Origin of the sequence: Agrobacterium sp. CGMCC 11546 (assembly GCF_013365515.1) — a bacterium.
Taxonomy (GTDB): domain Bacteria; phylum Pseudomonadota; class Alphaproteobacteria; order Rhizobiales; family Rhizobiaceae; genus Agrobacterium; species Agrobacterium fabrum.
Genome location: NZ_CP047387.1, coordinates 1 through 114,272, shown reverse-complemented (window position 1 = coordinate 114,272; position 114,272 = coordinate 1). Strand labels below are relative to the sequence as shown.

107 protein-coding genes, 3 tRNA genes and 1 riboswitch (1 of these 111 running past the window's edge) are annotated in these 114,272 nt (G+C 59.3%); of the genes, 33 read left to right on the top strand and 77 right to left on the bottom strand.

The features are described 5' to 3' along the window. The 3 genes from GSF67_RS00545 to GSF67_RS00535 all read right to left on the bottom strand — a co-directional run. On the bottom strand, positions 1-843 hold the 5' portion of the coding sequence (locus tag GSF67_RS00545; protein WP_006310688.1) for an integrase arm-type DNA-binding domain-containing protein. The gene continues 393 nt to the left of window position 1, outside the view; the window shows 843 of its 1,236 coding nt (coding positions 1-843); it begins with the start codon at positions 841-843; its stop codon lies off the left edge, out of view. Positions 844-1,006: 163 nt separating this feature from the next. Then, a tRNA-Gly gene (locus tag GSF67_RS00540) sits at positions 1,007-1,080 on the bottom strand. A 56-nt stretch (positions 1,081-1,136) separates the two neighbouring features. Beyond that, a complete protein-coding gene (locus GSF67_RS00535) occupies positions 1,137-2,249 on the bottom strand; it encodes a 2'-deoxycytidine 5'-triphosphate deaminase (RefSeq protein WP_083815704.1) in 1,113 nt (370 codons plus the stop codon). A 73-nt stretch (positions 2,250-2,322) separates the two neighbouring features. Continuing rightward, a riboswitch (SAM riboswitch) is annotated at positions 2,323-2,401 on the top strand. A gap of 43 nt (positions 2,402-2,444) precedes the next feature. Here GSF67_RS00535 and GSF67_RS00530 point away from each other — a divergent pair. Both GSF67_RS00530 and apaG read left to right on the top strand, forming a co-directional pair. Next, positions 2,445-3,629: an O-succinylhomoserine sulfhydrylase gene (locus tag GSF67_RS00530; RefSeq protein ID WP_006310686.1), complete on the top strand. Its 1,185-nt coding sequence runs from the start codon at positions 2,445-2,447 to the stop codon at positions 3,627-3,629. Between the two features lie 234 nt (positions 3,630-3,863). After that, positions 3,864-4,256, top strand: coding sequence for a Co2+/Mg2+ efflux protein ApaG (apaG, locus tag GSF67_RS00525; RefSeq protein WP_006310685.1), 393 nt, complete (start codon positions 3,864-3,866; stop codon positions 4,254-4,256). Positions 4,257-4,328: 72 nt separating this feature from the next. On the opposite strand, the gene GSF67_RS00520 is transcribed toward apaG, so the two are convergent. The 4 genes from GSF67_RS00520 to GSF67_RS00505 all read right to left on the bottom strand — a co-directional run bounded on the left by GSF67_RS00520 (position 4,329) and on the right by GSF67_RS00505 (position 8,008). Then, entirely contained in the window at positions 4,329-5,318 is a 990-nt protein-coding gene (locus tag GSF67_RS00520; protein ID WP_006310684.1) for an Hsp33 family molecular chaperone, read from the bottom strand. A 236-nt stretch (positions 5,319-5,554) separates the two neighbouring features. Then, entirely contained in the window at positions 5,555-6,472 is a 918-nt protein-coding gene (argF, locus tag GSF67_RS00515; RefSeq protein ID WP_010970889.1) for an ornithine carbamoyltransferase, read from the bottom strand. A gap of 57 nt (positions 6,473-6,529) precedes the next feature. Continuing rightward, on the bottom strand, positions 6,530-7,729 hold the full coding sequence (locus GSF67_RS00510; protein WP_006310681.1) for an aspartate aminotransferase family protein: 1,200 nt from the start codon (positions 7,727-7,729) through the stop codon (positions 6,530-6,532). A 30-nt stretch (positions 7,730-7,759) separates the two neighbouring features. Beyond that, positions 7,760-8,008 (bottom strand): hypothetical protein, encoded by a 249-nt coding sequence (locus tag GSF67_RS00505; RefSeq protein WP_083815696.1) that lies wholly within the window; start codon positions 8,006-8,008, stop codon positions 7,760-7,762. A 153-nt stretch (positions 8,009-8,161) separates the two neighbouring features. Here GSF67_RS00505 and GSF67_RS00500 point away from each other — a divergent pair, with 153 nt between their 5' ends. After that, positions 8,162-8,695 (top strand): GcrA family cell cycle regulator, encoded by a 534-nt coding sequence (locus GSF67_RS00500; protein ID WP_006310679.1) that lies wholly within the window; start codon positions 8,162-8,164, stop codon positions 8,693-8,695. 291 nt (positions 8,696-8,986) lie between these two features. Here GSF67_RS00500 and phoB read toward each other — a convergent pair whose 3' ends face one another. The 7 genes from phoB to phoR all read right to left on the bottom strand — a co-directional run bounded on the left by phoB (position 8,987) and on the right by phoR (position 16,935). After that, positions 8,987-9,670 (bottom strand): phosphate regulon transcriptional regulator PhoB, encoded by a 684-nt coding sequence (gene phoB / locus GSF67_RS00495; protein WP_003493692.1) that lies wholly within the window; start codon positions 9,668-9,670, stop codon positions 8,987-8,989. Between the two features lie 32 nt (positions 9,671-9,702). Next, positions 9,703-10,428, bottom strand: coding sequence for a phosphate signaling complex protein PhoU (gene phoU, locus GSF67_RS00490; protein WP_006310677.1), 726 nt, complete (start codon positions 10,426-10,428; stop codon positions 9,703-9,705). A gap of 96 nt (positions 10,429-10,524) precedes the next feature. Then, positions 10,525-11,340 (bottom strand): phosphate ABC transporter ATP-binding protein PstB, encoded by an 816-nt coding sequence (pstB, locus tag GSF67_RS00485; RefSeq protein WP_006310676.1) that lies wholly within the window; start codon positions 11,338-11,340, stop codon positions 10,525-10,527. 14 nt (positions 11,341-11,354) lie between these two features. Continuing rightward, positions 11,355-12,677: a phosphate ABC transporter permease PstA gene (gene pstA / locus GSF67_RS00480; protein ID WP_006310675.1), complete on the bottom strand. Its 1,323-nt coding sequence runs from the start codon at positions 12,675-12,677 to the stop codon at positions 11,355-11,357. After that, positions 12,674-14,158 carry a phosphate ABC transporter permease subunit PstC gene (gene pstC, locus GSF67_RS00475; protein ID WP_006310674.1) on the bottom strand — a complete coding sequence of 495 codons (1,485 nt, stop codon included), beginning with the start codon at positions 14,156-14,158 and terminating at the stop codon, positions 12,674-12,676. Before pstC ends, pstA begins: the two co-directional genes overlap by 4 nt. Positions 14,159-14,445: 287 nt before the next feature. After that, complete coding sequence (locus GSF67_RS00470) at positions 14,446-15,480, bottom strand: substrate-binding domain-containing protein (protein ID WP_006310673.1); 1,035 nt, start codon at positions 15,478-15,480, stop codon at positions 14,446-14,448. 195 nt (positions 15,481-15,675) lie between these two features. Further along, a complete protein-coding gene (phoR, locus tag GSF67_RS00465; protein ID WP_006310672.1) occupies positions 15,676-16,935 on the bottom strand; it encodes a phosphate regulon sensor histidine kinase PhoR in 1,260 nt (419 codons plus the stop codon). Between the two features lie 57 nt (positions 16,936-16,992). On the opposite strand from phoR, the gene GSF67_RS26195 reads away from it, so the two are divergent. Continuing rightward, complete coding sequence (locus tag GSF67_RS26195; RefSeq protein WP_006310671.1) at positions 16,993-17,118, top strand: hypothetical protein; 126 nt, start codon at positions 16,993-16,995, stop codon at positions 17,116-17,118. Positions 17,119-17,166: 48 nt separating this feature from the next. Continuing rightward, positions 17,167-18,048 carry a polyphosphate kinase 2 gene (ppk2, locus tag GSF67_RS00460; RefSeq protein WP_006310670.1) on the top strand — a complete coding sequence of 294 codons (882 nt, stop codon included), beginning with the start codon at positions 17,167-17,169 and terminating at the stop codon, positions 18,046-18,048. Between the two features lie 49 nt (positions 18,049-18,097). On the opposite strand, the gene GSF67_RS00455 is transcribed toward ppk2, so the two are convergent. Continuing rightward, positions 18,098-19,246, bottom strand: coding sequence for a hypothetical protein (locus GSF67_RS00455; protein WP_035214693.1), 1,149 nt, complete (start codon positions 19,244-19,246; stop codon positions 18,098-18,100). 254 nt (positions 19,247-19,500) lie between these two features. On the opposite strand from GSF67_RS00455, the gene GSF67_RS00450 reads away from it, so the two are divergent. The 4 genes from GSF67_RS00450 to GSF67_RS00435 all read left to right on the top strand — a co-directional run bounded on the left by GSF67_RS00450 (position 19,501) and on the right by GSF67_RS00435 (position 21,548). Continuing rightward, positions 19,501-20,463 carry a nitronate monooxygenase family protein gene (locus GSF67_RS00450; RefSeq protein ID WP_006310668.1) on the top strand — a complete coding sequence of 321 codons (963 nt, stop codon included), beginning with the start codon at positions 19,501-19,503 and terminating at the stop codon, positions 20,461-20,463. A 134-nt stretch (positions 20,464-20,597) separates the two neighbouring features. After that, positions 20,598-20,673, top strand: a tRNA-Thr gene (locus GSF67_RS00445). Positions 20,674-20,829: 156 nt separating this feature from the next. After that, entirely contained in the window at positions 20,830-20,988 is a 159-nt protein-coding gene (locus GSF67_RS00440) for a YqaE/Pmp3 family membrane protein (RefSeq protein ID WP_006310667.1), read from the top strand. A gap of 317 nt (positions 20,989-21,305) precedes the next feature. After that, positions 21,306-21,548, top strand: a complete 243-nt coding sequence (locus tag GSF67_RS00435) for a DUF982 domain-containing protein (protein ID WP_006310665.1) — start codon at positions 21,306-21,308, stop codon at positions 21,546-21,548. A 93-nt stretch (positions 21,549-21,641) separates the two neighbouring features. Here the strand turns inward: GSF67_RS00435 and GSF67_RS00430 are convergent, their stop codons facing one another. The 6 genes from GSF67_RS00430 to GSF67_RS00405 all read right to left on the bottom strand — a co-directional run bounded on the left by GSF67_RS00430 (position 21,642) and on the right by GSF67_RS00405 (position 29,491). Next, on the bottom strand, positions 21,642-22,034 hold the full coding sequence (locus GSF67_RS00430) for a PRC-barrel domain-containing protein (protein ID WP_035214685.1): 393 nt from the start codon (positions 22,032-22,034) through the stop codon (positions 21,642-21,644). Between the two features lie 129 nt (positions 22,035-22,163). Further along, positions 22,164-23,045, bottom strand: coding sequence for an AraC family transcriptional regulator (locus GSF67_RS00425; RefSeq protein ID WP_006310663.1), 882 nt, complete (start codon positions 23,043-23,045; stop codon positions 22,164-22,166). 109 nt (positions 23,046-23,154) lie between these two features. Beyond that, the gene (locus tag GSF67_RS00420; protein WP_083815692.1) at positions 23,155-25,344 is read right to left on the bottom strand and encodes a TonB-dependent siderophore receptor; all 2,190 of its coding nucleotides are present in this window, start codon (positions 25,342-25,344) and stop codon (positions 23,155-23,157) included. A 179-nt stretch (positions 25,345-25,523) separates the two neighbouring features. Further along, on the bottom strand, positions 25,524-27,200 hold the full coding sequence (locus tag GSF67_RS00415; RefSeq protein ID WP_035214683.1) for an iron ABC transporter permease: 1,677 nt from the start codon (positions 27,198-27,200) through the stop codon (positions 25,524-25,526). A 72-nt stretch (positions 27,201-27,272) separates the two neighbouring features. After that, complete coding sequence (locus tag GSF67_RS00410; protein ID WP_006310660.1) at positions 27,273-28,289, bottom strand: extracellular solute-binding protein; 1,017 nt, start codon at positions 28,287-28,289, stop codon at positions 27,273-27,275. Positions 28,290-28,441: 152 nt separating this feature from the next. Next, positions 28,442-29,491 carry an ABC transporter ATP-binding protein gene (locus GSF67_RS00405; protein ID WP_035214681.1) on the bottom strand — a complete coding sequence of 350 codons (1,050 nt, stop codon included), beginning with the start codon at positions 29,489-29,491 and terminating at the stop codon, positions 28,442-28,444. A gap of 357 nt (positions 29,492-29,848) precedes the next feature. Here GSF67_RS00405 and GSF67_RS00400 point away from each other — a divergent pair, with 357 nt between their 5' ends. Then, on the top strand, positions 29,849-31,561 hold the full coding sequence (locus GSF67_RS00400; RefSeq protein ID WP_006310658.1) for a long-chain fatty acid--CoA ligase: 1,713 nt from the start codon (positions 29,849-29,851) through the stop codon (positions 31,559-31,561). 110 nt (positions 31,562-31,671) lie between these two features. Then, positions 31,672-33,297 (top strand): glucose-6-phosphate isomerase, encoded by a 1,626-nt coding sequence (pgi, locus tag GSF67_RS00395; RefSeq protein ID WP_006310657.1) that lies wholly within the window; start codon positions 31,672-31,674, stop codon positions 33,295-33,297. 25 nt (positions 33,298-33,322) lie between these two features. Here the strand turns inward: pgi and GSF67_RS00390 are convergent, their stop codons facing one another. The 17 genes from GSF67_RS00390 to GSF67_RS00310 form a co-directional block, all read right to left on the bottom strand. Further along, positions 33,323-34,051, bottom strand: coding sequence for an esterase family protein (locus tag GSF67_RS00390; RefSeq protein ID WP_006310656.1), 729 nt, complete (start codon positions 34,049-34,051; stop codon positions 33,323-33,325). Continuing rightward, the gene (locus tag GSF67_RS00385) at positions 34,048-35,013 is read right to left on the bottom strand and encodes an acetylxylan esterase (RefSeq protein WP_006310655.1); all 966 of its coding nucleotides are present in this window, start codon (positions 35,011-35,013) and stop codon (positions 34,048-34,050) included. The genes GSF67_RS00390 and GSF67_RS00385 overlap by 4 nt, the downstream gene beginning before the upstream one ends. Before the next feature lie 124 nt (positions 35,014-35,137). Next, on the bottom strand, positions 35,138-36,064 hold the full coding sequence (locus GSF67_RS00380; RefSeq protein WP_006310651.1) for a carbohydrate kinase: 927 nt from the start codon (positions 36,062-36,064) through the stop codon (positions 35,138-35,140). Between the two features lie 99 nt (positions 36,065-36,163). Further along, the gene (locus GSF67_RS00375; protein ID WP_006310650.1) at positions 36,164-36,862 is read right to left on the bottom strand and encodes an orotate phosphoribosyltransferase; all 699 of its coding nucleotides are present in this window, start codon (positions 36,860-36,862) and stop codon (positions 36,164-36,166) included. A 152-nt stretch (positions 36,863-37,014) separates the two neighbouring features. Beyond that, on the bottom strand, positions 37,015-38,052 hold the full coding sequence (pyrC, locus tag GSF67_RS00370) for a dihydroorotase (protein ID WP_006310649.1): 1,038 nt from the start codon (positions 38,050-38,052) through the stop codon (positions 37,015-37,017). A 110-nt stretch (positions 38,053-38,162) separates the two neighbouring features. Next, complete coding sequence (locus tag GSF67_RS00365) at positions 38,163-39,200, bottom strand: 4-hydroxyproline epimerase (RefSeq protein WP_006310648.1); 1,038 nt, start codon at positions 39,198-39,200, stop codon at positions 38,163-38,165. 130 nt (positions 39,201-39,330) lie between these two features. Further along, complete coding sequence (locus tag GSF67_RS00360) at positions 39,331-40,653, bottom strand: alpha/beta hydrolase (RefSeq protein WP_006310647.1); 1,323 nt, start codon at positions 40,651-40,653, stop codon at positions 39,331-39,333. 184 nt (positions 40,654-40,837) lie between these two features. Beyond that, the gene (locus tag GSF67_RS00355) at positions 40,838-42,334 is read right to left on the bottom strand and encodes an acetyl-CoA hydrolase/transferase family protein (RefSeq protein WP_006310646.1); all 1,497 of its coding nucleotides are present in this window, start codon (positions 42,332-42,334) and stop codon (positions 40,838-40,840) included. A gap of 297 nt (positions 42,335-42,631) precedes the next feature. Further along, positions 42,632-43,432, bottom strand: coding sequence for a phosphodiesterase (locus GSF67_RS00350; protein ID WP_006310645.1), 801 nt, complete (start codon positions 43,430-43,432; stop codon positions 42,632-42,634). 64 nt (positions 43,433-43,496) lie between these two features. Continuing rightward, positions 43,497-44,789, bottom strand: coding sequence for an ABC transporter substrate-binding protein (locus GSF67_RS00345; RefSeq protein ID WP_006310644.1), 1,293 nt, complete (start codon positions 44,787-44,789; stop codon positions 43,497-43,499). Between the two features lie 42 nt (positions 44,790-44,831). Beyond that, positions 44,832-45,653, bottom strand: coding sequence for a carbohydrate ABC transporter permease (locus GSF67_RS00340; protein ID WP_006310642.1), 822 nt, complete (start codon positions 45,651-45,653; stop codon positions 44,832-44,834). Then, the gene (locus tag GSF67_RS00335; RefSeq protein WP_035214680.1) at positions 45,653-46,579 is read right to left on the bottom strand and encodes a carbohydrate ABC transporter permease; all 927 of its coding nucleotides are present in this window, start codon (positions 46,577-46,579) and stop codon (positions 45,653-45,655) included. Before GSF67_RS00335 ends, GSF67_RS00340 begins: the two co-directional genes overlap by 1 nt. Next, positions 46,576-47,721, bottom strand: a complete 1,146-nt coding sequence (locus GSF67_RS00330; RefSeq protein ID WP_006310638.1) for an ABC transporter ATP-binding protein — start codon at positions 47,719-47,721, stop codon at positions 46,576-46,578. The genes GSF67_RS00335 and GSF67_RS00330 overlap by 4 nt, the downstream gene beginning before the upstream one ends. Before the next feature lie 217 nt (positions 47,722-47,938). Next, positions 47,939-48,751 (bottom strand): class I SAM-dependent methyltransferase, encoded by an 813-nt coding sequence (locus tag GSF67_RS00325; protein ID WP_006310636.1) that lies wholly within the window; start codon positions 48,749-48,751, stop codon positions 47,939-47,941. 180 nt (positions 48,752-48,931) lie between these two features. After that, positions 48,932-49,008 (bottom strand) — tRNA-Arg (locus GSF67_RS00320). 217 nt (positions 49,009-49,225) lie between these two features. Continuing rightward, positions 49,226-50,644, bottom strand: coding sequence for a HAMP domain-containing sensor histidine kinase (locus GSF67_RS00315; RefSeq protein ID WP_176072030.1), 1,419 nt, complete (start codon positions 50,642-50,644; stop codon positions 49,226-49,228). A 250-nt stretch (positions 50,645-50,894) separates the two neighbouring features. After that, positions 50,895-52,943, bottom strand: coding sequence for a methyl-accepting chemotaxis protein (locus GSF67_RS00310; protein ID WP_006310232.1), 2,049 nt, complete (start codon positions 52,941-52,943; stop codon positions 50,895-50,897). Positions 52,944-53,294: 351 nt separating this feature from the next. On the opposite strand from GSF67_RS00310, the gene rpmH reads away from it, so the two are divergent. The 4 genes from rpmH to yihA are packed head-to-tail and all read left to right on the top strand — an operon-like array spanning position 53,295 to position 56,301. Next, on the top strand, positions 53,295-53,432 hold the full coding sequence (gene rpmH / locus GSF67_RS00305; protein WP_010972613.1) for a 50S ribosomal protein L34: 138 nt from the start codon (positions 53,295-53,297) through the stop codon (positions 53,430-53,432). Positions 53,433-53,468: 36 nt separating this feature from the next. Then, positions 53,469-53,852, top strand: coding sequence for a ribonuclease P protein component (rnpA, locus tag GSF67_RS00300; protein ID WP_006310231.1), 384 nt, complete (start codon positions 53,469-53,471; stop codon positions 53,850-53,852). Beyond that, positions 53,852-55,651, top strand: a complete 1,800-nt coding sequence (yidC, locus tag GSF67_RS00295; RefSeq protein WP_006310230.1) for a membrane protein insertase YidC — start codon at positions 53,852-53,854, stop codon at positions 55,649-55,651. Before rnpA ends, yidC begins: the two co-directional genes overlap by 1 nt. Beyond that, positions 55,648-56,301, top strand: coding sequence for a ribosome biogenesis GTP-binding protein YihA/YsxC (gene yihA / locus GSF67_RS00290; RefSeq protein ID WP_006310229.1), 654 nt, complete (start codon positions 55,648-55,650; stop codon positions 56,299-56,301). Before yidC ends, yihA begins: the two co-directional genes overlap by 4 nt. A gap of 12 nt (positions 56,302-56,313) precedes the next feature. On the opposite strand, the gene GSF67_RS00285 is transcribed toward yihA, so the two are convergent. Further along, positions 56,314-56,691, bottom strand: a complete 378-nt coding sequence (locus GSF67_RS00285) for a hypothetical protein (protein WP_006310228.1) — start codon at positions 56,689-56,691, stop codon at positions 56,314-56,316. A gap of 355 nt (positions 56,692-57,046) precedes the next feature. Between GSF67_RS00285 and argB the strand changes: the two genes are divergently transcribed. Then, positions 57,047-57,931, top strand: a complete 885-nt coding sequence (argB, locus tag GSF67_RS00280) for an acetylglutamate kinase (protein ID WP_006310227.1) — start codon at positions 57,047-57,049, stop codon at positions 57,929-57,931. Between the two features lie 45 nt (positions 57,932-57,976). Here the strand turns inward: argB and GSF67_RS00275 are convergent, their stop codons facing one another. Further along, positions 57,977-58,894 carry a DMT family transporter gene (locus GSF67_RS00275; protein ID WP_006310226.1) on the bottom strand — a complete coding sequence of 306 codons (918 nt, stop codon included), beginning with the start codon at positions 58,892-58,894 and terminating at the stop codon, positions 57,977-57,979. 106 nt (positions 58,895-59,000) lie between these two features. On the opposite strand from GSF67_RS00275, the gene GSF67_RS00270 reads away from it, so the two are divergent. Both GSF67_RS00270 and GSF67_RS00265 read left to right on the top strand, forming a co-directional pair. Beyond that, positions 59,001-59,714: a pyrimidine 5'-nucleotidase gene (locus tag GSF67_RS00270; RefSeq protein ID WP_006310225.1), complete on the top strand. Its 714-nt coding sequence runs from the start codon at positions 59,001-59,003 to the stop codon at positions 59,712-59,714. Positions 59,715-59,815: 101 nt separating this feature from the next. Then, on the top strand, positions 59,816-60,412 hold the full coding sequence (locus tag GSF67_RS00265) for an EF-hand domain-containing protein (RefSeq protein ID WP_006310224.1): 597 nt from the start codon (positions 59,816-59,818) through the stop codon (positions 60,410-60,412). A gap of 42 nt (positions 60,413-60,454) precedes the next feature. On the opposite strand, the gene GSF67_RS00260 is transcribed toward GSF67_RS00265, so the two are convergent. Together GSF67_RS00260 and GSF67_RS00255 are read right to left on the bottom strand one after the other, a co-directional pair. Then, complete coding sequence (locus GSF67_RS00260; protein WP_006310223.1) at positions 60,455-60,712, bottom strand: DUF1150 family protein; 258 nt, start codon at positions 60,710-60,712, stop codon at positions 60,455-60,457. A gap of 56 nt (positions 60,713-60,768) precedes the next feature. Next, positions 60,769-61,194, bottom strand: a complete 426-nt coding sequence (locus GSF67_RS00255) for an Hsp20 family protein (RefSeq protein ID WP_006310222.1) — start codon at positions 61,192-61,194, stop codon at positions 60,769-60,771. A gap of 205 nt (positions 61,195-61,399) precedes the next feature. Between GSF67_RS00255 and GSF67_RS00250 the strand changes: the two genes are divergently transcribed. Next, positions 61,400-62,344: a nucleoside hydrolase gene (locus GSF67_RS00250; RefSeq protein WP_035214571.1), complete on the top strand. Its 945-nt coding sequence runs from the start codon at positions 61,400-61,402 to the stop codon at positions 62,342-62,344. 69 nt (positions 62,345-62,413) lie between these two features. Here the strand turns inward: GSF67_RS00250 and GSF67_RS00245 are convergent, their stop codons facing one another. Together GSF67_RS00245 and GSF67_RS00240 are read right to left on the bottom strand one after the other, a co-directional pair. Next, the gene (locus GSF67_RS00245) at positions 62,414-64,741 is read right to left on the bottom strand and encodes a methyl-accepting chemotaxis protein (RefSeq protein WP_006310219.1); all 2,328 of its coding nucleotides are present in this window, start codon (positions 64,739-64,741) and stop codon (positions 62,414-62,416) included. 166 nt (positions 64,742-64,907) lie between these two features. Beyond that, on the bottom strand, positions 64,908-65,774 hold the full coding sequence (locus tag GSF67_RS00240) for an LOG family protein (RefSeq protein WP_371814439.1): 867 nt from the start codon (positions 65,772-65,774) through the stop codon (positions 64,908-64,910). A 137-nt stretch (positions 65,775-65,911) separates the two neighbouring features. On the opposite strand from GSF67_RS00240, the gene dapD reads away from it, so the two are divergent. The 3 genes from dapD to GSF67_RS00225 are packed head-to-tail and all read left to right on the top strand — an operon-like array spanning position 65,912 to position 68,557. Further along, the gene (gene dapD / locus GSF67_RS00235) at positions 65,912-66,766 is read left to right on the top strand and encodes a 2,3,4,5-tetrahydropyridine-2,6-dicarboxylate N-succinyltransferase (protein WP_003493576.1); all 855 of its coding nucleotides are present in this window, start codon (positions 65,912-65,914) and stop codon (positions 66,764-66,766) included. 14 nt (positions 66,767-66,780) lie between these two features. Beyond that, on the top strand, positions 66,781-67,977 hold the full coding sequence (gene dapE, locus GSF67_RS00230) for a succinyl-diaminopimelate desuccinylase (protein ID WP_006310215.1): 1,197 nt from the start codon (positions 66,781-66,783) through the stop codon (positions 67,975-67,977). Further along, a complete protein-coding gene (locus GSF67_RS00225; protein ID WP_006310214.1) occupies positions 67,961-68,557 on the top strand; it encodes a hypothetical protein in 597 nt (198 codons plus the stop codon). The genes dapE and GSF67_RS00225 overlap by 17 nt, the downstream gene beginning before the upstream one ends. Positions 68,558-68,576: 19 nt before the next feature. Here the strand turns inward: GSF67_RS00225 and truA are convergent, their stop codons facing one another. Genes truA through def form a run of 3 tightly spaced genes read right to left on the bottom strand, consistent with a single transcriptional unit; the run spans position 68,577 to position 70,870 of the window. Further along, positions 68,577-69,377: a tRNA pseudouridine(38-40) synthase TruA gene (gene truA, locus GSF67_RS00220; RefSeq protein WP_006310213.1), complete on the bottom strand. Its 801-nt coding sequence runs from the start codon at positions 69,375-69,377 to the stop codon at positions 68,577-68,579. Then, on the bottom strand, positions 69,377-70,312 hold the full coding sequence (gene fmt, locus GSF67_RS00215; RefSeq protein ID WP_006310212.1) for a methionyl-tRNA formyltransferase: 936 nt from the start codon (positions 70,310-70,312) through the stop codon (positions 69,377-69,379). The genes truA and fmt overlap by 1 nt, the downstream gene beginning before the upstream one ends. Before the next feature lie 45 nt (positions 70,313-70,357). Further along, positions 70,358-70,870, bottom strand: a complete 513-nt coding sequence (def, locus tag GSF67_RS00210; protein ID WP_006310211.1) for a peptide deformylase — start codon at positions 70,868-70,870, stop codon at positions 70,358-70,360. 149 nt (positions 70,871-71,019) lie between these two features. Here def and GSF67_RS00205 point away from each other — a divergent pair, with 149 nt between their 5' ends. Then, positions 71,020-72,213, top strand: coding sequence for a DNA recombination protein RmuC (locus tag GSF67_RS00205; RefSeq protein WP_006310210.1), 1,194 nt, complete (start codon positions 71,020-71,022; stop codon positions 72,211-72,213). A gap of 54 nt (positions 72,214-72,267) precedes the next feature. Continuing rightward, the gene (locus GSF67_RS00200) at positions 72,268-73,167 is read left to right on the top strand and encodes a ribokinase (protein WP_006310209.1); all 900 of its coding nucleotides are present in this window, start codon (positions 72,268-72,270) and stop codon (positions 73,165-73,167) included. Between the two features lie 63 nt (positions 73,168-73,230). Here the strand turns inward: GSF67_RS00200 and trmB are convergent, their stop codons facing one another. From trmB to sppA, 27 genes are all read right to left on the bottom strand, one after another. After that, complete coding sequence (trmB, locus tag GSF67_RS00195; RefSeq protein ID WP_006310208.1) at positions 73,231-73,929, bottom strand: tRNA (guanosine(46)-N7)-methyltransferase TrmB; 699 nt, start codon at positions 73,927-73,929, stop codon at positions 73,231-73,233. Between the two features lie 170 nt (positions 73,930-74,099). Continuing rightward, entirely contained in the window at positions 74,100-75,362 is a 1,263-nt protein-coding gene (gene metK / locus GSF67_RS00190; protein ID WP_006310207.1) for a methionine adenosyltransferase, read from the bottom strand. 186 nt (positions 75,363-75,548) lie between these two features. Beyond that, a complete protein-coding gene (locus GSF67_RS00185; RefSeq protein WP_010970843.1) occupies positions 75,549-75,968 on the bottom strand; it encodes a helix-turn-helix domain-containing protein in 420 nt (139 codons plus the stop codon). Positions 75,969-76,101: 133 nt separating this feature from the next. Next, positions 76,102-77,691 (bottom strand): apolipoprotein N-acyltransferase, encoded by a 1,590-nt coding sequence (gene lnt, locus GSF67_RS00180; RefSeq protein WP_006310205.1) that lies wholly within the window; start codon positions 77,689-77,691, stop codon positions 76,102-76,104. A 205-nt stretch (positions 77,692-77,896) separates the two neighbouring features. Further along, complete coding sequence (locus GSF67_RS00175) at positions 77,897-79,039, bottom strand: hemolysin family protein (RefSeq protein ID WP_035214547.1); 1,143 nt, start codon at positions 79,037-79,039, stop codon at positions 77,897-77,899. Between the two features lie 15 nt (positions 79,040-79,054). After that, positions 79,055-79,561, bottom strand: coding sequence for an rRNA maturation RNase YbeY (ybeY, locus tag GSF67_RS00170; RefSeq protein WP_006310203.1), 507 nt, complete (start codon positions 79,559-79,561; stop codon positions 79,055-79,057). Positions 79,562-79,571: 10 nt separating this feature from the next. Then, positions 79,572-80,627 carry a PhoH family protein gene (locus GSF67_RS00165; RefSeq protein WP_006310202.1) on the bottom strand — a complete coding sequence of 352 codons (1,056 nt, stop codon included), beginning with the start codon at positions 80,625-80,627 and terminating at the stop codon, positions 79,572-79,574. 40 nt (positions 80,628-80,667) lie between these two features. Further along, positions 80,668-82,071, bottom strand: coding sequence for a tRNA (N6-isopentenyl adenosine(37)-C2)-methylthiotransferase MiaB (miaB, locus tag GSF67_RS00160; RefSeq protein WP_006310201.1), 1,404 nt, complete (start codon positions 82,069-82,071; stop codon positions 80,668-80,670). 150 nt (positions 82,072-82,221) lie between these two features. Beyond that, on the bottom strand, positions 82,222-83,016 hold the full coding sequence (locus tag GSF67_RS00155) for a 1-acyl-sn-glycerol-3-phosphate acyltransferase (protein ID WP_006310200.1): 795 nt from the start codon (positions 83,014-83,016) through the stop codon (positions 82,222-82,224). Positions 83,017-83,046: 30 nt separating this feature from the next. Continuing rightward, entirely contained in the window at positions 83,047-83,475 is a 429-nt protein-coding gene (locus GSF67_RS00150) for a Fur family transcriptional regulator (protein WP_006310199.1), read from the bottom strand. Positions 83,476-83,544: 69 nt separating this feature from the next. Beyond that, positions 83,545-84,039 (bottom strand): GNAT family N-acetyltransferase, encoded by a 495-nt coding sequence (locus tag GSF67_RS00145; protein ID WP_006310198.1) that lies wholly within the window; start codon positions 84,037-84,039, stop codon positions 83,545-83,547. A 43-nt stretch (positions 84,040-84,082) separates the two neighbouring features. Next, on the bottom strand, positions 84,083-84,751 hold the full coding sequence (tsaB, locus tag GSF67_RS00140) for a tRNA (adenosine(37)-N6)-threonylcarbamoyltransferase complex dimerization subunit type 1 TsaB (RefSeq protein ID WP_006310197.1): 669 nt from the start codon (positions 84,749-84,751) through the stop codon (positions 84,083-84,085). Positions 84,752-84,767: 16 nt separating this feature from the next. Beyond that, entirely contained in the window at positions 84,768-85,331 is a 564-nt protein-coding gene (locus GSF67_RS00135) for a NifU family protein (RefSeq protein ID WP_006310196.1), read from the bottom strand. Positions 85,332-85,473: 142 nt separating this feature from the next. Continuing rightward, positions 85,474-85,965, bottom strand: a complete 492-nt coding sequence (locus GSF67_RS00130) for a universal stress protein (RefSeq protein ID WP_006310195.1) — start codon at positions 85,963-85,965, stop codon at positions 85,474-85,476. Between the two features lie 114 nt (positions 85,966-86,079). After that, positions 86,080-87,144 carry a tryptophan--tRNA ligase gene (gene trpS / locus GSF67_RS00125; protein ID WP_006310194.1) on the bottom strand — a complete coding sequence of 355 codons (1,065 nt, stop codon included), beginning with the start codon at positions 87,142-87,144 and terminating at the stop codon, positions 86,080-86,082. 103 nt (positions 87,145-87,247) lie between these two features. Next, on the bottom strand, positions 87,248-87,652 hold the full coding sequence (locus GSF67_RS00120; protein ID WP_006310193.1) for a VOC family protein: 405 nt from the start codon (positions 87,650-87,652) through the stop codon (positions 87,248-87,250). After that, complete coding sequence (gene murJ, locus GSF67_RS00115) at positions 87,652-89,241, bottom strand: murein biosynthesis integral membrane protein MurJ (RefSeq protein ID WP_006310192.1); 1,590 nt, start codon at positions 89,239-89,241, stop codon at positions 87,652-87,654. Before murJ ends, GSF67_RS00120 begins: the two co-directional genes overlap by 1 nt. A gap of 7 nt (positions 89,242-89,248) precedes the next feature. Next, the gene (locus GSF67_RS00110) at positions 89,249-92,077 is read right to left on the bottom strand and encodes a [protein-PII] uridylyltransferase (RefSeq protein ID WP_006310191.1); all 2,829 of its coding nucleotides are present in this window, start codon (positions 92,075-92,077) and stop codon (positions 89,249-89,251) included. A 96-nt stretch (positions 92,078-92,173) separates the two neighbouring features. Next, positions 92,174-94,888 carry a DNA mismatch repair protein MutS gene (gene mutS / locus GSF67_RS00105; protein WP_006310190.1) on the bottom strand — a complete coding sequence of 905 codons (2,715 nt, stop codon included), beginning with the start codon at positions 94,886-94,888 and terminating at the stop codon, positions 92,174-92,176. A 127-nt stretch (positions 94,889-95,015) separates the two neighbouring features. Next, the gene (locus tag GSF67_RS00100; RefSeq protein WP_006310189.1) at positions 95,016-95,897 is read right to left on the bottom strand and encodes a GNAT family N-acetyltransferase; all 882 of its coding nucleotides are present in this window, start codon (positions 95,895-95,897) and stop codon (positions 95,016-95,018) included. A gap of 94 nt (positions 95,898-95,991) precedes the next feature. Then, positions 95,992-98,232 (bottom strand): hybrid sensor histidine kinase/response regulator, encoded by a 2,241-nt coding sequence (locus GSF67_RS00095; protein WP_006310188.1) that lies wholly within the window; start codon positions 98,230-98,232, stop codon positions 95,992-95,994. 55 nt (positions 98,233-98,287) lie between these two features. Beyond that, positions 98,288-98,776, bottom strand: coding sequence for a signal peptidase II (gene lspA, locus GSF67_RS00090; protein WP_006310187.1), 489 nt, complete (start codon positions 98,774-98,776; stop codon positions 98,288-98,290). Next, complete coding sequence (locus GSF67_RS00085) at positions 98,776-99,636, bottom strand: RNA methyltransferase (protein ID WP_006310186.1); 861 nt, start codon at positions 99,634-99,636, stop codon at positions 98,776-98,778. The genes lspA and GSF67_RS00085 overlap by 1 nt, the downstream gene beginning before the upstream one ends. Then, positions 99,633-100,766: a class I SAM-dependent methyltransferase gene (locus tag GSF67_RS00080; RefSeq protein ID WP_006310185.1), complete on the bottom strand. Its 1,134-nt coding sequence runs from the start codon at positions 100,764-100,766 to the stop codon at positions 99,633-99,635. Before GSF67_RS00080 ends, GSF67_RS00085 begins: the two co-directional genes overlap by 4 nt. Positions 100,767-100,859: 93 nt before the next feature. Then, positions 100,860-101,201: a LapA family protein gene (locus GSF67_RS00075; RefSeq protein WP_006310184.1), complete on the bottom strand. Its 342-nt coding sequence runs from the start codon at positions 101,199-101,201 to the stop codon at positions 100,860-100,862. A gap of 67 nt (positions 101,202-101,268) precedes the next feature. Then, entirely contained in the window at positions 101,269-101,595 is a 327-nt protein-coding gene (locus GSF67_RS00070; protein WP_219256707.1) for an integration host factor subunit beta, read from the bottom strand. Positions 101,596-101,597: 2 nt separating this feature from the next. Continuing rightward, positions 101,598-102,551, bottom strand: a complete 954-nt coding sequence (sppA, locus tag GSF67_RS00065; protein WP_006310183.1) for a signal peptide peptidase SppA — start codon at positions 102,549-102,551, stop codon at positions 101,598-101,600. Between the two features lie 233 nt (positions 102,552-102,784). Between sppA and lptC the strand changes: the two genes are divergently transcribed. From lptC to ptsN, 6 genes are all read left to right on the top strand, one after another. Then, positions 102,785-103,450 carry an LPS export ABC transporter periplasmic protein LptC gene (gene lptC, locus GSF67_RS00060; protein ID WP_006310182.1) on the top strand — a complete coding sequence of 222 codons (666 nt, stop codon included), beginning with the start codon at positions 102,785-102,787 and terminating at the stop codon, positions 103,448-103,450. Positions 103,451-103,463: 13 nt separating this feature from the next. Then, positions 103,464-104,027: an LptA/OstA family protein gene (locus tag GSF67_RS00055; protein WP_006310181.1), complete on the top strand. Its 564-nt coding sequence runs from the start codon at positions 103,464-103,466 to the stop codon at positions 104,025-104,027. Between the two features lie 9 nt (positions 104,028-104,036). After that, complete coding sequence (gene lptB / locus GSF67_RS00050; RefSeq protein ID WP_006310180.1) at positions 104,037-104,846, top strand: LPS export ABC transporter ATP-binding protein; 810 nt, start codon at positions 104,037-104,039, stop codon at positions 104,844-104,846. A gap of 152 nt (positions 104,847-104,998) precedes the next feature. After that, complete coding sequence (rpoN, locus tag GSF67_RS00045; RefSeq protein WP_006310179.1) at positions 104,999-106,543, top strand: RNA polymerase factor sigma-54; 1,545 nt, start codon at positions 104,999-105,001, stop codon at positions 106,541-106,543. Positions 106,544-106,776: 233 nt separating this feature from the next. Beyond that, on the top strand, positions 106,777-107,349 hold the full coding sequence (hpf, locus tag GSF67_RS00040; RefSeq protein WP_010970823.1) for a ribosome hibernation-promoting factor, HPF/YfiA family: 573 nt from the start codon (positions 106,777-106,779) through the stop codon (positions 107,347-107,349). A gap of 82 nt (positions 107,350-107,431) precedes the next feature. Then, positions 107,432-107,893 carry a PTS IIA-like nitrogen regulatory protein PtsN gene (ptsN, locus tag GSF67_RS00035; protein WP_006310177.1) on the top strand — a complete coding sequence of 154 codons (462 nt, stop codon included), beginning with the start codon at positions 107,432-107,434 and terminating at the stop codon, positions 107,891-107,893. Between the two features lie 82 nt (positions 107,894-107,975). On the opposite strand, the gene grpE is transcribed toward ptsN, so the two are convergent. Both grpE and hrcA read right to left on the bottom strand, forming a co-directional pair. Then, positions 107,976-108,611, bottom strand: a complete 636-nt coding sequence (gene grpE / locus GSF67_RS00030) for a nucleotide exchange factor GrpE (protein ID WP_006310176.1) — start codon at positions 108,609-108,611, stop codon at positions 107,976-107,978. A 114-nt stretch (positions 108,612-108,725) separates the two neighbouring features. Then, complete coding sequence (hrcA, locus tag GSF67_RS00025) at positions 108,726-109,817, bottom strand: heat-inducible transcriptional repressor HrcA (RefSeq protein ID WP_006310175.1); 1,092 nt, start codon at positions 109,815-109,817, stop codon at positions 108,726-108,728. 136 nt (positions 109,818-109,953) lie between these two features. On the opposite strand from hrcA, the gene rph reads away from it, so the two are divergent. Genes rph through hemW form a run of 3 tightly spaced genes read left to right on the top strand, consistent with a single transcriptional unit; the run spans position 109,954 to position 112,537 of the window. After that, positions 109,954-110,670 (top strand): ribonuclease PH, encoded by a 717-nt coding sequence (gene rph / locus GSF67_RS00020; RefSeq protein ID WP_006310174.1) that lies wholly within the window; start codon positions 109,954-109,956, stop codon positions 110,668-110,670. A 17-nt stretch (positions 110,671-110,687) separates the two neighbouring features. Further along, positions 110,688-111,332 carry an RdgB/HAM1 family non-canonical purine NTP pyrophosphatase gene (gene rdgB / locus GSF67_RS00015; protein WP_006310173.1) on the top strand — a complete coding sequence of 215 codons (645 nt, stop codon included), beginning with the start codon at positions 110,688-110,690 and terminating at the stop codon, positions 111,330-111,332. A gap of 5 nt (positions 111,333-111,337) precedes the next feature. Further along, positions 111,338-112,537, top strand: a complete 1,200-nt coding sequence (hemW, locus tag GSF67_RS00010) for a radical SAM family heme chaperone HemW (protein ID WP_006310172.1) — start codon at positions 111,338-111,340, stop codon at positions 112,535-112,537. Between the two features lie 72 nt (positions 112,538-112,609). On the opposite strand, the gene dnaA is transcribed toward hemW, so the two are convergent. After that, positions 112,610-114,073 carry a chromosomal replication initiator protein DnaA gene (gene dnaA, locus GSF67_RS00005; protein WP_006310171.1) on the bottom strand — a complete coding sequence of 488 codons (1,464 nt, stop codon included), beginning with the start codon at positions 114,071-114,073 and terminating at the stop codon, positions 112,610-112,612. Positions 114,074-114,272: the final 199 nt, after the last annotated feature.

Here is a 114,272-nt window from a genome sequence, read left to right as displayed (position 1 = left end):
TTGCTTGGAAAGCGGCACATGATGCTCCCGGCGCATTTTGGTTTTCTCTGCGGGTATGGTCCAAACCGACTTATCAAAATCGAGTTCAGTCCACTCCATCGAGCGGGTTTCTCCGGGACGGGCAAAGCACAACGCTTGGATTTTCAGTGCTGCTACTAACGATGGCCAGCCGTCGTAGCCGTAGATGGCTCGCATCAGGCCGCCCATCTCAGCCTTCGTCGTCAAGGCCGCATGATTGACAGGTACATGGCGTTGGAGAGCCCCACGTAGTGCCGACGTCGGGTCATTCTCCGCCCTTGCCGTTGCAATGGCGTACCGAAACACACGACCTATGGCAGCGCGTGTCGCCAGCGCGCTTTCCACACGGCCGCTCTTTTCAATGCTGGTCAGCACTGCAAGAACGTCACGCGCCGTAATCTGAGTAACCGGGTAAGGCCCCAGCTTTTCGGCAAGGTCCTTCAACATCCATTTGTTTTTGGTGATTGTGGGCTCTGCGCGCTTGTCACGTTTCAGCTTTTCAATGAACTCATTCGCAATGACGCCGAAGGTGTTTCCGGCAGCGGCCTGGGCGGCAAGCTGATCACGCTTCTTGGCCAACGACGGGTCTAGGCCCTCAGAGAGCTTCCTCTTCGCCTCGTCGCGCAATCGACGGGCGTCCGCCAGCCCCACCGTCGGATACGACCCAATCGTCAGTGTTTTTCGCTTTCCAAAAAAATCGTAATCGAGACGCCAGGACTTGCCACCGGCAACCGATATGTAGAGATAAAGCCCCTTTTCATCAGATAGCTTGCGCGGTTTACTGTCGGCTTTGGCGTTCTTAACCTGAATGTCTGTCAGTGCCATTTTACGGTATCGGCTTCCCACCACGATGACGAATACCGTAATTTTTACCGACAAAATTGCTGGATGTCACTGCATACCGTTGCACGACCCTACGCGCGCGCGAGGCAAAAACGCCGCAAAATCAGCGCTTGTTGGACATCTATGATCTTGTTGGAAAGGTCGCTGGAGCGGGTGAAGGGAATCGAACCCTCGTATTCAGCTTGGGAAGCTGCTGCTCTACCATTGAGCTACACCCGCGCAGGCTAAGACATCGGACAGTTCGCGGCGGGTGTCAAGCGGCCCGCCGGGGTTCATTATTCGGCGCGGAAATGTTTGGAGAGCTTCAGCCCCTGCGCCTGATAGTTTGAGCCGAGGCCGGTGCCATAGAGGCCTTCCGGTTGTTCCAGCATGTGTTCGTAAACCAGCCGGCCGACGATCTGGCCGTGTTCCAGGATGAAGGGCACCTCGTGGCTGCGGACTTCAAGTACGGCGCGGCTGCCGGTGCCGCCGGCCTGCGCATGGCCGAAGCCAGGATCGAAGAAACCGGCGTAATGCACACGGAATTCGCCCACCAACGGGTCGAAGGGCGTCATTTCGGCCGCATAAAGCGGTGGCACATGCACGGCTTCGCGTGAAACGAGGATATAGAACTCATCAGGATCGAGGATCAGTTCCGCGCGGCCGCGGGCGAAGAGCGGCTCCCAGAAATCAAGGACATCGTGCTGGGCCTTCTTGTCGACATCCACCACCGCCGTATGATGTTTGCCGCGGTAACCGATCAGCCCGTTCTCACCGAAACCCTTGAGGTCGATCGACAGCGCAATGCCGCCGCCCGTCACGTTCGGGTTTTCGCTCGCTACCAGCGTTTCCGTCTCGTGCAGCTTCAGCACTTCAGTTTCATTGAGAAGTGCGTGGCCGATGCGGAAGCGGATCTGCGACAGGCGCGAGCCGCGGCGCACCACGATGGGGAAAGTGCGCGGGCTGATTTCCAGATAAAGCGGACCAGTATAGCCAGCCGGAATCTTGTCAAATTCCTGGGCATTGTCGGTCATCACGCGGGTGAATATATCAAGCCGGCCGGTCGAGCTTTTCGGATTGGCTGAGGCCGACATGTCCGCCGGCAGAGCAAGGCTTTCCATCAAGGGAACGATATAGACACAGCCGGTTTCCAGCACCGCACCCTGGCTGAGATCGACCTCGTGCAGGCTGAAGCGGTTGAGCTTGTCGATGACGCGGGTTCCAGGGCCAGGCATGAAGCTGGCGCGGACGCGGTAAGCTTTCGAGCCGAGCCGCAGATCGAGGCTGGCGGGCTGCACCTGGTCGACATCGAGATCGGCCTCGCTTTTCAGCTTGCCGCCCGCAAACAGCGCCCGGATTGCGCCATCCGCCAAAATGCCCGTGGTTCTCGTCCCCGTGGTTCTCGTCATGGTCATCATTCCTTTTTACGGCGACAAAACCAAAAGGAAAGCATTGACGCAAGCCGGTAACGGCAGTATGGCAAGCTTATCCCGTGGTGATTTGGCCGGTCGGCTTGCAGCCACGTTAAACAAGTGGCTAAAAAGACCGGGTGCTAGGAACCGGTCTGCTTTTGCGGCCGGTTTTTTTGTTTTGAAGGTGATCACATGAGCAATAAATGGCGCCCAGCAACCCAGCTCGTTCACGGCGGTACGCTACGCTCACCCTATGGTGAAACGTCGGAAGCGATCTATCTGACCCAGGGTTTCGTTTATGAAAACTCCGAAGCCGCCGAAGCGCGCTTCAAGGGCGAAACGGATGGCTTCATCTACGCCCGCTACGCCAGCCCGACCAATGACATGTTCGAAAAGCGCATGTGCCTGCTGGAAGGCGCGGAAGACGCACGCGCGCTTGCCTCCGGCATGGCTGCCGTCACCGCCGCCATCATGTGCCAGCTGCGCGCCGGCGATCACATCGTTGCCGCACGCGCCCTTTTCGGCTCCTGCCGCTGGGTGGTGGAAACGCTCGCACCGAAATACGGCATAGAATGCACGCTGATCGACGGACGTGATCTCGACAATTGGGAAAAGGCGATCCAGCCTAATACCAAGCTGTTCTTCCTTGAAAGCCCAACCAACCCGACGCTCGAAGTGGTTGATATTGCCGGTGTGGCAAAGCTCGCCAACCAGATCGGCGCGAAAGTGGTGGTCGATAACGTCTTTGCGACGCCGCTTTTCCAGAAGCCGCTCGAACTCGGCGCCCATATCGTGGTTTATTCGGCCACCAAACATATTGACGGCCAGGGCCGCTGCTTGGGTGGCGTGATTCTCTCCGACAAGAAGTGGATCGAAGAAGAGCTGCAGGATTATTTCCGCCATACGGGCCCGGCCATGTCGCCGTTCAACGCCTGGACGCTTCTGAAGGGCATCGAGACCCTGCCGCTGCGTGTAAAACAACAGACGGAGAATGCCGCGAAGATTGCCGATTTCCTTGCTGATAGCGGCAAGGTTGCCAAGGTCATCTATCCCGGCCGCGCCGATCATCCGCAGGCGGATATCATCGCACGACAGATGTCAGGCGGCTCCACTTTGGTGGCCTTCGAACTGAAGGGCGGCAAGGACGCAGCCTTCAAGTTGCAGAACGCGCTTGAGATCGTGAAGATTTCCAACAATCTCGGCGATGCCAAGAGCCTCATCACCCATCCCGGTACGACGACACACAAGAACCTCTCCGACGAGGCGCGTGCCGAACTCGGCATTTCCGGCGGCACCCTGCGCCTTTCCTGCGGCATCGAGGATACCGACGATCTGCTGGAAGATCTCGCAAAGGGCCTTGCGGCCGTTTCCGCCTGAAAATTCAATCGGCAAATCGCCATGGCCCGACCCAGGTGTCGGGCCATGGTTTGCCTGATCGGCAGCAAAAGTCCGCAACAGGCAACCCATATTTACCTTTATTGTTATCCCTAACGCTGGAAAACAGCGCAACAGGAGATGCCTCCTGCCCGTCAAGTCATTCATTTTCTTGACGATAGCCAGAGCCTATAGTGTAGGATATGGCGGCAGGCATAATATTGAGGTGTGGCGCGTATGTATCGTGCTCTGACAAGGGATATCGAGGTGACGGTCGATCCGTATTATCTCGAGGAACAATCCGACCCGGATGACGATCGTTACGTCTGGGGCTATAAAGTCGTGATCGCGAACAATTCCGATGTCCCCGTAAAACTCGTCAACCGTTATTGGCATATCACCGATCAGAACGGACAGGTGGACGAGGTCTACGGGCCGGGCGTCGTGGGTGAACAGCCGCAGCTCAAACCAGGCGAGAGCTATGAATATTCCTCGGGCTGCCCGCTGGATACGCCGTCAGGCCTGATGTTCGGCCATTATGAGATGGAAACGGAAAATGGCGAGGTGTTCAATGTCACCATACCCGCCTTTTCGCTGGATTCACCCGGCCTGATGCGCGTCCTGAACTGACGGCATCCGCCCGGCAAAGGAAAAGCCGCGCCTGTTAGAGCGCGACTTTCGATTCAGGCATTCTCAAAAGATTCAGGCATTCTCAAATTCGCTGACATCGTAGCGATAGGTGGTGGAGCAGAACTCGCAGGTTACGGCGATGGCGCCGTCTTCCTCGCTCGCCTTGATCTCCTCGGCGGTGAAGCCGGAAAGCACACCCTTGATCTTGTCCCGCGAGCAGCTGCAACGGTCGAAAATGGCCTGCGGATCATAGATGCGCACGCCGCTTTCGTGGAAAAGCCTGTAGAGCAGGCGTTCCACCGGCACCTGCGGATCGGTCAGCTCATCGGTATCGATCGTGTTCAACAGCGTCACGGCTTCGGTCCAGGCATCGTCCTCCTGCACCTCGTGGCCACCTTCGTCACCATCGCCACCATGCAGATCGCGCATGCGCAACCGCTCGGGGGCCTGCGGCAAGAACTGCGCGATCAAGCCACCTGCACGCCAGCCGTGGCGCGGCTTGCCTTCACTGTCGCGGTCGAAGAACTCGGCGACGCCAAGGCGCACGCGGGTGGGAAGCTGTTCGGACTGGCGGAAATAGACCCCGGCAATGTCTTCCAGCGAGGAGCCATCGAGCGGCACGATGCCCTGATAGGGCTGCATGCCCGCGCCCTGGTCGATGGTGAAGGCGAGAATACCATTGCCCAGCAATTGCTCCGGCGAGGTTTCACCGGCCGCAACCGCTTCCGCCAGCCGCTCCTCATCAAAACGGGCGTAAGCGCGCATGCTGTCCGGCGCGGAGAAATCCGCGACCAGCAGGTCAACCGGGCCGTCGCCCTTGGTCTGGACGGTCAGCTTGCCGGAAAACTTGAGCGAGGTGCCGATCAGCGCCGTGAGAACCGTCGCTTCCGCCAGCAAGCGGGCAACCACGGCGGGATAATCGTGCCGTTCGAGGATGGCGTTCAGCAGCGGCCCGACCTGCACGCCGCGGCCGCGTACATCCAGACCTTCGACTTGAAAAGGCACAACCTTGTCGTCGCCAGCAAAATTGAGATCGTCCAGTTCAACCGTTACATCTGCCATGTTGATACTCCTTGGCGCAGCCGTGGCGCCGCTACCGTCCAAAAGTCCGGCTTTCAAATGTGGTTTTTGCTTGTCGCACAGAGACCCGGGAAGCGAAACCGCCTCCGGAGAAAAACGTGCAATTGTGATGATGGCCCGCCAGCAAACCGACGCGTCTCTTCGAAGCCCCACAGATGGTAATCGATGCGTGTCAGTTCAAGCACCCGGCCCGAAGACGATCAGGACGGGTGAATTTCTCAGATCACGCCCATGCACCATGCGATGACGGATTTCTGCGCGTGGAGACGGTTCTCCGCCTCATCGAAGACCACCGATTGCGGGCCGTCGATCACGGCGTCCGTCACTTCTTCACCGCGATGCGCCGGCAGGCAGTGCATGAACAGCGCGTCCTTCTGCGCCTTGGCCATCAGGGCCTCATTGACCTGATAGGGCTGGAAGATGTTGTGGCCGCGCGCCTTGTGCTCCTGGTTCATGGACACCCAGGTATCGGTGACGACGCAATCCGCGCCCGCGACCGCCTTGTCCGCATCATGATACAGCGCGATCTCGCCGCCATTGTTGCGGGCCCAGTTCATGAACTTGTCATGCGGTTCGGAACCCATCGGCACCGCCATCGTCATGCGGTAACCGAAACGTGCGGAGCCCTCGACGAAAGAGTGCAGCACGTTGTTGCCGTCGCCCGTCCAGGCAATGGTCTTGCCCTTGACCGGACCACGATGTTCCTCGAACGTCATGATGTCGGCCATGATCTGGCAGGGATGGGTATCATCCGTCAGGCCGTTGATAACAGGCACCGTCGCGTGTTCGGCAAGCTCGAGCAGGCGCGAATGATCCGTGGTGCGGATCATGATGGCATCTACATAACGCGACAGCACCTTGGCGGTATCGCCGATCGTTTCCGCACGACCGAGCTGCATTTCAGTGCCCGACAGGAAAAGGGTCTCGCCGCCGAGCTGGCGCATGCCGACATCGAAGGAAACGCGGGTGCGGGTGGACGGCTTTTCGAAGATCATTGCCAGCATCTTGCCGGCGAGCGGCTTTTCCGCCGTTCCCGCCTTCGTGGCGACCTTGCGCGCGCGCGCATCGTCAAGAATTGTCCGCAGGTCCTGCGGGCCAACGGCCGACAGGTCGAGAAAATGTTTAGGTGAAGCCATTTCAAACTGTCCCATGCTCGCGAGCCCCGGGGAAGAGGCCCGCTTTTTATTGTTTCCTCAGGCGATTTTCGCCTGCTTGGCGGTCAGGGATGCGGCTGCCGCTTCCACGCGTGCCAGCCCTTCGCGAGCCTCTTCCGCCGTCGTAACGAGTGGCGGCAGAAGGCGGATGACGTTGTCGCCTGCCGGTACGCCGAGCAGATGTTCCGCACGCATGGCCTGCAGCAGCTCACCCGAGGGAACCCTGGCCTTGATGCCAAGCAGCAGGCCTTCGCCGCGAATTTCCTCGATGACATCGGGATAACGATCCTTCAGCGAGGCAAGCCCCTGGCGGAAAACCAGTGCGACATCACGGACCTTTTCGAGAAAGCCGTCAGCGAGAACGACGTCGAGCACGGCATTGCCGACCGCCATGGCCAGCGGATTGCCGCCATAGGTGGTGCCGTGCACGCCGGCCGTCATGCCGGAAGCGGCATCCGCCGTTGCAAGGCACGCGCCGAGCGGGAAACCGCCGCCGATACCCTTGGCAACCGCCATGATGTCAGGCGCGACACCAGTCTGCTCATAGGCAAAGAATTTGCCCGTGCGGCCAACGCCGGTCTGGACCTCATCGAAAATCAGGAGCAGGTCGTGCTCATCACAAAGCGACCGCAGCAGCTGCAGGAATTCCTTGGCCGGCGCGCGGATGCCGCCCTCGCCCTGAATGGGCTCGATCAGAAGTGCGGCCGTCTCGGCCGTGATGGCAGCCTTCAGCGCATCGACATCACCGAACGGCACCTGGTCAAAACCTTCGACCTTGGGACCGAAACCTTCGAGATATTTCTGCTGGCCGCCGGCGGCGATCGTCGCCAGCGTGCGGCCATGGAAGGCGCCTTCAAATGTGATGATGCGGAACTTTTCCGGATGTCCCTTGGAATAATGGTAACGGCGCGCGGTCTTGATCGCGCATTCCAGCGCTTCCGCGCCGGAATTGGTGAAAAAGACCTTGTCCGCAAATGTCGCTTCCGTCAGTCGCTTTGCAAGCTTTTCCTGTCCGGGCACTTCATAGAGGTTGGAGACGTGCCAGACCTTCTCGGCCTGGGCCTTGATCGCTTCCACGAGGTGCGGGTGGGCGTGGCCCAGCGAGTTGACCGCAACGCCGGCCGCAAAATCCAGATATCGCTCGCCGCTTTCCGTGAAAAGCCAGACGCCCTCGCCTCGCTCAAAGCGCAGGGGGGCTCTTGCAAACGTATCGAACAATGGCGCGGCTGCTTCGGCCATGGCTGTATCACTCCTTGCGCGGACGCGCTGTCAGACGGTTGTCAATAGGCTGGCGAGGTTATCCCTTGCCTGAAAATCAAAAATGCCGCCTTGCGGCGGCACCGGCACTATTGTCAGTTCGCCTGCCGATGTCAACAAAAGTCCGCATTTGCCGGGCGTCTCAAGCAGTAGTAGATGGAAGCTTTCGAGCCCCAAGGTGTTGCCTTTCAGACTCAACTCGCCAGCAAGTTGGGGAAAACCGGAAAATCGATTCCAGATGATTCCCCCGACTCTTGCCACGGAGTCGGGCTGGCACTAGGTTAATCGCTAATTACTAGACTGCATTGCGGCGGAACTAGTCACCGAAAATCTGGCGGAAACCACGCTTGCGGCACGCCCGCGGGGCGGAGAGGGATTCTGCCGACAAATACACGCGAAAAGCGGAGAAGCGGCATGAACTGGACAGACGAGCGAGTCGAGAAACTCAAGAAATTGTGGGCCGAGGGACTTAGCGCCAGCCAGATAGCAGCGCAGCTGGGCGGTGTCAGCCGTAATGCCGTCATCGGCAAGGTCCACCGTCTCAATCTGCCGGGACGCGTCAAGGCCGGCGGTCCGGTCACTTCGGCGCGTTCCGCGCCCAAGCGCGCCGCCGCCCCTGCCCCGCGCGCGACGAATTTCGCCGGTCGTGTCGGCACGGCACCGGCCCGGATCCTGACGCGTTCCAACGCGGCAACGGCTCTTCAGGAAGAGATCGGCGTCGAGACTGCTGAAGTTCTCGATTACGTTCCTTCCAGAAACGTCGTCACCCCGATTTCCCGTCGCCTGACGCTGACGGAACTGACGGAGCGCACCTGCAAGTGGCCGGTCGGCGACCCCTTGAAAGATGATTTCCATTTCTGCGGTTGTGAAGCGCTGGAATCTTCGCCCTATTGCAAGTTCCATGCGAAGCTCGCCTATCAGCCGGTCAGCGAGCGCCGTAAGGCTTGAGTGTTGCGGCACGCATTTGACACTCAAAAACTACGGGCCTTCGGGCCCGTTTTTTTGTGACAAAAGTATCGCGCTTCCCGGTCAGCGACAGCAGAGCGTCAAGGCTTTCCTCACCGCCGTCGGCTTTCGCCCGGCAATCCGGATTTCTGCGAGCCATCGGCAAGTTGTCAAAGGGATGATGCTGTCGTCTTTGCGGAAGGTTCAAAATGAAAAGGCCCGACACCATTCCGGTTTCGGGCCTTTCGATTTTGGAGTATGTCGCGCTGAAAGGAACCGTCAGTTCGGTTCCTCTCAGGCTTCCATCGAATATCCGGCACCACGCACGGTGCGGATGACATCCTGCATATGGGAGAAATTGAGCGCCTTGCGCAGGCGTCCGACATGCACGTCAACGGTACGCTCGTCTACGTAGATATCGTGGCCCCAGACGCCATCCAGCAATTGCGAGCGGGAGAACACCCGGCCCGGCGAGGTCATCAGGAACTCCAGCAGGCGGAATTCCGTCGGACCGAGGCGCACTTCGCGGCTTTTGCGGTGAACGCGATGGGTCTCGCGATCCAGTTCGATATCACCGCATTTCAGCACCGAAGACAGAACCTCGGGACGCGCCCGGCGCAGCATGGCCTTGACGCGGGCCATGAGTTCCGGCGTCGAGAACGGCTTGACGACATAATCGTCGGCGCCGGTGGCAAGGCCACGAACGCGCTCGCTTTCTTCGCCACGCGCCGTCAGCATAATGATGGGCAGGCGTTCCGTTTCCGGCCGCATTCTGAGCCTCCGGCAAAGTTCGATGCCGGAGACGCCAGGCAGCATCCAGTCCAGGATGAGAAGATCCGGAATACGCTCCTGCAACCTGATTTCCGCCTCGTCGCCACGGGGTATCGTGTCGACGTCGTATCCCTCAGCCTCGAGATTGTAACGAAGCAGGACGCTCAGCGCTTCCTCGTCTTCCACAACTGCAATCTTCGGCACCATATGCTAACTCCGCACAAGCCTCTGCCTGTCTGTTACTCGGTCACCGAACCGAGCGTGTTGGAACTGTCGTCCTTCGGACGCTCGCCCTCCGGCTGGCTGCCGGTGGCCATGTAATAGATCGTCTCGGCGATATTGGTAGCGTGGTCGCCGATACGCTCGATATTCTTGGCGCAGAACAGAAGATGCGTGCAGGTGGTGATATTGCGCGGATCTTCCATCATGTAGGTCAGAAGCTCACGGAAGAGCGACGTATACATGGCGTCGATTTCCTCGTCGCGCTCGCGGATGGCATTGGCCTTCTCGGCGGATCGGGTGGAATAGACGTCAAGCACTTCCTTGAGCTGCACCAGCGCCAGTTCCGACAGATGCTCGATGCCACGGGCGAGTTTGCGCGGCACGCCGGTTCCGGCAACCGCAATGACGCGCTTGGCGGTATTCTTCCCGAGATCACCGACGCGCTCCAGGTCAGCGGCAATACGCAGGGTGCCGATGATTTCGCGAAGGTCAGCCGCCATCGGCTGGCGTCTGGCGATGGTGACAATCGCCTTGTCGCCGATTTCGCGCTCAGCGTGGTCAAGAATGGTATCGTCCGAAATGACTTTCTGCGCGAGCGCAGCATCGGAATTCACGAGCGCACGCACGGCGTCGCCGCACATCTGCTCGGCAAGACCGCCCATTTCGGCGATACGACGCGTCAGAAACTTCAGTTCATCATCATAGGCAGACAGAATATGCGAATGGGTCGTTGTCTGTGTCATGGTCTAGTCCTCCGGCTTGGCCTGCATGCGCGTGCCCGGAAGCGGGCACGGCAGAGGCACCAGTCTTGTTCGGTTTCGAGAAAGCGCCGGCCAGGATCAGCCGAAGCGGCCCATGATGTAGTCCTGCGTGCGCTGGTCGTCCGGATTGGTGAACATCTTGTCGGTTTCGTTTTCTTCGACAAGGTGACCAAGGTGGAACATGGCCGTGCGCTGGGAAACACGCGCCGCCTGCTGCATGGAGTGCGTGACGATGACGATCGTGTAATTGGTGCGCAGTTCGTGGATCAGTTCCTCGACCTTGGCGGTCGCGATCGGGTCCAGCGCCGAGCACGGCTCGTCCATCAGGATCACTTCGGGGCTGACGGCAACTGCGCGGGCGATGCACAGACGCTGCTGCTGACCGCCGGAAAGGCCGGTGCCGGATTCCAGCAGACGGTCCTTCACTTCGTTCCAAAGACCGGCCTTCTGCAGGCTATGCTCGACGATCTGGTCCATATCCGCCTTGTTGCGGGCGAGACCGTGGATACGCGGACCGTAGGCGATGTTTTCGTAAATCGTCTTCGGGAAGGGGTTCGGCTTCTGGAACACCATGCCGACGCGGGCACGAAGTTCCACGACATCGATCTGCTGATCGTAGATATCGTCGGTGTCGAGCGTGATCTTGCCGGTTACCCGGCAACCGTCGATCGTGTCGTTCATGCGGTTCAAGGTGCGCAGGAAAGTGGATTTACCGCAACCGGACGGGCCGATAAGTGCAGTCACCGTGTTTTCGCGGACATTGAGGTTCACGTCGTAAAGCGCACGCTTTTCGCCGTAAAAAACCGAAACGTCCTTGCCGATCATCTTGTATGAGACTTCATTCATTTTCTTGTCCAGCGCCTTTTCAACTGCTGCTTCCGACAACATGTTCATTGCTCAATCTCCCTCTACCAGCGCCGTTCGAAGCGGCGACGCAACAGGATTGCGCCAACATTCATGAGAATGAGGAACAGAAGCAGGATGATGATAGCGCCAGATGTCCTTTCGACAAAGGCGCGCTCGGCTTCGTTCGCCCACATGTAAATCTGCACCGGCAGGGCCGTGGACGGATCCATCGGCGTTGTCGGGTAATTCGCAACGAATGCCACCATGCCGATCAGCAGCAGCGGCGCCGTTTCACCCAGAGCGTGGGCGAGACCGATGATGGTGCCGGTCAGGATGCCGGGCATGGCGAGCGGCAGCACATGATGGAAGATCGTCTGCATCTTGGAAGCGCCAAGCCCGAGGGCTGCGGCACGGATCGACGGCGGCACGGCCTTGAGGGCAGCACGCGTCGCGATGATGATCGTCGGCAAGGTCATCAGCGTCAGGACGAGACCGCCGACCAGCGAGGCCGAGCGCGGAAAGCCCATGAAGTTGATGAAGACGGAAAGCCCGAGCAGACCGTAAACGATCGAGGGAACAGCCGCGAGATTGTTGATGTTCACCTCGATGAGATCCGTCAGGCGGTTCTTCGGAGCGAATTCCTCAAGATAGATCGAGGCCGCGACACCGATAGGCAACGCCAGCACCAGCACGATCAGCATCATGTAGAAAGAACCGATCAGCGCCACGCCGACACCCGCCGCTTCCGGACGGCTCGAGGCGCCGTTGATGAAGATGCCGGTGTTGAAATGTTTGCCGAGCTGCCCGCTTTCGGCGAGCTGGTTCATCCAGCCGAGCTGCTGGTTCGAGATGCGGCGATTGGCTTCATCTGCCGTGAGATCGACCTGGCCCTTGAAGGCGCTGTCGACATCGCCCGACGCCAGAAGCGTAACGGTGCGGGTGGTGCCGATGACGGCCGGATCGGCGACGACGATGTCACGCAGCTGCGTGCGCACGCTGTCGGAGATCAGGAGGTTGACGGCACGAAGACCGGCACGGTCCGTCGGCGCAATGCCGAGAACCTTGGCGACCGCATCGCGGGCAACAACGGGATAATTGGCCGTCATCAGCTTCGCCGGGTTGGCGGCGCGCTCATTCTTCGGATCGATGATCTGTTCGGAGAACTCGACCGGAACAGTGATCATCGTCTGCTGGAAAGCGGTGTAACCCTTGGAAACAACCGAAAAAAGCAGCAGGAAGAGGAAGAGAAGGCCAAAGGAAATGGCTGCCATTCCGTAGGCACGGAAGCGACGTTCGGCCGCATAGCGGCGCTTGATGCCGATATCACGGCGCGTGGCCTTGTTGACGGCGCTACCGCCGGCTGCGGGAGAGACGATGTCGGTCATTCATATTGCTCCCGGTATTTGCGCACAATGTATAGCGCGTAGATATTCAGGCAAAGCGTGATGGCGAAAAGCGTGATGCCGAGCGCGAAGGCGACCAGCGTCTGGGGCGAGGTAAATTCAAGGTCACCGGTAAGCTGGCTGACGATCTTCACCGTCACCGTGGTCATGGGCTCGAAAGGATTGAGCTGAAGGCGGGCAGCAACGCCGGCCGCCAGAACCACGATCATGGTTTCGCCGATGGCGCGCGAGGCCGTCATCAGCACGGCGCCGACGATGCCGGGAAGAGCGGCGGGAACGATGACCTTCTTGATGGTTTCGGACCGTGTGGCGCCGAGACCCAGCGAACCGTCACGCAGCGAGCGCGGAACGGCGGTGATGATGTCATCCGACAGCGACGAGACATAGGGGATCAACATGATGCCCATGACGAAGCCGGCGGTGATGACGCTCTGCGCCTGAATGAAATTGGCGTAGTTGCCCGTCGCCAGACCGTTGATCTGCGTGGAAATGTCTCTGAGGAAAGGACCGACCGTCGTCAGCGCGAAGAAGCCGTAGACGATGGTGGGGATGCCCGCGAGCACTTCGAGCAGCGGCTTTACCACCGAGCGAAGGCGTGGCGTTGCATATTCCGACATGTAGATCGCCGAAAACAGCCCGACCGGCACGGCGACCAGCATGGCGACGAAACCGATATAGAGCGTGCCGGCGAGCAGCGGGATCAGGCCGAACTGGCCGGAAGAGTCCGTCGCGCCGGCCGCGGCAAAACGCGGATCCCAAACCGTTCCGAAGAAGAACTGGTGCGCCGGAACCATGGTGAAGAACTGGATCGCTTCCGTGAGCATCGAAAGGACGATGCCGATGGTCGTGAGGATGGCGATGGACGACGCGACGACCAGAGCCGCGAGAATGACCCTCTCCACCCTGTTGCGCGCCCGAAAACGCGGCGCGATTGAACGCAGTGCATAAGCGGCACCGGCGAATGCGACCAGCAGCACGGTGGCGATCATACCCAGGCGGCTGGTGGAGGTCATCGCGTTCAGCGTCTGGGCCGCGTCGACCATGAAACGCTGCGGTTCACCGGCGATCGCGACACCTTTCGATGCCAGAAGCGGCCGGACCGCTGCCGTGTCGGCCTCAACCTGCGCGGTTTCTTCCGGCGCCAGCCGTTGGAGGCCACGGGCAATGGAGGTCACCATGCCATAGGTGAGGCTCTGCTGTGCCTCGGATTGCGCCCGGACATCCTCCGGAAAATCACCGCGCACCGCGGAAGTGACGAGCAGCGGGCTGATGACCAGCCAGGCACAGAGAATGAACGCCGCGGGCAAAATAGCCCAGACGACCGCGTAAGAGCCGTGATAACCGGCACGGGAATGCATGCTGGAGGGACGGCCACCAGACAGGACAACAGCGCGGCGGCTGCCGAGCAGATAACTGCCGATGCCGATGAGCGCCAGTATCAGCAAAAGGATCGATGTGTTCATTAGAGTTCCCTCGGCGTGCCTCAAGAGCACGGTGCGATATCGGGCAAATCAAAAAGTCATCAAAACGAGACCGCTGGACCATCCGGAGATGCTTGCCGCCTGACTGTAATAAAGTCTGGCAAGCGTCAAGGTTGATACATCCTATCCATCTGTAATCCATCAATATCATGTGGATGGCGATGGATGGGAACTGTCAACCGGAGACAATCACCGAGACGAATGGCGCCGAGGCGGAATGGCACCGAAGCGGAACGAGGGGCGCGGCAGGCCGCACCCCTCTTTCTTTATTACATCGAAGCGCCGGCAGCGAACTTGGAGCGGATTTCTTCGCGTTCTTTGTCCGGAGCGGCAACGAGGCCATAGTTTGCGAGCGGGGAGTCGGGACCGATCATTTCGTCAGAAACGAAGAACTCGACATATTCCTTGAGGCCCGGGATAACGCCCAGGTGAGCCTTCTTCACGTAGAAGAACAGCGGGCGGGAAACCGGGTACTTGCCGCTGGCAACGGTTTCGGTGGACGGAACGACGCCGGAAACAGTTGCAACCTTCAGGCGGTCAGCGTTGTTTTCATAGAAAGCGAGGCCGAAAACGCCGAGGCCGGTCTTGTTGGCATCGATACGAGCAAGCGTTTCGGTGTAGTCGCCGTCGATGTCGACTGCAGCGCCGTCCTTGCGGACTGCAACACACTTTGCAGCAGCCTGCTTGGCGTCAGGGACCAGCGCCTTGATGGCGTCGGTTGCCTTGGCTTCCTTGCAGCCGTCAGCCATGATCTTCTCTTCGAAGACTTCGCGTGTGCCGTGCTTGGAACCCGGGATGTAAGCAGCGATCGCGACGTCAGGCAGTTCCTTGTTGATTTCCGACCACTTCTTGTAGGGGTTGGCAACGAGCTTGCCGTCCTTGACGATTTCAGCGGCGAGCGCAAGGTACAGATCCTTCGGCTCGAGCTTGATGTCCTTGTTGGAAGAGTCCATTGCGAAGACGATACCGTCGTAACCGATCTTCACTTCCTGAACGTCGGCAACGCCAGCAGCCTTACAGGCGGCCAGTTCGTCGCTCTTGATCGGACGCGAAGCATTGGCGATGTCGATGGTGCCTTCGCCGACGCCGGAGCAGAATGCCTTCAGACCGCCGCCCGTACCGCCGGACTCAACAACCGGAGCCTTGAAGTTCGGGAAAGTCTCGGCAAAAGTCTCAGCAACGATCTTGGCGTAAGGCAGAACCGTGGACGAACCAGCAACCTGGATCTGGTCGCGAGCAGCGGCGGCGCCAGCAAAGGCGACAGAAGCCACCAAGGCTGCTGCGGAAAATTTAACGAAGTTCATTTGTCTCTCCCGTCGTGGGCTTGTTTGTGGACGCAGCCGATAGCGGCACTCGCTCTAAGCATGCGCTCGGCGACCTTTTCTTAACCACCGTAGCCACATCCTTTTATGTCACTTTGACGAAAGATTTGTGACAAACTAAATTATTGATTTAATTTATATATTTCTGCAATTTTTAAAAACGGCCAATCGTTCATGTCAAAATCTGACGGTGAAGTCCGTGCCGCTGCCCATTTCCGATTTAATAATGAGCCTGGCGCGGTGGCGGGTGAGGATGTGCTTGACGATGGCAAGCCCAAGACCCGTTCCCTTTTTCGAACGGCTGTCGGCCACGCTGACGCGATAAAAACGCTCGGTGAGGCGCGGCACGTGCTCAGCGGGAATGCCCGGCCCCTTGTCGATGATGCTGACCTCCACCGGCTTGCCGGGTTCGGCGCGCAGCCAGACATCCACGACCTTGCCTTCCTGCCCATATTTGCAAGCGTTTTCAACGAGATTCTGGAATACCTGCACCAGCTCGTCGCGGTCTCCCTGCACTTCCGCCGGCCGGTCGGGCAGATGCAGCGTGATGGTTACATCAAGCTCATCGGCAAGCGGCAACAAGGCATCACGCACATGGCCGATGACGGGCACGAGATCGACCTTCTGGTCCGGCGCGATGTTTGCCCGCAGCTCCAGCCGTGAAAGGGACATGAGATCGTCCACCAGCCTGCTCATGCGGGTTGCCTGATCCAGCATGATGGCAAGGAAGCGCTCCTGCGCCTTGGGGTCGTTGCGCGCCGGCCCCTGCATGGTTTCGATGAAACCGCGAAGGGAGGCGAGCGGCGTGCGCAATTCGTGGCTCGCATTGGCGACGAAATCGCTGCGCATACGGTCGATGCGGCGAAGCTCCGAGACGTCGCGGAAGGACAGGATGTAGAATGGCGGGCTGGCGCCCTCGCCCACATCCGCACGGGCGATGCGGACGATGAAGACCCGTTCGGAAGGGAAGCGTTCGGAATGTTCGACCTGATTGGGCTGGCCGGTGGTGATGGTTTCGCGAATGACATCAAGCAAGCCGGGCGAGCGCAGCCTTGCGGAAATATGCGCACCGGCGGGAAGCTGGCCAAAGGCGCGCTCGGCTGCACCGTTCTGAAACAGCACGCTGGCATTCTTGTCGAGAATGAAAACGGGCGTATCCAGTACTGCAAGGCCCGCCCTTACACCGGAAATGACGTTTTCATCCGGCTCATCCACATCCGCGACTGTCGCTTTATCCTTTTCGGGCACCGCCGGTTTTTCCCGAACGGCAAGAATGGCGATGATCGCGCAGAGCCAAAGGGCAGCGGGCATATAGGGCGTGTGCAGCTCGGTAACGGCCACCACGGCAAGCATGCTGACGATGAGAACGGGCAACCAGTTCCGGCCGAGCTTCTTCCCCAAAAGCCTCAATCCACTCTCGCCTTCCCTCACTGCCATTTCAGCCTGCTCTCCACTTTCATCTGACAGCACATCGAAATCTCATAGGCCAGCTTCATGACAGAGATTCATCATCGCGCATTTTCCACAACGTATATGCGCGAAATCCGCGCCGCAATCGTCAGCGCCGTCGCAGCCCGGCTCGCCGGTCCTGTTTCACTTGAATTCCGGCAATGGATGTGAACTCATTGGCGGCGAGTTGCCTTTACACAACAACATCAGGAGGAAACCATGGGCGAAGAAAAAAAGAAGCGGACGGTCGAGATCACCATTGGCGGCAAGTTGCGCAGCTTCGACATCGATGACCCGGTTCTTCCCGATTGGGTGGAGGAAAAGAAGCTTTCCGCCGGCAATTTTCCCTATGACAAGAAGATGAAGCGGGAGGATTACGACGCCACGCTGGAAGCGCTGCAGGTGGAGCTGGTCAAGGTGCAATTCTGGCTGCAGGCGACCGGCAAAAGGGTCATGGCGGTTTTTGAAGGCCGCGACGCGGCGGGCAAGGGCGGCGCGATCTTTGCGACGCACGCTTATCTGAACCCCCGTTATGCCCGCGTGGTGGCGCTGACCAAACCAACGGAGACCGAGCGCGGCCAATGGTATTTCCAGCGCTATATCTCCCATTTTCCGACCGCTGGCGAATTCGTTCTCTTCGACCGTTCCTGGTATAACCGCGCCGGCGTTGAGCCGGTCATGGGTTTCTGCACCCCGGACGAACACAAACGCTTCCTCAAGGAAACGCCGCGTCTGGAAAAGATGCTCGTTCACGACGACATTCACCTTTTCAAATTCTGGCTCGACATCGGCCGCGAAACGCAGATCGAACGCTTCCATGACCGTCGCCAAAGCCCGCTGAAATGCTGGAAGCTTTCCGACATGGACATCGCTGCACTGACGAAATGGGACGATTACACGCAAAAACGTGACGAGATGCTGGAAAAAACCCACACCGATGCCGCGCCCTGGACGGTGGTGCGCGCCAATGACAAGCGCCGCGCACGGGTGAACCTCATTCGCCATATTCTTCTTGCGCTCGATTATGAGGGCAAGGACAGACAGGCCATCGGCGAGATCGACGACAAGATATTGGGATCAGGACCAGATTTTCTGAAATAAGACCGCGAGACGAAAACAAGCGCCCCATCCGAGGCGCTTGTGCTTTCCCTTATTGACCCGGCAGAATGCGCACCGAATAAAGATTGATCGGGCGGCCGCTGCCATCGATATCGCTGTTGATGAAAATCTTGCCCGGCGCATTGGGAGCGAGAGACCGCTCGAATGTCGTGTTCAGCAGCATATCCGCACGCTCGGCCGTCGCGGTGAAGCGGTGGCGGGAACAATCACCCAGCGTGGCGAAATCGCAGGAGACGGACACCTGTGTCTGGCGATCACTGGAGGATTGCAGCGTGATCGATATGGTCGAGGACTTGCCCGCCATGTCCCGCATTACCTCCACCGGAACCTCGACGCTGACGGCGCCATCCTGCGCCACACTTTTCGAGGTCACCCGTATTACCTTGCCGGCGGGCGTGGCAACATTTTCAACATTGGCGCGCGGGCCGGCCGAAATGCCGGAGCTGCCGCGCTCCGCATTGAAGACCTCGACCCAGTCATCGGAAAAGCCGCGGCCGGCAGAAAGGCTGGGCGCGGGCTCCGTGCCGTTGAAATCTTCCGCCTGCACCTGTGCGGGCGGATTGGGCACGCTGGTATCGCGCTGTTCGGGTGACAACAGCAGGCCGGAAGAATAGACCCACCAGGCGCCGAAGCCGATAAAGGCCAGCAGCGTCACGTAGATAAAAAGCCGGGCAAACAGCCCGCGGCGCTTGCGGCGGCCAACCGCGCCCTCCGGGCGGAAAGCAAGTGACGCATCGGCCGCGCTGGAGCTCCGCTTCGATGGCTTTCCGTTGCGCCGCCCCGCGCTCGACGTCTCCGGAGCAATGGCCGCAGCACCCGGCCGCACATCGCGCGTTTCCCCGCGCAGCTCCGGCTCGACTGCCATATGGTCGTGATGGGCTGGCTGCGAAACAGGATCAACCCCGTGATCGTGTTCCACCGGACTTTCAGGCGCCGGCGGGCGCAATTGCTGCTCCACCCTGTCCAGGAGACGGTTACGCTCTTCATTTTCAATGAGATGAATGAGGCTCTCGAGCCGCTGACGCTGCTGGGCAACGACCTGCGGATCGTCTATGCCCTGCTTGCGAAGGCCAGCTTCCAAGGCCTGACGGGAAGATTGGTAAATCCGTGCACGAACTTCGGCGTTCGATCTGTCCGATTTTTCCAGAGCATTTCTGATTGCCGTTTCCAGTCCGCTCACGACCGATCCTTGTTCTATTGCGCTGTGCAAAAATATGCGGCGCTGCGCCATGTCTTCACGATTCGGTAACGGCTATGCCGCCCCTCCGCAAGCATCGTTTATGATAAAGACCGGATTGCCTTGAGGAAAATCGATCCATTGTGGCGTTACGAACGCAGGTTCGGCAGGTCAATGCCGCGCTGTTTTCGCTTTCAATCCGTGGCCGAACGCGTTATTGACTTACGTGCGCGTAAACGTAATCCGTGGGAGGAGACATGCTACCGTCCGTGCTGAAAGACAATCTGCGTCTTCCGGTCATAGCATCACCGCTATTCATCATTTCGCATCCGCAACTGACGCTGGCACAATGCAAGGCTGGCGTCATCGGCGCTTTCCCGGCATTAAACGCGCGGCCTGAAAGCCAGCTCGACGAATGGCTGGCGATGATCACCGAAGAGCTTGCCGCGCATAACCGGGCCAATCCCGAGCGTCCGGCGGCACCCTTCGCGGTCAATCAGATCGTACATATGTCCAATCGCCGGCTGGAACATGATCTCGGCCTTTGCGTGAAATACAAGGTGCCGGTGGTGATTTCCTCGCTCGGCGCCGTGCCGGAGGTCAATGCCGCCGTGCATTCCTATGGCGGTATCGTGCTGCATGACGTCATCAACGATCGCCACGCCCGCTCCGCCATCCGCAAGGGCGCCGACGGGCTGATCGCGGTGGCGGCGGGTGCGGGTGGACATGCGGGCACGCTTTCGCCCTTCGCCCTCATTCAGGAAATCCGTGAATGGTTCGACGGTCCGCTGCTTCTGGCCGGCGCCATCGCCAATGGCGGCTCCATCCTCGCGGCACAGGCCATGGGCGCTGACATGGCCTATATCGGCTCGCCCTTCATCGCCACCGAAGAGGCGCGTGCTTCCGACGGTTATAAACAGGCGCTCGTCGACGCGCAGGCGAAGGACATCGTCTATTCGAATTACTTCACCGGCGTGCACGGCAACTATCTGAAAAGCTCGATCGTCGCCTCCGGCATGGACCCCGACAACCTGCCCGAAGCCGACCCTTCAAAAATGGATTTTGAGACCGCCACCGGCGGTGCCAAGGCCTGGAAGGACATATGGGGCGCGGGCCAGGGCATCGGCGCCATCAAGGCGGTGGAACCGGTGGCCGCACTCGTCGATCGGTTGGCCGCGGAATATGAAGCAGCGAAAGGCCGGATTTGCGCCAAGGCCTGAGGCCTTGTAAACAATGGACAGGCAAAGCTTTTTGCGGAAATTTCAAAACCAGCACATTCAAGGCTTGAAATCCGTCAGCATTGCCTGTATCAGCCCGCCAAGAAGCTGATCCGCAACAAGCGGGTCATAATCGGGCCGCTTTAGCTCAGTTGGTAGAGCACGTCATTCGTAATGACGGGGTCACGTGTTCGAGTCACGTAAGCGGCACCATTTCGTCTTCCCAAGTTGCAATCACTCCTCGATCAACGCCTCCACGCGATTGATCTTCGCATTGCAACAACCTTGCCGGTCAGAGCGAGATTTGAAACCAAATTGTGGTTATACACGTTGACTGTCCAGTTATCGCAAACTGGAAAGCCAATCATCGTGGACGTCATTCGTATCCTCATCGCCATCATTCTGCCGCCCGTCGGCGTGTTTCTCCAGGTCGGCCTCGGGTTGCAGTTCTGGCTGAATATTCTTCTGACGCTGTGCGGTTATGTTCCCGGCATCATTCACGCCATCTGGGTTATCTTGCGCAGATAACATCCGCCGATCACCTGCGATCAGACGTCCGCAATATTTTAGTGCGTTATTAAATTAACAACTGCTTCTGGAACCTCATCTTCTCCTTCACGTTATGGTGATGACATAGCCAAGGAGAAAATCATGCACCAGATCATCTATATTGTCGGCCTCGTCGTCATCGTTCTCGCGATCCTGTCGTTTTTCGGCTTTCGTTGATCCCCGTTGTCAATTCGATTGCTTGCGCATATCCTAAGCAACAGTGACACACGACTGCGTTCATGGGTTACTTCGCTGTCGGGTGTATTTCGGGATCGCGTTGCTCTGGGAGGTGCACGATGAAGAACGAGAGATGGACAGAACCTGTAGAGGTCAATCTTGAGGCGAAGGGCAAGAGTGTCGTCGCCGGCCCCTTTGAAGCGCTAACATTGTTGACCGAAGGCTGGCCCAGGATTGGCGGATTGAGCTTCGTGAAAGCCAGAAGCGCCTGCCGCGCCGCCCTTGACGGGCGCAAATCGCCGGAGGAAGCGCGCAAATGCTTCACCGATGCGGTTTCCGAGATGCAGAAAAATCCGCACTGACAAGCCCAACAGAAAACGGCTCCCAAAAGGGAGCCGTTCTTTTTGGCTGGCGCTTGCGATGATCGAATGGCCGGAAGCGCCTTTCCAGACCTTTTACATCCAATAGGGTGCAACGCCGTAGTAGTCGTAGACCTTGCGGTCCTTGGCGTAGAGAAGGTCGTCATCATCGAGATTGGTGAAGTGCGGCGCGTTTTCGATCTGCTCCTTGGTGAGATCGATTCGATAACCGTCGAGCTCCTCGTCATAGTGAAGCTTTTCCCAAGGCAGCGGGTAATAATCGTCGCCAATGCCGAGAAAGCCGCCGAAGCTCAATACCGCGTAAGCCACGCGACCGCCGCGTTTTTCCAGGATGATGCGCTGGATCGAACCGATATGCTTGCCGTCGGCACCATAAACGCGGGTACCTTCGACCTTGTCGCTGGCGATGAGGCTCGGCGTGTCCTTGACATAGGGGTCCTGTCCGGCGCGGGGTTCCTGATGCAACATGATAGTTTCCTCCATCGATTTCTTCGTTGGTGTCACGTCTGGTAAACCCCGGCACCCAGCAAATCGTTCCGAAGGATTTCCGGCTCCGTGACCGGAATTTTTTTGAAGCAGGATGGAACGAAACCGCGCCTATTGGCGGATTTTCTGCCAGACGGACGGGGAAACGCCGACCATCTTGCGGAAGACGCGGGAAAAATGCGCCTGATCCGAAAAACCGGCGGCAATGGCGATATCGGTCAGCGCCATGTCCGGTCGCATCATCAGTTCCTTGACGCGATCGATGCGGGCCTGCATCTGCCATTGGTGCGGCGGCACACCGGTTGACGCCTTGAAGGCGTGGCTGAAATGGGATTGCGACAGGTTGGTGAGTTCCGCCAGTTCCTCCAGCCGGATCGACCGCAGGCAATGTTCACGGATATAATCGGTCGCCGCCCGCAATTGCCAGGCGGCAAGCTTGCTGCGTTTCCTGACCGGTTCCCGTTTCACCTTGAGGAAGTCCGTCAAGAGTGCCAGGACGAGGCTTTCGCCGTAGAGGTCATGCAGCGGATCGGGATTATCGCATTCCGCGGCGATCAGCCGCGCGAGCGCCAGCAGCCGTTCATCCTCGAACATCAGATGCGGATCGAGAAGCGCGTGCGGATCGAAGCCCTGCACCAGCCGCGCACCCAGCAACCCCGCATCGAAATGCAGATCCAGATGGCGCACGAAGGAGACATTGCTGAGTTCGGCATGCACGTCGAGATCGGCGGGCACGAAGGAAATCCGGTTCGCCCTGGACGAGCCGCAAGTGTCGCGGCGGCACCGGCTCATCATGAAACGGCCGTCATCCGTCCCCTCCATGTCCAGCAGGAAAACGAACCGTGGATCCTTGCCGACATAACGGCCGCCCGCCTTCGGCGCGCAGCGCACATCCCAGAGATCGGCAACGATGCCGTTCCACACCCGTGAGCGCGGGCCGCCGATAACGGCGAAACCCTCGATCTCATTTTCCATCCGAACGCGGAAAGCCATGGCCTCTCGATCCCGCAAAGCGCCATGGCGCCACTATAAACATGATAAATCTATTCATGTTTATAGTGGCAAACTATATTTCCCGCAACTGCCGGCCATAGGCCCGGTGTCACCACTTCTTGGAAAGCTTGAGGGTGATGGTGCGACTATCGCCCCAGCCGCAGACGGAGACCCCGGCGCAGCTCTTGACATATTCCTTGTCGAAGACATTCGCGACGTTGACTGAGGCCGTCCAGTCGTTCTTCTCATAGCGGATCGCGGCATCGAAGACCGCAGCGTCTGAAACACGCAGCGTGTTTGCCGCATCCGCCCAGGACTTGCCCTGATAACGCACGCCGCCGCCAATGCTGAGGCCTTCAAACGTCTCATCGGTGAAGGCGTAGTCTACCCATAGCGACGCGGTGTGAGCGGGCAGGATCCACGGCGATTTGCCGATCAGGTTGGGATTGGCATCCTTCGTGATATCGAGATCAGTATAGGAATAGGAGGCGAGCACCTTCCAGTTCTCGTCGAGATTGGCCTTGGCCTCCAGCTCGAAGCCGGTGGATTCCACCTGCCCGAACTGACCACTCGTGGTCACGCCGCCCGCCGTATAGGAAACGATGGCATTGTCCTTGACCAGCTTGAAGACGGAAGCCGTGATGCTGCCGTCGAAGAAGCTCGGCTCGTATTTGATGCCCGCCTCGAACTGATGCCCTTCCTCCGGGGAAGCCGGGGTGCCGTCGGCAAGCGTATCAATAAGCGGATTGAAGAAGGTGGCGGCCGAAACATAAGGGGTCAGGCCATTGTCGAACTCATAGGCCAGACCGGCGCGGCCGCTCAGCGCGTCATCATTGGAGCGGCGCGAGACGCCCGCCGGCAGCCGGTTGTTCAACTCCGTATCGACATAGTCATAACGGCCATTCAGCGTGACCAGCCAGCCATCGCCAAACCGCAGCTGATCCTGGGCATAGATGCCGATCTGCTGCTGGGTGACGATATTGTCGGCATAAACGAAGTTCGTTCCCTGCGTCGAGCCATAGACCGGCTTCAGCGCGCCGATCGCATTCGATCCGCAGCAGGCCTGCACCTGATCCAGCCGGTAATATTTATAATCGAGGCCGAACAGCAGCGAATGGTTGACCGCGCCGGTATCGAACTGGCCTTCGATGCGGTTGTCGACGCCTAAGCTGTCCACCTTCGACAAACCGTCATAACCGAAGCGGGTCAGCATATAGTCGTTGGTGGTGGGATCGAGGATCGGCTGGCCGTTGGCATCGGCATTGGCCCAGCCGCCCGGATAGGGCCCGGTCTCGTGCTTGTAGAGATGGCCGTAACGGGCATTCTGGCTGATCTTCCAGCCATTGTCGAATTCGTGGCTGACGTCGTAGCCCACCATCGATTGATAGACACGGCCATTATCAATGTCCGGTTCGCCATAAAAGGCCTTGCGGTCAAGCTTGCCGAACGGTGCGTCGACCACGGTGCCGACATAGGGCAGGAAACCGTTGCCGACATGGACCTGATCGAGTGCCGAGAAATAACCGTAGAGCGTGGCGCTCGTCTGGGCATCGGGCTCGAAGGTGATCTGCGGCATGATGAAACCGCGCAGATCCTCGGAATAGTCAGTGTAATTGTCGCCGCCCGAGACCTTGCCGGTGACGCGATATTTCCACACGCCCTCGGTGTCGGCCTTGTCGCCGAGATCGAAACTGAAGAACGCATTGCCGAAATTGTTGATGCCGATTTCCGTTTCGCGGACCGGGGCGTCCTGCGGGCGCTTGCTGACCATCTGCACGATGCCACCGGGATTGGCCCCGCCATAGAGCACAGAGGCGGGGCCTTTGAGAACCTCCACCCGCTCCAGACCGTAGGCGTCCATCTGGAAACCGCCGAAACCATAGCTGAACAGGTTCAGCCCATCCAGGAACACACCGGTCTGGGTGGCCTGAAAACCGCGGATGTAAAACCAGTCCGTGTCCGGGTCTGTGCCGAAGGGTTCCGCCGTCACGCCGGGCGTATAACGCAGCACCTCGTCGATTTTGGTCACCGCACCGCGGTCGTCCATTTCCTGACGGCCGACGACCGATACGGACTGGGGAATGTCTTTCGTTTCCGTCTCAGTTTTCGAACCCGTCGCGCTTTTCTTCGCGACATACCCCCGAACCGGTCCCGTCGCGTTTTCCGCGCCCTGTCCTTCAACGGTAATCTGCTTCAGGACGGTCGTTTCCTGTGCGTGGCCCATCACAGGCCCCATCAGAACAACGGCAGCCGTTCCCAAAGCCAGACGGCTCAAAAACATCCCATGCAAATTTTTCAAGATATGCCCCGAAACAGATAGCGGCTGATATTCATATCTGACAGGCCGCAGCACCTCAATTAAGATGAGTGTTTACATCAGGATTAATACGGGATGCTTGTCGTTTTCGGGGCGGATTTGAAGCTTATTGGCTTCTCGCACAGTTTCAGACCCGTCATTTGTGAGGGCGGAAGTGGATATCAGCCCTTGCGCCGGCCGATCCTCGCAAGCAACACCACGGGAAGCATGCCGATGACGACAATCGCCAGTGCTGCGATAGACGCCTCCTCATAGGTGCCGCGCGCCGCTTCGCCATAAAGATGGGTGGCGAAGGTTTCGAAATTGAGCGGGCGAAGGAGAAGCGTGGCGGGAAGTTCCTTGACGCAATCGACGAAGATCAGCAATGCCGCCGCCGCCAGCGAGGCCTTGGAAAGCGGCAGGTGAATCTGGCGGAAGGTCTGGGTCGCGGATCGCCCAAGCGTGCGTGAGGCATGATCGAAGGAATGCGGGATGCGGCTGAGCCCCGCATCGACACCGCCTGCGGCTATGGTGAGGAAACGGGCGGAATAGGCATAGATGAGGGCCGCGCCACTACCGATGAAGATGAGGCCGGTGGAAATGCCGAACCAGTCGCGCATGGTCTGGTCGACGAAACGGTCGAAACTACCAAGCGCTATCAATACGCCGATTGCGATCACCGTGCCGGGGGCCGCATAACCGACTGTCGAGAGGCGGTAGGACCAGAGCGACAGACGCCCCGGCGCAAGGCGCATGGCATAAGCGACCGCAAGGCCGAGGATCAGGGTGATCAGCGTCGCCAGCCCGGCAAAGACGATGGTGTTCACGGCCTCATCGGCAAAACGGGCCGACAGGCCGCTGAAACGGAACCGCTTCCATGCCTCGATGACGAGATAACTCGCCGGCCCCACAAAGCCGATCAGGACCGGCAGGCTGCCGAGCGTAAAGGCGGCCCAGCCCTTGGGACCAGTCAACCGCAGCGGCTCCAGCTCCCGGCTTTTCTGCGCGGAAATCGAATAACGCTGCTTGCGCCGCGCCCAACGCTCCAGCGCCACGAGGGCGACAACGATGAACAGCATCGAAAGCGCGATCTGCGCCGCACCCGGCAGATCCGATTTCGTGACCCAGGTGGTGTAGACCGAAACCGTGAGGGTGCGCACGCCCAAAAATTCCGAAGCGCCGATATCGTTCAGCGCCTCCATCAGCGCGAGACTGACACCGACGGCGATTGCCGGGCGCGCCAGCGGCACCGCCACCTTGAAAAAAGCCGCACGCCGGGAAACGCCGAGCGTGCGGGCCACTTCCAGCAGGTTCCCCGCCTGCGTCAGGAACATGGCGCGCACGGGAATATAGACGTAGGGAAACAGCACGAAGCCGAGAAGGACAATGCAGCCTACCGTCGACCTTATGTCCGGCAGCCGGAATTCGCGCGGGCTGGAATAACCGAGCAGCCACCGTATCGCGCCCTGCACCGGCCCGATCGGATGCAGAATATCGAGATAGGCGTAAGCGACGATATAGGTGGGCATGGCCAGTGGTAGCAGCAGCGCCCATTCCAGCACTCTGCGCCCGGGAAAATCATAGGCGGTGACCAGCCACGCGGCAGAGGTTCCGACCACGCCCGCCAGCAGCCCGACGCCGGCAAGAAGGATGGCCGTATCCGGCAGGGCAGTCCAGAGCACGGTCGCGCCGAGATGATCCCACAGGCCTTCCGAGCCCTGCACCGCCTGCGAAACAAGCGCCAGAACCGGCACCATGGCGCCACAGACCGCCAGCAATGAAAGGCCCAGCCACCAGAAGGTGGAGGAAAACCTGGCTCTCGTCCGGGGGGGCAATGGCTGGATGGTGTCTGGATTCATGTGCTTCTGGAAAATACGCGGAAAGGCGTCCGCAGGTGCGAACGCCTTCCACCTTGTTATCGTCGACTGGACTTACTTGTCGAAACCGACCTTGTCGACCAGCTCGCTCGCCTGCTTGCGGTGCGAGACGATTTCCGTGAGCGGCTTGTTGTCGATCTTCAGTGTGCCGAAGGAAGCGACGATCTCGTTGAGAGCCGCACCCTGCTTGACCGGATATTCATAGTTGGCTTCGGCATAGATCTTCTGGGCTTCGTCAGAGACGAGATATTCCAGAAGTTTGACGGCTTCCGCCTTGTTCGGCGCGTTCTTGGCCACGGCCGCGCCGCTGATATTGACCTGCGTGCCGCCATTCTTGAAGGTCGGCAGAACCACCTTGATAGCATCGCCCCACTTCACCTGCTCTTCGCCGCCCTTGCCCGAGCGCATCAGGCCGACATAATAGGAGTTGGCAATACCGATATCGCAAATGCCGCCGAGAATATCCTTGGCAACGTCACGGTCGCCGCCGCCGGCCTTACGGGCCAGGTTTTCCTTGACGCCAGCAAGCCACTTTTCGGTGTCCGCCGCGCCGTAATGGGCGATGTAGTCGGCAAACAGCGCCGTGTTATAGGGATGCTGGCCGGCGCGAATGCAGACCTTGCCCTTCCACTTCGCATCCGCCAGATCTTCATAATTGAAGGAAGCGAGATCGAGATCCTTCGCCGCATAAAGGACGCGGGCGCGCATGGAGAGCGCGAACCAGTGACCCTTGGCATCGCGAAGCTCAGCGGGAACAGCCTTGGTCAGCGTCTCGGATTCAACCGCCTGGGTGACACCCTTTTCGGCGAGATCAACGAGATTACCGGCATCAACAGTCATCAGAACGTCGGCAGGAGAGCTGGCACCCTCGCTCAGAACACGCTCAGCAAGACCATCCTTGAGGAATACGGTATTGACCTTGACGCCGCTCGAAGCGGTGAAGGATTCCAGCAGGGGCTGGATCAGGCCCGGCTCGCGGGTCGTGTAGATGTTGAGTTCAGCGGCGCTCACCGTTCCGGCGGCAAAGGCAACGGTGCTGGCAAGCAGGGCAAATCGAGTAAGTTTCGTCATAGAGTGTTTCCCTCTCCGATAGCGGCAATAGAGGAGCAAACATCATACATGACGGTGCAAATCAAGTTTTATTTCTCGGTTTTTCGCACGTCTTTGGTCACCAATAGTTGAAAACGGGGCCTAAATAAACATGCAAATCCCCTTATTCAACTTCAGGTAAATATCAACACTCCCTTGGGATCGATACCAAAACGCACGGCCTTGGTTCTGGCGGGCGTGCGCTGCATCGTCCTGACGCGCAGATCGGAGGGCAGTCCGGGCACGGCTATGCCAAGCTGCTCGATCTCGCCTAGGAAGACACGGCTCGATATTTCGCCGGCAATGCCTTCTCTCGCGGCGCCATCCTCGATGATCGAAATCGCATTGGGGCGAACATAGGCGATCGCGGCGAGGCCATCAGGCAGATCGGAGGCATTGCCCAGCAGCCCAAGCGGCGTTTCGACCCGGCCCTGTTTCACCCGGCCTTCGATCTTGTTGAAGGCGCAGAAAAAATCGGCGGCATAGCGGCTTTTGGGATTGTCATGGATTTCGTAACCCGTACCGCTCTGGACGATGCGCCCGCGCTGCATCAGCACTACACGGTCACCTGCCGATAGCGCCTCTTCCGGGTCATGGGTAACCATGATCGCCGTGGTGCCCAGTTGCCGCAGAAGGCCGAGTGTTTCCTCACGCACATTGTCGCGTAATCCGCGGTCCAGGTTGGAAAAGGGCTCATCCATCAGCAGCAGGCCGGGCTGCGGGGCGAGCGCGCGGGCGAGTGCCACGCGCTGCTGCTCACCGCCCGAAAGTGTGTGCGGATAACGTTTAGCCAGATCCTGCAGATGAACATGTTCGATCATTTCCGCTGCACGGCGACGCGCCTCTGCCTTCGGCAGCGCCCGGAGGCCGAACATGACATTCTGCTCCACGGTCAGATGCGGGAACAAAGCGTAATCCTGAAAGACAAAACCGATATTGCGCTTTTCCGGCTCGACAAAGGCGGCGGGCCCGGCAACAACATTGCCATTGAGGGAGACGCTGCCGCGATCCGGCGTCTCCACGCCGGCCACGATACGCAGCAAAGTCGATTTTCCACAGCCTGAACGTCCAACGAGGCAAATAATTTCGCCACGCTCAACGGAAAGATCAATATCGGACAGAACATCCGTATCGCCGAATCTTTTTCCCACCGATTTCAGTTCAAGCGCTGCGCTGCCTGCCATTTCCAATCCTGCCCTGCTTTGCGAATTATGTTGATCGCTCAAATCAGGATTAAAGTCAAAAGCTGCGCCGGATACGGTTTCCATTCACGACGTTGCGAGATGTGCGGCAGCAATATTGACGTTTACGTTAGAGTTAAATAGGCTTTGCCGATGCGATGGACGTCAAGGGATTACGCGTCTATCATTCGTCACCGGGGAGCGAGAGGAGCGGTCGATCCGGTGACGCCACATGAAGTTCCCTCAGCCCGGTCGGATATGCCGGTTGATGCGGGAGCCTCGTGAATATCAGGCAGCACAAAGCGCCTCTTCGCGTTTTAATGGAACGCGCGGCGCGATAAAGACTCTGGGAGGAGCAACATGAGTGAATTGTCCCTGGGACATCCGGAAAATGTCAGCGTTGCTAAGCGCTGGCTGGCATCCTATCCGCCGGGCGTGCCTTCAGAGATTCCCGCCTCGGCAAATGCCTCCCTCATTGACCTTCTCGAAAAGAGCTGCAAGCAATTTGCCGACCGCAAGGCCTTTTCCAGCATGGGAAAATCCCTGACCTACCGGGAACTCGACGCTGACACCCGTGCGGTCGCCGCCTGGCTGCAATCCCGAGGACTGGAAAAAGGCGACCGGGTTGCGGTGATGATGCCGAACATCCTGCAAAATCCCGTCGCGGTTTATGGGATTCTGCGGGCGGGCATGGTCGTGGTCAATGTCAACCCGCTCTATACCCCGCGCGAACTGGAGCACCAGCTCAAGGACTCCGGCGCGAAAGCCCTGTTCGTGCTGGAGAACTTCGCCCATGTGGCGCAGCAGGCTGTACCGAAAACCGCCGTCCGGCATGTCGTCGTCGCAGCAATGGGCGATCTTCTCGGCCTCAAGGGACATATCGTCAATCTGGTGGTGCGCAAGGTCAAGAAGCTGGTGCCCGCCTATGCCATTCCCGGCTCGATCAGCTTCAAGGCCATGCTGAAGGAAGGCCAGGGGGTTTCCCTGAAACCGGTCGGCCTTACGGCGCAGGATATCGCCTTCCTGCAATATACCGGTGGGACGACGGGCGTATCCAAGGGCGCGGTCCTCACCCATGCCAATCTCCTTGCCAACAAGGCGCAGATCAGCCTGTGGCTGGACGCTGCCTTCAACGGCCGCAAGGATCGCCCCGAGGTTCTCAACTTCATCTGCGCGCTGCCGCTCTACCATATCTTCGCACTGACGGTGAATTCACTGATGGGCATTGCGCTGGGCGGCCATAATCTGCTGATCGCCAATCCGCGCGACATTCCCGGCTTCGTAAAAGAGCTTTCGCATTACCAGCCGCATATCTTCCCTGGCCTCACCACGCTTTTCAACGCGTTGATGAACAATGAAGAGTTCCGCAAACTTGACCTGTCGTCGCTCATCTTCGTACTCGGCGGCGGCATGGCAGTGCAGAGGCCGGTGGCCGAGCGCTGGGTTTCCGTGGTCGGCTGCCCTATCACCGAAGGTTACGGGCTGTCGGAAACCTCGCCCGTCGCCACTGTCAATCGGCTCGATGCTGCGGAATTCAGCGGCACCATCGGCCTGCCCATCTCCTCTACCGAAATCGATATTCGCGACGAAGACGGCAACAGCCTGCCAACAGGCGAAGTCGGCGAGATTTGCATTCGCGGGCCGCAGGTCATGGCCGGTTACTGGCAAAGGCCGGATGAAACCGCGAAGGCGATAACGGCAGACGGCTTCTTCCGTTCCGGCGATATGGGCTTCATGGACGAACGCGGTTACACCAAGATCGTTGACCGCAAGAAGGACATGATCCTTGTTTCCGGATTCAACGTCTATCCGAACGAGGTGGAAGAAGTGGCCGCCAGCCATCCTGGTGTCCTCGAATGCGCCGCTATCGGCGTTCCGGACGAGCATTCCGGCGAAACCGTCAAGCTTTTCGTGGTCAAGAAGGACCAGTCCCTGACGGAAGCGGAGCTCAAGGCCTTCTGTGCCAAGAACCTGACGAATTACAAACGGCCGAAGATCATCGAGTTCCGCACCGACCTGCCGAAATCCAATGTCGGCAAGATTTTGCGGCGGGAATTGCGCAATCTGAACTGAACGAGAGGGAGCCGGGCGACCGGCTCTTTTCTTTTATCGAAGTCGCCTTGATTTGGCCGCCGGAAAAAGAATAGTTTCCTCATCCTTCCACGGAAGCCGAGGAGCATTAGATGCAGGCCACCATCGAAAAACTGAAAGCAACGGCAAGCAGCACAGCCGCAACCGATCTGCGCGCCGCTTTTGCGGCCGACGACCAGAGATTCAGCCGTTTCAGCGTCAAATTCGATGACCTGCTGATGGATTACTCCAAATGTGCCGTCAACGAGGAGATCGTCACGCTTCTCGAACAGCTCGCACGCGAAGGCGGTGTCGAGGCCAAGCGCGAGGAGATGTTCTCCGGCAAGGCCATCAACTTCACCGAAGACCGCGCCGTGCTGCATACCGCCCTGCGCAATCGTTCCAACACGCCCGTTCTCGTTGATGGCAAGGACGTGATGCCTGATGTGAACGGCGTTCTGGCAGCCATGGGCAAGTTTGCCGATGCGATCCGTTCCGGCTCCCTGAAAGGTGCGACCGGGAAAAAGATTACCGACGTCGTCAATATTGGTATTGGCGGTTCCGATCTCGGCCCTGTTATGGCGACGCTGGCGCTTGCGCCCTTCCATGACGGCCCGCGTGCGCATTTCGTTTCCAATATCGACGGCGCGCATATTGCCGATACGCTGAAGCTTCTCGATCCGGAAACCTCCCTCTTCATCATCGCATCGAAGACCTTCACCACCATCGAGACGATGACGAATGCCGCCACCGCGCGCCGTTTCATCGCCGAAAAGCTGGGTGAAGACGCCGTGAAGCATCACTTCGCCGCCGTCTCCACCGCGCTGGACAAGGTCGCCGCCTTCGGCATCGAAAGCGACCGCATCTTCGGTTTCTGGGACTGGGTGGGCGGACGTTATTCGATCTGGTCCGCCATCGGCCTGCCGCTGATGATCGCCATCGGGCCTGACAATTTCGGCAAGTTCCTGGATGGCGCGCATGCCATGGATCGCCACTTCCGCGAGGCGCCGATCCGCGAAAACCTGCCGATGCTACTCGGCCTCATCGGCTTCTATAACCGTAATGTGCTGGACTATCCGACACGCGCGATCCTGCCCTATGACCAGCGCCTGTCGCGTTTCCCGGCCTATCTTCAGCAGCTCGACATGGAATCGAACGGCAAGGGTGTGACCATCGACGGCACGCCGGTCGAAGGCCAGTCCGGCCCGGTTGTCTGGGGCGAGCCCGGCACCAATGGCCAGCACGCCTTCTACCAGCTGATCCATCAGGGTACGAGCGTCATTCCGGCCGAATTCATGATCGCCGCCAATGGCTTTGAGCCCGAACTGCGCCATCAGCACCAGCTTCTTATCGCTAATTGCCTGGCGCAGTCGGAAGCGCTGATGAAGGGACGTACGCTTGCCGAAGCGAAGGCCCAGCTCACCTCCAAGGGCATGGAAGACAGCCAAGCCGATTTCATCGCGCCGCACCGTGTCTTCACCGGCAATCGCCCCTCCATCACCTTCGTTTACGACAAGCTGACGCCTTTTGCGCTCGGCCGGCTCATCGCTCTCTATGAACATCGCGTTTTCGTGGAAGGCGTGCTGTTCCGCATCAACTCCTTTGACCAGTGGGGTGTGGAGCTTGGCAAGGAACTGGCCACCGGCCTGCTTCCCGTCGTGGAAGGCAAGGAGAGCGCCGCTGGCCATGACAGCTCGACACAAGGGCTGGTGAAGGCGCTGGCGGGTCTCGCCGGCTGAGGCTATCCTTAAAAATGCGCTCCGCTCAAATATAAAGCGCCGCCATCTTCCGCCACGCACCGGCACGATGGGCACGCCCTTCCCAGACATGCATCTGATGCCCCACCTGCTTGTCTGAAAGCAGTCGGCTCAGATGTTGGTTGTTGTCGAGAAACGGGTCGGCATCGCCGATGGTGAAGACCATGTCGACGCGGCGCAGCTGTTCCAGCCGGAAGGGGCAGGCAAGGCCGGGCAGAAAATGGCTCGGCATGTGGAAATAGACGTCGTCGTCATAATAGCCGTCGAACAGATCGCCGAAGGATTCCACCCTCATCGTCAGGTCGTAGCGGCCGGAAAAGGCGACAAGCTTGGTGAAGAGATGTGGGTGGCGGAAAACGAGGCTGGCGGCCTGAAAGGCACCGAGGCTGCAGCCCTGCACAATGGTGCTGCCATCGGGATTTTTCTCGGCCATCAGCGGCAGCACTTCGTTGAGAATATAGGCCTCAAGTGCGGCGTGACGGCGCACACGGTCGGCGGGGTGGTGATGGCCCGCGTAAAAACTTTCCCGTGCCAGACCCTCGATGCAATAAAGCTGGAGGTGGCCGGCCTCCAGCTTGTCGGAAAGGCTCGCGACGATGCCCAATTCCTCATATTCGAAGAAGCGTCCGTCGCGTGTCGGGAACATCAGCACCTTCGCACCGGCATGACCAAATATCAGGAGCTCCATGTCGCGATGGAGCCTGTGACTGTACCAGCGGAGATATTCGCGTTTCATGGCACCTTGAAAAACCGTCTGACCTTGTCCTTATGGACCGCATCTTGCGATGCGCTGTCAGGGTATTCGAAATGGCCCGCGTCTAGGATGAAGATTTCATTAAATTTTGATTGCGGCAGGGCATTGGCCACCGCGAACTGGCAGGGCGGCGCCACTGCCGGATCAAAAAGCGCGGGCGCGACGAGCATTGGCACCTTTATGCGGGCGGCGGCGCAGGCGGCATCGAACAGGCGCAGGGTTTCGAGCACATTGGCGTGGGTCTTCTGATAGGTCTGAACCGCATCCGCGCTGCCAACGGTGGGCAGCGTCAACCAGAACGGCCGGTGGCCGAAGGTCGGCACGACAAGATGACCGCGGTCGATGCGCGCGTCGAAGGGGATGGCCAGGGCGCCGATGCCGCCGCCGAAGCTGATGCCGCTATAGCCCACCTGCCCTTCCAGCCAGGGATAAAGGCTGACGAGCGTCGAGACGGCGACCCACAGATCATCGACGCAACCGCCGATGATGTAGTCATCCTTCCTGTCGATATTGTAGAGAACATGCAGGGCCGGATCGGACGAGATCGGCGGGCAGGCACTGAGTGAAAGCCCACGAAAACAGGGAAAAAGCACGGCTGTCTCTTCCACGGGCAAATCGAAATCGGGCTCTCCGCGTCCGCCATAACCATGGCCAACGACGAGACCGCGCCGCACCTGTCCCTCCCGCGGCAAAAGCAGCCACCCGCCGATACGGAAACAGTCGGTGGATGTATAGGTCACATCGAGGACCTGCCAGCGGGGGTGGGTTAACTTGCTCCTGCGCAGCACCGGTCGCGGATCTGTCGCAAGCGCACGGCGATAGCGTTTCTTCCAGAAATCATCAAAACCCGGCGGCGCTTCCGGCGGGGTAATGGCGAGCAATTGCTCTCGCTGCATGCCATAAGTAGGGTCGAAATCGAAAGGATGGGTTTTGGGAATGCTCATGCGACGCTTGTTTCGTGAAAGAACAGCGGAGACAAGCTTGATAATCGCGAAATTACGGTTTTTTACGGCTCTAGCGCCGGGAAGAGTGTTGAACCACCTTTTCAAAATGGTTCAACCGTGCCCTTCACAAACCGATTTCATGCGCGAAAGGCGGATTTGCGCCAGCCCGCGAGACAGTGACCGCAGCGGCTTTCGCGCCAAGCGCCAGAGCTTTTCTGATCTGCTCTTCGCTCAGCGAAGCCACCTGCGCTTTGGTCAGCAGGCCCTGCATTTTCAGTGAAGCAAGAATGCCGGCATCGAACGTATCGCCGGCGCCGACCGTATCGACCACTTCGACCCGCTCGGAGGCCACTTCCACCTTGAGATTGGCGCTGTAACCCACGGCACCCTTGGCACCACGGGTGACAACGACGAGTTTTGCACCGTGGTGCAGCCAGTGGCGGGCAAGCGTGTCCTCGTCGCCTTCCAGACCGAACCACGCCAGGTCCTCATCCGAGAACTTGACGATGTCAGACATCGCCGCCATGCGGCGGATGCGGGCCATGTGCGACTGCTTGTTCTGGATGAAGCCGGGACGAATGTTCGGATCGAGCGAGATGACGCGGGTCTCATGCTCGCGCGTCATCAGCGCCTCATAGGTGCTGCCGCAGGGTTCGGGAATAAGGCTGATGGCGCCGAAATGCAGCGCTTCGCAATCCGCTCCCAAGGCCGGAAGTTCGGCCTCGGTGATCATCCGGCCGGCGGTGTTCTCGTCGTAAAAAGCGTAGGTCGCATGGCCATCAACCAGCTTGACGAAGGCAATGGTGGTGGGGCGCGACAGGGTGGCGCAATAGCTGAAATCCACCTTGCTGGCACGCAGGGTCTCCCGCAGGATATCGCCCATCATGTCATCGGAAAGACCGGTAAAAAAGGCGGAAGGGACGCCGAGACGCCCCAGCGCAATTGCCGTGTTGAAGACCGCTCCGCCTGCGTAAGGGGCAAAGCCCGCCTCACCCAGCGTCGTTTGCCGGGGCAGCATGTCAATCAGGGCTTCACCACAACACAGGATCATTACGGTCCTCCTCAAAACAGCAAATCAAATGAACTTAAATCGATTTAGACGAAGATCGATCGGAAGGCCAGCCACAAGCTGGACTGGCCGCATCCGAAATCACGATTGCGGCAATTCGCTGACACCGCCGTGCTTCGCCGACCAGGGCAGCGGATTATCGAGGAAGGCTTCAACCCCCGACAGCGTCTTTTCATCGAACAGTTTTTCAGCCCGGGCCACAGCCAGAACATCGCGCCAGGTCGTCAAATAGTGCAGCTTGACATTGCCGTTAGCGAAGCGTGCTTCGGCTTCTTCAAAGATGCCGTAATAGAAGAGCGCGATACCGTGATCGACAATGCCGCCAGCCGCGCGGATGGCGTCGATGAAGGTGAACATCGAGCCGCCAGCCGTCGTCAGGTCCTCGATGACGAGAACGCGGGCGCCTTCAGGCATATGGCCTTCGATCTGGGCGTTGCGGCCGTGACCTTTCGGCTTTTTGCGGCAATAGATCATCGGCAGGCCAAGACGCTCGGCAAGGAAAGCGGCAAAGGGAATGCCCGCCGTTTCACCGCCGGCGACACAGTCAAACTTCTCGAAACCGGCTTCGCGCATCACTGCGGCAGCTGCGAAATCCATCGCCGCCGAGCGGATGCGCGGAAAGGAGATGAGCTTGCGCATGTCGATATAAACGGGGCTCTTCATGCCTGACGCAAAAGTATAGGGGCTTTCTGAATTGAAGTGGACCGCCTTGATTTCCCACAACATCTTCGCAACCAGTTCCGCGACGACGGTGCGGTCAGTGAATGTGAAATGGTTCATAGGCGTTCTCCTTTTTCGGCCTTGGTTTATCGCTCCGAAAACCCGCATCGGTGTTCGGAAAGCACGACGTCTTTGTTCGGTATTTCGTACCCCCGCAGGCGAATGCCTTTGGATCATAACAAAACCGCCGGCAGTGCCGGCGGTCATAAAAATCAGCTTACATCCCAGTGAAGCGGGAACATCGGATCGAATACGGTCACCGGCCCGGCGCCCGTTTCGATCTTTTCGGGAAACGCCACTGCTTCCGCGCGCTTGACCAGGGTGATCGTCTCCTCGTTCGGCGCAAGACCATACCAGGCCGGGCCGTTGAGCGAGGCGAAGGCCTCCAGCTTATCGAGGGCATTGTCGTCCTCGAAGACATGGGCAAGGCAGCTCATGGTGTTGATGGAAGTATAGATGCCGGCACAGCCGCAGGCGCATTCTTTCAGCGGGTCCACATGCGGCGCAGAATCCGTGCCGAGGAAGAAGCGGGCATCACCCGACGTCGCAGCAGCCCGCAGCGCCAGACGATGCTCCTCGCGCTTGGCGACGGGCAGGCAATAATAATGCGGCTTGATGCCGCCGACCAGAATGGCGTTGCGATTGATGATGAGATGATGGGTAGTGATGGAGCCGGCAAGATTGGCCTTGGAAGACTTGATATAGTCCGCACCATCGCGGGTGGTGATGTGCTCCATCGTCACCTTCAGCTCCGGCAGGCGCTGGCGCAGGGGCTCCAGAACCGTATCGATGAAGGCCTTCTCGCGGTCGAAAATATCGACCTCTGGCGTCGTCACCTCGCCATGCACGCAGAGCGGCAGGCCGATCTTCGCCATGCGTTCCAGAACCGGCATCGCCTTGTTGAAATCGCGCACGCCGCCGTGAGAATTGGTGGTCGCACCCGCAGGATAGAGCTTTACGGCGGTGATGAGGCCGCTTTTTTTGCCTTCTTCCACGTCGTCGGCGTCGGTATCCTCGGTCAGGTAGAGGGTCATCAGCGGCTCGAAACGATCGCCTGCCGGGATAGCCTTGACGATGCGTTCGCGATAGGCGCGGGCATCGGCGGTGGTGACGACGGGCGGCACCAGGTTCGGCATGATGATGGCGCGGGCGAAATGGCGGCTCGTATCCCCGATCACCCCTTCCAGCATGGCGCCATCACGAAGATGCAGGTGCCAGTCATCAGGGCGGCGCAGGGTGAGCGACTTCATCGGGATACCTCGGAGCATGATGGAATTGCGCCCGCTTAGCATCTTTTGTCGCGGGAAAACAGCCGCCAGAGGTCATCGGGCGGCTGTAAATGTCATTTTTTTGAAGCGTGTCAGATACCGCCCGCTTCCGGACCCCACACATCGGTCATGGCGAAACCATCGCCCAGCGGGTCGAAAGGATCGAGGCCAACCTGATGCAGACCGAAGGTGAAGCCGCGCCCGGCAATGGTGGGAATGACGGCCGGACGGCCGGCCACTTCGGTAACGGCGGAAAGGCCGACATCGAATTCCGACCCGATGATCGAGCGGGATTTATATTCGTCTCCCACCTTCACCTTGCCGCGCGCATAAAGCGTGGCAAGATTGGCGGAATTGCCGGTGCCACAGGGCGAGCGATCCGCGCGGCCCGGCCACATGGTCGTGCAGGTGCGGATCGAGCCGTCGGCATCCACATCCCGGAACATGACATAAGCGACCCCGGAAATGGCAGGGATTTCCGGATGAACGACGGTCATTTCACGGTTGACGAGGTCCTTCAGAGTCATACCGGCGGCAACGAGTTTCGCAGCATTGGCCTTCTCAATGGTGAGGCCGATCTGGCGTACATCGACGAGTGCGTAAAAAATGCCGCCGTAGGAAATGTCCATCGTCACCCTGCCCCATTCGGGCGTGCCGATGCTGACATCCAGCTCATGCACGAAGGACGGAACCATGGTCAGCTTGACCTTTTCGCAGCGTCCGTCACGGCAGGTGGCCGTCGCTTTGACGAGACCGGCGGCCGTTTCCAGAATAATGACGGTTTCCGGCTCCTGCATCTCGACCATGCCGCTTTCCAGAAGCGCGGTCGTCGCGCAAATGGAATTCGAACCGGAACTGGCATGCGCCTGATCCGGCTGCAGAATGACGAAGGCGGCATGCGCATCCGGATGTTTCGGCGGCAGGAGGAGATTGACCGACCCCATGGGCGTGCCGCGCGGCTCCAGCGTCAGGAAGCGGCGCAAGGCTTCTCCTTGCGGATCGGTGTTCATCCAATGCAATTGCTCGGCCACCGTGTTGCCGGGGATTTTCGGTGCGCCGCCGGTGACGACACGGCCGATTTCGCCTTCGCAATGAACATCGAGAAGCTGGAGGGTGCGTTTCCAACGCATGGGGGTCTACTCCGGAAGTTGGGTTGTTAGCCCGACCATACAGATAAAAATACAAGCTGTATACAAATCTGCGGGGGTACGGTGACAAAAACGCCTGACGTTTCCGCCACCCCCGGGCCGCAACGTGGCTTTAGCGACTACGGCACTCCGCCCGGTTTCGATTGGCGGCGGCATCGCAGTTGACCCTTGACGACTGAAGCGCCTGATCGTCCACCACGGAACCGGCCGTATCACCCACCGACCCGACAGTGTTTTCGACGGAACGCCCAAGCCGCTCCACCTGCCTGCCATAATTTTCCCGCGTGCGTGGATCGAACACCGCAATCGGCGCGCTGACCACCACGCTGGCCGCCGTTCCGACGGTTTGCGCCGCGCCGATGCTGACAGCACCCAGCGCTTCGCCCAGACCGACGTCGGAATCCGTCACCGTCTGGCCGGCAATGAGACGGTCGCCGATCAGGCGGACGACCTCGGGGCTCTCGGCAAATTTACCGTGGTTCAGACGGTCACCGGATTGCAGCTTGGTGAGATCGAGAACCGTGATGCCCGCCTTTTCCAGCTGGCTGCGATAGGGCTCGACGGATGGATCAATCTGGCCCAGCCGATCGACATTGCCGGAAATGCGGCGCGACAGGCTGAGCGCGCGGTCATCCTGCGAGACGAAGAGCGTGAATTTAGGCGGCGTCTTGCCGAGGCTGGTGAACTGCCGGCTGAACACATCCACATCGAGATCAGGCGCAGCCAGAATGACATTACCGATCTTCGGATCAACGCGGCCGTTACGGATCGCCATCTGGCGCAACGCCTCAACCGCAAGCCAGGTGCCCATGGAATGCGCCATCACGGTGACCTCACCGATCGACTTGTCTCGTGCGAGGCGGGTCAACATTTCCTCAAGCGCATCGCGCGAGTAATTGGTGCTTTCCTTGTCGTAATTATAGTCGAAAATACTGGCTCGCGACGGCCAAGTGAAAACCACGGGTACCACATCCGAGCCGGAATCATAGACGATCTGGGCAAAGCGATAGACGGATTCCTCGTAACGGTTATTAAAACCGTGCACGAAGACCAGTACGCGGCGATCTTTCTGAATATGCTTGCTGATCCAGCTTTTTGTCTCCGCTTCGGAACGAATGGGCTCTACGGCTACCGTCGTGAAATCTTTCAGCGGGTTGGGCGGCAGCTTCTTCGGCCATTGCACCTGTCCGACCTTGCGGTTGGCCTTGGGCGGAATGGAAATGGTGACGGCATCGACCTTCAGGCCCGTTCCGCGTTCACCGCCGAAAAGCACGGCTGCATTTTCGGACGGCGCCCGCGTGGTGGCGACGAGAAGGTTGACCGGCGTCGTGCCCGCCACCGTCTGCCCCGTCGGCGTCATGACCCCGATGGGACGCCCGCCGCAGCCTGCAAGCAGGGCGACAATGGCGATTACGGCCACGAAACGAATGGGCATCACATCACTCTCCTACAACCCAGAGGCAGCCGGATAGCGGCCAGGGGGATAGGATTTTCTACCGGAGGCGGAACTGCCGCGCCAGCAACCAACTGGGATCAGCGACACTTTCCGCCCCGGTGTGTCCGAACGGACCCAATTGCCGGGCGACAGGCCGGAGGCTCGGCCGCCGGAAAACGCCCGCCTATCGCTGCGGCAGCATGGTGCCTCTTTCCCGAAGCGCATTGTGCCATGACAGCGCTTCTTCGATGAGATGCGGCGTGTGCCCACCCCGCGCCGCCGCCCGCTGGTAATAATCCGTCAGCGCATCACGATAGCTGGGATGCACGCAGTTTGCGATGATGACCGCTGCGCGTTCGCGGGGCGCGAGACCACGCAGATCGGCGAGGCCCGTTTCGGTGACCAGAATATCAACATCGTGTTCGGTATGGTCGACATGGCTGACCATGGGCACGACGCTGGAAATGGCGCCGCCCTTGGCGATGGATTTCGTAACGAAGATGGACATGTAAGCGTTGCGGGCAAAATCGCCCGAACCGCCGATGCCGTTCATCATGTGGGTGCCACCGACATGAGTGGAATTGACGTTTCCGTAAATATCGAATTCCAGCGCGGTGTTGATGCCGATGATGCCGAGGCGGCGGATGACTTCCGGATGGTTGCTGACTTCCTGCGGGCGAAGGATCAGTCTGCTCTTATACTCGGCCAATCGCGGCATGACCTGCTCGTTCATGGCGGAGGAGAGCGTGATTGACGAACCGGAGGCGAAGGTCAGCTTGCCCGCATCGAACAGTTCGAAGGTCGAATCCTGCAGGACCTCCGAATACATTTTGAGATCGTGAAACGGCGTATCGATGAACCCGTGCATCACGGCATTGGCGATGGTGCCGATGCCTGCCTGCAACGGCTGGAGTTCATGCGTCATGCGGCCATGACGGACCTCATTCAGCAGGAATTCGGTGAGATGGCCGGCAATCGCCTTCGTCTCGTCATCCGGCGGCAGCACCGTTGAAAAACTGTCGCTCTTGTCGCTCAGCACGATGGCAGCGATCTTCTCCGGCGGCACCGGAATGAAAGGCAGGCCGACACGGCTATCCGTCGCCACGACGGGGATGGGCATGCGGGTCGGGCGCTTGGCGGGAATGAAGATATCATGCAGCCCTTCCAGCACCTCGGGCTGCGACAGGTTGATCTCGACGATGACCTTATCGGCCAGAATGGCGAAACTTGCGGAATTACCAACCGAGGTGGTGGGTACGATGCCGCCTTCCGCCGTGATTGCCACCGCCTCGACAATGGCGATATCAACGCCATGGATCTGACCGCCGCGCAACTGCTCCACCGTTTCGGACAGATGCTGATCGATGAACATCACCCTGCCATCATTGATCGCCTTGCGCAAAGCCGGATCGGACTGGAACGGCATGCGGCGCGCCAGCATGCCCGCCTCGACCATGGTCTTGTCGAGATCATTGCCGAGTGAAGCGCCGGTCATCAGGGTGATTTTCATGGGGTTCGTCTTGGCGCGCTCGGCCAGTGCCAGCGGCACGGCCTTGGCTTCACCGGCACGCGTAAAACCGCTCATGCCTACCGTCATGCCATCCTGAATGAGACTGGCGGCCTCTTCGGCGCTGACGATCATGTTCAAGAGGGACGCGTTGCGGATACGCTTTTCAAGCATGCACTTCTCCATGATCTGTCATCACGATGGCACCGCTTTCGGTTGGCCACCTCTCGGGCGACTATGGCGTGCAGTTTCATCGATGAAACTGACATAGATCAAGGGTGTGAACGCAACCATGGCTTTCGCACATAAATCCCGTTCAACACATCGCAAGTGGCGCATCGGCGCGACAGGCTGAGAGGTCTTCAGACAGTCGCAGCTTCCTGATCGGCGCAAGACTTCCGCCAAGCCTCGCCATCGCCGACAAGCAACAAGGCGGAGGCGCCTCATCGCTGCCGGTAAAATCGCCCTGCGTCAGGGGCCTTCGCAGACCGGCGCCTGGCCCAGAACGGGCTGCCCAACTTCCGCATCATAGGCGCGCAGACCGAATGCACCGAGGCTTATGACCCGGTAGCAGGGATTGCCGCCGGTCCACAGTGGATCGACAACATCGATATCGGTGATGAAACGATGCGCGCAGGCCTGACCGGAACTATAGGCAATGCCCTCCGCCGTCGTGCCTGCCATCGGCACATGGATATGGCCGAAAATAATATGGCGTATGCCGGCCGGGTGTGCCGCGAGGCGGCGCATGACAGCGCCGCCATCATGCATGCCGATATGTTCGAAATGGCGGATGCCACAATCCATCGGCGGGTGGTGAATGAACACCGTCACCGGCAGCTCGTCCGCGCTTTCCAGCGCACTCTCCAGCCATGTCAGACGATCCGCGCCATAGATGCCGCCGATGACATCGGCTTCGTGGCTGTCGAGAAACAGCAGGCGGCCGAAATCCGTATCGATGAAGGACTGGATATAGCCATTATCGTCGCGCGGCTGTGCCGGGAAAGCTGCGACGAATTCCGGGCGGCGGTCGTGATTGCCGAGCATCAAACGCGTGGGAATGGAGACGGGCGCGAGGATATCGCGCAGCAGCTCGTAGGCTTCCGGCTCGCCGTAATTGCAAAGATCGCCCGTCATGACAAGAAGATCGGCGTCGGCATGTTTTTCGACGATATCGGCGATTGCCGCGCGCAGCTGCTTTTCCGGGTCCACGCCGTTTATCGCGATGCCGGGCGGCAGAAGATGGGTGTCGGTGATCTGGATGATCTTCATTATCATTTTCCTACGCAAAATGGCTGCGGGAATGGATTTCCCCGCAGCCTCTTTTTTGTTCTGCTTATTTCAGCAGGGCGTTGGTCTGCTCGACGATCTGCTTGAGACCGGCTTCCGGCGTCACTTCACCGCGCATGACGGTGCCGATGATGTCGCGCTGGGTGCGCCAGATGCGAACGGAATCGCCGCCCGGATAACCGGCCCAGGGCAGAGAACGATCGGCCTGAAGCGAAGCGGTCTTCACATTCGGGTTCTCGACATAATAAGGAGCGAGGAAGTCCGGGCCGGTTGCCAGCTTGTTGGTCGGCAGGTAGCCGGTGATGCGAACGATGGTGTTCTGCGCTTCTGGACCGGTGATCCACTTCAGGTATTTCCACGCAGCATCCTGCTTGGCTTTTTCCTGCGTCAGGATGACGGCAGAGTTGCCGCCGGTCGGCACGCCGCCCTTTTCCTTGTTATCGAGCGGGAAGGTCGCCGTCTTCAGCTTGAAGCGGTCGCCAACCAGACCCTGGATCGTCTGAACGTGAGCGGGCGTCGAGAAGATGAAGCCGGTGAGGCCTGCGCCGAACTGCTGGCGCGACTGGTCCCAGTCGAGCAGGTTCTGACCACCTTCGGTAACGAACTGGCGGGTCATCTTCAGGGCGTTTAGGCCGATCTCGTTGTCGAAGGCAACGGTCTTGGTCTTGTCGTCGACGAGCTTGCCGCCCTGTTCGACAACGAGCGCCTGCCACAACCAGTCATCCGGCCAGCCGTTGATATCGTAGCTCATGCCAGCGAATTTCGGGTCGAGAGCCTTGATCTTCTTGGCGAGAGCGATGAGCTCCGGGAAGGTCGTCGGCATCTTGTCCGGGTCGCCGCCAGCCTTGGTGACGAGGTCGGAGTTGATGTAGATGATCGGCGAAGAAGCATTGACCGGCAGGCCGTATTGCTTGCCATCGATCTGACCGAGTGCGGCCATCTTTGGGCTGTAGTTCTTGTCGAGGAAGGCCTGACCGCCTTCAGCCTGAATGAACGGGCCGAGATCGGTGATCTGGTTGCGCGGTGCAAGCGTGTGGACCAGTTCCGCCGTCAGATTGTAGCCCGAGAAATAAACGTCCGGCAGATTGCCCGTGACAGCGGAGCGCAGAACCTGCTGCTGGCCTTCATTATAACCGGCGGCCGGAGCGAGGAAGTTGATCTTCACGTCAGGGTTCTTCTTCATGAATTCATCGGCCAGCGGCTGATGGAATTTCGTGAAGCCCGGCAGGTTGTAAAGAACGTTGAGCGTGATTTCGTTGGCCAGAACCGGCTGTGCGAGGCCAGCAAAAGCCATGCCAAGAGCCAGACCGCCCATCACAGCGCGTCGGTTGAGTTTCATGTCAGTCTCCAGAAAGGTTGGGAGGAGGAAGTCTGAACGGCATCACTTGACGCCGGTCATGGTAATACCGGCGATGAAGTGCCGCCGTGCGAGGAGGAAGCACAGCACCATCGGCGCGGTAATCAGTGTGGCGCCCGCCATCAGCGCACCGTAATTCGCGCCGGATTCGACATCGGCGAAAAGCATCATGCCAAGCGGCGGCGGGGCGAGATTGGTGTCGGAGATGACGATCATCGGCCAGTAGAGATCGTTCCAGTGGGCAACGAGCGAAAAGATCGAGAAAGCCGCAAGCGACGGCAAAGAGCCGCGAAGCACCAGCCCCCAGCAGATCTCCATTTCCGAGAAACCATCCATACGGGCAGCCTCGATGATTTCATCGGGGTAGCTGCGGAAGGACTGGTTGAACAGGAAGATGGCGAAGACCGAAAGAAAGAACGGCATCATCATCGCGAAATAAGTATTCAAAAGCTGCGTCTTGGCCAGACCGACGAAGAGCGGCAACGCCAGCGCCTGGATGGGCACGCAGAGCGCTGCGATGACGAGACCCAGCAGCAGCTTGCGTCCCGGGAAGCGGAGTTTTGCCAGAGCATAGGCCGCCGGAACCGATGTGAGGATTTGCACGACGAGAATGCCGACGCAGACGATGACGCCGTTCAGCATGAAGCGTGCCATCGGCACCTGACCTGCCGCCCGGGCGTAATTGTCGGCCGCGTCGAATTTCTGCGGAATGGGCCAGAGCGAGACGTCGAATATTTCCGCCGGCGAGCGGATAGACGTCAGCGCCATCCAATAGAACGGCAGGAGCATCACGAAAGCGCCCAGCGCAAGGACGAGATGCGGGAAATATTTGCGGAATACGGCCATCAGTAATGCACCTTCCGGTCCATATGCAGCGTCTGGCCAATCGACAGGATCAGCACGATGACGAGGAAGATAATCGTCAGCGCGGCGGCATAACCGGTGTTGGAATATTCGAAGCCTTCGAGATAAAGATCGAACAGCAGTGTTTCCGACCCGGAGCGGCCCTTGGTCAGCACGGCGACCGTCTCAAACACCTTGAAGGCAGAGATGGAGGTGGTGACGACCACGAACATGGTGGTCGGTCCGAGCATCGGCCATGTCACCGTCAGGAACCGGTCAACCGGGTTCTTTGCACCATCGAGCCGCGCCGCCTCGTGCAGATCCTTCGAGATGGCGGTGAGGCCGGCGAGGAAGAGCACCATGTTGAAGCCCAGAACCTGCCAGATGCCCATCAACGCCATGGTGGGAATGAGGAGAACGGGGTTGGAGAGGAAGGCGACGGGCTCGAAACCCAGCCATTTGATCGCCGCGTTCACCGGGCCGAGCGAAGGGTGCAGCAGGAACTGCCACACGGTCGCCATGGCAACGAGAGTTGCGGTGACGGGAAGGAAATAGGCCACCTCCCAGAAGGCGCGGCTGCGCTTGCGGTTATAGACCAGCAGGGCCACCCCGAGTGCGAGAAACACGCCGAAGGGAATGACGATGATCGCATAGAGGGCGGTGTTCGCCAGCGCGCGCAGGAAAACCGGATCCTGAAACGCTTTCACGAAATTGCCGAGGCCAATGAAGCGGGTGGAGAGTGCCCCAAGCCGGTAATCCGTGACGGAAAAACCGGCAAGAACGAACATCGGAACGATATAGATGGCCAGCAGCAGCAGGCCTGCGGGCGCTGCAAACATCAGGCCGCGCCACATCATCCGTCGGTCCGCCTTCGGCAGGCGCAAGCGAGACTTGGCACGCAGGGGCGTAGAGATATCGACAGCCGTCATGCCGGCACCCGCTGACGCACCGTCACCTTGCGGCGCAGGCCATCGGCCGCGAAAAGATGCGCGCGTTCCGGTGCAAAGCCCAGGTTCATCATGCCATCTGCATCGGCACCCAGCACCTCATCCGCGCCTTGACGCAGGGTCATGGATACGGTCTCGTCGCTCAGCAGGCGGCAGCTCACGAAACGGTCGGCACCGTGGGTTTCGCTGCGCACCACACGGACGGTGAAACCGTCTTCGCCCGGCCGCAGATCCTCGGCACGAAGGCCGAGCGTCGCCGGGCCGGCATCACGGCCCGCACCCTCGATGCCCAGATCGCGTCCGAAAGCCGTGATCCTGCCCTGCGCATCGATTTCGACCGGCAGCAGGTTGATCGATGGCGTGCCGATAAACCGTGCGACGGTCAGTGTCGCGGGTTTGCGGTAAAGCTCGTCGGGCGTACCGAGCTGTTCGATGCGCCCTTCCGACATCAGCGCGATGCGGTCAGACATGGTCATGGCTTCGATCTGGTCATGGGTAACATAGATGAAGGTCGCGCCGAGCCGGCGGTGCAGGCCCGCCAGTTCCTCGCGCATATGGGCGCGGAGCTTGGCGTCGAGGTTGGAAAGCGGCTCATCCATCAGGAAGGCTGCGGGTGAGCGCACCAGCGCCCGGGCAAGCGCCACACGCTGGCGCTGGCCACCGGAAAGCTGCGCCGGCTTGCGATCCAGCAGATGCGCGATCTGCAGCGTCTCGGCAGCCTGTTCGACAGCGGCATCAATCTGCTTCAACGTTTCCGCGGGCGCGGCAAACCGTCCGATCAGCGGCAGGCGGGCAGCGAAAGGCAGACGCCGCATGCGCAGCGGCGTCGCAATATTCTGGCGCACGCTCATATGCGGATAAAGCGCATAGGACTGGAACACCATCGCCAGATTGCGATCGCTCGGATCGAGCTCCGTCACATCCTGCCCGCCGATCGAAACCGAACCGCGATCCGGCGATTCCAGGCCCGCAATGATGCGCAGCAGCGTGGACTTGCCGCAACCAGACATGCCGACGAGCGACAGGAATTCCCCTGGACGAATGGAAAGATCGATCTCTTTCAGAACATCGTCAGCCCCGAAGCCCTTGCCGATTCCTGAAAGTTCAAGTGATTGTGGCGTCATTCTGCGCTCCTTTTCTGAAGCGCATATGCTTATATTGTATGACAATATGACGAAGGTTTGGGGAAAGTTCTATGACACTCGAAAGCCCGATAATCTCGGGCAATCGGAAAACGTTACGGTATAGACCTCCACCTAAAGCCACTAATATTTAGGGGGATATTCCGACGTGTTTTCAGCACGCTTCTATCGGCTGGAAAACCGGGTCGGTGGCTCCGAACTATACGGCGGCGAGAATCACATGAGCCTGAATCTTGGCTGCCACCTCGTCCTTACCATGCCGGGCTTCAATTGCGGCAGCGGCGCAATCCGTCGCTGCATTGAGCTTCCCCGGTGCCCTCGCCTCTATTTCCGTCCGCAGAACCGTTCCCTGACAATAGGCGACGGCCGGAATGCGCGGTGACGGGGCGCGGCTTTGCGCCGCCACCGTCTCGATGGTCACACGGGAAAAACCGGCATTCTCCAACTCGCGGCGTATCAACACCGTATCATGATAACCGTGTGGGGTGCGGGCCATGAAGCGCGGGGGATCATCGGGGAAAAGCCCGGCAAGGGCGTTCGTCACATCATCCGCGAAGTGATTTTCCTCGATGCGATCCCATACGTTGAATAAATAATGCCCGCCGGGCTTCAAAACCCGCTTTGCCTCGCGATAGGCGGACAGGCGGTCATTAAAGAACATCGCACCGAACTGGCAGAAAACCAGATCGAAAACAGCATTTTCAAAAGGCAGAAGCTGAGCATCCGCCTGTCGCCATTTTATACGGTTGTCGGGTGCCTGTTGCGCTGCTGCAAAATCGAGCATCGGCTGATTGAGGTCGGTCACCACGTAATGTGCCGCTGGCAATAATCGGGGAATCATTTCCCGCGTGACGGCCCCGGTGCCCGCGGCGATTTCCAGAACGTCAATCGGCATCAAGGCAGCCGCGCGCCGCGCCAGATCAGCAGCGAATGGCGCAAAGATCAACGGCACCATATAGCGGTCGTAATTTTCCGGAATCGAACCCGCAAACACCTTGTCCGCTTCCAACATGGCTTTCACTCCGGGCCATCTGATGAGCGGAAGACTTTAACATATATTCGGGATGTTCGGAATTCATTCGGCCTTGCGAGGCTTCGATATCAACGCAGGCGGAGCAGGATTTGAAGATACCGGCTCGGGCTTGCGACAACGAGTGTCACATCTTGGAAACTGCTTTTAAGGGAAAAGAAATGGCGCACCCGAAGAGATTCGAACTCCTGACCCCCAGATTCGTAGTCTGGTGCTCTATCCAGCTGAGCTACGGGTGCGTGCCGTTCCGGTCGTTTCCGGTGGCGTGGCGATCCTCTAAAACGTCCTCATTCCGAATGCAAGCGATTTCGTTTCGAAATTGTCATTTTTCCGCAGCAATTCGCGTATCTCATTGATTATATTGTAAATTCCATCCAGGCTGTTTTTCGCGGGCCTGATCGGGCCTTGATTCCGCCGGAGATAATGGCTTTCCGAACCTGCAGCCGGGCGGGTTTTTCAGGCGGTTCTGGCTGCCTGTATGGAGGCGGCGCGGTCGGCGATTTCGATACGGAACTGCGTGCCGGGACCGGGCTTTTCGACAAGCGCGATCGTGCCGCCATGGGCGAGCACGAGTTCGCGTGCTATGACCAGCCCGAGGCCCGTGCCGCCGGAACGGGCCGATCCCCTGAAAGCGGAGAACAGGTTCTCCTTGGCCTTGCGCGGCATTCCCGGCCCATTGTCGTCTATGACGATGCTGACAACGCTGCCGGCCCTCTGGGCCGAGATGGAAAGATGCCTTGGTGCCGCATTCGCCACGTCGGATTGCAGGGCCTGGACAGCATTGCGACAGAGATTGTGGATCACCCGGAAAAGCTGTTCGGAATCCGCATCCACCGTCAGATCGGGGGGGACGCTGTCGTGAAACTCGATGCCGCTATCCGGATCGAGCGCCAGAATATCGCGTACATCCCGCACCAGCAGGCTCAATGGCACCATCTTGCGTTTTGGCGCCCCCTCCGTTGCCTGACCATAGGCCAGAACCTCACCCGTATAGGCCACGGCACGGTCGATGGTGCGCAGCAGTTTCGGCGCGAAGCTCCTGACCATCGGGTCCTTGGCGTCGACCAGACGGTCTGACATGAGCTGGGCGGAGGAGAGGATATTGCGCATATCATGGTTGATCTTTGACACGGCAAGGCCAAGATCCACGAGGTTCTTCTGCTGCCGCAGCGTTTTCTGCAACTCCGTCTGCATGTCGGCGAGATGGCGGCCCGCAACCGACAGTTCGTCGGTTCCCTCCTCCGGCACGAAAATCCGCTCGGGATTGCCCGGATCTTCCGAAAAATTCTGCATGCCGAGCGTCAGCCGGCGTATCGGTCGGATCATGATGCGGTTGATGGAAATGAAGATCAGGCCCGCGGTGACCAGCGACAGCACGATGGAAATCAGGAAGACATTACGGGCATAGGCAAGCATCGCCGCTCGCAGCTTGTTTTCGCCCAGCACCAGCTCGATGATCGTGTCGCTGTCTCCCACCACATCGAAGACGCGGATGACGCGGTTGCCGCCGAACAGCAGGGTGGAAAAGGCGTCCCGCACCGCCGCCACCTGCGAAACATCGGAAAGATCATATTGCTCGTCGACGCCGGGCGGTGTTTCCGCTACGGCCAGCAGGCGCGACGTACCGTCCTTGCGCAGGGCGATTAGCTTCGCTCCGGTTGCCATCAGCGTGTCGTTCTGCACGCTTCTCGGCAGTTCAGCCTGCAGGCCATCGATGACAGCACCGGCAGCGGCGGCCGTGTTCAGACGGTCACGCAGCCAGGAAAGACGCATATTGGCGACGGAAGGCACGAAAATCAGCACTTCGGCGATCATCACGAAAATCACGGTCAGCAGCAGCAGCCGCCCGGAAAGGCCAGCGGTCAATCCCGGCATGCAATGCACCGGATCGTCTTGCGTGCGGTCCAAGCTGTCTACGCCTTTAGAAAACACCGGGCCATGATCCTGTATGCGCGCCGCTGCTTGCGTGGAACGGCTCGGTTTATATGCAGCAACGATAATAGGACCTAATGGATATTTTTCCAATGCGCTGCAAAACAAACGTTTTCAGTGCCGGAAAAACGAACGCCGCCCGAAAGGGGCGGCGCTTGAGGCTAAGCCGGTTTGAGGCAAAACGGTAGGTCGTCTAGAATTCCTGCCAGTCGCCATGCGCCGGGGCTGCGGCGGGCTGGGCATTGAGCGCACGGCTGACGCTGTTCATCAGCTTACGCGCCGGAGACGACACGGCCGCCGTCCTGCCGGAGACAGCAACCGGCCCGGAGGATGCCGTCATCGGCCGCAAGGGCTGCTCCATACGGTGGCTTCGATGCGCCGTCTCGGTGCCGACATTGAAGCGCGTCACCAGTGTTACGAGATGGTCCGCCTCGCTGCTCAGCTTATGGGTCGCGGCCGAGGTCTCCTCCACCATGGCGGCGTTGCGCTGCGTCACCTGGTCCATCTGGTTGATGGCAGTATTCACCTCGTGCAGACCGGTGGACTGCTCCCTGGCGGCCGTGGCGATCGAATGGATATGCTCGTTGATGGCGAGAACGCGGGTCTCGATCTCGCTCAACGCGCTGCCCGTTCTCTGCACCAGCGACACACCGCGGCCAACCTCCTCGCCGGATTTGGTGATCAGCGCCTTGATGTCCTTCGCCGCGGTTGCGGAACGCTGCGCCAGTTCGCGCACTTCCTGGGCGACGACGGCAAAGCCCTTGCCAGCCTCGCCCGCACGCGCCGCTTCCACACCGGCATTCAGCGCCAGCAGGTTGGTCTGGAAGGCGATCTCATCGATTACGTTGATGATCTGGCTGATTTCGCGCGAGGCGTGCTCGATGCGATCCATGGCGGAGACGGCATCGCGCACGACACTGGCGGATTCTTCCGTCTTCTGTTTGGTTTCGGCGACCATGGCGCTGGCTTCCTGCGCACGATCGGTGGAATTACGCACGACGGCGGTTATTTCGTCCAGCGCGGCGGAGGTTTCCTCCAGTGCGGCTGCCTGCTGTTCCGTCCGCTTGGACAGGTCGTCGGCGGCCGAGCGCAGCTCGTTGGCGTTGCCGCTGATGCCTTCCGTGCTGCCGCGCACTTCACGCATCGTCTCGCGTAGCTTGGTCAGCGTCTGGTTGACGTTCTCCTTGAGTTCGGCGAAGACGCCGCGGAAGTCGCCGTCCATCTTTTCTGTCAGGTCACCACGCGCCAGACCTTCGATGACGCGGCTGGTCTCGGAGACGCCGTTGTCTACCCCGATGAGCAATGCATTGATCGTTGTTGCGAAACGGTTGAGGTTGTCGTCGCCATAATCCTTGTTGATACGGCGGCTGAAATCACCCCCTGCCGCAGCATCCACAACGACAGCCATGCCGGCCTGAAGATCGTCGCTCTTGGCGCGCATGGCGGTTTCCTGCGCGTTCATGCGGCGTACTTCGCGGCCGTTCTTTTTGAAGACTTCAACAGCCGCCGCCATTTCACCGATCTCGTCGTTCTGGCCGAGATAGGGCACATCCGCGTCCAGATTTCCGTCAGCCACGGCGTTCATCACTTCCGAAACCCTGCGGATCGGCGCACTCAATTGCCGTGCTCCAATATAAAGACCGAAGGCCGCGCCGGCCAATATGCCACTGCCGGTGACGGTGATGACCAGCCAGAATGTTGTCGTTACAAAACCGTCGATGCCGGCCTTGACGGCCTCAAGCTCGGCAATGTCGTTCTTCACGACGGCGTCGATTTCCGCCTGATAGGCTTTGCGGTTGGCCCGGTTCGCCTCGTTGTTGCCCTGCTGGTTGGCCGCCTGCGGGCCAGCTTCACGGGCAAGCCGCGCGGTCTCCAGGCGGAAGGTCTTGAACTCCTTGAAGCGGCTGGAGAGATTATCGAAGGTTGCCTTCTGTTCCGCCGGAACGAGAGGGGTCCATGTGGCGATCAGCTTCTCCATGGCATCGAGGTTCTTGACGATGCCGTCCGCGAAGGGCCCCGCCTTTTCGATATCGGTAGCGGCATAGACCCCGCGCGCCTCCATCACGACCGCGGTGACCAGTCGGTTGAGCGCCTCGCCCTTATAGGCGCGCTCCGCCGCCTTTTCATATTCGACCGTGCGGACCCGGAATTCGCTGACCGCATAGATGGATAGTCCACCGATGGTACAGGCCACAAGGCTCATCAGCCCGACAAGTAGATTGATACGACCGCGAATTCTCAATTTCGTTCCCCCAACAAAAACCAGCGCCAAGATGAAAATGGGACGCTGGCATAACTTTTCGCGTCACAAGATTTATCAATGCCGCGTTAAGAAAGAATTTCGTATTTTATCGGTTACGCATGGAAATGCGTGCGCACGGCCCGCCGAGGAAGCGAACCTCATGCGCTTTTCCGCAAAAGGTGAAGTGCTAAAACCCCTCCGGCAATTGACTTTGCTCGGCCTATGCCCTTATAAGCCGCGCACGCTCGGCCATAGAAAGCTCGCCCAGGCGGGGTTAGCCGTGCAAAAAACGAAACGCTGTTGCAAATAATTGCAAATTCAAGAAGGGCCGCACACCGCGGTATTAAATAAATGTCTAAGCGTACTTTCCAACCGTCCAAGCTTGTTCGCAAGCGTCGTCATGGTTTCCGTGCCCGCATGGCTACTGCCGGCGGCCGCAAGGTTCTCGCAGCCCGCCGTGCGCGCGGCCGCGCACGTCTGTCGGCTTAATTGCCGAGCCTGTGGCCCGATGAAAGTCGCGGGCACATGAGCGAGACTAAAAAACAACCCGGCCGGCTTAAAAACCGGTCGGAGTTTCTTGCCGTTCAGGCGGGGGAAAAACGGCGGGGAAGCACCTTTCTTGTGGAAGTGCTTGACCGGAGAGCCCCGGAAACCGAGCCTCGCGTCGGTTTTACCGTAACAAAAAGACAAGGCAACGCGGTCGAGCGAAATCGCATGCGCCGCCGTCTCAAGGAAGCCGTCAGGCATTCTGCCGGGGTCGCAATGAAGCCCGGTCATGACTATGTGATTGTCGCCCGCAGGGACGTACTCGATACCGCCTTCCCGAAACTTCAGTCTCTCCTTATCGAGCGCATTGAAGGAACGGCGAAACCGAAACGGTCCCAGGAGACCCGCTCCAGGAAAGAATGATGGAAAAGAACCGCAATTACTTCATCGCGATAGCCCTTTCGGTTGTCATCGTCCTCGCCTGGCAATTCCTTTACATGAATCCGCGCATCGAGCAGCAGCGCCGCGCCGAAGAGGCCCGCCAGGCGCAGCAGCAGACGACGCAGCAACAGCCGGCGCCGGGTGCCGCACCCGGCGCGACCGTCGAAGGTGCACCGCCCGCCTCCTCCACGCAGGCCGCCGCCACGGCGACACGGGAAGAAGCGATCGCCAGGACCCAGCGCGTCGCCATCGACACCAACGCCATTGCCGGCTCGATCAACCTGACCGGTGCCCGTTTCGATGACATCCGGCTCAAGGGCTACCATGAGACCGTCGATGACTCGAGCCCGATCATCACGCTGTTTTCGCCTGCCGACACCAAGGACGGTTACTTCACCGAACTCGGTTACGTTGCAGCACAGGAAGTCGGCGGCGTTCCCGGTCCGACGACCGTCTGGACGCTTGCAAGCGGCGACAAGCTGACGGAAACCACCCCGGTCACCCTGACCTACACCAATTCCAAGGGTGTCGTTTTCTCCCGTACGGTTTCGATCGACGAGCATTACATGCTCTCGATCGCCGACAAGGTCGAGAACCCCGGTCAGGCGGCGATTTCCTTCGCCACCTACGGCCGCGTGACGCGCAACAACAAGCCGGTAATTCCCCCTGTATTCGTTATTCATGAGGGTTTTCTCGGCGTTTCCGGCAAGGACGGCAGCCTGACGGAAAAGAAATATAAAGACGTCGAAGAGGAGCCGGTAACGGTTGCCAAGGCGACCGGCGGCTGGCTCGGCATCACCGACAAATATTGGGCCGCGGCCATTGTTCCCCCGCAGACGACGCCGTTCGAAACCCGTTATTCGCACATCACCGGCAATCAGCCGAGCTATCAGGCCGATTTCAAGAGCGACTCGATGACGGTCGAAGCCGGCCAGTCCATCGAACTGAAGAGCCTCGTCTTCGCCGGTGCCAAGGAAGTGCCGCTGGTCGATCGTTACGAGACCGAATATTCCGTTCCGAAGTTCGACCTTCTGATCGACTGGGGCTGGTTCTACTTCATCACCAAGCCGATGTTCAAAATGATGGACTTCTTCTTCCGTTATTTTGGCAATTTCGGCGTGGCCATCCTGCTCACAACCATTGTCGTCAAGGCGCTCTTCTTCCCGCTCGCCAGCAAGCAATACGCATCTATGGCGAACATGAAGCGCATGCAGCCGAAGATGGAAGAGCTGAAGGCCAAACATGGCGATGACCGTATGGCCATGCAGCAGGCGATGATGCAGCTCTACAAGGAAGAGAAGATCAACCCGGTTGCCGGTTGCTGGCCGATGCTGCTGCAGATTCCGGTCTTCTTCGCGCTCTACAAGGTCATCTATGTCACCATCGAAATGCGGCATGCACCGTTCTTCGGCTGGATTCACGACCTTTCCGCGCCCGATCCGACCTCGCTGTTCAATCTGTTCGGCCTTCTGCCCTACGACGTGCCGCATTTCCTGATGATCGGCGTCTGGCCGCTCGTCATGGGCATCACGATGTTCCTGCAGATGCGCATGAACCCGACGCCGCCCGATCCGACACAGGCGATGATCTTCACCTGGATGCCGCTGATCTTCACCTTCATGCTGGCCTCCTTCCCGGCTGGTCTGGTCATCTACTGGGCGTGGAACAACACGCTCTCCATCAGCCAGCAGGCCCTCATCATGAAGCGTCACGGCGCCAAGATCGAACTGTTCGATAATATAAAAGGGCTGTTCAAACGAAAGCCGGTGCAATCGAAATGAGTGAGACCGGCACGGCAACCGAAAAGCCCCTGTTCGGGCGACCCTGGATTTTCATTCGCGGCGTTCCCGCGATGAAATTCCTGCCGCCTGAGGGCCCGCCGGAGATTGCATTTGCCGGTCGCTCGAATGTCGGCAAGTCCTCGCTCATCAACGCATTGGTGGGTCACAAGGGGCTTGCACGCACCTCCAACACGCCCGGACGCACCCAGGAACTGAACTATTTCGTTCCCGAAGGTTATTCCGGCGAGCCGGGCGACCTGCCGCCGATGGCGCTGGTCGACATGCCGGGTTACGGTTATGCGCAGGCGCCCAAGGATCATGTCGATGCCTGGACGAAACTCGTCTTCGATTATCTGCGTGGCCGCGCGACGCTGAAGCGCGTTTACGTGCTGATCGATTCCCGCCATGGCATCAAGAAGAACGACGAAGAGGTCCTGAGCCTGCTCGACAAGGCGGCCGTGTCCTATCAGGTCGTGCTGACGAAGACGGACAAGATCAAGGACGTTGGCGTTCCCCGGCTGATTGGCGAAACGCTGGAGAAAATCCGCAAGCGTCCCGCTGCCTATCCCGAAGTTCTTGCCACCTCGTCGGAAAAATCCTTCGGGCTGGACGATCTGCGGGCTGAGATCGTCAGAACGGTTTCGCTCTAAAGCGTTTTCGCGTCAGGCGATGGTGAAAAGCAGAACGGCGGTCCAGAGCATCGCCGTCAGCGCCAGAAGCCGCCAGAAGCGCACGGAATTCCAGACTTCCGAAAACATGGCGGCGAACACGCTGACGCCGCGCAGCGGCTGACTTCTGAAAGGCAGGCCGGGTCTGGCCGGGTCCCTTTCAAGCAAAACGGCCATCGTCGCTTTTTCCCGATATTCCGTTTCGGCGAGATTTTCCCGCCAGCGCCTGACCATTGCGGCAAATTGGCGATCGCGCTTCACGCGCTTTGTAAGCTCCGCCATGCTTTCCGGCGGCAGGGCACCCAGCACATATTCGCCGGCGAGCACTTCGTCCCGCAAACCGCTCTGCTTGTCTCGATCCGGTGCCGTCATGGGTCTTCAAACTCCTCGGTCGTTCAGGCCAGCATCGTTTCACGATGCGCGACATGTCCGTCGCCCTGCTGAATAACCCCTCCCCTGCTTCCAACAAAGCTGGTCCGATTGGTGCTTTATGTCAATCTTATTACGCAGCTGAAGCCGTCCAAAAACAGAATTTTACTATGGGCCGACACAATAAGGCCCGGAGGTTATTTCATTCGTCAAAAGCGGAGATTCGCCTGTCCTTGCAAACGCGGCGACATGTCGAATCCATGCATCCTGCACCGCAAAAATCGATTCCGATTTTCGCGCCGATGCTGTAGAGCGATGAAAGGCTCTTGCGGCCGCCACCATAGACCGAGGTTTTTCCATGACTTCTTCCGAAAGCGAAATTCAGGCACGGCTGCTCGCGCAGGCCCTGCCCTTCATGCAGAAATACGAGAACAAGACAATCGTGGTGAAATATGGTGGCCACGCCATGGGCGATTCCACGCTTGGCAAGGCTTTCGCGGAAGATATCGCCCTGTTGAAGCAGTCCGGCATCAACCCCATCGTCGTGCATGGCGGCGGCCCGCAGATCGGTGCGATGCTGTCGAAGATGGGCATTGAATCGAAGTTCGAGGGCGGCCTGCGCGTCACCGATGCCAAGACAGTCGAAATTGTTGAAATGGTTCTGGCCGGCTCGATCAACAAGGAAATCGTCGCCCTCATCAACCAGACAGGCGAATGGGCCATCGGTCTGTGCGGCAAGGACGGCAACATGGTCTTCGCGGAAAAGGCGAAAAAGACCGTTATCGATCCCGACAGTAATATAGAGCGCGTGCTCGATCTCGGTTTCGTCGGTGAAGTCGTGGAAGTCGACCGTACCCTGCTCGATCTGCTTGCCAAATCAGAGATGATCCCGGTCATCGCGCCCGTCGCACCCGGCCGTGACGGCGCCACCTACAACATCAATGCCGATACCTTCGCCGGAGCCATTGCCGGTGCGCTTCACGCCACGCGCCTTCTGTTCCTCACGGATGTGCCTGGCGTTCTCGATAAGAACAAGGAACTCATCAAGGAACTGACTGTCTCAGAGGCGCGTGCGCTGATCAAGGACGGCACGATTTCCGGCGGCATGATCCCGAAGGTCGAGACCTGCATCGATGCCATCAAGGCCGGTGTGCAGGGTGTGGTGATCCTCAACGGCAAGACGCCGCACTCCGTGCTTCTGGAAATCTTCACGGAAGGTGCCGGCACTCTCATCGTGCCCTGATGCATTTCAGTGGCGGATGGCAAGCCTGTCCGCCATATCCGGCATTCAGCCGAATGCCAGAAGCGACAGAACACCCACCACAATCAGCATGCAGCCGGACAGTTCGAGCCGGTTGATCTTCTCCTTGAAGAAAAGCACGGTCGAGGCAAAGGCGAACAGCATCTCCACCTGCGCCAGCGCCTTCACCACCGCGGCCTGCTGCAGGGTCATCGCCGTGAACCAGCCGAACGAGGCCGTGGCGCCCACGAAACCGACGGCGAGCGACGGTTTCCAGACCTTGGCGATACGCGGCAATTCTTCCCTCTTGCGCCAGATGATCCAGAGGAACATCGACACCGTCTGCATGACGATGACGACGACGAGGGTGAAGCCAGCCTGCATCATCGCATCCGGGGCAGGCAGGCTCGGCGCAAGCGCCAGCGATGCCGATCGGTAGGCAACCGAGGACAGGCCGAAGAATGCTCCCGAGGCAAGGCCGATACCCGCTGTCCGGCTGAAAATCGAGGTCAGGAAAGAAGCGGGCGTCACTTGCGTGCGCGCCACGGAAATCAGCATGACGCCGGCGACCGAAATCGCAATGGCCGCCAATGTGCCGCCAGTGATGCTTTCGCCGATGAAGATAAGGGCAAACAGCGCCGCCTGCGCCGGCTCGGTGCGGGAATAGGCCGTGCCAACAGCAAAATTGCGGAAAGAGAACAGATGCACCAGCAGGAAAGTGGCGGCGATCTGCGCCATGGCTCCGACGGTTGCCCACCCAGCGAAGGACATGTTCAGCACCGGCAGCGGCCGACCGAGCCCGAGATGCAGGAATGCAAGATAGGCGAGTGCGAAGGGCATGCCGAACACGAAGCGCACAAAGGTCGCGCCTGTCGTGCCCATCATGCCCTTGAGGTGTTTTTGCAACGTCGAGCGCAGGTTCTGCAGGAACGCGCTTGCGAAAGTAATGCCTATCCAGAGTTCCATAGCCTTGGCGGTATCATGCGCGCAAGGCCGCAGCCAAGCCCGATTTTCTGATCAATCGTCGTCTTTTTGATTTTCTTCGCCGTTCGAAACAGACATAAAGCAGCCCATGGACACAAAGCTGAAAAACCTGCCCGACGCCGCCGATTTCGCCCATGTCAGCGAATGGGTCTTCGATCTCGACAACACGCTCTATCCGCATCACGTCAATCTGTTTTCCCAGATCGACCGTAACATGACGGCCTATGTGGCCGAGCTTCTGAAGCTCGACCCCGAAGAGGCGCGCGTGCTGCAGAAGCGCTATTATCACGACCATGGCACCACGCTGCAGGGCTTGATGATCAATTACGGCATCAGCCCGGACGAGTTTCTGGAACGTGCCCATGCCATCGACTATTCAGCACTGAAACCACATCCGGAACTCGGCGAAGCGATCAAAGCTCTGCCGGGCCGCAAGTTCATTCTGACCAATGGCAGCGTCAAACATGCGCAGGCCGCAGCAGGTGCGCTCGGCATTCTCGATCATTTCGAGGATATCTTCGATATTGTCGCCGCCAACTATCTGCCGAAGCCGGCCAGCGCTACCTATGAGAAATTCGCAGCGCTTGCAAAGCTCGACACAAAAAAAGCCGCCATGTTCGAGGATTTGCCGCGCAATCTTGCGGCTCCCAAGGCGCTTGGCATGAAGACCGTGCTGCTCGTGCCTTCGAACCTTGAGGGCGTGATCATGGAACGCTGGGAAATCCCTGATGTGACGGATGGGCATATCGACTATATCACCGACGACCTGACCGGGTTCCTGGCGAAAACCATCGCCCGCTGAGCAGCGAACATTACCGAAGCTTCATGCACCTTACGGATGTTTAAGTGGTGTGCCTCGGTCGACGTCACTATCTTTTCTTCAGGGACACCAAAGAAAAGGTAATGACGATGACCACACGCAAAATCGCCCTCTCTGCTCTTGGCGCAGCCCTTGTGCTCAGCACGGCCGCAACGGCCAGTTTCGCCGCGCCCGGAAAAGGCCACAAGGATCGCATGCCGATCCGGCCGGAAGCGGCTTTCGTGCACCTCTTGAAGGTGGCCGATACCAATAAGGACGGCAAGATTTCCAAGGAGGAATTCACCGCCCGCCAGGATGCGCTTTTCACCGAGATCGACATGGACAAGGACGGCTCGATCACGCCGAAGGAAATGCGCGAGTATCGCAAGGCTAAGATGGAAGCTTTCCGAGCCGCCAACCCGCGCCCCGAGCGGGAAGACGCCAAGGCGGATGAGGCCAAGGGCCCCGAGGGCAAACGCGCAGAGCGCGACCACGGAAGCCGTTCCGGCCATCAGGGCTGGGGCAAACACGGCGGCAAGGGTGGCGGCTTGGGAATGATCCGCTGGGCCGATACCGACGAGAACGGTCAGGTCAGCAAAGCCGAGTTCACGGCCGCCGGCGAAAAGATGTTCGAGCGGCTCGACCGGAACAAGGACGGCGTTATTTCCATCGATGATATGCCGGACCGCCCGTTCCTCTGATCCCGCAAATATAAAGCCCGCTCAATCGGCGGGCTTTTTCTTTCAATGGAGACTGACGGTTTTCAGATCGTCTTCCGCCGCCTTGAAAAAGGTACTGGAGCGATTGTCTGTCAGGAGGATAGGCGTACCATCCGCGCCGAATAGTGCCCACAGATCCAGCTGCGGATCGAGATCGGGTGCTTCCGGGAAACAGCGGCTTACTTCTTCCGCACGGATCTTGCGGATATATCCCACTTCTCCTTCACCGATATGGGCGAGCTGGGACTGGGTGAGACGCGCATGCGCTTCTTTTAAGAGCATATTTCAGCCTCCTTCTTCACGCCGAGCGATTCATGTCCGATTCCGGCGTTCATGGTCTACTCTGAGACGGAAATATTAATTTTCTTTACCACGTTTGAAATTTCCGGCCGGACCAGATCGATGGAAAGAAGACCGTTGCGCAAGCGCGCGTCGCGAACCTGCATACCATCGGCAAGCACGAAGACCCGCTGGAACTGCCGCGCCGCAATGCCGCGATAGAGAAAATCGCGTTTTTCCTGTTCCTGCTGGCGGCCGCGAATGACAAGCTGGTTGTCGGCGGTCGTCACATCCAGATCGTCCTGCGAAAAACCGGCGACGGCAATGGTGATGCGCAGACGCTCCGGCACATCCTCGCTGCCAAGCAGACGCTCGATATTATAGGGAGGGTAGCCGTCATTGGCCTTCGCCATGCGCTCCAGCGTTTTTTCCATGGCATCAAAACCCAGCAAAAGAGGGTGGGTGAATGGCGTCATGCGGCTCATATCTCTTCTGTCCTTGCAACCAAGCGACGTTTCGCGGTCCCGCTTCCGGCAACCTTGCCGGTCAATCGCACCGGCTCACGCAATATGGGAAGCCGAACCACGATGCGCAAGACGAAACGCGGGCAAAGGCAGGAGGGAGGAATGAGGCTTGACAAGTGAGCACCCGCCGCTCGAAAAAAGCGCTCATCTCAACGGCGGGCAAGACATGGCAGAACGCAGAAAAATCATCATCGACACCGATCCGGGCCAGGACGACGCGGCGGCAATCATGCTTGCCTTTGGAAGCCCTGACGAAATCGACATTCTCGGACTGTGCGCCGTTGCCGGCAACGTTCCGCTGAAGCTGACCAGCCGCAACATCCGCATCATCTGCGAACTGTGTGGCCGCACCGATATTCCCGTCTATGAGGGCGCGGAGAAGCCGCTGGTGCGCAAGCCCATCACCGCCGAGCATGTTCACGGCAGCACCGGCCTTAACGGCCCGGTTCTCGATGAACCGACCATGGAGGCGCAAAAGCAGCATGCGGTCGATTTCATCATCGAAACGCTGATGCGGGAACCCGCCGGCACCGTAACGCTCTGCACGCTTGGCGCGCTGACCAATGTGGCGCTGGCTCTCCTCAAGGCGCCGGAAATTGCCGATCGCGTCAAGGAACTGGTGATGATGGGCGGCGGCTTCTTCGAAGGTGGAAACATCACGCCGGCGGCGGAATTCAACATCTATGTCGACCCGCAGGCCGCCGACATCGTTTTCCGTTCCGGCATGCCTGTCGTCATGATGCCGCTTGATGTCACCCACAAGCTGCTGACCACCAAGGCGCGCGTCAACCGCATTCGTGACATTGGCACGCGCCCTGCCATCGCCATGGCGGAAATGCTGGAATTCTTCGAGCGTTTCGACATCGAGAAATACGGTTCGGATGGCGGTCCGCTGCATGATCCGAGCGTCATTGCCTATCTCCTCAAGCCCGAACTGTTCGAGGGCCGCGAGTGCAATGTCGAAATCGAGGTCATTTCCGAACTGACCATGGGCATGACTGTCGTGGACTGGTGGCGGGTGACTGACCGTCCCGCCAATGCCCGCGTGATGCGCAATGTAGATGCCGACGGCTTCTTTGAATTGCTGACCGAACGTTTCGCCCGGCTCTGATCCGAAAAGGAACAAAAAAAGGCCGCTGGAAAAGCCAGCGGCCCTTTTATTTTCAGCGGGAATGGCGGATCAGAATTCCGTCCAGTCATCCTGCGCCAGCGCGTTTGCACCGCTGGTTCTCGGACGGGCACGAGGAGCCGCGGCCTGCGCCCTTGCCGGAGCGGCCGGTGCACGCATTGTCGCTGCCGTGGCGCGCAATTGCTGGCTCGCATGGCCGCCGGACACCGCGAAACCGGCAACGAGCGATTTCAGGGTTTCGGCTTCGCTGTTCAGCGTCACGCTAGCTGCAGTGGTTTCCTCCACCATCGCCGCATTCTGCTGGGTGACCTGATCCATCTGGGTCACGGCGGAGTTGATTTCCTTCAGTCCTACCGCCTGCTCGCTGGCCGAGGCGGAGATCTGCCGTATCAGCTGGTTGATCTGCAGAACCTGATCGGCGATCTTTTTCATTGTCTCGCCGGCCTTGCCGACCAGCTGGACACCCTCGCCCACCTGCGTGGCCGACGTGTTTATCAGGCCCTTGATTTCCTTGGCGGCAGTGGCGGAGCGTTGCGCGAGTTCACGCACTTCCTGCGCGACGACCGCAAAGCCCTTGCCCGCATCGCCTGCGCGAGCCGCTTCAACACCGGCATTCAGCGCCAGCAGATTGGTCTGGAAGGCGATCTCGTCGATCACCCCGATGATACGGGAGATTTCCGCCGAGGATTGCGCAATGCCCTGCATGGAGTTCACGGCCTGCTGCACGACCTCGCCTGACTTGCCGGCGTCATCGCAGGCATGGCTGACGGCACCGGCCGCCTCTGCGGCGTTTTCCGCGCTGGAATTGACCTGTGCGGTCAACTCGTTGAGGGCCGCGGCGGTTTCCTCCAGACTTGCAGCCTGCTGTTCCGTGCGATGCGAGAGATCGCTGGCGGCGCGGGTGATCTCGCCGGTACCATTGCCGATACTGACGACGGTGGCGTTGACGGTTGACACCGTTTCCTCGAGGCTTTCGAGCGCCGAGTTGAAATCAGCGCGCAGCTTTGCATATTCGCCTGGGAATTCATCCTCGATACGGTAGGTCAGATTGCCCTGCGAAAGCGCATTGAGGCCGGCACCAAGCACGCCGACAATGTGCTGCTGCATGCGGCTATTCTCGCTACGCTCGAACTCCGATCGCTGGCGTTCCGTCTCCGCATGGCCACGCTGGGCGGCGGCTTCAGCTTCCATCTCGCGGACGCCGGCAAGCTTTGCGCGGAAACCTTCGAGAGCAGTTGCCACGGCTCCAGTTTCGTCCTGACGTTCCTGACCGGACACCGGCACATCGTAGCGACCCTCGCTGAGCGTCCTGACATCGGCGACAAGGGACGCGAGCGGGTTGCGAACGAAATAGCGAACCGCAAAATAAAGCGCGGCAATAACGGCGGCGAGAATGACGATCGCACCAATGATCATCATAAAGGTCTGCTCCTGTACCGGAGCATTCAACGCCTGATGGGGAATATCCACCAGAACGACCCACGTCGCGTTGAGGCCTGGAACGGCGAAGGGATAAACGAGACGGTTATAGGGCGCGTCGGTGTCGAGGCCGAGATTTTCGATGAGGCCCTGTTTGCCGGAGGTGATGGCAGCCTGAACGGTGCTTGCGCCTTCTCCGTCGTAAGCCTTCATATTCTGCTCGGGGGTCGGCGGCACCAGCCACTGCCCGCCTTGGGAAACGAGCGTCACGCGGCCGGTTTCAAAAGGATGCAGGGCCTGCAGTTTCTGGGTGAGCGAGGCGAGCGAAATATCGACACCTGCCACGCCGATCATCTTGCCATCCGACATGACGGGATAGGCGAGCGAGGTCATGGTGGTGGGCACTTCCGTGCCCTGGGCGAGGTAAGGCTGGGTGATGGCTCCCTTGCCGGATTTGGAGGCCAGCGCGTACCATTCGGCCGCATAGTCGTTGTCGAAGGTCGAAAACTGGATGTCGCCCTTCTGGGTCTTTGACCAATAAGGGGCAAAGGCGCCGCTTTTATTGGTGCCGAGATCGAGCCGGTTGGCGATCTCCGTCGACTGGCCGTCAAAAAGGCCGAGCTGCTCACAGAACCAGCTGCCGAAGGCGAACGTATTCTGCTCGACATTCGCTTTGAGTATATTGACGATACCGGGCCGGTCCATCGACTTGGCCTGATGCGCACGGCCGATGACACCGGCCATTGAGCGCGCCGCGCTGCCGAGTTCGCCGACATCGGCGGCAATGACGTTGGCGATGGCGCGCGCCTCGGTATTGGCCTGATCCATGGTCAGGGCATGGACACGTTCACTGGTCTGGGAAATGAGGAAGGAATTCGATGCGATAAGAACCGTGGTGATGGCGCAGCCGGTCACGAGGATGAGCTTCGTCGCAAGCGACTTCACTTTGAAATTGAACATCTTGGCCCCAATGGAAATTGTCAACCCGAAAGAGCTGACGTCAACGGATGACAATCTCCGTCATGGAGGCCCGTCCGCATGGGACAGTGCGCTGCAGCGCGACGACGCAAAATTAGAATATGATTGCTAATTAAGCCCTAATATTACTTCGCCGCGCCAAGAATAATCAGTGCTCGTAGTATTCGGAGATAATCTTCCAGGCATCATCCGCCGTCTCGGCAAAGTGCAGCAAATCCATATCCTCGGGAGCGATGGTGCCGAAATTCGCCAGGAACTCGAAGTTGACGACGGATCGCCAGAAGTTTTCACCAAAAAGAATGAGGGGGATAGGTGCCATGCGTTTGGTCTGGATTAGCGTCAGTGCCTCAAAAAGCTCATCCAGCGTACCAAAGCCACCGGGGAAAACCACGACGGCCTTCGCCCGCATCAGAAAGTGCATTTTCCGGATGGCGAAATAGTGGAAATTGAAGCTCAGCTCCGGCGTGACATAGGGGTTGGGCGCCTGCTCGTGCGGCAGAACGATATTGAGGCCGATCGACGGGCCTCCCACATCGGCAGCACCACGATTGCCCGCTTCCATGACGCCGGGACCACCGCCGGTGACGACGACATATTCCAGATGGCCGGATTTCGCGCCATAGTCGGTGCAGAGGCGAGCAAACTTGCGCGCCTCCTCGTAATAAATCGAGGATTGTTCCAGATTGCGCTTCTGCGTTTCGTTGCGCGCCGCCCAGGCCTCACCGCCCGGTTCGGGAATGCGGGCGCCGCCGAACATCACGACGGTGGAATTGATCCCGCGTTCGGTGAGCGCCATTTCCGTCTTCAGAAGTTCCAGCTGCAGCCTGATCGGGCGCAATTCCTCACGGCAGAGAAAGTCCGTATCCACATAGGCCAGCCGATAGGACGGGGAATCCGACTGCGGCGTTTTGACGACGACCTCGGCCTGCTGCTTGTCCACAGCACTGCGCTTCAACGGGTCCCATGCCCCGTCCTTGCGCCGCAATTTGCCATTTTTCAGTCGTGTCATTTCCATGCCTTTCGTCTGACGCGCCAAATCACCCAAATCACATTGACGCCTTTCCAACACTCCCTTAGATCAAATGGCCAAAGCCTTCCAGCGGCGCGGGACCTTCCGTGACCAGACCACACGCGACATTCAAGGAATTTTCCATGAGCCTTACGGATCTCACCTCCCTCGAAACCATCATCGAAACAGCCTTCGACAACCGTGACGGTGTGAACGTATCGACGAAGGGCGAGGTTCGCGACGCGGTGAACACATCTCTTCAACTTCTCGACAGCGGCAAGGTTCGCGTCGCCGAGAAGCAGGCGGACGGGAACTGGAAGGTGAATCAATGGCTGAAAAAGGCCGTGCTTCTATCCTTCCGGCTGAACGACATGGAAATCGTCACCGGCGGCCCCGGTGAATCGACCTGGTGGGACAAGGTGCCGTCGAAGTTCGAGAACTGGGGTGAAAACCAGTTTCGCGCCGCCGGCTTCCGCGCCGTGCCGAACGCCGTCGTGCGCCGCTCGGCTTACGTGGCCAAGAACGTCGTTCTGATGCCTTCCTTCGTCAATCTCGGTGCCTATGTTGATGAAGGCACGATGGTCGACACCTGGGCAACCGTTGGCTCCTGCGCACAGATCGGCAAGAACGTGCATCTCTCCGGCGGTGTCGGCATCGGCGGCGTTCTGGAACCGCTTCAGGCTGGCCCGACCATCATCGAGGATAATTGCTTCATCGGCGCCCGTTCGGAAGTCGTCGAAGGCTGCATCGTGCGCGAAGGCGCCGTTCTCGGCATGGGCGTCTTCATCGGCAAGTCGACCAAGATCGTCGATCGCGCCACCGGCGAGATCACCTATGGCGAAGTACCGCCATATTCCGTCGTCGTTGCCGGTACCATGCCGGGCAAGCCTTTCCCGAACGGCGAACCCGGCCCGAGCCTTTATTGCGCCGTCATCGTCAAGCGCGTCGATGAAAAGACCCGCTCCAAGACCGGCATCAACGAGCTTCTGCGCGACTGATAAAAGCTGATACCATGACCTCGACCGATCCCGTTGCCAATCTCGCCGCCCTCATCCGTTGCCCCTCGGTAACGCCTGCGGAAGGCGGCGCGCTTTCCCTGCTCGACACCCTGCTTTCACCGCTCGGTTTTGCGGTGGAGCGTGTGATGGCGACAGAGGCCGGGACGCCTGATGTGGAGAACCTCTACGCCCGGCTCGGCACCAAAGGTCCGCATCTGATGTTTGCGGGCCATACGGATGTCGTTCCCGTTGGTGATGAGGCCGCATGGAGCCATCCGCCCTTTTCGGCAGACATCGCCGGTGGCGAAATGTACGGTCGCGGCGCGGTGGACATGAAGGGCGGCATTGCCTGTTTCGTCGCCGCCATCGCCCGCCATATCGGAAAACATGGCAAACCGCAGGGCTCGGTTTCCTTCCTGATCGCCGGAGACGAGGAAGGCCCGTCGATCAACGGCACCTCCAAGCTTCTGGAATGGGCTGCCGCAAAGGGAGAGACGTGGGACGCCTGTGTCGTCGGCGAGCCTACCAATCCCGACCAGCTGGGCGACATGATCAAGATCGGCCGCCGGGGATCGCTCTCGGGCCGGATCACCGTCCAAGGCGTTCAAGGCCACGCCGCCTATCCACATCTCGCCGACAACCCCATTCGTGGTCTGCTGCAGCTCACCCATGCGCTGATGCATCCAGCCTTCGACCACGGCACGGATGATTTCCAGCCATCCAATCTGGAAGTAACGACCGTCGACACCGGCAATGCTGCGACCAACGTCATTCCGGCGCGGGCGACGGCAGCCTTCAACATTCGTTTCAACGATAGCTGGACGGCAGAGAGCCTGCGGGCGGAGATCATCCGCCGCCTCGATGCAGCGGCAAATGAGGGCGAGCTTCGCCCCGACCGGCCTCCGGTCAAATATGAAATCGTCTGGGCGGACCGTCCGAGCCATGTCTTCTTGACCCGCAACAATGCGCTCATCTCGTCGCTGTCAGGCGCGGTTGAAGCCGTAACCGGCAAGGAGCCGAAGCTTTCGACCACCGGCGGCACCTCGGATGCACGCTTCATCAAGGATTATTGCCCTGTCGTGGAATTCGGTCTCGTCGGGCAGACCATGCATATGGTCGATGAACGCGTGGCAGTTGCCGATCTCGAGACGCTGACGCGCATTTACGAGACCTTCATCGAACGCTGGTTCGCCCATGCCGACGGCAAGTGAGGTAAGGCTCTATCTGACAGGCCTGTGGCTGCTGCTGCTCGGCGACCATAATGGCGCGCGGTATCTGGATCTGAGCGAGCGCGGCATGTGGCGATCCTTCTATTCCGCGTTGTGGTGCCTGCCGGCCATGCTGGTTTCCTGGCTTTGGCTGCGCGCCGCCTTTCTGGTCAGCGTTCCACATGGAGCCGAAACCGGCTTCCTCTTCTTCTTCCGCCTGGCCATGGTCGAGGCCATCTGCTGGATCGTGCCGCTGCTGTTGATCGGCATGCTGCTCTACGCCTTTGGCGCCCGGGAAAAATTCGCGCCGCTCGTCACCACCGTGAACTGGCTGTCGTTGCCCTTTTCCTATGCCTATGCGGTCCTGATCCTGATCGCATTCTTTCTGCCGCGTTTGCAGGGGCTGATCGCCATTCTGTGGCTGGCACTGCTTCTGTCGCTGGTCTTCGCCTTTTCGCGGATCGTCAGGTTTTTCATTCGCGACCAGTCGCTGCTCGTCTCGGCCGTCGTCATGACGCTGCTGGTGCCCGCCATGTTGCTGTCAGAGGCATTGCAGCGTTTTCTCGGCGTCTATCCCGCCTGAGAGGCGGCGGGGCCTTCGATCAGTCCGCGTCTTCCGTCATTTCAATTTCAGGGCGGCGGCGCGGCGGAATGACATCGGGATAATCGACCTGCATGAAATAAAGGCCGTCCGGCGGCGCGACGGGGCCGCAGGCCTTGCGATCCCGCGCCTCCAGTGCGGCGCGCACATCGTCCGGGGTCATGCCGCCTTCGCCCGCCAGTTTCAACGTCCCGGCAAAAGAACGGATTTGGTTGTGCAGAAAACTCTGCGCGGTGGCGCGTATCTCGATGAGATCGCCGTTGCGCGTCACATCCAGCCGGTCAAGCGTGCGGACCGGGCTGTTCGCCTGACAGTGGACAGAGCGGAAGGTGGTGAAATCATGCCGGCCGACGAGCATCTGCGCGGCTTCATGCATGCGCTCGTGGTCCATATCCTTCGATACCCACCATGCCCGCTTGTGCTCCAGCGCCAGCCGGGATTTGCGACAAATGATGCGGTAGAGATAATGGCGGCGCAGCGCTGAAAAACGCGCGTCGAAATCCTCGGTCACCGCGGCGGCATCGAGCACGGCCACCGCCTCACCCGCCATAGCCAGATGCGCGTTCAAGGCATTGCGGAGCTTGTAGGGTTCCCAGTCTCGGGAAAGATCGACATGGGCGACCTGTCCCACGGCATGCACACCGGAATCGGTGCGGCCTGCACCGCGAATGGAAACGCTCTCCCCGGTCAGCGACCGGACGGCAGCCTCCAGCGCGCCCTGGACGGAGGGGCCGTTTTCCTGTCTCTGCCAGCCGTAATAGGGCGTGCCGTCATATTCGACGGTCATGCGGAAACGTGGCATCAGCCGAGCCTCGTTGTGGCTGGAACCGGCGTACCACGCACGAAATCGGCCGCCGACATCGGCTTGCCGCCCGCCTTCTGCAAGCGTGTGAGCCGCACGGCATCGCTGCCGCAGGCAATGGTGAGCGCGTCATCGAGAGCGCTGCCCGCTTCGCCCATGCCGCTGGCCAGTTCCGAAGCCAGCACCTTGACGCGCTCTGGCTTGCCGCCGATATCCATCTCCAGCCATGCGCCGGGAAACGGCGAAAGGCCGCGAATGTGGTTATGGACATCCTGTGCGGGCCTTGAAAAATCGATACGGGTCTCACCCTTGTCGATCTTCGCGGCGTAGAGCACGCCCTCTTCCGCCTGCGTGACGAGGGGCAGGTCGTCTGCCTCCAGCTTGGCCATCGCCTGCCGCATCAGCCGCGCACCTGCCAGCATCAAGCTGTCGTGCAATTCTCCAGCCGTCATATTCTCGTCGATTGCGACCTTCGCGGTAAGCGCGACGGGGCCGGTATCGAGCCCCTTTTCCATTTTCATGACCATCATGCCGGTTTCGGCATCGCCGGCCATGATCGCCCGCTGGATGGGGGCAGCACCGCGCCAGCGTGGCAGCAGCGAGGCGTGACCATTGTAACAGCCAAGACGTGTGCCGGACAGGATCGCTTCAGGCAGCAGCAGGCCGTAAGCCACGACGACCGCCACATCGGCGTTGAAATCCCGGAACTGCTGGCGATCTTCCTCCGCCTTGAAATTCACGGGCGTCAGTACAGGCAGCCCGAGCAATTCGGCCACCTGATGGACCGGCGACTTCTGCAAATCGAGACCACGGCGGCCGCCGGGACGCGGCGGCTGGGTGTAGACGGCAACGATCTCGTGGCCCGCCTCCACCAATGCACGCAATGTAGGAACGGAGAAATCCGGCGTGCCCATAAAAATGATGCGAAGAGACATCGTAGCCCCCTGCCCTGTCGTCCGTTCCGGCCCAAAAAGGACGGATCAGATCTTTGCGCGGGCCGCTTTCGTGAATTTCTTGATGACCATGTCGCGCTTTAGCCGCGAAATATGGTCGATGAAGAGAACGCCGTTGAGGTGGTCGATCTCATGCTGCAAACAAGTCGCGAGCAGACCATCCGCTTCGACCGTCTGCTGCTTGCCGTCACGCCCGACATATTGCACCGTGAGCGACGCGGGACGCTCCACTTCGGCATAATAGTCGGGAATGGAGAGGCAGCCTTCCTCATAGGTCGAGATATCGTCCGACACTTTGAGGATTTCCGGATTGATGAAAACGACCGGGGTCTTTTCTTCACCTTCGCGTGCCACGTCGATCACCAGCATGCGGCGCGGCACGCCGATCTGAATGGCGGCGAGGCCGATACCGGGTGCATCATACATGGTTTCGAGCATGTCGTCGGCAAGGCGCAGCACTTCGGCGTCCACCTGTTCGATGAGTTTCGATTGCTGGCGCAGCACGGGATCGGGCAAAATGATAAGCGGTTTGATGGTCATGGCTTCCCATAACGTATCTCTCGCGCGGAGGAAATAAAAAACACGAAGGAGAAAACCGCCTCCTGCATCGACCCGGCCCGACTCATTTCCGCCGCAGAAGTGTTCTTGTTTTGATCTTCCGAATCACTGGAAATCTGCTAGATTTAATCATGAACATAGATTTCTCCGTTCTCCTTAATCCCGCGCTGCGGGCCGGCTCCGTCGATATCAGCTTCGGCGCGCTGCTTGTGGCCCTGGTTTTAGGCCTGACCATCACATGGCTGGTCACGACAAACCGCACAAGAAAAGCGGGAGCCGACAGTGAAATCTCCGACCTTTTGAAAACACAGTCCGAATTGCACGGGCGGATCGCGGCCATGGCGGAAACGCTTGGCACACGCCAGACAGAGATGAGCCAGACGCTGAACCAGCGCCTTGACGGCATGTCGCAGCGCCTTGGTGAAACGCTGACGGAGCAGACCCGGTCGACCCATGAGAATCTGAGCCGCCTGCAGGAGCGCCTGGCCGTCATCGATGCCGCGCAGGGCAATATTCAGGATCTGGCGAAGGACGTGGTGGGATTGCAGGCGATCCTTTCCAACAAGCAGACGCGCGGCGCTTTCGGACAGGCGCGCATGGAAACGCTGATCGCCGACGCCCTTCCCGCCGGGGCGTTCCAGCTTCAGCCGACGCTTTCCAACGGTTACCGGCCCGACTGCATCATCAAGATGCCGAACAATGCGCCAGCACTGGTCATCGATGCCAAGTTTCCGCTGGAGGCGTGGAACGCGATCAAGGCGGATGAGACGCCGGAAACCAAACGCGCCGCCGTGCAGCAGTTCCGCCGCGACATGGAAGTGCATATTCGCGACGTGGCCGAGAAATATCTCATTCGCGGCGAAACGCAGGATACGGCCTTCATCTTCGTGCCCTCCGAATCGATCTTTGCCGACATCCATCAGCATTTCGAATATCTCGTGCAGCGCGCCCACCGCGCCCGCGTCGTCATCGTCTCACCCTCGCTTCTGATGCTGTCGGTGCAGGTCATCCAGTCTGTTTTGAAAGACCAGCGCATGCGCGAGCAGGCGCATCTCATCCAGGGCGAAGTGGCGCTGCTCATGGACGATGTGCGGCGGCTGGACGACAGGACGCGCAAGCTGCAAGCCCATTTCGGGCTGGCGCAGAAGGACGTCGACATGATGCTGATCTCCTCCGACAAGGTGCTGGCGCGCGGCCAGAAGATCGAAGGTCTTGATTTTTCGCCGACGGAAAAAGAGGCTTCGCATGGCGAAATCGAGCAGGCCCGTCGCTTTGCGGAAAACCGAGCCGGTGCGGCCAAATTGCGGGTAGTTGACGACGAGTGATCGTCTCGGGCAAAGTCGCCGCCTTGCTCAAATTTCATACGGACCCAGCGCCCCATGATTACTGTTTTCGGCTCCATCAACATGGACCTCGTCGCCACCGCCAAACGCCTGCCCAAGCCTGGTGAAACCGTGACCGGAGACACCTTCTCCACGGCCGCCGGCGGCAAGGGAGCCAATCAGGCGCTGGCCGCACGACGTGCAGGGGTTACGGTGAAGATGGCCGGCGCTACGGGTGATGATACCTTTGCCGCACCGGCGCTGACCTTGCTGCGCGACGCGGGTACCGATCTGTCATTGGTCAAAACTGCGCCCGGCCCAACGGGGACGGCCGTGATCCTCATCGGTGAAGGCGGTGAGAACATGATCTCGGTCATTCCCGCAGCAAATGGCGAAGTCTCCGCATTCGACGCGACAAAGGTCGTGGGCGAGATGGACGCAGGCGATATTCTGATGCTGCAGTTCGAAATACCGGCTGCAGCCATCGAAGCGGCGCTGATGGCTGCAAAGGCAAAGCGCATCACCACCGTCATCAATACCGCACCGCTGACCGCAGATGGTCCGCGCCTTGCCGGCCTTGCCGATATCGTCATCGCCAACGAAACCGAGTTTGAGTTGCTGATCGGCAAGAACGGCCTCTCCAGTGCCGAACGAGAGAGCGAACTCAAGGCCCTTCACGACAGGACCGGCCAGACTTTGATCGTCACGCTTGGTGCAGATGGCGTGATCGCCATGCGCAACGGCAAGGTTTTCAGGGCTTCCGGCCTGAAGATCGAGCCGGTCGACACGGTTGGTGCGGGCGATACCTTCTGTGGTTATCTTGCCGCCAGCCTTGATCAGGGAATGGATTTCGAAAAGGCGCTGAAGCGCGCCGCCGTTGCAGGTTCACTCGCCTGCACGCGCGCCGGCGCCCAGCCTTCCATTCCGCAGGCGGCGGAAGTGGATGCGGCGCTCTGACGGATCAGGCCGCCGGCGCATTTTCCGGGCGTAAACCCGCTGCGCAGTTTTACTGGAAATGCTTTAGCGACGGATGAAGGTGAGATAGGCCGAGCTGCGGCCTTCTCGTTTCGCCTTGTTCTCGTAGCGCGTGCCTGGCCAGTTGGCATAAGGCGTGCGCCAATCGTCAGCGCTTGTTGCCGTCCATTCAAAACCGCCATGGCGGGCACAATGCTGCAGCGTCCAGTTGACGTAAGTATCGATATCCGACGCAAAGCAGAACTTGCCGCCGGGTTTCAACACACGATGGAAACGGGCGAGGTTGACGTCAGAAACGAAGCGGCGCTTCCAGTGCTTCTTCTTCGGCCACGGATCGGGATAAAGCAGATCGATATGATCGATCGATCCCTCAGGCAGCCAGTCGAGCAGCTGCGTCGCATCATCGTCGTAAAGGCGGATATTCATCAGCTCACGTTCGCGGACCGTGGCGAGCAGCTTGGCCATGGAATTCACGAAGGGCTCGACGCCGATGAAACCCGTCTCGGGATTTTCGACCGCGCGGTGGGCGAGATGCTCGCCGCCGCCGAAACCGATCTCCAGACGGATCGATCGCACATCCGCCGGAAAGAGAGCGACGAGATTTTGCGGGGGCACGCTTTCCAGATCGATTTTCAGCAGAGGCAGCAGATTCTCGATCGTATCAACCTGCTGATTGCGCAGGGGCTTTCCCTTGCGTCGGCCAAAAAACGCTTCCGTTGCGCGCGAACGCCGTTCTTCCGTCATCTCATACTCTCAACAACAAATAGACTTAACCCGCACAGCGCCACATGGGGCACTATGCGGGTTACAAAAGGTGCAGACGGTATCTCTCAATCGCCGCCGAATGACAAGCTTAGAAAGAGTCCCCGTATTTTCCGGACGTAAAACCGCTACGCAGTTTTACTGGAACTGCTTCAAGCGCTCAAAGCTTCCTTGAGCGGCTTCACCAGATCGAGCTTCTCCCATGAGAAGGAGCCGTCACGACCAGCCTTGCGGCCGAAGTGACCGTAAGAAGAGGTCTTGGCGTAGATCGGCTTGTTGAGATCGAGATGACGGCGAATGCCCGACGGCGAGAGGTCCATGACCTTGCGGATCGCGGCTTCGACCTGATCTTCGCTGACCTTGCCGGTACCATGCAGATCCACATAGATCGACAGCGGCTGGGCGACGCCGATCGCATAGGCGATCTGGATCGTGCAGCGCTCGGCAAGGCCGGCAGCCACGACGTTCTTGGCGAGATAGCGGGCGGCATAAGCGGCGGAACGGTCGACCTTGGTCGTGTCCTTGCCGGAGAATGCGCCACCACCATGGGGGGCAGCACCGCCATAGGTGTCGACGATGATCTTGCGCCCGGTCAGGCCGGCATCGCCATCGGGACCGCCGATGACGAACTTACCCGTCGGGTTGATATACCACTGGCAATCGTCTGCGATCTTCAACTCGCCCAGAGCCTCGCGAATATAGGGCTCGACGACCTCACGGACCTTCTTCGAGTCCCAGCTGGCATCGAGGTGCTGCGTGGACAGGACGATGGAGACGGCTTCCGAAGCCTTGCCGTCGACGTAACGAACCGTCACCTGGCTCTTGGCATCGGGGCCGAGCTTTGCCGCTTCGCCTTCGCCGCTCTTACGGGCGGTGGCGAGCAGCTGCAGGATGCGGTGGGAATAATAGATCGGCGCCGGCATCAGGTCCGGCGTTTCCTTGCAGGCGTAACCGAACATGATGCCCTGGTCGCCAGCGCCCTCGTCACCCTGCTTGTCGGAGGCATTATCCACGCCCTGCGCGATATCGGCCGACTGCGGATGCAGCAGAACGTCGATCTTGGCGGTCTTCCAGTGGAAACCATCCTGTTCGTAGCCGATGTCGCGGATCGCCTTGCGGGCGGCGGACTTGAACTTGGAAGGGTTGATGACCGGGTGGCCGGCGGCGTCCTTGACGACCTTGCCGTCCTTGTCCTTCTTCAGAAGCGTGTCGGGAACCCGAACCTCACCGGCGATAACAACGCGGTTGGTCGTCGCAAGCGTTTCGCATGCGATGCGCACGGTCCAGGGGTCAACGCCCGTCTTGGCCGCCTCACGGTAAATAAGATCCACGATTTCATCGGAAATACGATCACAAACCTTGTCCGGATGACCCTCGGCCACGGACTCGCTGGTGAACAGGTAATTGGCACGCATGCGGGATTCCCCTCAAAGAATGGTCTTGGAGTTTGTTAGTCATTTCGGCCGCGAAAAACAAGGACACAACCACATAAATATATCTTTATGTGAGAATTCCTTTCTAATCGGACACAAAAAAACGGTCCTTACGGACCGTTGAGTGCCCGGCATCCCGTGCCGGAAATTTTGCGCTGCGCAGGCTGCTTACTCGGCGTCGCCTTCGGCGGCGAGCGCCTTGACGAGATCGACCAGGCGGCGGCGAACCTTCGGGTCGGCGATCTTCACGAAAGCCCGGTTCAGCTGCAAACCTTCAGCCGAGGACAGAAAGTCGACCACATAATTGGAACTTGAGGCTTCGGCCATGCCAGACGTGCCGCCGACCTGGTCACCAGGCGCATCCTCGAAGAAAAAGGAAACGGGCACATTGAGGATCCCTGAAATATTCTGGAGGCGACTGGCGCCAACGCGGTTCGTGCCTTTTTCATATTTCTGGATTTGCTGAAAGGTAATTCCGAGACTTTCCCCCAGCTTCTCCTGGCTCATTCCGAGCATGGTTCTACGAAGGCGAATTCGGCTTCCGACATGAATGTCGATGGGGTTAGGCTTTTTCTTATTCTCGGTCATCATGCGGTCCTGACACTCGGAAAGGGTTGATATCTCGTTTCACTACTATTCGAAGAAATGAGTCGGCAATTCGACAGCGTCTAAACTTGTTTTACGACTGACGTATTCACTATGCAATTACAGGGGTTCCCGGTCAATTCTGGCGCCGAGCAAAACTCAAGGCGGGAAATACCGCAACGATCATCAAGATTGAAAAAATCAACCAGAAATACGTCCGATGTGTGTCGTAAGTAAATGCGTCATTAGACCCACCACTCAAAGTGGCGTCAACAATTCCCACCCGACCATAGTCCAGCCCGGCAATAATGCGGCCATAGGGGTCTGTGACGGCGGAAATTCCGGTATTGGCGCCGCGAATCACCGGCACGCCCGTCTCAACGGCGCGTACCCGTGCCTGCAGAAAATGCTGGTAGGGACCGGGTGTATCACCAAACCAGCCGTCATTCGTCACATTTAGGATCGCCGCCGCCCCCTGAAGGCCCGGCGTCATCTCACCCGGGAAAATGATCTCGTAACAGATCAGGGGATAGAAAGTCTTGCCTGAAGGGAGCGTGAGCGGCGTGCGCGACGAGGCGGCGGAAAAGCCACCCGGCAGGGCAATGACATTGTCGATGCCGAATTCCCGCAGGATGCCTTCAAAGGGAACATATTCGCCAAAGGGCGTCAGATGCACCTTGTCGGTCGCGCCAATGATCTCGCCCTGGCTGTCGATCGCATAGACCGAATTGTAATAACGCGGCGGCCGGCCGGCTCCCTGATCTTCCATCCTGACGGCGCCGGTCAACAGCACCTGGCCATCCTCGAGCGTACTGGCGATTTCCGCGAGCGCATCCGGATTTTGCGTTAGGATGAACGGCACGGAGGTTTCCGGCCAGACGATGATGTCAGGGCGTTTTTTCCCTTCGCCCGGCGGCAGGGCCGACAACCGCAGGTGCTCTGCGAAAATCTCGGCACGGTCAGTATTCAGCATCTTGCGGGATTGATCGATGGCCGGCTGCACGATGCGGACGGTCAGAGCGTCTGCTGGCGTCTCTACCGGTGTCTGCAGGCGGTAAAAGCCGTAACCGAAGTGGGCGGCAAGCAGCAGGCCCGCCAGCGTCAGTCCCGGTGCCATGCCTTTTTTTGTACCGATCAGGGCCGGTGAAGAGAAGATGAAAACCGCCAGCATCGTGATGCTGAAAAGGCCGAGCAGATGGGCCGACTGCATCATGATCGGGACGGGCATGATGCCATAGCCGATGGCGTTCCACGGAAATCCGGTCGCGAGGAAACTGCGCAACCATTCCGAAACGCCGAAGGCGGCGGCAAGCGCCGCAATGCGACCAAGGCCATCCGACCAGAGGAGATTGGCGGCCGCGACGGCAAAGCCATAAAACAGTGCCAGCAATGCCGGCAGACCGAGGATGGCGAGCGGCAAGGCCCAGGCGAATTCATCCGCTTCCAGCAGGAGAGCATTGCCCAGCCACCACAGGCCGGCCACGAAATAACCAAACCCGAAACACCAGCCGATGCCGAAAGCCGGCAGGATGCGGCTGAAGAGACCACCGCCCGGCTTGCCTGTGCAGCCGTCCACGAGCCAGACAAGCAGGGTGAAAGAGAAAAAAAGCGCTGCGAAAAAGCCGAATGGAGGCAGGGCGAGCGCCCCAATCGCACCCGCAGCAATCGCCATCACTGCGCGGCTCATGCCGCCGGCCAGCATTACCCTGCCTGCAAGACGCTCCATGCCATCTCCGTTTATGCGCGTCTGGAAAAGCCCGCTCCCGGCAAGGCCGCGCCACGGAATTTCCCCTCAAACCCGGCGTAAAGGAAAAAAGATTCGCAGTCCACAGGTGGGATCGCGGCGGCGGTCTCCTGCGGCCTTTTGGTCGTTCCAACCTGCCGAATCTCTGTCTTGAGATAAAGGTGACGGGGGCTCCCCGTCACCTTTTCTAGTCGGCGTTCTGCTGGTGCGTGATCAGGCGAACATCGGGCGCTGGCAGTGCGATAACCCCGTCGGCTTCGCCGGGAGCCTGGTCGTCCTGCCCTTCCGAGCCATGATCACGGACGATACGGACGCCCTTGATACGCCGGCTATCCGCATCGAGAATCTGAAACTCGAAACCGGGCACGGCCCTGACCACCTCGCCCTTGGCTGGAATGCGTCCGAGCGCGAAAAAGATAAGGCCGCCGAGCGTATCGATTTCTTCCAGATGTTCGCGCACGTCGAATTCGGGCCCGATCACCTCGGCAAGTTCGGTGAGTTCCGCACGGGCATCCGCGACAAGCACATCGGCGGAGAGACGCGAAAACATCGCCTCGTCCTTGTCGTGCTCGTCATCGATATCGCCCACGACCATCTCGACGATATCCTCGTGGCTGACGAGACCGTCCGTGCCGCCATATTCGTCGATGACCAGGGCCAGCTGCGTTCTCTGTGCCTGCATCGTCTTCAAGAGGTCGGAGGCAAGCATCGAGGGTGGTGCGAAGAGAATTTTGCGCACGAGGCCGGCATCGGCGACCGTCTGCTCGAGATCGACCCGCGCCAGATCGAAATTCGGACGTGGTGAGCGCGCTGTTGCCTTCACCTCGCCATAAGCGACGCTGCGCGAACCCGCGCGGCGTTTGTTACGGGCCTGCTTGGCGACATAGGCCAGCAGATCGCGGATATGGATCATGCCCTTGGGATTATCCAGCGTCTCATCGTAAACAGGCATGCGGGAGCGCCCGGTTTCTTCGAACAAGATCAGCGCTTCGCCGATCGTCATGTTCTGGTCGAGACCGTCGATATCGACCCGTGGGATCATGATATCTTCGACCCGAACTTCCCGGAAACGCAGGATATTGTTGAGCATCGCCCGCTCTTCAGGCGAAAAGGCGGCACCGATTTCGGTGTCAGCCATCAGCGCGTCGGTCAGATCCTCACGCAGGCGCTCGCCCTGTGACGGTTTCAGCAACCGCCCTATGCGCGACCAGATCGTCGATCTCGGCTTTGCATTAGAGTCGTTCCGTAAGTGACTACTGCCCTCCTCCGAAGAGGACTGCTCGCCGTTTTCTCTGCCCTCATTGGCAGGTCGTGCAGAATGTTCGTTCATGGCTCCAGACAATATTTAAAGCGGTTCCTGACCCGCGTAGGGATCAGATAGGCCAAGCACCGCCAAAATGCGAGTCTCAAGCGACTCCATTTCTTCCGCTTCTTCCTCGTCCATGTGGTCATAACCAAACAAATGCAGGAACCCATGAACGAGAAGATGGGTCAGATGATCCTCGAAACTCTTCTCAAGTTCAAGAGCCTCGCGTTCAACCGTCTCGCGGGCGATGACGATATCGCCCAGCATTGGGCCGGGCATTCCGCCCGGCTCCAGCGGAAAAGCGGGGAAAGACAAGACATTGGTCGCCCTGTCCTTGTCGCGCCATTCGGCGTTGATTTCCCGGATATTTTCGTCATCGGTGAAGACCAGCGACAGTTCGACCGGCATTTTCGGGAAGGGTTGCTCCTCTTCCCGTTTCAGAAAATCGACCACCGCATTCAGCACCTTGGTGGCAAAGGCAGCCAAGTTCTCTTCCGAGGACCAGCCTTCGGCCTCAACGCTGATTTGAATATCCAGAGCTGCCATTGTCTTTACGTCAGTTGCCCTTCGGAAGGCTCTCATCCGGCACCGCCGTGTGGGATTCGTAAGCCCGCACGATGCGTGCCACCATCGGATGGCGCACGACGTCGACATCCTTGAAGCGCACGACGGACACGCCTTCCACCTCGGGGAGGATTTGCAAGGCCTCGACAAGACCGGACTTCACACCACGCGGAAGGTCCACCTGGCTCGGGTCACCGGTCACGATCATGCGGCCGTTCTCACCAAGACGGGTGAGGAACATCTTCATCTGCATGGTCGTGGTATTCTGGGCTTCGTCCAGAATGACGGCGGCGTTGGCAAGGGTACGACCACGCATGAAGGCCAGCGGCGCGATTTCGATGACGCCCGCCTGAATGGCGCGCTCCACCTTGTCGCCCGGCATCATGTCATAAAGCGCGTCATAGAGCGGACGCAGATACGGATCGACCTTTTCCTTCATGTCGCCGGGCAGGAAGCCAAGACGCTCGCCCGCTTCGACGGCGGGGCGTGAGAGGATGATACGGTCGACCGCGCCACGTTCCAGAAGCTGTGCGGCATGGGCCACGGCCAGATAGGTCTTGCCGGTGCCGGCGGGGCCGACGCCGAAAACCAGTTCGGACTGCTCCAGCGCCCGCATATAGACATCCTGCGTCGGCGTGCGGGCAGCGATGGTCTTCTTGCGAGTGGAAATCTGCGCCATGGAAATCTTGGCCTTGCGCTCCATCGTCGGCAAGGTCAGTTGGTCGTCAGCGGCCATTGCCATTCGGATAGCACCTTCCACGTCGGAGGCCTCGGCGGTTCCGCCCTTGAGCAGACGTTCATAGAGGAAATCCAGCGCACGGCGGGCCTGATTGGTTGACACGACATCACCAGTGATGGCGACGGAGTTGCCGCGCGGGCGGGCGTCGATATTGAGGCGCTGCTCCAACAGCTTCAGGTTCTGATCGAACTGACCGAATAGCTCTCCCGCTATCCTGTTATTCTCGAACGTGAGGACGAAGTGATTGGCGTCGGTCGCGGCTTGGCGTGGCTGGCGCGATGGATTTGATACCAATTCGTGTGCGTTCAAGCGGTCAGACTCCTGTCCCAATCAGTGTCGGCTCCTCACTCTAACTCCCTGCCACCTCGGCAAACAAGCTGTTTGGACCCGTTGCGGTGATTCGTACATTAACAATGTCACCGATTTTCAACGTCTTTGCATCAAGATTCACGGATTGCAGCCACGGAGAGCGACCTATCAACTGCTCAGGCATGCGGCCGGGCTTTTCCAGCAACACATCCATGGTCTTTCCGACCAGCGATTCCGCAAATTCCTTCTGCTGCCGCAGCAACAGGGCCTGCAATCGTTCCAGCCGCTCGGCCTTCACGTCTTCCGCCACCTGGTCCGTCAGGTCCGCCCCCGGCGTGCCGGGACGAGTGGAATATTTGAACGAAAAGGCCTGTGCGTATTTCACCGTCTCGACCATCGCCATCGTATCTTCGAAATCACGATCAGTCTCACCGGGGAAGCCGACAATAAAATCCCCCGACATGGCAATATCAGGGCGGGCGGAGCGGATTTTCTCGATCAGCTGGATATATTCCTCACCCGTATGGCGACGGTTCATCGCCTTCAGGATGCGATCCGAGCCGGACTGCACCGGTAGGTGCAGATAGGGCATCAGGATGCGCAGGTCGCGATGGGCGCCGATCAGGCGGTCATCCATGTCGCGCGGGTGGCTGGTGGTGTAGCGCAACCGTGCAAGGCCCGGAATTTCGGCCAGCCTGTAGAGCAGTTCGGCCAGACCCCATTTTTCGCCTTTCGGTCCTTCTCCCTGCCAGGCATTGACGTTCTGGCCCAGCAGCGTGATTTCGCGCACGCCGGCATCCACCAGTTTCATCGCTTCATCGACGATCTGGCGAACGGGACGGGAAACCTCCGAGCCACGCGTATAGGGCACGACACAGAAGGTGCAGAACTTGTCGCAACCTTCCTGCACCGTCAAAAACGCCGTGACGCCACGCGAGCGCAACGTCGCCTTTTCGGCGACCGGTAGATGCTCGAACTTGTCCTCGACCGCATATTCGGTCTCGATGACGCGCTCACCGCGGCGCACCCGCTTCAGGGCGTCAGGCAGGCGGTGATAGGTCTGCGGGCCGATGACGACATCCACGGCGGGCGCACGGCGCAGGATTTCCTCGCCTTCGGCCTGCGCCACGCAGCCGGCAACGCCGATCATGAATTCACGGCCCTGCTCTTCGCGCGATTTTTTCATGTCGCGCAGACGGCCGAGCGCGGAATAAACCTTCTCAGCCGCCTTTTCGCGGATGTGACAGGTGTTGAGGAGAACCAGATCCGCCTCGCCCATGTCTTCCGTCTGAACGTAACCGTCCTTCGCCAGCGCATCGCTCATGCGCACGGAATCGTAAACGTTCATCTGACAGCCGTAAGTCTTGATAAAGACTTTTCGACTGTTAGAGCCCTCGCGGGCGATCATTTGTGGGGCGTCGAGGCCAAGTGTTTCCTGGGTCATGGCGGCTATCTAGTGTTTTTCACAGTCAGATTAAACAGAAAAATGCCGGAAAAGCGAGGATGCAAGAGCAACGGAGTAATTCCGTTGCTCTTGATTTTAGCTTACGCATCGAATTTCCCGAAAACCGCGCGCAACTTTCGGTCCGATGCTCTATTTCCGCCAGCCGCCGCGCAGGCTAAAGGCCAGCATCGAGCGGATGGCAGCGGCAATATCGGTCGCAAGACGCTTGCGATTGTCCGCACTGTGAAATGGAACGCTGTCGCCGAACGTCACGTCGACATCAATCGCGCCCGCCTTGATGACACCGAGCAGATGCGGCACCAGCGTGATGCTGCCCGGCCAGGCGGCAATGATCCGGTGGTAACGGCCCATGGCCATGCCCTGCACCCGCGTATAGGCGATGGCGACGGGCTGCACATAAACCAGCTTGCCCGGAACCTGCTCGGCGGCAGTGGAGGCGGCACCGAACAGAGAGGATTTGACGGCCAGCATGCGGTTGCCATCCGAAGTCGTGCCTTCGGGGAAAAGGACGACGATCTCGCCGTCGGCCATGCGGCTGGCGATCTCACCCACCTGCTGGCCCGTGCTGCGCTTCTGCTCTCGCTGGACAAAGATGCTTTTCTGAAGGCGGGCGAGCCAGCCGAAGACCGGCCAGTCACGCACCTCGGTCTTGGCGATGAACACCACGTCGGCAATGCTGCCGAGAACGAGGATATCCTTCCACGAAGCGTGATTGACCGCCAGCATCAGCGGTTTTGCCCGCTCCACCTCTCCATGAACATGGACGCGGATGCCGAGAACGTGACAGGCAATGCGATGCCAGATGCGCGGAATGCGCCGGCGCAGCCGCCAGTCGAAAGCGAGACCCAGAAGTTGCAACGGCAGCAATATGAGCGTCACGATCAGAAGAACGATCGCGATATAGGCTGTCCGAAGCCACATCATGATGGGAACGCCCGCTTGTTCACCGGCGTCTCAGCGTTCTTCGGGTTTCAACGGCACGCCATAAAGTTCCAGTCGATGATCGACGAGCTTGAAGCCGTGCTCGCGGGCGATCTTTTCCTGAAGCGCCTCGATCTCGGGCGAATGGAATTCGATGACCACGCTGTTCTTCAGATCGATCAGGTGATCGTGGTGTTCTTCAGGCACGGTCTCATAACGCGAGCGGCCATCGCGAAAATCGTGACGTTCGATGATGCCGGCGTCCTCGAACAGCTTCACCGTTCTGTAGACCGTTGAAATAGAGATGCGCGGATCCACGGCGGAGGAACGGCGATAGAGTTCCTCGACATCGGGATGATCGGCTGATTCCTGAAGGACGCGGGCAATCACACGGCGCTGGTCCGTCATCCGCATGCCGCGTTCGGCACAAAGCTCCTCCAGCGTTTTCGAAAGGTCTATCACGTCTTCTGGCCTTTTGAGTATTCCGGTTGAATTTCGCAGCTTTCGCCAAAAAATGCCTGTCGCAGGGAACTAGCGAAGATCGCGGCGCATGACAAGCGCCGTCGACTTTGATCCATTCTTGGCCGTGTAATAGGCCTTGCGTTCCGCAACCGTCTTGAAGCCGAGTTTTTTATAAAGCCCCAGCGCAGAGGCATTGTTATTATCCACCTCGAGGAACATGGTTTCGGCACCGCGCATCATTGCCTCGCGAATGGCCGACTGCATCAGACGCCAGCCGAGACCGGCGCGCGAGAATTTGTCGGACACCGCGACAGTGAGGATTTCCGCCTCACCAGCCACTTCCCGCGCCAGAACGAAACCGCCGAGCGGCTTGCTGAAAAAGGCGTTGGTCTGGCGGGCGACGGCTCCGAAAACCGACCCTTGCGTGAGCAGGCCCGAAAACTCCCCGTCATTCCACGGACGTGGGAAGCGCAAGGCATGCAAGTCCGCCACCGCGGCGCAATCCTCATGCTGCATCGGCACGATCTCGAAATAGGGTTTCCAGCTCAGGTAATCGTCAAACATCGCAAATATCAGGAATCAGAAACAAGCACTCATGCATGCCGTATCAGGCAACGTCCTGACGTGCCAGCGCAAAACCGGTCTGTGGCCGGGCATCCGGCCCCCGGAGATAAAGCGGCGCGGGTTTTGGTTGGCCTGCCGGCTTGCGCGCTCCGGCGCGCGCGACGAAGGCAATCGGGAAATGGTCCGGCCCGGAGCCGGTTTCCTCTCCCGCAAACAGCGGCGCGGCGGAGCCGATGACGGCACCGTCAAAACCGGAAAGGGCATCTTTGGCGTCATCCAGAGACAGAAGCGCCGCCTCGTTGAGTGGTGATCCATCCGTGCCGAATATCTGGAGATAGGTTTCGCCGCGTTTCGCATCGAGCCCGACGGCCACAGGCCGGCCTGGATTTTCGGCCAGATGACGCAGGCCAAGCGTCTCGAGCGTCGTAACGCCGACGGCCTCGACGCCGAGCGACAGGGCAAAACCGCGCGCCGCGGCAACGCCGACCCGAATGCCCGTGAAGGACCCCGGACCGATGGTCACCGCAATGCGCTCGACCTTCTGGAGCGGCAATTGTGCCTGCTGCAGGGCACCGTCGATCACCGCCATCAGCCTTTCGGCATGGCCCTTGCCGATCGTCTCGCAGACCTCGCCGAGCACAGCGTCAGAGGCGTTGTCATAGATACAGGCGGAACAATCCACCCCTGACGTGTCGAGTGCGAGAACAATCATGGTCTGGCTGACAGCATCAAACCGCTTCGACTTCGCGCACTTCGGGCACGAAATGGCGAAGCAGATTCTGAACGCCGTGCTTAAGGGTGGCAGTTGAAGACGGGCAACCCGAGCAGGCACCCTTCATGTTCAGGAACACGGTGCCATCGCGGAAGCCGCGGAAGGTGATGTCGCCGCCATCCTGCGCCACGGCCGGGCGAACGCGGGTATCAAGCAATTCCTTAATGGTGGCGACGATGGTTTCGTCACCCTCTTCAAAGAACTCGCCTTCCTCGTCCGAGACTTCGGCGGCAATGGCCGTGCCCATGATCGGCCGGCCAGACATGAAGTGCTCCATGATCGAGCCGAGGATGGCAGGCTTCAGATGCTGCCATTCGGCATCATCCTTGGTGACGGTGATGAAATCAAAACCGAAATAGACACCGGTAACGCCCGGAATCGTGAAGAGACGCTCCGCCAGGGGCGAAGCCTGCGCCTGCGACGCATTGAGGAACTCCACTGTCCCGCTTTCCAACACCACCTTGCCCGGCAGGAATTTCAGCGTGGCGGGGTTGGGCGTGGCTTCCGTCTGAATGAACATCGTCGTCTCCTTCGAGGTCGCGGTTCACGCCCCGTAATTTAGAATTCTTCCAAAAATACGCCCGGCGAAGCCACACTTCAAGCCCTGACATGATAATTACATTCAAGAAATCGTCAGTCTTTAAAACCCGTCCGAAACCGGATCAGCAGAGCGCGTCGATTTCCTCATCCGTCAGTGTATCCGGCAAGACGGTGACCGGGATCGGGAAGGCCGCGCCGCGTCCGGCGATGGAGGAAACCAGCGGTCCCGGCCCTTCTTTCGTCGATCCGGCAGCCAGCACGAGAATGGCGATATCGCGGTCTTCCTCGATCAACCCGTGAATCTGCTCGGTGGCGCTGCCTTCCCGAATGACGGATTCCGGCTCGATACCGATCGTTTCGCGCACCTTCTGGGCGACCTTGGCGAGCGTCGCTTCCGCTTCCTCACGCGCCTCGGCCCGCATGATCTGCTCGACACCCAGCCATTGCTGGAAATCACCTTCCGGGATCATGTAGAGCAGCACCAGTCCGCCATTGGAGTTCTTGGCGCGACGACCGGCATAATGCACGGCCCTTTCGCATTCCGGTGTGTCATCGATTACGGCGAGAAACTTGCGGCGATGCCCTTCCAGACGCGACAGCCGTGTTGAAACCATTCTGCACTCCCAAAATCCGCCGTGATCCGAAAAACCGCCCGACGGTTCGGGCGGAGATTATATCAAATCACGGCAGGCGCAAACCGCCCGCCGCATTCGCGTGGCAACGGCCTGTCAGCGCAGGAAACCGATGATATCACGCACCTCGTCCATCGTCTTTTCAGCGATAGTGCGTGCCCGCTCGCCGCCTTGGCTGAGGATGGCGTCAATATGGGTCGGATCATCGAGAAGACGGCGCATCTCGTTGTTGACTGGCGCAAGGACATTGACGGCAAGCTCAACGAGGGCCGGCTTGAAGGTGGAGAACTGCTGACCGCCGAATTCGGCAAGAACATCCGCCTTGGTCTTGTCGGAGAGGGCAGCATAGATGCCGACGAGGTTTTCGGCCTCCGGGCGTCCCTTCAGACCTTCCACTTCGCTCGGCAGCGCGTCCGGATCGGTCTTCGCCTTCTTGATCTTCTTAGAGATCGCGTCGACATCGTCCATCAGATTGATGCGCGACAGATCGGAAGGGTCGGACTTCGACATCTTCTTGGTGCCGTCCTTCAGCGACATGACGCGCGGCGCCGGGCCACCGATCAACGGCTCCACCATCGGGAAATAAGCATGCACCGGCTCATCGCCAACCGTGATATCAACGCCCAGACCGGCGTTACGAATATGGCCGCCGAAATCGATGTTGAATTTCTGGGCGATATCGCGGGCGAGTTCGAGGTGCTGTTTCTGGTCATCGCCGACGGGAACATACGTGGCGCGATAGACGAGAATGTCGGCAGCCATCAGGCTCGGATAGGCGAGCAGGCCGAGCGAGACCTGTTCGGCATTCTTGCCGGACTTGTCCTTGAACTGGGTCATGCGTTCCATCCAGCCGATGCGCGCCACACAGTTGAACACCCATGCCAGTTCCGCATGCTGCGGCACGGCTGACTGGTTGAAGACGATATGCTTCACGGGATCGATGCCGGCTGCGATGAAGGCGGCCGCAATCGAGCGGGTCTGCGCCTTCAGGTCCGAGTGAACGAGCTGGGCGGTGATGGCATGCATATCGACGACGCAATAGATGCAGTCGTTATCTTCCTGCAGCGCCACGAATTTGCGGATCGCGCCGAGATAATTGCCGAGATGCAGATTGCCGGTCGGCTGGACGCCCGAGAAAACCAGCGGCTTGAATGCGTTCATTGTCGTCCTCGAAAAGGCTTGTGGAGGGCCCCGCCCCGTGTTTGCAATTGCACGCGCGCTTATGCACCCACAGCCCCTCGCAATCAAGCGGTTTCAAGGGCCGTCAACCGCGCGGCTGAAGAAGGTCCCAGCGATTTCCGTAAGGGTCGGCAAAGACCGCGACCGAACCATAAACCTCATGGTGCGGCTCTTCCAGAAAGCGAACGCCGCGCGCAATCATGGTTTCATAGTCGCGGGCAAAATCGTCGGTATACAGGAATAATCCGACACGGCCGCCGGTCTGGTTGCCGATGGCAAGCCGTTGCTCTTCGCCATCCGCCTCGGCGAGCAGGAGGGCGCCACCCTCGGCGCCTTGCGGCTTGACCACAAGCCACCTTTTGCCGTCGTCAAGCGGCTGATCGGAGAGGCACTCGAAGCCGAGAACATCGCAATAAAACGCCTTTGCCCGATCATAGTCATCGACGACAAGCGTGACCAGCGCGATGCGGCGGTTTTCAGAAAAGGACATCAGCCCACCTCCGTCTCGGCGGTCTTTTTACCGCGCTTGCGCACGGCTCTCTTGACCATGCCGATATCGGCACCGCCAGAAACGAAAGCCAGCACGAAATAAACCAGCATCGCCGTAAAGACGAGGCCCATGATGGTCCCTGCCCGGACGAAGATGGACGAGGCCGACGACAGCTCGAAACTCAGCCAGGTCAGCGCATAATGCACAAAACCGGCCATCAGGGCCGCAGCCAGGAGCAGACGCGGAATGCGGGTCAGCAGCGGAATATCCACATGCCAGTGACCGCGCCACAAAAGCATGCCGAACAGCAAGGCGGCGTTGACCCAGCCGGCAGTGATCTCGGCAATGGCAATGCCCGGGCCGCCGAGACGCGGAAACAGCGTCAGTGCCAGGGAGACATTCACAACCACGGAAACCGCCGCGAAGATCATCGGTGTGCGCGTGTCCTCGCGGGCGAAAAAGCCCGGAATGAAGGCCTTGATCAGCACGAAAGCCGGCAAACCCAGACCATAGATACCGAGGATCTGCGCGACGGTGATGGTAGCCGAAGGTGAGAAGTTGCCGCGTTCATAAAGAAAACGAACGATGGGCTCGGCCATGACAAGAAGAGCCGCCGCCGCAGGCAAGGTCAGGAATAATACGAATTCGACCGAGCGGTTCTGCAGACTTCCCGCCTCCACCATGTGCCCGCCGCGCAAAGCGCGTGCAAGTTCCGGCAAAAGCACGGTGGCCACGGCAATGCCGACAACGCCCAGCGGCAGCTGGTAAATCCGGTCGGCATAAGCAAGCGAGGAGATCACGCCCTCGCCGGCTGACGCAATATTGGTGTTGATCAGAAGGTTGATCTGGGTGATGCCGCCGGTGATTGCCGCCGGCAGGGCAAGAACCAGCAGCCGCTGCACATTTTTCGTTAGCCGCGGCCTGCGGAGACCGATCCGCATGCCGGCGTTGCGCACGGCGATCCAGACGATGGCGAGCTGCACCAGACCCGCTGCCATCACCCCCCACGAGAGCGCATAACCCACCTGCAGGGGATCGTAATTCTTCCACCATGCCAAGGCGAGCACGCCGATGAGGATGATGTTGAGGAAGACAGGTGCGATTGCCGCCGCAAAATAACGGTGCAGCGAATTCAGCATGCCGCCCATCATCGCCGCGAGCGACATGCAGGCGAGATAGGGAAACATGATGGTGGCGAGGCGGACAGTGTTGTCGAACTTCACCGGGTCTTCGAGGAAGCCCGGCGCGATTACCGTGCGCACGATGAACGGCATCGACAATTCCATCAAAATTGTCAGGGCCAGAAGCACGGTGAAGAGAACGCCGAAAACCTCTTCGGAAAAGCGCCTTGCACCCTCCATGCCGTTCGCCTCGATTTCCTTGGCGAAAAGCGGCACGAAAGCCGAGTTAAAGGCGCCTTCGGCAAAAAGCCGCCGGAAGGTGTTGGGAAATCGGAACGCGGCATTGAAGGCGTCAGCCACCGGACCAGTACCGACGGCAGCGGCCATCAGCGTTTCGCGCAGAAAGCCAAAAATGCGGCTGCCGAGCGTGGCGGTGCCAACGGTGGCGAACTTGCCGATCAGACTCATGGGGATATCAAGCCTTTGCCGTGCGCGCGGCCGGCAGCGCCGCCACGTCTGGATGGGCGATGATGCCGTTCGGCATGCGGTCACGCAATTCGTCTTCCTGCTCGCTCATCACGGCCTTCAGGCGCTGCGCAATGCTGGCCTGCCGGTTGTCATTCGTCACCTTCTGGCCGAACAGATCCGTCACGTAGAAGGTGTCGATGACCTTCTCGCCGAAGGTGGTGATGCGGGCGGAGTGAATATCAAGTGACAGGTCGGCGATGACAGCCGTCATATCGGCCAGAAGCCCCGGCCGGTCGAGGCATTCGACTTCGATGACGGTGAACTTGTTCGACAGACCATTCGAGATGGTGACGGAAGGCGGAATGGTGAAGGCGCTTTTTTTCCTGCGGCTCTTCGTACGCGTGGCGATCATTTCCGGCAGGCGCTGCTTACCGGAGAGGACTTCCTCGATGAGCTTGCCGACATTGGCACCGCGCCGCGTCTCATCTTCGTCGATCGGGAATTCGCGGTTGATGAGGATCGTATCCAGCGCCCGCCCGTCAGAGGTGGTGAAGATCTGCGCATCCGCAATGTTTGCGCCGGCAGCTGCACAGGCACCGGTGATGATCGACAACAGGCGCGGATGGTCCGGCGCCAGCACGGTGATTTCCGTGATGGCGTGGAAGGAATGGGTGCGCACCATTGTTGACAGCGCCTTTTCCTGCTTGTCCGCCTCGCGCATGAAGCGGGTGTGGCGCACCTGGTCTTCCAGCGCCACCGTCAGCAGATAGGGCTCGTAATGCAGCTTGGTATATTTGCGCCGCGCCTTCTGACCCCAGTCTTCGAGAGCATCGTAGAGCGCCTGGCGGGCAATCTGCGCACGCTCCTTGCGCGAGACTTCCGAGAAGCCGCCTGACAGAAGCAGTTCAGTCTCGTAATACAGCGAACGCAGCAACTGCCCCTTCCAGCCGTTCCACACGCCCGGACCAACGGCGCGGATATCGCACACCGTCAGGATCAGCAGCATCTTCAGCCGCTCCATGGACTGCACCTTGTCGGCGAAATCGGTGATGGTCTTGCGATCGTGCAGGTCGCGCGTCTGGGCGACCATGGACATCAGAAGATGCTGTTCGATCAGCCAGACGACGGTCTCGGTCTGCTTGCCGGTGAGGCGGAAACGCTGGCAGAGCTTGCGGGCGACGCGTGCGCCGGCAATGGAATGATCCTCCTGCCGGCCCTTTGCCACATCGTGCAGCAGCACGGCGACATAAAGCGCCTCACGCTCCTCGACGCCCGGCATCAATTGATTGGCGAGCGGATGGGCATCCACGGCGGTTCCCTTGTCCACTTCCGACAGAACGCCGACCGAGCGGATCAGGTGCTCATCCACGGTATAATGATGATACATATTGAACTGCATCATCGCGACAATCTTGCCGAATTCGGGAATGAACTTGCCGAGTACGCCTGCCTCGTTCATACGGCGCAGCGTCAGGGCCGGGTCGCGACGGGAGGTGAGGATCGACAGGAAAAGCCGGTTCGCTTCCTCGTTTTCGCGAAGCTCGTCATTGATGAGCGAGAGAGAGCGGGTGACGACACGCAGCGCATCCGGATGCAGTTCGAGATTGTTGATATCGGCGATGTGGAAGAGCCGGATCAGATTGACCGGGTCGTTCTTGAAAACATCCGGTCTTGCCAGCGCGATGCGGCCCCGGTCTTCCACGAACTCCACCGAGCCCGGAATCTTGCGAACGCGGTGGGCAAAACGGCTGAGAACGCCTGACAGACCCGGCACATCCTTCGCCTGCCGGTCTTCCAGCGCGGCGCAGACGATGCGGGTCAGATCGCCCACGTCCTTAGCCACGAGAAAATAATGCTTCATGAAGCGCTCGACGGCGGAGAGGCCCGGGCGCGGCTGATAATTCAGCGCATCGGCGATTTCGCGCTGAATATCGAAGGAAAGACGCTCTTCCGCCTTGCCGGTGATGAAATGCATCTGGCAGCGGACGGCCCAGAGAAAATCATCGGCCTTTTCGAAAAGCTTCAGTTCGGACCTCGACAAAACACCGAGTTTCACCAGATCGGCCGTATCGCGGACGTGGTAATAATATTTGGCGATCCAGAACAGCGTGTGCAGGTCACGCAGACCGCCCTTGCCTTCCTTGACGTTCGGTTCCACCAGATAACGCGTGTCGCCCGCCTTGCGGTGGCGCTGGTCACGCTCGGCGAGCTTGGCGGCGATGAATTCCGGGCCGGTTCCGGTGACGACTTCCGACTCGAAGCGTTTTTCGAGGTCGTCGGTCAGGGATTTTCTGCCGCAGATCGCCCGCACTTCCAGAATCGCGGTTCGGATGGTCATATCGGATTTGGAGAGGCGAATGCACTCATCCACCGTGCGGGTGGCGTGCCCAACCTTGAAGCCGAGATCCCATAGCAGATAAAGCACGAACTCCACGGCCTTGTGCATATCAGGCGTATTCTTGGCCGGCAGCAGGAACAGGAGATCGATATCCGACCCCGGCGCCAGCGTGCCGCGGCCATAACCGCCGACCGCCGCGACCGCGATCTGCGGCGCATCCTTGGGATAGACATGTTGGCAGGCGAGATCATAGAGCGTTTCGATCAGCCGGTCCTGAAGCCAGGAGATGCGCCGGGCGCAATCAATGCCGCTGCCATCGGCTTTCAGCAGCTCTCTCGCCTTTTCCCGCCCTTCCGTGCTGGCCCTGCGGAAGATCGGCAGCAGATCCGACTTGATATCGGCGATGCGTTTGCCGTCTTCCTTGAAGATAACGTCGCAATCGCGCTTCAGCGCCGATACATCGAGAATGTCGGAAAAATCCAGGTCCTTGATGGCCATCTATGCCGGTATCCATGTCCTGTGGGATAACCCCACCGCTGCGATGGGACTGTCCTATAACGAGTTTCGGAGGCTATGGACAGGCACTGTATCTGTTCAAGCCTTGCCAAGTTCTTTCTTCAACGCATAGAGCGCGTCCAATGCCTCACGTGGCGTCATTTCGTCCGGGTTGAAGCTCTTCAGGGCTTCCTCCACTTTCGATGGTCCCGCTTTGCGGGTTTCCTCGCGGCGCACGGCAATCTGGAACAGCGGCAGATCGTCGATCAGCTGGCTGGCCGGGTTCTTGCGGTCGGCATCCTCGAGCTTCGTCAGCACCTCACGGGCACGCTCCACCACCGAGGCAGGCAGGCCCGCAAGTCGCGCGACCTGAATACCGTAGGAACGATCCGCAGCGCCCGGCCCGACCTCATGCAGGAAGATGACATCACCTTCCCACTCCTTCACCCGCATCGTGGCATTGGAAAGGCGGCCGAGTTTTTCCGACAGTACCGTCAGTTCGTGGAAGTGCGTGGCGAAGAGGCCGCGGCAACGATTGACCTCATGCAGATGCTCGACGGCCGCCCAAGCGATCGAAAGCCCGTCAAAAGTTGCGGTGCCACGGCCGATCTCGTCGAGGATCACCAGCGAGCGATCCGTTGCCTGATTGAGAATGGCGGCGGTTTCCACCATCTCCACCATGAAGGTCGAGCGTCCCCGGGCCAGATCGTCGGAAGCGCCGACGCGCGAAAACAGCCGGTCTACGACGCCGATATGGGCAGCCTCCGCCGGAACGAAGGAACCGATCTGCGCGAGGATGGCGATCAGCGCATTTTGGCGCAGGAAGGTCGATTTACCGCCCATGTTCGGGCCGGTGAGCAGCCAGATTGCACCGTTCTTGCCACCATTGACGGCGGAGAGATCGCAATTATTCGCAATGAACGGCCCGGCAGACTGCCGCCGCAGCGCTTGCTCAACAACCGGGTGCCGGCCGCCCTTGATTGAAAAGGTCATGGAGGCATCGACGATCGGACGGCAATAGGCCTGTTCGGTCGCAAGATAGGCGAGGCTTGAGGCGACATCGATCACCGCAAGCGCCAGAGCCCCGGCCTTGATCGCCTCCGCCTGCTGCACCACGGCCTCGACCATGCGCTCGAAGGCTTCCAGCTCCATGGTCAGAGCCTCGGCCGCGGCATTGGCGATGCGGCTTTCGAGATCGGCAAGCTCCGTGGTTGTGAAGCGCATGGCGCCCGCCATGGTCTGCCGATGGATAAAGCGCGCTTTGGCCTCATCCGTTGCCATCATTACATCGGCATTGCCCGCCGTCACCTCGATAAAATAACCCAGCACGTTGTTATGTTTGATCTTGAGCGACTTGATGCCGGTCTCATCGGCATATTGCAGCTGCAACCCGGCGATCACCCGGCGTGACTGGTCGCGCAGTGCGCGAACTTCGTCGAGTTCGGGATTGGCGCCCTCACGCAGGAAACCACCATCGCGTTTCAGAAGCGGCAGATCGTCGGCCAGCATCGATCCGAGCATAGCTTCAAGAGCGCCGGGCAGGGCTTTCAAATCCCTGAGAGCTTTCGCCAGCTCATCCGGCAGCAGCCCACCGTCGAGAATGACCGCAATTTTTTCGGCCGAAACCAGACCCTGCCGGATGGCGCCAAGATCGCGCGGGCCGCCACGTTCCAGCGCAAGGCGGGAAAGCGCACGGGGCATATCCGCGACATGTTTCAGCGCGTCACGCAGACCATCGCACAGGGAGACGTCATCGATGAGATAGGCCACGGCATCAAGACGGGCATTGATCCTTTCCGGATCGGTCAATGGCGACATCAGTCGTTCGGCCAGAAGTCGCGCACCGCCGCCAGTGACAGTGCGGTTAAGCGCGTGCAGGAGCGATCCATCCCGGTCGCCGGATAGTGTTTTCACCAGTTCCAGATTGGCGCGGGTGGCGGGATCAATGAAGAGCGTCGATGCCGCACTTTCGCGTTCCGGCGCGCCGAGCGGCGGACGCTCGGCAATCTGGGTCTTTTCGACATAGGCCACGGCTGCTGCTGCGGCTGCCATTTCCACCCGTGAAAACGTTCCGAAACCATCCAGCGTCGAGACGTTGAAATAACGCGCAATACGGCCTTCTGCCACCGCACTATCGAAGAGGATGGCCGGCTGCGGCACCGCGACACGGCCCAGCACATCGAAAACCGGCCGTAGTTCCTCGTCGTGGAACAGGCTGTCGGCAACGATCAGCTCACGCGGATCGATACGCCAGATATCGGCGAGAAGCCGCGTCAGCGTGGTTTCCGCCAGACGGAAGACGCCGGTGGAAATATCGATCCAGGCGAGCGCGAATTGCGCTTCGGCACTGCCGCGAATGCGGGCAAGCGCCATCAGATAATTGGATTCCGTCGGGGACAGCAGCTTTTCTTCAGTGAGCGTTCCGGGCGTGACGAGCCGCACCACATCACGCTTGACCACGGATTTCGATCCGCGCTTCTTCGCTTCAGCCGGGTCTTCGATCTGTTCGCAGACGGCGACACGGTAGCCGCGCAGGATGAGCTTCTGGAGATAATCGTCCGCCGCGTGAACGGGAACGCCGCACATGGGAATATCATGCCCCATATGCTGGCCACGTTTCGTCAGCGTGATACCGAGCGCGCGGGAGGCTTCGACCGCATCGTCAAAGAACAATTCGTAAAAATCGCCCATGCGGTAAAACAGCAGCGAACCGGGATTGTTCGCCTTGATCTCGATATATTGCTCCATCATCGGAGTGGCCGTCGCGCGGCTCTCTTCCGAGATCAGGGAAGCGGTTGTCAGAACGTCCGTCAATGGCCTGCCGATGTCATATCGTGTTGCGGAAAAGGAGCGCCGACACTAGCGGCATTGCCCGCCCCAACACAACACACACGGCACTGCTGCCCACAGGAACATCCTGATGGCCTCGATCAAAACCCGGTCAGCCGTTGATGCGTTCGGCCTCGCCGCCATAATAGCTGATATAGCGGCCGGCGATGGACGATACCGGCAAAACCACCAGGACGTCGGTGGTGTTGAAAGCATGATCAACGACCGCACCGGAGCCGAACATGGCGCCAAGACGCATATAACCCTTGATCAGCGGCGGCATGGCATTCAATGCCTTGCGGGTATTGAGCGCCTCGACCGGCACGAGGTCCATTTCATGATAGAGTTCGGGCAAAGCGACCGCTTCCCACTCTCCCTTTGCAAGGCAATTATGGTGCAGGAAGGACAGCGCCAGCGCATGTGCTTCCGGCTGCACGCCGGGGAAGGAAGCGCAGCCAATCATGGCGTCCATGCGGTGTTTTACGGCATAAGCCCAGTTGCCCTGCCACAGAAGCTCGACGGTACGCTTGGTGCGATATTCCGGCAGCACACAGGAACGGCCAAGTTCCATGAAGCGCTTGCCCGGATGGCGCGCGACAAGCCCGGCAATATCGAACTCGCTGGCAGAATAGAAACCATTATTGGCAAGCGCCGTTTCCTGTCGCAGCAGACGATAGGTGCCAACGATCTGGTCCTCGCTATCGCCTTCAATCGACTTGTCGAGCACAAGAAGGTGGTCGCAGACGCTGTCCCAGGCGTCGAAGTCGCGCTTGCGGCGCATCGCTTCGGCAGGAAGGCGCGCCTTCATTTCCTCGACAAAGACCCGGTAGCGCACGGATTGCGCGGCATCGATTTCACGTTCATTTCTGGCAAGCCGTGTTTCCAGCGTGCCGATACGGCCGAAAAGACCCTCATTGTCCTGAGCTGTCTCGGAACGAGGACTAATGACAACATTGTTTTCACAAATGTCGTGATTGAAGATTTCGGCAACCATGGGGAATCGCTCCGCCACCAAAGAGTTTTCCTGTCATAAATCACTAATTCGCGACAGAATAGTGACAAAATGCCGCCAACGCGAGTCTGTCAAGTTATGATGACAACACGCGTTTCGCCTCCAGTAGGCGACGGATTTCCTCAACCAGCCGGCGCGGGTCGGCGGGCTTGGCCAAAACAGCACCTGCACCGGCCTTCAGCAGTATCTCGGCGGTCCCGGCACCGGCGTCCCCGCTGAGAATGATGACGGGAATATTTCTTTCATCTTTCAGCTTGCCGAGGAGGTCCGGCAACACGTCGAGGCCCTCACCGCCCGGCATATTAAGATCGGAGACGATGAGATTTGGCAGGCGGGACGCACCCGACGCCACCGATTGCTGCAGGGCCTGAAAATTGTCGACGGCGCGGACGATATAGCCGCTTTTTTCCAGGACAGCCCGAATGATGCGCGCATTGACCGGATCGTCTTCGGCCACGAGTATCTCGATGCCGCTCGCTCTCTCCACCACCCTTGACGAAAATCCCACATCCGGGTGGTTATCGTTGATCGCGTCGCGCCGCTCTATGCCGCGCAGGCGGCCACACAGCACATCGATCAGGGATTTTTCGCGAAGGGGCCGGATCAGCCAGGCGTCGAAGGACGCATGGGTGGTCGAAGCCCGCTCTTCGGGACTGACGAGCAGCGTGCGACGGATCGTCTGCTGCGGCCAATCCCGCAGGGCATCCCTGAACAGTGCCGAGATACGCAGATCGACGATGATGTCGGTGAGATCGGCGGTCCGGCTGACAGTTCCATTCCTCAGCCTGTCCAGATCCTCCGGCTGATGGATGAGAATACATTTGCCGCCGAAAGCCTCGATGGCTTCCATCGTCACCGCCGCCGCCACACCCTCCGGCGCAATCAGCAGGACATTGGTGTGCTGCAGGCAATGGCTCCGGCCGGAATCCGGCATCTCGGCGGGAGCCCTGCCCGGGCGGAACACCAGCTTGAAGGTGCTGCCCTCACCCCTGCGGCTCGAAACCGTGAGGTTGCCGCCGAATTCCCGCACGATGCGGGCGGAGATCGCAAGGCCGAGACCCGTGCCGGCGCTTCGTTGCGACAACGGCCCGGCCTGCTCGAACTCCCCGAAGATCCGCGCCTGCTCCGCCTCACTCATGCCGGGGCCGGTATCTTCGACGGTGATCTGCAATTCGCCTTCGACCATGCGCGCCCGGATAACGACCCCGCCCACCTGCGTGAATTTCACGGCATTGCCGATGAGATTGAACAGGACCTGGCGCAGCCTTGCCGGATCGAAATCGAGATAATCGGGCACGTCAGGCGTGACGAAGGAGGCGATTTCGATGCCCTTTTCATGGGCACGATGGGCAAGCATCTCCACGATGCTCTCGATCAGCCGCCGCAGGTTTTCCGCGCGCGGGTTGAGCCTGAAGCGGCCGGCTTCCATGGTCGAATAATCCAGGAGATCCTCGACAAGCTGCACCAGCGACTGACCGGACTGTTTCATGCCATCCAGATAATTACGCTGTTCCTGATTGAGCTTCGTCTGCGACAGAAGGTGGTTCATGCCGAGCATGCCGGAGAGCGGCAGGCGGATTTCATGGCTGACCGTGGCAAGCAACCGCGCCTTTTCGGCATCGGCCTTTTCGGCGCGCAGGCGGGCATCTTCCCGTTCGGCCAGCGCAAGCCGTTCTTCGGTCACGTCTCTTGCGATACTGCTGATCATGAGACGGCTGCTTGCGAGATCGCGGGTTACCACATCGTGCCAGGAGAAGATGCGCTGACCGAACGGAGTCGCGATCTCCACATCATAGGCATGGACCCTGTCACCCGGGCGGAAAGCAATGCCGATCTCCTCGCAGCTCAAGCCTTCCGGCGACGTGCAGCCGGTCATTTCGCGAAAGACGCGGTTCGCCTCGACGATGCGCCGGTTCATGTTGCGGATCACGACGATATCGCCCATGGACTCCTGCATTTCGGCAATCAGCGACCGGTTTTGCGTTTGCCGCAGCCGGACATCCGAATAATCTGCGGGCAGCGTGCCGGGAAGCGGGAAAGATTTGCCGAAGAGCGCATAAAACAGGGCACCCATAAGCACCGCGCCAAAAAAACAGGCGAGCACGACGGTGACGGCATAGGGCACCGCAAGTGCGATCAGGGCGGCAGCGAAGGCCCCCACCGATAGCGAAATGGCGACATAAAGCGCAACCGCCCTGACATCGCTGGCATGTTCCTCGTTCGCAAGGCGCGTTGTCTTATCGGCAGGATCCGCCGCTGGGGCGGCCAGACCGAGACCATCTGAAACTTTTTGCCGAAGTCGTGCAAGTTCGCTCATACATAACCGCTACCACGGCAGCGGTTTTGATATGTTTGGCTGAAACGCTAAAATTTTACTTTTTGGCCGCCCGGGCATGCAGAAATTCATCGAGAATGACGCTAGCTGCACCGATGGTTATGAAACTATCAGCCAGATTGAATACCGCGAACGACCATGTCTGCGTGTGGAACAGGATATAGTCGATGACGTGACCGTAAAAAAAGCGGTCGAGAAGATTGCCGGCCGCTCCCGCGATGATGAAGGCAAAACCGAGATGGGCGAAGGTCCGGTCGGCCGCCGTTTTGCGCCAGAGCCAGAGAACGAAGACCACGATGACGAGGCGCATGCTGACGATGAACCAGCCGTGCATGTCTTCCAGCATCGAAAAGGCGACACCGAGATTGTAGGTGCGATAAAGCGCCAGAAACGGCGCTACCGGAACCATCTCCTGCAGCGGCAGATAGGCCTCGACCAGCTGCTTGACGATCTGATCCAGCACCAGTGCGGCGACGATCAGCGCAAAAGCCGGGCCGAATTTCGAGAACAATGCCGCTTTGGCCATTACGTCACCGGTGCAAGTTCGAGGAGATGTCGCCGTGCTTCAAACAGCATGACAGCGGTTGCGATGGCGAGGTTGAGACTATCGGCGCGGCCCTGCTGGGGAATGCGCGCCAGCTGGTCCGCCTTGCCGGCCAGTTCCGGCGGCAGGCCAGACTGTTCGTTGCCCATCAAAATCACGACCGGTTTGCCGGCGTAGTCGATCTTCCGATAATCCACGGAACCGGCAAGATGTGTGGCAACGACGCTGACATGAGCCGATTTTTTCCAGGAGAGGAATTCCTCAACCGACGTGCGGGCGACTGGCGTGGCAAAGACCGAGCCCATGGTGGCACGCACCGTCTCCAGCGAGAAGGGATCGGTGCAATCGCCCACCAGAATGACGCCCGAGGCACCGGCTGCATCCGCCGTGCGGATGATGCTGCCGAGATTGCCGGGATCGCGCACGCGGTCGAGCGCGATATAGGTCTCGCCCTTTTCAGGGCGGATATCCTTCAGCGGCTTCCATTTCTGTTCGAAAATACCGACGACCATCTGCGGATTGTCGCGGCGGGTGATCGAGGCGATGACCTTCTCGCTGACTTCGAGCACCAAGCCACCCGAGGCAACGGTCTTGACCGCCGCCTGCTCCACCAGCGGCTTGCCCTTGGCGGCCTTGGCGTAAACCAGCGTCTTGATCGTCCAGCCGAGTTCGAGCGCGTCGATGACCAGCTTCAGGCCCTCGGCCATGAAGGTGCCGGTCTCTTCCCTGCCCTTTTTCTGGGTGAGCGCCTTGATGTCCTTGATGATGGGATTGGCAAGGCTCGTCACTTCCTTGACCTGGCCAACCCGGCGCGTGGTGTTTTCGCGCATGTCCTTCGTCATTTCGGCTCCCAGCGGCTGAACAGCGATGTGGAAAGCACGCGGCCCGGCGTCTTGCCGTCAAGCCCCGCTTCGCGAATGACCAGTTCACCGGATGCGACGACACCGCCGGCACCGCGCATGGTTTCGCGCATCAGCTCATGCATCGAATAGAAGCTGGCCCGGATGGAATAGGCCGTCAGCACCAGACCGAGCGCCTTGGGCGACAGGATTTCCCGGCAGATATCAAGCATCAGCGGCAGATGGTCGAACAATTGCCAGACCTCACCGTGAGTGCCGCGGCCGAATTTCGGCGGGTCGGTGAGAATGATGTCGTAGGTGCTGCCACGACGTTCTTCCCGCTGGATGAACTTCATGGCGTCTTCACAAATCCAGCGGATCGGCGCCTGTTCCAGCCCGGCGAGCACCTGGTTCTCCTTCGCCCAGCCGATCGCCTTCTTGGAGGCGTCGACATGGGTGACTTCAGCACCAGCAGCCGCCGCAACCAGCGAGGCGACGCCGGTGTAACCGAAGAGGTTCAGCACTTTCAGCGGCCGGTCTGCGGTCTCCGCGGCATTTTTCAGCCATTCCCAATGCACGATCTGCTCCGGAAAGACGCCGACATGCCGGAACGCCGTGAAACGACCGAGAAATTCAACCCCCAGCAGGGAGAGAGGCCAGGTTTCGCCAAGCGCTTCCTTCGGAAAACGCCAGCGGCCCATGCCGTCCTCATCCGTATCGCCGGTAAAAATGGCGTCGGCATTCTGCCATACGCGATCGGGAACCGACGGCCGCCACAGCGCCTGCGCCTCGGGACGAACGACGCGGTAATCGCCATATTGTTCAAGCTTCAGGCCATTACCACTGTCGATCAGGTGAAAATCACCCGCGCCGCTCGATTCCAGAATGACAGGGACCTGTTCTGCGGGCAGTTCACCGGTGCGCTGCATAATTGCGCGCGCGGGGACTTGCTCAACGGCAGCCGCTACGACGGTTTTTTCCTTCGGCGCGGCTTTCTGCACGGTGCGCACCGCATCGGGCTCGCGCTTTTTCGGCGCGGCATCCGCGCGGCGCGCCGGCTTTGCGGCATGGACCTGTTTTTTCTCGCTCCCGGCACGCGCACGATTGCCCGGCCGGCTGTCTTTTTTCTTCAATGGAAATCTTTCCGCTTCTGCCCGCGTCTTATTGCGCCAGCAAATAGCATTCCGCGCGCCGCTCGACTAGAGCCGGAACGGCTGTCGCCACCATCACTTTGCCGGGAGTTGTCCCGCATGCGGCAGCTGCCCGGTGGCCGCCGCCTTCTGGCGGTTCGCCTCGTCGTGCCAGCGAACGGCCTCTTTCGCTTCGATACGGGCACGTTTGCGATGTTTGCCCTGAGCGAACCATGTGGCCGCCGAGCCCATGAGAACGCCAAAAATGACCGCCAGAAACAGAAAAACGAAAAACGGCGCGGTGAAGGACAGAACGCCATCGTCCGGTCGGAACGGATTGAGCGCCAGCGTCACGGACTGACGATTGGCCACGCACAGGATGACGAGGATGATCGCCAGCGGAAGCAGGATGATGAGGTTGATGATTTTTTTCGACATCCGACAATACTCCATCGCTGCGGGGTGTTCCGCCGGCTCCTTTGCAGTCGCCAGGCGTCAAGAACGATCAATCGTCCTCTTCGTCGCCCATACCCGGGTTCAGGCGCTCGCGCAGTTCCTTGCCCGTCTTGAAGAAAGGCACCCATTTTTCCTCGACGAAAACCGACTCACCCGTACGCGGGTTCCGGCCCGAACGGGACGGACGGTTCTTCACCGAAAAGGCGCCGAAACCGCGAAGCTCGACACGATTTCCCGCCGCCAGCGCATCGGTGATTTCATCCAGCACCGCATTGACGATGTTTTCCACGTCGCGGTGATAAAGGTGCGGGTTACGCGCAGCAACGATCTGCACCAGTTCAGACTTGATCACGGTTGCCCCCTGAAAGAATTGGATTTTTAACGCGGCTCAACCTGCCAAACGGAAACAAGACCGTCAAGAAACAACTTGTCCGCACCGAGCTGGCTGGGGCCTGCGAAGGGAATTAAATCGTCATATCCCAGAAGTTTCGCTATTTGCGCAACACTGAAAAGCGCAAAAGGCGAATTGGAGGACGGCGCGCGCCATTCGACGATCGGCAAATCCTTGGCCACACCACGGGTTTCGAAATAGGCGCGAACTTCCTTTTCGCCGCCGAGCGTGTCGACCAGCTTGTTGGCAAGCGCCTGCCGACCAGTGAAGATCGATCCATCAGCCAGTTTCAACACCTCTTCGCGCGGCAATTTGCGGCGATCGGCGACGAGGTCGACGAACCAGCCGTAGCTGTCCATCACCATGGCGCGGATCATGGTCTTTGCCTCTTCCGGCGCTTCGTGGAAAGGAGAAGGCTCCGCCTTCATCGGTGACGACTTGATTTCCTGAAGCGAAACGCCGAGCTTTTCCATCAGCTGGCCAAGCTGGGGGTACTGGAAGATCACGCCGATCGAGCCGGTGATAGAGGTTTCGCCGGCAACGATGACGTCGCCTGCCGATGCGATCATATAACCTGCGGAAGCGGCGAGCGTGCGTACATCCGAGACAACCGGCTTCTTTTCCGCGACGCTTCTAATAGCCTTGAAAATGCGCTCCCCGCCGTAGGTGGTGCCGCCGGGTGAGGAAATCGAGACGATCAGGCCTTTGACATTATCGCTGTTGGCAATTTTGTCGAGCCGCTCGAGAAGTTCGGTATTGTCGGTGATCAGGCCCGAGACCTCGATGCGGGCGATATGGGGTTTTGCGCTTTGCTGCGGGCCTTGCCAGAAAAACCGGTAAAGACCGAAGGCGCCGACGACGAGCAGGAGAACGGCGGCAACCCGCCAGAAAGTCAGCTTGCGGCGCAACCGCCTGCGATCAGCTATCGCCATATTATCCATAGAAACCTCTGTCGTCCGCCTGTGCGTTTCAGGCCATATGGTTCTTCTAACGCGAAGCCGCAAGGAAACAATAAAGAAACCAGAATTACGATAAAATTCGCATTTCTCTTGCACCTCTCCAGACAAAAACCATATTGGCAGGACAAAGCACTCGTGCCAAACACATTTAGATAGAGACACAAGCTTCGATTGTGCGCCAGAATGGCGCCGGGGAAGCATTCGGACCCACTCCTATGCTCGAACGACTCCGTGAACCCGCGCCAGCATTTTCGCTGCCCAATGACCAGAACGGCGCCTATGACACAGCGCTGCGGCATTCCGCGCGTGTAAAGCGGCTGAAGATCATTCTGCCGCTCAGCGCGGCCATCATCTCGCTCGCCTTCATCGCCGTTTCGGTCATCCGCACCTGGGCGCCCGAAAAGGTTTCGCTGGAAAGCGCGCGAATAGAAGACGGCAAGATCGTGATGGAAAAGCCCGCCGTCGCGGGCCGTAACGAAAAGGGGATAGATTACTCCATGAACGCCGACCGCGCGTTGCAGGACATCGCCAACCCCAACCTGATGACGCTCGAAAAGGTGCTGGCCGCCGTGCCTGTCAATGACAGCGTCGCACAGGTTATCGCCCAGGAAGGCATTTTCGACCGTTCCACCAACACGCTGAAGATGACTGCGCCTTTTGACATCAATCTCAGCAATGGCATACAAGCGAAGTTCCAGTCTGCGGATGTCGATCTGAAGGCCGGCAAAATGAGCAGCAAAGAGCCGGTTTCAATCAAAACAAACGACGGCTCCATTGTTGCGCAATCGATTGACATCGCAGATAATGGCAAGACAATTACATTTTCGGGGCAGGTACGCGCACGTATCGCTGCATCCAATATCAAGAATGAAGGCAAGTGAGAGCCCGGTCCAGATGATGCAAATTTCCCGTCCCGTTTCCCTTGGCAGAACCACAGGCCTTACAGCCGCAGGTCTTGTTTTTTCCTGTCTTGCAACTGTGGCTTTCGCCCAGAACACGACCAGCAGCATGCAGGGCGTCAAGCTCTCCGGCGACCAGCCGATCGCCATTGAAAGCGATCAGCTCGAGATTCGCGACCAGGAGCGTAAGGCCTATTTTACCGGCAACGTAAAGGTTGTGCAGGGCACGACCACCCTTCAGGCCGGCAAGATGACGGTGAACTACAAGGGTCAGGGCTCTTCGCTCACCAGCGGCGACGCCAATATCGAGAAGATCTTCGTCGACAACAATGTCTACCTGACCTCCGAGACCCAGAAGGCCACGGCCGACCACGGCGAATTCGACATGGCGGCGCAGACCTTCATTCTGACCGGCAAGCAGGTGGTCCTGTCCGAAGGCACTAACGTCTTCACCGGCTGCAAGCTCACCGTTCTGATGAATACGGGGCAGGCAAAGCTCGAAAGCTGCGGCGGCCCTGTTCGGATCATGCTTGATCCGAAATCCCAGAAAAAACAGTAGTCTTTCCTCGTGAAGATACCTTCGATCTCAAAAATTCTCGGCGGCGGACGCAACCGTTCCGCAGACGCCGCCTCACCGGCCGACAAAACCCCTTACCAGGGCACGTTGATCGCGCATGGCCTGACGAAGACCTACGATACCCGTCGTGTCGTCAACGGTGTTTCACTGGTCGTGCGCCGTGGAGAGGCCGTGGGGCTGCTTGGCCCGAACGGCGCCGGCAAGACCACCTGTTTTTACATGATCACGGGCCTGGTGCCTGTCGATAGCGGCAAGATCGCCATCAATGGCAATGATGTGACCGGCATGCCGATGTACAGGCGTGCCAGGCTCGGTGTCGGTTATCTGCCGCAGGAAGCGTCGATTTTCCGCGGCCTGACGGTCGAGGAAAACATTCGCGCCGTGCTGGAAGTGCATGAACCGGATGCCGCCAAACGCAATCGCAAGCTCGATGAACTCCTGGAAGAGTTTCATATTGCGCAACTGCGCAAATCGCCTGCTGTGGCGCTTTCGGGCGGTGAGCGGCGGCGTCTGGAAATTGCGCGCGCTCTCGCGACCGACCCGACTTTCATGCTGCTGGATGAGCCCTTCGCGGGCGTCGATCCGATTTCGGTCAGTGACATACAGAATCTGGTCAGGCATCTGACCGCGCGCGGCATCGGCGTTCTCGTCACGGACCATAATGTACGTGAAACGCTCGGCCTCATCGACCGCGCCTATATTATCCATGCCGGCGAAGTGCTGACGCATGGACGTCCTGACGACATCGTCAACAATCCGGATGTGCGCCGTCTCTATCTCGGCAATAATTTCAGCCTTTAACGATAGGGCGCGAAAGATTCTTCATCGCGCCCCACCCTGACGCTTGACCAAACAAGATAAAAAAGCAATTTTTGGGCCAAGTTCCGTCTCCTCCGCAAAATTTATGAAAACTGTGGCTATGGAGAAGCTGTAAGGGGAGTTTCGCGTCCGCCATGGCATTGTCTGCCAGCCTTTTGCTGCGTCAAAACCAGTCTCTCGTGATGACACCGCAACTGATGCAGTCCATCCAGCTGCTTCAGATGACGCATTTCGAGCTGACGCAGTTCATCGCGCAGGAGGTGGAGCGTAATCCGCTGCTGGAAATTGCAGCAAACGATGGCGATTTGGGCAGCGATACTCCTGTCGACGTCGATAATTTCGGCGACGCTGAAGCTTCGGACGCGGCCGCCAGGGTGACGCCCGACAGCGATGACTGGTACGGGGAGCGCGCCGCAAATCTTGGCGAGCAGCTGGACACCAGCTTCGAAAACGTCTTTCCCGACGATGGCGAGCCGAGAAAGGCCGATGCGCCCGAACTCGCAAGCCAATGGAAATCCATGCCCGGGCAGGAGTCCGGAGAAAGCTACGACCTCGACGACTTCGTGGCGGCCCGACAAAGCCTCAGCGACCACCTCAATCAGCAACTGCCGCTCGCCATCTCCGCCGCCGAGGACAGGATGATCGCCGATGCGCTGATCGGCCAGCTTGATGAGACCGGTTATATCGCCGCGGATGCCGTCGACGACGTTGCCGAACGGCTGGGTGCTGCACCATCGGCGGTCGAGTACGTTCTGAAGACGCTTCAGGGTTTTGATCCGCCGGGCATCTTTTCCCGTTCCTTGAGCGAATGTCTGGCAACCCAGCTCGCACAGAAGGACCGGCTCGACCCGGCCATGCGAGCTTTTGTCGATAATCTCGAGCTTCTGGCGAAACGCGATTTTGCCTCCTTAAAAAAACTCTGCGGCGTCGATGAAGAAGACCTTCTCGACATGCTGGCGGAAATCCGCACGCTCAATCCGCGCCCCGGCGCGGGTTACGATTCGATGGTTTCGGAAACAATCGTTCCTGATATCATCGTCCGCCCCTCCTCCACCGGTGGCTGGCTGGTGGAGATCAATCCCGACACCCTGCCGCGTGTGCTCATCAACCAGAGCTACTTTGCGGAGGTTTCAAAACATAAGGCGCGCGCAGGAGAGGATCAGGATTTCCTGTCCGAATGCATGCAGACGGCCCATTGGCTGACCCGCAGCCTCGATCAGCGCGCCCGGACGATCATGAAGGTGGCGAGCGAAATCGTACGCCAGCAGGATGCCTTCCTCATCAACGGCGTCGACCAGCTGCGCCCGCTGAACCTCAAGACGGTGGCCGACGCCATCAAGATGCATGAATCCACCGTCAGCCGCGTGACGTCGAAGAAATACATGCTGACGCCGCGCGGACTGTTCGAGCTCAAATATTTCTTCAGCGTGTCGATCAGCGCCGTGGAAGGCGGTGATAGCCATTCGGCGGAAGCGGTGCGTCACCGCATCAAGGCGATGATCGCGCAGGAAGCCGCTGAGGCCGTTCTTTCCGACGACGATATCGTCGACAATCTGAAAAAGACCGGCATCGATATCGCACGCCGCACCGTCGCCAAATATCGCGAGGCGATGAATATCCCCTCCTCCGTGCAGAGACGCCGGGAGAAGAAAGCCATGGCGAAGCTTTCCGCCTTCTGAGCAACGCGGCGATCACGTTTGCGGCGGTTTTTTGCCGCACCATTGACTCTTGTCACGGCAGGAGCTAGAAGCCCGCCGCACACGTCAGCAAGGTCATTTGTAACGGAATAATCTCCTCCGTCCATGGGCGTAAAATTCGAATGAAGGCTTTTTAAGGCCTTCGAAACGCTTGGATGCGCGCGCGGCTTGACGTAAGCTGGTACTCGCAAATCACTACAAAAAGGAAAATTTCCATGAGTGTGCGTGTATCTGGTAAACATATGGAGATCGGTGAATCTTTCCGTCAGCGGATTGAGGACAATATAGGTCTGGCAGTTACCAAATACTTCGATGGGGGGTATTCAGGCCAGGTAACCGTGGAGAAGTCCGGATCGCGTTTTGCGGCCGATTGCAAGCTGCATCTCGATACCGGCGTCGTATTGCATGCGGCGGGTCAGGCGAACGATCCGCAAGCCAGCTTCGATGCTGCCGCTGAGCGGATCGAGAAGCGCCTGCGTCGTTACAAGCGCAAACTGAAGGACCATCACAGTGGTTCGAACGGCGCGCTCCCGGAAATCGCCTATACGGTGATGGATGCTGTTCCCGATGAGGACCACGAGGTCCCCGAGGATTATGCACCCACCATTGTGGCGGAGAGCTCGAAACAGATTAAGACAATGTCAGTCGCCAGCGCCGTGATGGCGCTCGACATGACCGACGAGCCGGTTCTGCTGTTCCGCAGCCCGGGCAAGGAATATCTCAACATCGTTTACCGACGTCATGACGGCAATATTGGCTGGATCGACGCGGAAACGATCAAGAGCTGAACAGTCTGACAAGACGTGGGAGGCAGAGCGCCAAGGCGCATCTGCCTCCTGCATCGTCTCGATGGCATGAAGGAAAAAGAGAATGGCGTTGGCAGATTTGCTGCAACAAGATGCGATTATTCCCGCCCTCAAGGTGAATTCCAAAAAGCAGTTGCTTCAGGAGCTGGCCGCAAAGGCAGCCAGAATTACCGGGGTCTCGGAACGGGAAGTTTTCGACGTCATCCTCCAGCGTGAGAAACTCGGCTCCACCGGTGTGGGTCATGGCATTGCCATTCCGCATGGCAAGCTCAACAGCATTCATCAGATTACCGGCGTCTTCGCACGTCTTGAAACCCCGGTCGATTTCGAAGCTTTGGACGACCAGCCGGTCGATCTGGTTTTCCTGCTGCTCGCGCCAGAAGGCGCGGGCGCGGATCACCTGAAGGCGCTGTCGCGCATCGCGCGGGCGCTACGCGATCCTGAACTGGTGACCAAGCTGCGCGCCACTGATTCCGACACGGCGATCTACGCCTTCCTCAATCAGGAACAGGCGACGGCGGCCTGATCGCGGGCCTATCCTGTCGGTTTAACGGCAATAAAAAACGCGCCCTGAAGGCGCGTTTTTTTATGACGGAAGGATAAATGCCTCACGCGTCCTTTTCATTAAGAGACGACGTGCCCGGCTCGGCCGATGCGGAGGCTTCAGCCTTCGGGCCGCCCTTGGCGACACCCACCATTGCGGGGCGCAGAACGCGGTCACCGATGGTGAAACCGGCCTGAATGACCTGAAGTACGGTATTGTTGGGAACCGCCGTGTTCGGAATTTCGAACATTGCCTGATGGAAATTCGGGTCGAATTTCTGGCCTTCGGCATCGATCTTCTTCACACCATGGCGCTCCAGGGTCGACAGCATCGAGCGCTCGGTCATTTCCACGCCTTCGATCAGGCCGTTGAGACCGGCTTCGCCATTGGTCTTGAGTTCGTCCGGAATGGCTTCCAGCGCGCGGCGAAGATTATCGGAAACGGCGAGCATGTCGCGGGCAAAACCGGCCAGCGAATAGGCCTTGGCATCCTTGACGTCACGCTCGGTGCGGCGGCGAAGATTGTCCATCTCGGCGGCAAGGCGGAGGAATTTATCGCGCAGATCGGCGTTCTCAGCCTTGAGCAGTTCCACCGGATCGGGCTCTGCCGTTTCGGCCTGTTCTTCACCTGCCTGGGCAGGATCGACAAACTCTTCCGCGACGTCCGCGTCAGGTCCGGGCTTTTTTGTATCGTCGGTCATGACGTTCTCCAGATTAGACTGTTATTGGGTTGGGCCCGATATCGAGCTTTGACGGGCAAAAATCAAGGCTTGCGGCAAAAAGCTTGCCGCATTCTCTGATCTTGCTGATGTGTCCTATCTCTGTTTGCGGGAAAGGCGCGCCATGATCTGCGCGGTATAATCGACCATCGGTACGATACGGGCATAGTTCAGCCTGGTAGGCCCGATGACGCCGACAGCACCCACGACACGATTTTCCTCATCGCGATAGGGCGCGACGATGAGAGAGGAACCGGAGAGCGAAAACAGCTTGTTTTCAGAGCCGATGAAAATCCTGACCCCTGAACCGCTTTCCGCCAGATTGAGAATCTCGATCAGATTTTCCTTACGCTCGAGATCGTCGAACAACATGCGGACCCGATCGATATCTTCCTCACCGGCGAGGCCCTCGAGCAGGTTGGAGCGGCCGCGAACGATGAGCCGGCCAAGCTTGCCTTCCTCATTATCGCCCGCCCATATAGCGAGACCACGCTCCACGAGATCCTGCGCCAGCATACCGAGTTCCGACTGCAGCTCCGTGCGCTGGGTCTGGAACTGCCCGCGCAGCTCCTGCAGCGTCTGTCCCGACAGGTGGGCATTGATGAAATTCGCCGCCTCGGTCAATTGCGAGGAGGAGATGCCGGCCGGCAATTCGATGATACGGTTTTCGACCTGATTGTGATCGCCGACCAGCACGGCAAGTGCCTTGGTGGGCTCGAGCCTGATGAATTCGACATGTTTGAGGATGACGTCATTCTTGGCCGTCAGCACGAGACCAGCGCCGCGCGACATGCCTGACAGCATGCGGCTCGCTTCCGTCAGCAAACCTTCCAGCGATTGTTCGTGGCCAGCAACCGGCCCGATCTGACGGTCGATATTCGCCCGTTCGTCGGCAGGCAGATCGCCCACCTGCATGAAGGCATCCACGAAGAAGCGCAGCCCCGTCTGCGTGGGCAGGCGTCCGGCGCTGATATGCGGCGAATAGATGAGACCAAGCTCCTCCAGGTCGCTCATGACGTTGCGGACGGAGGCCGGGGAAAGCGACATCGGCAGAAGCCGCGACAGGCTGCGCGATCCGAGCGGCTCGCCCGTATCGAGATAACCTTCGACGATGCGCCGGAAAATTTCCCGCGACCGCTCATCGAGCAGCGATGCCTGATCTTTTGAAAGCGGTGCTGAAAAACCCATCTTGTCCGTTCTTTATCGTCCAAATCTACTTTACGCCAATATAATGCGTTGCAACGCCGGGGCAAAACGGAAATTGGCTTTGCAAAAGCCCGGAGCGCACCTTAGAAGGCAGGAACCAACATGGAGAGTGGATCATATGCGGCCTTCAGGCAGAAAAACCGACCAGATGCGCAAGGTTTCCTTCGAGCGCAATTTCTCGAAGCATGCCGAAGGCTCCTGTCTCGTGAAATTCGGCGACACGCATGTGCTCGTCACCGCAAGCCTTGAAGAAAAGACGCCGCCGTGGCTGCGCAACAGCGGCAAGGGCTGGGTCACCGCTGAATACGGCATGCTGCCACGCTCTACCAATGAACGCATGAAGCGTGAGGCTGCTTCCGGCAAGCAGGGCGGCCGCACGCAGGAAATCCAGCGCCTCATCGGCCGCTCGCTGCGCGCCGTCGTTGACCTGCAGGCCCTTGGCGAACGCCAGATCAGCATCGACTGCGATGTCATCCAGGCCGATGGCGGCACTCGCACCGCCTCCATTACCGGTGCATGGATTGCCCTGCATGACTGCCTGAAGTGGATGGAAACCCGCAACATGATCAAGGTCGAGAAGGTTCTGAAGGACCATATCGCCGCAATCTCCTGCGGTATCTTCGCCAAGCAGCCGGTGATCGATCTCGATTATCTGGAAGACTCTTCCGCCGAAACCGACGCGAATTTCGTGATTACAGGTTCCGGTGGCATCGTCGAGGTTCAGGGAACGGCGGAAGGTGCGCCCTTCTCCGAGGAAGAGTTCCTGACGCTGCTCGGTCTTGCCAAGGCCGGTTGCAGCGAGCTGGTTGCCCTTCAGAAACAGGCAATCGCCTGAGCCTACAGGAAAACGTCATGCGCAAGCTCGATACCAGAACGATCGTCGTCGCCAGCCACAACAAAGGCAAGATCGCCGAAATCGCCGACCTGATCGGGCCTTTCGGCTTCTCCGCCAAGTCGGCGGCGGAGTTGAACTTCTCGGAGCCGGATGAGACGGGCACCACCTTCGAGGAAAATGCCGCCATCAAGGCGCTTGCGTCTGCGAAGGCGTCCGGCCTGCCGGCATTGTCTGACGATTCCGGTCTTGTCATCGATGCGCTCGACGGTGCGCCAGGCGTCTATACCGCCAATTGGGCGGAAACGGCCGATGGCACGCGCGATTTCGCCATGGCGATGCAGAAAGTCGAGGATGCGCTGGCCGAGCGCGGAGCCTCCAAGCCGGAAGATCGCACGGCCCGCTTTGTCAGCGTGCTGTGCCTGGCCTGGCCGGATGGGCATGTCGAATATTTCCGCGGCGAGGTCGAAGGCATCGTGGTGTGGCCGCCGCGCGGTACGAGCGGTTTCGGTTATGATCCCATCTTTAAACCCGACGGATATGACACCACATTCGGCGAAATGAGCGCGGATGAAAAACACGGCTGGAAACATGGTGACGCTTTCGCACTTTCTCACCGCGCCCGGGCGTTCAAAAAATTCGTAGAAACCTGCCTGGAGGCATGAACCCGATGGTCGGGGAGCACCAACTTTCTGCCCCCGGCGCATCGCTTCTGCCGGATACGGGCGATCCCGGTTTCGGGATCTATCTGCACTGGCCCTTCTGCGCGGCCAAATGCCCCTATTGCGATTTCAACAGCCATGTCCGCCATCGGCCGGTGGATCAGGAGCGGTTTACCGCGGCTTTCCTGCGTGAAATGGAACATATGCGGACGCTGAGCGGCCCGCGCGTCGTCACCAGCATTTTCATGGGTGGCGGTACGCCTTCGCTGATGGACCCGCAGACGGTCGGTGCGCTATTGGATGGCATTTCGCGCTTCTGGCACGTGCCTGATGGTATCGAGATCACCATGGAGGCTAATCCTTCCAGCGTCGAGGCAGAACGGTTTCGGGGTTATCGGGCGGCAGGCGTCAATCGTGTCTCGCTCGGCGTGCAGGCACTGAATGACCGCGACCTGAAATTCCTCGGCCGCCTGCATGATGTCGCCGATGCCTTGAAAGCCATTCGGTTGGCGCGGGAGATTTTTCCGCGCATGTCCTTCGATCTCATCTATGCCCGCCCGAACCAGACGGTGGCCGAATGGGACGCCGAACTGAAGGAGGCTGTTTCCTATGCCGTCGACCATCTGTCGCTCTACCAGCTGACGATCGAGGAAGGCACACCCTTTTATGGCCTGCACAAGGCCGGCAAGCTCATCGTTCCGGATGGCGAACATTCGGCCGTGCTTTATGAGGCGACGCAGGAAATCACCGAGCGTTACGGCATGCCGGCCTATGAGGTTTCCAATCACGCCCGGCCCGGCGCCGAAAGCCGCCATAACCTCACCTACTGGCGATATGGCGATTATGCCGGCATCGGCCCCGGTGCGCATGGACGCCTGACGCGTGGCGCTTCCAAGCTCGCCACCGCCACCGAGCGGCACCCCGAGACCTGGCTCGAAACCGTTGAGCGGGAAGGCCATGGCATGGTCGATCAGGAATTGCTCGGTGTCGATGAACAGGCTGATGAATTGCTGCTGATGGGCCTTCGCCTGCGCGAAGGCATCGATCTCGCCCGCTGGAGCGATCTCTCCGGCCGCGACCTCGACCCGGAAAAGGAGGAGTTTCTCCTTCAGCACGGTTTCGTGGAAAGGCTCGGCAATTCCCGCCTGCGCTGCACACCCTCCGGCATGCTTATTCTGGATGCCGTGGTGGCCGATCTCGCCTGCTGAGGCCAGCGCCACCCGGTTTGAACCCGATAAACGAGAAACCAATAAAAAAGCGGCCCGAAGGCCGCTTCTTTTTTATGCGTTGTTTTCGTTGATCAGGCGTTTCAACAGCTCAACCTCGTGGCCGAGCTTGGTGTCGCCGGAAATCAGATCCTCAATCTTGCGCACCGCGTGAAGAACCGTGGTGTGGTCGCGACCGCCGAAACGGCGACCGATCTCGGGAAACGAGCGCGGCGTCAACATCTTGGCCAGATACATGGCGATCTGGCGCGGTTTGACGATGACGCGGGTGCGACGGTTGGACACCAGTTCCTGCCGCGACACATTATAGTGCCTGGCGACGATGCGCTGAATATCCTCGATACGGACACGCTTGGCCTCACCGCTGCCAACGAGGTGCGACAGCAGTTCATCGACACGGTCAACCGAGAGGTTCGGCTCGAAAGAGCGTCGGAACATCAGCTGGTTGAAGGCGCCTTCAAGCTCGCGACCGCTCGCCGTCACGCTTTTGGCCACATGGGTCAGAATTTCGTCCGAAATTTCGAAAGACGGATCATCCTGACGCGCAGAGCCCATGCGACGGTTGAGCATTTCGTAGCGCATGTCGTAATCAGGGCCTTCGATCTCGATCGCCATACCGCCCTGAAGACGGGAACGGACACGCGGATCGAGCGACTCCAGCTCCCAGGGCGCACGGTCAGCCGCAACCACGACCTGCTTGGCGCTGTCGAGCAGCATGTTCAGCAGGTGGCAGAATTCGTGCTGGATCATCTTGCCCTGCAGGAACTGCATGTCGTCGATGACGAGAAGGTCGATATTGCGCAGCGTGTCCTTCAGCGTCAGCGCGTCATTGTCGCGGATCGCAGTCGCAAAACGCCACATGAAATATTCGGCCGTCAGATAGACCACGCGCGGATTGCGCGGGCTGTCGATGGCTGCATTGGCAATGGCCTGCAGAAGATGCGTCTTACCGAGGCCGACCCCCGCATGAATGAACAGCGGATTGAAGCGCACGGCGCCAGCGCCAGCTTCGGCGATCGTTTTTGCCGCCGCAAGGGCGACACGGTTGGACGACCCTTCGACAAAGGTATCAAAGGTAAAGCGTGTATCGAGCGGCGAGCCGAACAGCGGCCCGGAACCACCCTGACGCAGGGTCGCCTGCGCCGCCATAGGCTGAGCCGCAGGCGCTGTCGCGGACTGCGACGGAATGAAGGACTTGTTACGCGGAGCCGCACCAACCTCCTGAACGGGCTGCGCCCGTTCTTCGGTCTGCGCCGGGCGAACCGGACGGCTGGCCGAGCGGACAAGAATCTCTACCTTCAGTACATCCGGATCCTCGCTCTGAACGAGGCTGGTGATCAGATCCATGTAACGGTTGTTGATCCAGGACTTCAGAAAGGTCGTCGGAACGGTAAAGCGGACGACGCTTTTCGAAACGGTATGGAGTTTGAGCCGTGCAAACCAGCTTGCATAGACCTCGGGACCAACCTGTGCCTTGAGCCGCGCGCTAAAACGTTCAAACAGCGCATCATGCATCATTGCCGATTTATCCCCTGCCGCTTCTGAGCAAGCTGCATCACATGCCTTTGGTGCGCGGTCCCCATCAGCCACCGCACCCATCGCCAAATTCAATTGCATATTGCCGCCTTTCAAATTGCCAATCATAGCCTGACGATCAAATATCGACCGCCAGGGATCCCCCTCGTTTATTTTGCCCCCAGCGTTCCCCTCGAAAGAA

What these genes read in the sequence shown, in the direction of transcription:
- GSF67_RS00405 (WP_035214681.1), bottom strand. Translation starts at nt 29,491, where the DNA reads ATGGCAGGCAGCGCAGCGCTTGAACTGAAATCGGTGGGAAAAAGATTC.
- GSF67_RS00365 (WP_006310648.1), bottom strand. Translation starts at nt 39,200, where the DNA reads ATGCGTTGGAAACGCACCCTCCAGCTTCTCGATGTTCATTGCGAAGGC.
- rph (WP_006310174.1), top strand. Translation starts at nt 109,954, where the DNA reads ATGCGGCCTTCAGGCAGAAAAACCGACCAGATGCGCAAGGTTTCCTTC.
- rnpA (WP_006310231.1), top strand. Translation starts at nt 53,469, where the DNA reads ATGAGCGAGACTAAAAAACAACCCGGCCGGCTTAAAAACCGGTCGGAG.
- GSF67_RS00085 (WP_006310186.1), bottom strand. Translation starts at nt 99,636, where the DNA reads ATGACGAAGGACATGCGCGAAAACACCACGCGCCGGGTTGGCCAGGTC.
- GSF67_RS00360 (WP_006310647.1), bottom strand. Translation starts at nt 40,653, where the DNA reads ATGCCCATTCGTTTCGTGGCCGTAATCGCCATTGTCGCCCTGCTTGCA.
- GSF67_RS00535 (WP_083815704.1), bottom strand. Translation starts at nt 2,249, where the DNA reads ATGACGAGAACCACGGGGACGAGAACCACGGGCATTTTGGCGGATGGC.
- dapD (WP_003493576.1), top strand. Translation starts at nt 65,912, where the DNA reads ATGAGCCTTACGGATCTCACCTCCCTCGAAACCATCATCGAAACAGCC.
- GSF67_RS00055 (WP_006310181.1), top strand. Translation starts at nt 103,464, where the DNA reads ATGATGCAAATTTCCCGTCCCGTTTCCCTTGGCAGAACCACAGGCCTT.
- pyrC (WP_006310649.1), bottom strand. Translation starts at nt 38,052, where the DNA reads ATGAAGTCGCTCACCCTGCGCCGCCCTGATGACTGGCACCTGCATCTT.
- GSF67_RS00330 (WP_006310638.1), bottom strand. Translation starts at nt 47,721, where the DNA reads ATGACGCCACAATCACTTGAACTTTCAGGAATCGGCAAGGGCTTCGGG.
- argF (WP_010970889.1), bottom strand. Translation starts at nt 6,472, where the DNA reads ATGGCTTCACCTAAACATTTTCTCGACCTGTCGGCCGTTGGCCCGCAG.
- GSF67_RS00275 (WP_006310226.1), bottom strand. Translation starts at nt 58,894, where the DNA reads ATGGAACTCTGGATAGGCATTACTTTCGCAAGCGCGTTCCTGCAGAAC.
- GSF67_RS00120 (WP_006310193.1), bottom strand. Translation starts at nt 87,652, where the DNA reads ATGTCCTTTTCTGAAAACCGCCGCATCGCGCTGGTCACGCTTGTCGTC.
- GSF67_RS00315 (WP_176072030.1), bottom strand. Translation starts at nt 50,644, where the DNA reads ATGCCGGGATTGACCGCTGGCCTTTCCGGGCGGCTGCTGCTGCTGACC.
- rpmH (WP_010972613.1), top strand. Translation starts at nt 53,295, where the DNA reads ATGTCTAAGCGTACTTTCCAACCGTCCAAGCTTGTTCGCAAGCGTCGT.
- GSF67_RS26195 (WP_006310671.1), top strand. Translation starts at nt 16,993, where the DNA reads ATGACAGAGATTCATCATCGCGCATTTTCCACAACGTATATGCGCGAA.
- dapE (WP_006310215.1), top strand. Translation starts at nt 66,781, where the DNA reads ATGACCTCGACCGATCCCGTTGCCAATCTCGCCGCCCTCATCCGTTGC.
- GSF67_RS00385 (WP_006310655.1), bottom strand. Translation starts at nt 35,013, where the DNA reads ATGAGCATTCCCAAAACCCATCCTTTCGATTTCGACCCTACTTATGGC.
- GSF67_RS00075 (WP_006310184.1), bottom strand. Translation starts at nt 101,201, where the DNA reads ATGTCGAAAAAAATCATCAACCTCATCATCCTGCTTCCGCTGGCGATC.
- yihA (WP_006310229.1), top strand. Translation starts at nt 55,648, where the DNA reads ATGAGTGAGACCGGCACGGCAACCGAAAAGCCCCTGTTCGGGCGACCC.
- def (WP_006310211.1), bottom strand. Translation starts at nt 70,870, where the DNA reads ATGACCATCAAACCGCTTATCATTTTGCCCGATCCCGTGCTGCGCCAG.
- GSF67_RS00335 (WP_035214680.1), bottom strand. Translation starts at nt 46,579, where the DNA reads ATGACGGCTGTCGATATCTCTACGCCCCTGCGTGCCAAGTCTCGCTTG.
- GSF67_RS00325 (WP_006310636.1), bottom strand. Translation starts at nt 48,751, where the DNA reads ATGTTGGAAGCGGACAAGGTGTTTGCGGGTTCGATTCCGGAAAATTAC.
- GSF67_RS00500 (WP_006310679.1), top strand. Translation starts at nt 8,162, where the DNA reads ATGAACTGGACAGACGAGCGAGTCGAGAAACTCAAGAAATTGTGGGCC.
- GSF67_RS00425 (WP_006310663.1), bottom strand. Translation starts at nt 23,045, where the DNA reads ATGGCTTTCCGCGTTCGGATGGAAAATGAGATCGAGGGTTTCGCCGTT.
- tsaB (WP_006310197.1), bottom strand. Translation starts at nt 84,751, where the DNA reads ATGATTGTTCTCGCACTCGACACGTCAGGGGTGGATTGTTCCGCCTGT.
- GSF67_RS00270 (WP_006310225.1), top strand. Translation starts at nt 59,001, where the DNA reads ATGGACACAAAGCTGAAAAACCTGCCCGACGCCGCCGATTTCGCCCAT.
- GSF67_RS00345 (WP_006310644.1), bottom strand. Translation starts at nt 44,789, where the DNA reads ATGAAACTCAACCGACGCGCTGTGATGGGCGGTCTGGCTCTTGGCATG.
- murJ (WP_006310192.1), bottom strand. Translation starts at nt 89,241, where the DNA reads ATGAGTCTGATCGGCAAGTTCGCCACCGTTGGCACCGCCACGCTCGGC.
- GSF67_RS00410 (WP_006310660.1), bottom strand. Translation starts at nt 28,289, where the DNA reads ATGACGAAACTTACTCGATTTGCCCTGCTTGCCAGCACCGTTGCCTTT.
- GSF67_RS00095 (WP_006310188.1), bottom strand. Translation starts at nt 98,232, where the DNA reads ATGAGCGAACTTGCACGACTTCGGCAAAAAGTTTCAGATGGTCTCGGT.
- GSF67_RS00255 (WP_006310222.1), bottom strand. Translation starts at nt 61,194, where the DNA reads ATGAGCCGCATGACGCCATTCACCCACCCTCTTTTGCTGGGTTTTGAT.
- GSF67_RS00155 (WP_006310200.1), bottom strand. Translation starts at nt 83,016, where the DNA reads ATGATGTGGCTTCGGACAGCCTATATCGCGATCGTTCTTCTGATCGTG.
- GSF67_RS00100 (WP_006310189.1), bottom strand. Translation starts at nt 95,897, where the DNA reads ATGGTTGCCGAAATCTTCAATCACGACATTTGTGAAAACAATGTTGTC.
- GSF67_RS00430 (WP_035214685.1), bottom strand. Translation starts at nt 22,034, where the DNA reads ATGTTGCATCAGGAACCCCGCGCCGGACAGGACCCCTATGTCAAGGAC.
- pgi (WP_006310657.1), top strand. Translation starts at nt 31,672, where the DNA reads ATGCAGGCCACCATCGAAAAACTGAAAGCAACGGCAAGCAGCACAGCC.
- phoB (WP_003493692.1), bottom strand. Translation starts at nt 9,670, where the DNA reads ATGGTGCCGAAGATTGCAGTTGTGGAAGACGAGGAAGCGCTGAGCGTC.
- GSF67_RS00145 (WP_006310198.1), bottom strand. Translation starts at nt 84,039, where the DNA reads ATGTTTGACGATTACCTGAGCTGGAAACCCTATTTCGAGATCGTGCCG.
- ppk2 (WP_006310670.1), top strand. Translation starts at nt 17,167, where the DNA reads ATGGGCGAAGAAAAAAAGAAGCGGACGGTCGAGATCACCATTGGCGGC.
- GSF67_RS00380 (WP_006310651.1), bottom strand. Translation starts at nt 36,064, where the DNA reads ATGATCCTGTGTTGTGGTGAAGCCCTGATTGACATGCTGCCCCGGCAA.
- hemW (WP_006310172.1), top strand. Translation starts at nt 111,338, where the DNA reads ATGGTCGGGGAGCACCAACTTTCTGCCCCCGGCGCATCGCTTCTGCCG.
- trpS (WP_006310194.1), bottom strand. Translation starts at nt 87,144, where the DNA reads ATGAACGCATTCAAGCCGCTGGTTTTCTCGGGCGTCCAGCCGACCGGC.
- GSF67_RS00340 (WP_006310642.1), bottom strand. Translation starts at nt 45,653, where the DNA reads ATGGCCGTATTCCGCAAATATTTCCCGCATCTCGTCCTTGCGCTGGGC.
- GSF67_RS00265 (WP_006310224.1), top strand. Translation starts at nt 59,816, where the DNA reads ATGACGATGACCACACGCAAAATCGCCCTCTCTGCTCTTGGCGCAGCC.
- phoR (WP_006310672.1), bottom strand. Translation starts at nt 16,935, where the DNA reads ATGGCAGTGAGGGAAGGCGAGAGTGGATTGAGGCTTTTGGGGAAGAAG.
- yidC (WP_006310230.1), top strand. Translation starts at nt 53,852, where the DNA reads ATGGAAAAGAACCGCAATTACTTCATCGCGATAGCCCTTTCGGTTGTC.
- phoU (WP_006310677.1), bottom strand. Translation starts at nt 10,428, where the DNA reads ATGACACAGACAACGACCCATTCGCATATTCTGTCTGCCTATGATGAT.
- GSF67_RS00200 (WP_006310209.1), top strand. Translation starts at nt 72,268, where the DNA reads ATGATTACTGTTTTCGGCTCCATCAACATGGACCTCGTCGCCACCGCC.
- GSF67_RS00415 (WP_035214683.1), bottom strand. Translation starts at nt 27,200, where the DNA reads ATGAATCCAGACACCATCCAGCCATTGCCCCCCCGGACGAGAGCCAGG.
- GSF67_RS00130 (WP_006310195.1), bottom strand. Translation starts at nt 85,965, where the DNA reads ATGGTTTCAACACGGCTGTCGCGTCTGGAAGGGCATCGCCGCAAGTTT.
- GSF67_RS00110 (WP_006310191.1), bottom strand. Translation starts at nt 92,077, where the DNA reads ATGGCCATCAAGGACCTGGATTTTTCCGACATTCTCGATGTATCGGCG.
- GSF67_RS00450 (WP_006310668.1), top strand. Translation starts at nt 19,501, where the DNA reads ATGCTACCGTCCGTGCTGAAAGACAATCTGCGTCTTCCGGTCATAGCA.
- argB (WP_006310227.1), top strand. Translation starts at nt 57,047, where the DNA reads ATGACTTCTTCCGAAAGCGAAATTCAGGCACGGCTGCTCGCGCAGGCC.
- grpE (WP_006310176.1), bottom strand. Translation starts at nt 108,611, where the DNA reads ATGACCGACGATACAAAAAAGCCCGGACCTGACGCGGACGTCGCGGAA.
- metK (WP_006310207.1), bottom strand. Translation starts at nt 75,362, where the DNA reads ATGCGTGCCAATTACCTGTTCACCAGCGAGTCCGTGGCCGAGGGTCAT.
- GSF67_RS00355 (WP_006310646.1), bottom strand. Translation starts at nt 42,334, where the DNA reads ATGCTTGAAAAGCGTATCCGCAACGCGTCCCTCTTGAACATGATCGTC.
- GSF67_RS00205 (WP_006310210.1), top strand. Translation starts at nt 71,020, where the DNA reads ATGAACATAGATTTCTCCGTTCTCCTTAATCCCGCGCTGCGGGCCGGC.
- apaG (WP_006310685.1), top strand. Translation starts at nt 3,864, where the DNA reads ATGTATCGTGCTCTGACAAGGGATATCGAGGTGACGGTCGATCCGTAT.
- lptC (WP_006310182.1), top strand. Translation starts at nt 102,785, where the DNA reads ATGCTCGAACGACTCCGTGAACCCGCGCCAGCATTTTCGCTGCCCAAT.
- GSF67_RS00250 (WP_035214571.1), top strand. Translation starts at nt 61,400, where the DNA reads ATGGCAGAACGCAGAAAAATCATCATCGACACCGATCCGGGCCAGGAC.
- GSF67_RS00435 (WP_006310665.1), top strand. Translation starts at nt 21,306, where the DNA reads ATGAAGAACGAGAGATGGACAGAACCTGTAGAGGTCAATCTTGAGGCG.
- pstB (WP_006310676.1), bottom strand. Translation starts at nt 11,340, where the DNA reads ATGAACATGTTGTCGGAAGCAGCAGTTGAAAAGGCGCTGGACAAGAAA.
- dnaA (WP_006310171.1), bottom strand. Translation starts at nt 114,073, where the DNA reads ATGATGCATGATGCGCTGTTTGAACGTTTTAGCGCGCGGCTCAAGGCA.
- lspA (WP_006310187.1), bottom strand. Translation starts at nt 98,776, where the DNA reads ATGGCCAAAGCGGCATTGTTCTCGAAATTCGGCCCGGCTTTTGCGCTG.
- GSF67_RS00260 (WP_006310223.1), bottom strand. Translation starts at nt 60,712, where the DNA reads ATGCTCTTAAAAGAAGCGCATGCGCGTCTCACCCAGTCCCAGCTCGCC.
- hrcA (WP_006310175.1), bottom strand. Translation starts at nt 109,817, where the DNA reads ATGGGTTTTTCAGCACCGCTTTCAAAAGATCAGGCATCGCTGCTCGAT.
- trmB (WP_006310208.1), bottom strand. Translation starts at nt 73,929, where the DNA reads ATGACGGAAGAACGGCGTTCGCGCGCAACGGAAGCGTTTTTTGGCCGA.
- hpf (WP_010970823.1), top strand. Translation starts at nt 106,777, where the DNA reads ATGAGTGTGCGTGTATCTGGTAAACATATGGAGATCGGTGAATCTTTC.
- GSF67_RS00470 (WP_006310673.1), bottom strand. Translation starts at nt 15,480, where the DNA reads ATGAACTTCGTTAAATTTTCCGCAGCAGCCTTGGTGGCTTCTGTCGCC.
- pstA (WP_006310675.1), bottom strand. Translation starts at nt 12,677, where the DNA reads ATGACCGACATCGTCTCTCCCGCAGCCGGCGGTAGCGCCGTCAACAAG.
- rdgB (WP_006310173.1), top strand. Translation starts at nt 110,688, where the DNA reads ATGCGCAAGCTCGATACCAGAACGATCGTCGTCGCCAGCCACAACAAA.
- GSF67_RS00225 (WP_006310214.1), top strand. Translation starts at nt 67,961, where the DNA reads ATGCCGACGGCAAGTGAGGTAAGGCTCTATCTGACAGGCCTGTGGCTG.
- truA (WP_006310213.1), bottom strand. Translation starts at nt 69,377, where the DNA reads ATGCCACGTTTCCGCATGACCGTCGAATATGACGGCACGCCCTATTAC.
- GSF67_RS00285 (WP_006310228.1), bottom strand. Translation starts at nt 56,691, where the DNA reads ATGACGGCACCGGATCGAGACAAGCAGAGCGGTTTGCGGGACGAAGTG.
- GSF67_RS00400 (WP_006310658.1), top strand. Translation starts at nt 29,849, where the DNA reads ATGAGTGAATTGTCCCTGGGACATCCGGAAAATGTCAGCGTTGCTAAG.
- miaB (WP_006310201.1), bottom strand. Translation starts at nt 82,071, where the DNA reads ATGACCCAGGAAACACTTGGCCTCGACGCCCCACAAATGATCGCCCGC.
- GSF67_RS00530 (WP_006310686.1), top strand. Translation starts at nt 2,445, where the DNA reads ATGAGCAATAAATGGCGCCCAGCAACCCAGCTCGTTCACGGCGGTACG.
- ptsN (WP_006310177.1), top strand. Translation starts at nt 107,432, where the DNA reads ATGGCGTTGGCAGATTTGCTGCAACAAGATGCGATTATTCCCGCCCTC.
- GSF67_RS00185 (WP_010970843.1), bottom strand. Translation starts at nt 75,968, where the DNA reads ATGACCGAGAATAAGAAAAAGCCTAACCCCATCGACATTCATGTCGGA.
- GSF67_RS00245 (WP_006310219.1), bottom strand. Translation starts at nt 64,741, where the DNA reads ATGTTCAATTTCAAAGTGAAGTCGCTTGCGACGAAGCTCATCCTCGTG.
- GSF67_RS00520 (WP_006310684.1), bottom strand. Translation starts at nt 5,318, where the DNA reads ATGGCAGATGTAACGGTTGAACTGGACGATCTCAATTTTGCTGGCGAC.
- GSF67_RS00175 (WP_035214547.1), bottom strand. Translation starts at nt 79,039, where the DNA reads ATGAACGAACATTCTGCACGACCTGCCAATGAGGGCAGAGAAAACGGC.
- GSF67_RS00350 (WP_006310645.1), bottom strand. Translation starts at nt 43,432, where the DNA reads ATGAAGATCATCCAGATCACCGACACCCATCTTCTGCCGCCCGGCATC.
- GSF67_RS00510 (WP_006310681.1), bottom strand. Translation starts at nt 7,729, where the DNA reads ATGGCCGAAGCAGCCGCGCCATTGTTCGATACGTTTGCAAGAGCCCCC.
- lnt (WP_006310205.1), bottom strand. Translation starts at nt 77,691, where the DNA reads ATGGAGCGTCTTGCAGGCAGGGTAATGCTGGCCGGCGGCATGAGCCGC.
- rpoN (WP_006310179.1), top strand. Translation starts at nt 104,999, where the DNA reads ATGGCATTGTCTGCCAGCCTTTTGCTGCGTCAAAACCAGTCTCTCGTG.
- fmt (WP_006310212.1), bottom strand. Translation starts at nt 70,312, where the DNA reads ATGTCTCTTCGCATCATTTTTATGGGCACGCCGGATTTCTCCGTTCCT.
- pstC (WP_006310674.1), bottom strand. Translation starts at nt 14,158, where the DNA reads ATGAACACATCGATCCTTTTGCTGATACTGGCGCTCATCGGCATCGGC.
- ybeY (WP_006310203.1), bottom strand. Translation starts at nt 79,561, where the DNA reads ATGGCAGCTCTGGATATTCAAATCAGCGTTGAGGCCGAAGGCTGGTCC.
- GSF67_RS00240 (WP_371814439.1), bottom strand. Translation starts at nt 65,774, where the DNA reads ATGGAAATGACACGACTGAAAAATGGCAAATTGCGGCGCAAGGACGGG.
- GSF67_RS00375 (WP_006310650.1), bottom strand. Translation starts at nt 36,862, where the DNA reads ATGAACCATTTCACATTCACTGACCGCACCGTCGTCGCGGAACTGGTT.
- sppA (WP_006310183.1), bottom strand. Translation starts at nt 102,551, where the DNA reads ATGGATAATATGGCGATAGCTGATCGCAGGCGGTTGCGCCGCAAGCTG.
- GSF67_RS00135 (WP_006310196.1), bottom strand. Translation starts at nt 85,331, where the DNA reads ATGTTCATTCAGACGGAAGCCACGCCCAACCCCGCCACGCTGAAATTC.
- GSF67_RS00390 (WP_006310656.1), bottom strand. Translation starts at nt 34,051, where the DNA reads ATGAAACGCGAATATCTCCGCTGGTACAGTCACAGGCTCCATCGCGAC.